The organism is uncultured Dokdonia sp., assembly GCF_937910895.1.
In the GTDB taxonomy this organism is placed as follows: Bacteria; Bacteroidota; Bacteroidia; order Flavobacteriales; family Flavobacteriaceae; genus Dokdonia.
Genome location: NZ_CALEMI010000126.1, coordinates 1 through 115,343, shown reverse-complemented (window position 1 = coordinate 115,343; position 115,343 = coordinate 1). Strand labels below are relative to the sequence as shown.

The 115,343-nt window shown below is 36.5% G+C and carries 102 protein-coding genes and 1 pseudogene (1 of these 103 running past the window's edge); 56 read left to right on the top strand and 47 right to left on the bottom strand.

From position 1 onward, the window contains the following. A protein-coding gene (locus Q0505_RS15270) for a class I tRNA ligase family protein (protein ID WP_299214603.1) crosses the window boundary here: on the bottom strand, nucleotides 1–1,030 show its 5' portion. It extends 2,048 nt beyond the left edge of the window; only the first 1,030 of its 3,078 coding nucleotides appear in the window; the start codon lies at nucleotides 1,028–1,030; its stop codon lies beyond the left edge, outside the window. Nucleotides 1,031–1,468: 438 nt separating this feature from the next. Next, a complete protein-coding gene (locus Q0505_RS15265) occupies nucleotides 1,469–2,395 on the bottom strand; it encodes a 2-dehydropantoate 2-reductase (RefSeq protein WP_299214601.1) in 927 nt (308 codons plus the stop codon). A 311-nt stretch (nucleotides 2,396–2,706) separates the two neighbouring features. Here Q0505_RS15265 and Q0505_RS15260 point away from each other — a divergent pair, with 311 nt between their 5' ends. After that, complete coding sequence (locus tag Q0505_RS15260) at nucleotides 2,707–3,585, top strand: permease-like cell division protein FtsX (protein ID WP_299214598.1); 879 nt, start codon at nucleotides 2,707–2,709, stop codon at nucleotides 3,583–3,585. A gap of 197 nt (nucleotides 3,586–3,782) precedes the next feature. Here Q0505_RS15260 and Q0505_RS15255 read toward each other — a convergent pair whose 3' ends face one another. Next, nucleotides 3,783–4,496, bottom strand: coding sequence for a hypothetical protein (locus Q0505_RS15255; RefSeq protein WP_299214596.1), 714 nt, complete (start codon nucleotides 4,494–4,496; stop codon nucleotides 3,783–3,785). 105 nt (nucleotides 4,497–4,601) lie between these two features. On the opposite strand from Q0505_RS15255, the gene Q0505_RS15250 reads away from it, so the two are divergent. The 5 genes from Q0505_RS15250 to Q0505_RS15230 all read left to right on the top strand — a co-directional run bounded on the left by Q0505_RS15250 (nucleotide 4,602) and on the right by Q0505_RS15230 (nucleotide 7,834). Beyond that, nucleotides 4,602–4,937, top strand: coding sequence for a hypothetical protein (locus tag Q0505_RS15250; protein WP_299214593.1), 336 nt, complete (start codon nucleotides 4,602–4,604; stop codon nucleotides 4,935–4,937). A gap of 28 nt (nucleotides 4,938–4,965) precedes the next feature. Next, complete coding sequence (locus Q0505_RS15245) at nucleotides 4,966–5,244, top strand: DUF3098 domain-containing protein (RefSeq protein ID WP_299214631.1); 279 nt, start codon at nucleotides 4,966–4,968, stop codon at nucleotides 5,242–5,244. Nucleotides 5,245–5,515: 271 nt separating this feature from the next. After that, complete coding sequence (locus Q0505_RS15240) at nucleotides 5,516–6,313, top strand: undecaprenyl-diphosphate phosphatase (RefSeq protein WP_299214590.1); 798 nt, start codon at nucleotides 5,516–5,518, stop codon at nucleotides 6,311–6,313. Nucleotides 6,314–6,336: 23 nt separating this feature from the next. Further along, entirely contained in the window at nucleotides 6,337–7,065 is a 729-nt protein-coding gene (gene truB / locus Q0505_RS15235; protein WP_299214588.1) for a tRNA pseudouridine(55) synthase TruB, read from the top strand. After that, nucleotides 7,022–7,834, top strand: a complete 813-nt coding sequence (locus tag Q0505_RS15230) for a hypothetical protein (protein WP_299214585.1) — start codon at nucleotides 7,022–7,024, stop codon at nucleotides 7,832–7,834. Before truB ends, Q0505_RS15230 begins: the two co-directional genes overlap by 44 nt. Here the strand turns inward: Q0505_RS15230 and Q0505_RS15225 are convergent, their stop codons facing one another. Beyond that, nucleotides 7,835–8,443 carry a thioredoxin family protein gene (locus Q0505_RS15225; protein ID WP_299214583.1) on the bottom strand — a complete coding sequence of 203 codons (609 nt, stop codon included), beginning with the start codon at nucleotides 8,441–8,443 and terminating at the stop codon, nucleotides 7,835–7,837. A gap of 261 nt (nucleotides 8,444–8,704) precedes the next feature. Here Q0505_RS15225 and Q0505_RS15220 point away from each other — a divergent pair, with 261 nt between their 5' ends. Further along, nucleotides 8,705–9,271: a DNA-3-methyladenine glycosylase I gene (locus Q0505_RS15220; protein ID WP_299214580.1), complete on the top strand. Its 567-nt coding sequence runs from the start codon at nucleotides 8,705–8,707 to the stop codon at nucleotides 9,269–9,271. Between the two features lie 46 nt (nucleotides 9,272–9,317). On the opposite strand, the gene aat is transcribed toward Q0505_RS15220, so the two are convergent. The 4 genes from aat to Q0505_RS15200 all read right to left on the bottom strand — a co-directional run bounded on the left by aat (nucleotide 9,318) and on the right by Q0505_RS15200 (nucleotide 12,941). Further along, nucleotides 9,318–9,977, bottom strand: coding sequence for a leucyl/phenylalanyl-tRNA--protein transferase (gene aat, locus Q0505_RS15215; protein WP_299214578.1), 660 nt, complete (start codon nucleotides 9,975–9,977; stop codon nucleotides 9,318–9,320). 1 nt (nucleotide 9,978) lies between these two features. Then, nucleotides 9,979–11,337 carry a TIGR00366 family protein gene (locus Q0505_RS15210; protein WP_299214576.1) on the bottom strand — a complete coding sequence of 453 codons (1,359 nt, stop codon included), beginning with the start codon at nucleotides 11,335–11,337 and terminating at the stop codon, nucleotides 9,979–9,981. A gap of 304 nt (nucleotides 11,338–11,641) precedes the next feature. Beyond that, entirely contained in the window at nucleotides 11,642–12,025 is a 384-nt protein-coding gene (locus Q0505_RS15205; protein ID WP_299214574.1) for a DUF3127 domain-containing protein, read from the bottom strand. A gap of 40 nt (nucleotides 12,026–12,065) precedes the next feature. Beyond that, the gene (locus tag Q0505_RS15200; protein ID WP_299214572.1) at nucleotides 12,066–12,941 is read right to left on the bottom strand and encodes a flavin reductase family protein; all 876 of its coding nucleotides are present in this window, start codon (nucleotides 12,939–12,941) and stop codon (nucleotides 12,066–12,068) included. A 195-nt stretch (nucleotides 12,942–13,136) separates the two neighbouring features. Here Q0505_RS15200 and Q0505_RS15195 point away from each other — a divergent pair, with 195 nt between their 5' ends. Together Q0505_RS15195 and Q0505_RS15190 are read left to right on the top strand one after the other, a co-directional pair. After that, a complete protein-coding gene (locus Q0505_RS15195) occupies nucleotides 13,137–14,330 on the top strand; it encodes a HAMP domain-containing sensor histidine kinase (protein ID WP_299214569.1) in 1,194 nt (397 codons plus the stop codon). Beyond that, a complete protein-coding gene (locus Q0505_RS15190) occupies nucleotides 14,323–14,904 on the top strand; it encodes an NUDIX domain-containing protein (RefSeq protein ID WP_299214567.1) in 582 nt (193 codons plus the stop codon). Before Q0505_RS15195 ends, Q0505_RS15190 begins: the two co-directional genes overlap by 8 nt. Here Q0505_RS15190 and Q0505_RS15185 read toward each other — a convergent pair. Together Q0505_RS15185 and greA are read right to left on the bottom strand one after the other, a co-directional pair. Then, the gene (locus Q0505_RS15185; RefSeq protein WP_299214565.1) at nucleotides 14,896–15,288 is read right to left on the bottom strand and encodes an HIT family protein; all 393 of its coding nucleotides are present in this window, start codon (nucleotides 15,286–15,288) and stop codon (nucleotides 14,896–14,898) included. The genes Q0505_RS15190 and Q0505_RS15185 overlap by 9 nt on opposite strands. Nucleotides 15,289–15,292: 4 nt before the next feature. Further along, nucleotides 15,293–15,769, bottom strand: coding sequence for a transcription elongation factor GreA (gene greA / locus Q0505_RS15180; RefSeq protein WP_299214563.1), 477 nt, complete (start codon nucleotides 15,767–15,769; stop codon nucleotides 15,293–15,295). A gap of 217 nt (nucleotides 15,770–15,986) precedes the next feature. Between greA and Q0505_RS15175 the strand changes: the two genes are divergently transcribed. Then, nucleotides 15,987–16,409, top strand: coding sequence for a hypothetical protein (locus tag Q0505_RS15175; protein ID WP_299214560.1), 423 nt, complete (start codon nucleotides 15,987–15,989; stop codon nucleotides 16,407–16,409). A 79-nt stretch (nucleotides 16,410–16,488) separates the two neighbouring features. Here the strand turns inward: Q0505_RS15175 and Q0505_RS15170 are convergent, their stop codons facing one another. From Q0505_RS15170 to Q0505_RS15130, 9 genes are all read right to left on the bottom strand, one after another. Beyond that, a complete protein-coding gene (locus tag Q0505_RS15170) occupies nucleotides 16,489–18,864 on the bottom strand; it encodes a TonB-dependent receptor (RefSeq protein WP_299214558.1) in 2,376 nt (791 codons plus the stop codon). A 664-nt stretch (nucleotides 18,865–19,528) separates the two neighbouring features. Continuing rightward, nucleotides 19,529–19,930 carry an alternative ribosome rescue aminoacyl-tRNA hydrolase ArfB gene (gene arfB, locus Q0505_RS15165; protein WP_299214556.1) on the bottom strand — a complete coding sequence of 134 codons (402 nt, stop codon included), beginning with the start codon at nucleotides 19,928–19,930 and terminating at the stop codon, nucleotides 19,529–19,531. A gap of 49 nt (nucleotides 19,931–19,979) precedes the next feature. Next, nucleotides 19,980–21,533: a DUF4301 family protein gene (locus Q0505_RS15160; protein ID WP_299214553.1), complete on the bottom strand. Its 1,554-nt coding sequence runs from the start codon at nucleotides 21,531–21,533 to the stop codon at nucleotides 19,980–19,982. Continuing rightward, entirely contained in the window at nucleotides 21,530–22,090 is a 561-nt protein-coding gene (locus Q0505_RS15155; RefSeq protein ID WP_299214550.1) for an ATP-binding protein, read from the bottom strand. Before Q0505_RS15155 ends, Q0505_RS15160 begins: the two co-directional genes overlap by 4 nt. After that, entirely contained in the window at nucleotides 22,051–22,683 is a 633-nt protein-coding gene (gene pnuC, locus Q0505_RS15150) for a nicotinamide riboside transporter PnuC (protein WP_299214547.1), read from the bottom strand. The genes Q0505_RS15155 and pnuC overlap by 40 nt, the downstream gene beginning before the upstream one ends. Continuing rightward, nucleotides 22,667–22,927: a hypothetical protein gene (locus Q0505_RS15145; RefSeq protein WP_299214544.1), complete on the bottom strand. Its 261-nt coding sequence runs from the start codon at nucleotides 22,925–22,927 to the stop codon at nucleotides 22,667–22,669. Before Q0505_RS15145 ends, pnuC begins: the two co-directional genes overlap by 17 nt. A gap of 56 nt (nucleotides 22,928–22,983) precedes the next feature. After that, nucleotides 22,984–23,955: a carboxypeptidase-like regulatory domain-containing protein gene (locus Q0505_RS15140; RefSeq protein WP_299214542.1), complete on the bottom strand. Its 972-nt coding sequence runs from the start codon at nucleotides 23,953–23,955 to the stop codon at nucleotides 22,984–22,986. Nucleotides 23,956–23,988: 33 nt separating this feature from the next. Beyond that, a complete protein-coding gene (locus Q0505_RS15135; RefSeq protein ID WP_299214539.1) occupies nucleotides 23,989–24,696 on the bottom strand; it encodes a geranylgeranylglyceryl/heptaprenylglyceryl phosphate synthase in 708 nt (235 codons plus the stop codon). 109 nt (nucleotides 24,697–24,805) lie between these two features. Continuing rightward, nucleotides 24,806–25,453 (bottom strand): 4'-phosphopantetheinyl transferase superfamily protein, encoded by a 648-nt coding sequence (locus tag Q0505_RS15130; protein ID WP_299214536.1) that lies wholly within the window; start codon nucleotides 25,451–25,453, stop codon nucleotides 24,806–24,808. A gap of 60 nt (nucleotides 25,454–25,513) precedes the next feature. Between Q0505_RS15130 and ahcY the strand changes: the two genes are divergently transcribed. Together ahcY and Q0505_RS15120 are read left to right on the top strand one after the other, a co-directional pair. After that, nucleotides 25,514–26,830, top strand: a complete 1,317-nt coding sequence (ahcY, locus tag Q0505_RS15125) for an adenosylhomocysteinase (protein ID WP_299214532.1) — start codon at nucleotides 25,514–25,516, stop codon at nucleotides 26,828–26,830. A 142-nt stretch (nucleotides 26,831–26,972) separates the two neighbouring features. Continuing rightward, on the top strand, nucleotides 26,973–27,470 hold the full coding sequence (locus tag Q0505_RS15120) for a DUF6252 family protein (protein WP_299214529.1): 498 nt from the start codon (nucleotides 26,973–26,975) through the stop codon (nucleotides 27,468–27,470). 170 nt (nucleotides 27,471–27,640) lie between these two features. Here Q0505_RS15120 and Q0505_RS15115 read toward each other — a convergent pair whose 3' ends face one another. Further along, nucleotides 27,641–28,522, bottom strand: coding sequence for a hypothetical protein (locus tag Q0505_RS15115; protein ID WP_299214526.1), 882 nt, complete (start codon nucleotides 28,520–28,522; stop codon nucleotides 27,641–27,643). 46 nt (nucleotides 28,523–28,568) lie between these two features. On the opposite strand from Q0505_RS15115, the gene Q0505_RS15110 reads away from it, so the two are divergent. After that, on the top strand, nucleotides 28,569–28,913 hold the full coding sequence (locus Q0505_RS15110) for a TM2 domain-containing protein (RefSeq protein WP_299214523.1): 345 nt from the start codon (nucleotides 28,569–28,571) through the stop codon (nucleotides 28,911–28,913). A 75-nt stretch (nucleotides 28,914–28,988) separates the two neighbouring features. On the opposite strand, the gene Q0505_RS15105 is transcribed toward Q0505_RS15110, so the two are convergent. The 8 genes from Q0505_RS15105 to Q0505_RS15070 form a co-directional block, all read right to left on the bottom strand. Further along, complete coding sequence (locus Q0505_RS15105) at nucleotides 28,989–29,459, bottom strand: Lrp/AsnC ligand binding domain-containing protein (RefSeq protein WP_299214520.1); 471 nt, start codon at nucleotides 29,457–29,459, stop codon at nucleotides 28,989–28,991. A gap of 29 nt (nucleotides 29,460–29,488) precedes the next feature. Further along, a complete protein-coding gene (locus Q0505_RS15100; protein ID WP_299214517.1) occupies nucleotides 29,489–31,030 on the bottom strand; it encodes an acyl-CoA carboxylase subunit beta in 1,542 nt (513 codons plus the stop codon). Between the two features lie 2 nt (nucleotides 31,031–31,032). Next, a complete protein-coding gene (gene accC / locus Q0505_RS15095) occupies nucleotides 31,033–32,475 on the bottom strand; it encodes an acetyl-CoA carboxylase biotin carboxylase subunit (protein ID WP_299214627.1) in 1,443 nt (480 codons plus the stop codon). A gap of 60 nt (nucleotides 32,476–32,535) precedes the next feature. After that, a complete protein-coding gene (locus Q0505_RS15090) occupies nucleotides 32,536–33,033 on the bottom strand; it encodes a biotin/lipoyl-containing protein (protein WP_299214514.1) in 498 nt (165 codons plus the stop codon). A 259-nt stretch (nucleotides 33,034–33,292) separates the two neighbouring features. After that, nucleotides 33,293–33,502: a hypothetical protein gene (locus Q0505_RS15085; protein WP_299214511.1), complete on the bottom strand. Its 210-nt coding sequence runs from the start codon at nucleotides 33,500–33,502 to the stop codon at nucleotides 33,293–33,295. 93 nt (nucleotides 33,503–33,595) lie between these two features. After that, nucleotides 33,596–33,937 carry a cupin gene (locus Q0505_RS15080; RefSeq protein ID WP_299214508.1) on the bottom strand — a complete coding sequence of 114 codons (342 nt, stop codon included), beginning with the start codon at nucleotides 33,935–33,937 and terminating at the stop codon, nucleotides 33,596–33,598. Nucleotides 33,938–33,947: 10 nt separating this feature from the next. Then, entirely contained in the window at nucleotides 33,948–34,313 is a 366-nt protein-coding gene (locus tag Q0505_RS15075) for a group III truncated hemoglobin (RefSeq protein ID WP_299214506.1), read from the bottom strand. A 73-nt stretch (nucleotides 34,314–34,386) separates the two neighbouring features. Continuing rightward, nucleotides 34,387–34,821: an Rrf2 family transcriptional regulator gene (locus Q0505_RS15070; protein WP_299214503.1), complete on the bottom strand. Its 435-nt coding sequence runs from the start codon at nucleotides 34,819–34,821 to the stop codon at nucleotides 34,387–34,389. Between the two features lie 228 nt (nucleotides 34,822–35,049). On the opposite strand from Q0505_RS15070, the gene Q0505_RS15065 reads away from it, so the two are divergent. After that, the gene (locus Q0505_RS15065; RefSeq protein WP_299214500.1) at nucleotides 35,050–35,772 is read left to right on the top strand and encodes a carboxypeptidase-like regulatory domain-containing protein; all 723 of its coding nucleotides are present in this window, start codon (nucleotides 35,050–35,052) and stop codon (nucleotides 35,770–35,772) included. Between the two features lie 171 nt (nucleotides 35,773–35,943). Here Q0505_RS15065 and Q0505_RS15060 read toward each other — a convergent pair whose 3' ends face one another. The 4 genes from Q0505_RS15060 to Q0505_RS15045 are packed head-to-tail and all read right to left on the bottom strand — an operon-like array spanning nucleotide 35,944 to nucleotide 38,707. Continuing rightward, on the bottom strand, nucleotides 35,944–36,585 hold the full coding sequence (locus Q0505_RS15060) for a response regulator transcription factor (protein ID WP_299214498.1): 642 nt from the start codon (nucleotides 36,583–36,585) through the stop codon (nucleotides 35,944–35,946). After that, nucleotides 36,586–37,362, bottom strand: a complete 777-nt coding sequence (locus tag Q0505_RS15055; protein ID WP_299214496.1) for an ATP-binding protein — start codon at nucleotides 37,360–37,362, stop codon at nucleotides 36,586–36,588. After that, complete coding sequence (locus Q0505_RS15050) at nucleotides 37,341–37,991, bottom strand: hypothetical protein (RefSeq protein WP_299214493.1); 651 nt, start codon at nucleotides 37,989–37,991, stop codon at nucleotides 37,341–37,343. The genes Q0505_RS15055 and Q0505_RS15050 overlap by 22 nt, the downstream gene beginning before the upstream one ends. A 2-nt stretch (nucleotides 37,992–37,993) precedes the next feature. Beyond that, entirely contained in the window at nucleotides 37,994–38,707 is a 714-nt protein-coding gene (locus Q0505_RS15045; RefSeq protein WP_299214491.1) for a hypothetical protein, read from the bottom strand. A 482-nt stretch (nucleotides 38,708–39,189) separates the two neighbouring features. Here Q0505_RS15045 and Q0505_RS15040 point away from each other — a divergent pair, with 482 nt between their 5' ends. Continuing rightward, entirely contained in the window at nucleotides 39,190–40,377 is a 1,188-nt protein-coding gene (locus Q0505_RS15040; protein ID WP_299214489.1) for a hypothetical protein, read from the top strand. 97 nt (nucleotides 40,378–40,474) lie between these two features. Here Q0505_RS15040 and ssb read toward each other — a convergent pair whose 3' ends face one another. Continuing rightward, nucleotides 40,475–40,807 (bottom strand): single-stranded DNA-binding protein, encoded by a 333-nt coding sequence (gene ssb, locus Q0505_RS15035; protein ID WP_299214487.1) that lies wholly within the window; start codon nucleotides 40,805–40,807, stop codon nucleotides 40,475–40,477. A gap of 437 nt (nucleotides 40,808–41,244) precedes the next feature. Next, nucleotides 41,245–41,379, bottom strand: a complete 135-nt coding sequence (locus Q0505_RS15030) for a hypothetical protein (protein ID WP_299214485.1) — start codon at nucleotides 41,377–41,379, stop codon at nucleotides 41,245–41,247. Nucleotides 41,380–41,536: 157 nt separating this feature from the next. Here Q0505_RS15030 and Q0505_RS15025 point away from each other — a divergent pair, with 157 nt between their 5' ends. The 9 genes from Q0505_RS15025 to Q0505_RS14985 all read left to right on the top strand — a co-directional run bounded on the left by Q0505_RS15025 (nucleotide 41,537) and on the right by Q0505_RS14985 (nucleotide 50,058). After that, entirely contained in the window at nucleotides 41,537–42,016 is a 480-nt protein-coding gene (locus Q0505_RS15025) for a sigma-70 family RNA polymerase sigma factor (RefSeq protein ID WP_299214483.1), read from the top strand. Next, on the top strand, nucleotides 42,013–42,339 hold the full coding sequence (locus Q0505_RS15020; protein ID WP_299214481.1) for a hypothetical protein: 327 nt from the start codon (nucleotides 42,013–42,015) through the stop codon (nucleotides 42,337–42,339). Before Q0505_RS15025 ends, Q0505_RS15020 begins: the two co-directional genes overlap by 4 nt. Nucleotides 42,340–42,350: 11 nt before the next feature. Continuing rightward, nucleotides 42,351–43,025, top strand: coding sequence for a hypothetical protein (locus Q0505_RS15015; protein ID WP_299214479.1), 675 nt, complete (start codon nucleotides 42,351–42,353; stop codon nucleotides 43,023–43,025). A gap of 61 nt (nucleotides 43,026–43,086) precedes the next feature. Continuing rightward, nucleotides 43,087–44,028 (top strand): carboxypeptidase-like regulatory domain-containing protein, encoded by a 942-nt coding sequence (locus tag Q0505_RS15010; RefSeq protein WP_299214477.1) that lies wholly within the window; start codon nucleotides 43,087–43,089, stop codon nucleotides 44,026–44,028. Nucleotides 44,029–44,135: 107 nt separating this feature from the next. Continuing rightward, entirely contained in the window at nucleotides 44,136–44,777 is a 642-nt protein-coding gene (locus Q0505_RS15005) for a peroxiredoxin (protein ID WP_299214475.1), read from the top strand. 127 nt (nucleotides 44,778–44,904) lie between these two features. Then, the gene (locus tag Q0505_RS15000) at nucleotides 44,905–46,008 is read left to right on the top strand and encodes a hypothetical protein (RefSeq protein ID WP_299214473.1); all 1,104 of its coding nucleotides are present in this window, start codon (nucleotides 44,905–44,907) and stop codon (nucleotides 46,006–46,008) included. Between the two features lie 102 nt (nucleotides 46,009–46,110). Further along, on the top strand, nucleotides 46,111–47,832 hold the full coding sequence (locus tag Q0505_RS14995) for an amidohydrolase family protein (RefSeq protein WP_299214471.1): 1,722 nt from the start codon (nucleotides 46,111–46,113) through the stop codon (nucleotides 47,830–47,832). A gap of 111 nt (nucleotides 47,833–47,943) precedes the next feature. Beyond that, nucleotides 47,944–48,204 carry a DUF4212 domain-containing protein gene (locus Q0505_RS14990; RefSeq protein WP_299214469.1) on the top strand — a complete coding sequence of 87 codons (261 nt, stop codon included), beginning with the start codon at nucleotides 47,944–47,946 and terminating at the stop codon, nucleotides 48,202–48,204. Between the two features lie 129 nt (nucleotides 48,205–48,333). Beyond that, nucleotides 48,334–50,058 carry a sodium:solute symporter family protein gene (locus Q0505_RS14985; protein WP_299214467.1) on the top strand — a complete coding sequence of 575 codons (1,725 nt, stop codon included), beginning with the start codon at nucleotides 48,334–48,336 and terminating at the stop codon, nucleotides 50,056–50,058. Nucleotides 50,059–50,116: 58 nt separating this feature from the next. Here Q0505_RS14985 and Q0505_RS14980 read toward each other — a convergent pair whose 3' ends face one another. After that, on the bottom strand, nucleotides 50,117–52,270 hold the full coding sequence (locus tag Q0505_RS14980) for a response regulator (protein WP_299214465.1): 2,154 nt from the start codon (nucleotides 52,268–52,270) through the stop codon (nucleotides 50,117–50,119). Nucleotides 52,271–52,617: 347 nt separating this feature from the next. Between Q0505_RS14980 and acs the strand changes: the two genes are divergently transcribed. Further along, complete coding sequence (gene acs, locus Q0505_RS14975; RefSeq protein WP_299214463.1) at nucleotides 52,618–54,549, top strand: acetate--CoA ligase; 1,932 nt, start codon at nucleotides 52,618–52,620, stop codon at nucleotides 54,547–54,549. Nucleotides 54,550–55,077: 528 nt separating this feature from the next. Here acs and Q0505_RS14970 read toward each other — a convergent pair. Further along, on the bottom strand, nucleotides 55,078–56,571 hold the full coding sequence (locus tag Q0505_RS14970; RefSeq protein WP_299214461.1) for a hypothetical protein: 1,494 nt from the start codon (nucleotides 56,569–56,571) through the stop codon (nucleotides 55,078–55,080). A 294-nt stretch (nucleotides 56,572–56,865) separates the two neighbouring features. On the opposite strand from Q0505_RS14970, the gene Q0505_RS14965 reads away from it, so the two are divergent. The 7 genes from Q0505_RS14965 to Q0505_RS14935 all read left to right on the top strand — a co-directional run bounded on the left by Q0505_RS14965 (nucleotide 56,866) and on the right by Q0505_RS14935 (nucleotide 67,454). Then, nucleotides 56,866–59,583, top strand: a complete 2,718-nt coding sequence (locus Q0505_RS14965) for a DNA methyltransferase (protein WP_299214459.1) — start codon at nucleotides 56,866–56,868, stop codon at nucleotides 59,581–59,583. A 112-nt stretch (nucleotides 59,584–59,695) separates the two neighbouring features. Continuing rightward, a complete protein-coding gene (locus Q0505_RS14960) occupies nucleotides 59,696–59,998 on the top strand; it encodes a GIY-YIG nuclease family protein (protein ID WP_299214457.1) in 303 nt (100 codons plus the stop codon). Nucleotides 59,999–60,442: 444 nt separating this feature from the next. Further along, on the top strand, nucleotides 60,443–62,386 hold the full coding sequence (locus tag Q0505_RS14955) for a DEAD/DEAH box helicase (RefSeq protein ID WP_299214455.1): 1,944 nt from the start codon (nucleotides 60,443–60,445) through the stop codon (nucleotides 62,384–62,386). Beyond that, entirely contained in the window at nucleotides 62,379–63,590 is a 1,212-nt protein-coding gene (locus Q0505_RS14950) for a GIY-YIG nuclease family protein (protein WP_299214453.1), read from the top strand. Before Q0505_RS14955 ends, Q0505_RS14950 begins: the two co-directional genes overlap by 8 nt. Nucleotides 63,591–63,640: 50 nt before the next feature. Next, the gene (locus Q0505_RS14945) at nucleotides 63,641–65,869 is read left to right on the top strand and encodes an AAA family ATPase (protein ID WP_299214451.1); all 2,229 of its coding nucleotides are present in this window, start codon (nucleotides 63,641–63,643) and stop codon (nucleotides 65,867–65,869) included. Further along, on the top strand, nucleotides 65,866–66,834 hold the full coding sequence (locus Q0505_RS14940; RefSeq protein ID WP_299214449.1) for a hypothetical protein: 969 nt from the start codon (nucleotides 65,866–65,868) through the stop codon (nucleotides 66,832–66,834). Before Q0505_RS14945 ends, Q0505_RS14940 begins: the two co-directional genes overlap by 4 nt. Beyond that, complete coding sequence (locus Q0505_RS14935) at nucleotides 66,831–67,454, top strand: hypothetical protein (RefSeq protein ID WP_299214447.1); 624 nt, start codon at nucleotides 66,831–66,833, stop codon at nucleotides 67,452–67,454. The genes Q0505_RS14940 and Q0505_RS14935 overlap by 4 nt, the downstream gene beginning before the upstream one ends. 59 nt (nucleotides 67,455–67,513) lie before the next feature. On the opposite strand, the gene Q0505_RS14930 is transcribed toward Q0505_RS14935, so the two are convergent. Next, a complete protein-coding gene (locus Q0505_RS14930) occupies nucleotides 67,514–67,801 on the bottom strand; it encodes a DUF2188 domain-containing protein (RefSeq protein WP_299214444.1) in 288 nt (95 codons plus the stop codon). Between the two features lie 289 nt (nucleotides 67,802–68,090). On the opposite strand from Q0505_RS14930, the gene Q0505_RS14925 reads away from it, so the two are divergent. The 5 genes from Q0505_RS14925 (at nucleotide 68,091) to Q0505_RS14905 (ending at nucleotide 72,082) form a co-directional block, all read left to right on the top strand. Further along, nucleotides 68,091–68,366, top strand: coding sequence for a GIY-YIG nuclease family protein (locus Q0505_RS14925; protein WP_366519428.1), 276 nt, complete (start codon nucleotides 68,091–68,093; stop codon nucleotides 68,364–68,366). Between the two features lie 453 nt (nucleotides 68,367–68,819). Continuing rightward, nucleotides 68,820–69,119 carry a thioredoxin gene (trxA, locus tag Q0505_RS14920; protein ID WP_299214439.1) on the top strand — a complete coding sequence of 100 codons (300 nt, stop codon included), beginning with the start codon at nucleotides 68,820–68,822 and terminating at the stop codon, nucleotides 69,117–69,119. A 293-nt stretch (nucleotides 69,120–69,412) separates the two neighbouring features. Then, nucleotides 69,413–70,039, top strand: a complete 627-nt coding sequence (locus Q0505_RS14915) for a thiamine phosphate synthase (protein ID WP_299214436.1) — start codon at nucleotides 69,413–69,415, stop codon at nucleotides 70,037–70,039. Between the two features lie 172 nt (nucleotides 70,040–70,211). Next, entirely contained in the window at nucleotides 70,212–70,370 is a 159-nt protein-coding gene (locus tag Q0505_RS14910) for a hypothetical protein (protein WP_299214433.1), read from the top strand. A 218-nt stretch (nucleotides 70,371–70,588) separates the two neighbouring features. Further along, on the top strand, nucleotides 70,589–72,082 hold the full coding sequence (locus Q0505_RS14905) for a carboxypeptidase-like regulatory domain-containing protein (RefSeq protein WP_299214430.1): 1,494 nt from the start codon (nucleotides 70,589–70,591) through the stop codon (nucleotides 72,080–72,082). 231 nt (nucleotides 72,083–72,313) lie between these two features. Here Q0505_RS14905 and Q0505_RS14900 read toward each other — a convergent pair whose 3' ends face one another. Beyond that, a complete protein-coding gene (locus Q0505_RS14900; RefSeq protein ID WP_299214428.1) occupies nucleotides 72,314–73,663 on the bottom strand; it encodes an alkaline phosphatase D family protein in 1,350 nt (449 codons plus the stop codon). Nucleotides 73,664–73,839: 176 nt separating this feature from the next. On the opposite strand from Q0505_RS14900, the gene Q0505_RS14895 reads away from it, so the two are divergent. The 6 genes from Q0505_RS14895 (at nucleotide 73,840) to Q0505_RS14870 (ending at nucleotide 84,549) form a co-directional block, all read left to right on the top strand. Further along, nucleotides 73,840–74,583, top strand: a complete 744-nt coding sequence (locus Q0505_RS14895; protein WP_299214426.1) for a T9SS type A sorting domain-containing protein — start codon at nucleotides 73,840–73,842, stop codon at nucleotides 74,581–74,583. 65 nt (nucleotides 74,584–74,648) lie between these two features. After that, nucleotides 74,649–74,993: an antibiotic biosynthesis monooxygenase gene (locus Q0505_RS14890; protein WP_299214424.1), complete on the top strand. Its 345-nt coding sequence runs from the start codon at nucleotides 74,649–74,651 to the stop codon at nucleotides 74,991–74,993. Between the two features lie 301 nt (nucleotides 74,994–75,294). Continuing rightward, on the top strand, nucleotides 75,295–80,892 hold the full coding sequence (locus Q0505_RS14885) for an MG2 domain-containing protein (protein ID WP_299214422.1): 5,598 nt from the start codon (nucleotides 75,295–75,297) through the stop codon (nucleotides 80,890–80,892). Nucleotides 80,893–81,175: 283 nt separating this feature from the next. Further along, nucleotides 81,176–83,518, top strand: a complete 2,343-nt coding sequence (gene pbpC / locus Q0505_RS14880; RefSeq protein WP_299214419.1) for a penicillin-binding protein 1C — start codon at nucleotides 81,176–81,178, stop codon at nucleotides 83,516–83,518. Between the two features lie 63 nt (nucleotides 83,519–83,581). After that, on the top strand, nucleotides 83,582–84,082 hold the full coding sequence (locus tag Q0505_RS14875) for an antitoxin Xre/MbcA/ParS toxin-binding domain-containing protein (protein ID WP_299214416.1): 501 nt from the start codon (nucleotides 83,582–83,584) through the stop codon (nucleotides 84,080–84,082). Nucleotides 84,083–84,084: 2 nt separating this feature from the next. After that, nucleotides 84,085–84,549 carry an RES family NAD+ phosphorylase gene (locus Q0505_RS14870; protein WP_299214413.1) on the top strand — a complete coding sequence of 155 codons (465 nt, stop codon included), beginning with the start codon at nucleotides 84,085–84,087 and terminating at the stop codon, nucleotides 84,547–84,549. 3 nt (nucleotides 84,550–84,552) lie between these two features. Here the strand turns inward: Q0505_RS14870 and Q0505_RS14865 are convergent, their stop codons facing one another. The 5 genes and pseudogenes from Q0505_RS14865 to Q0505_RS14850 form a co-directional block, all read right to left on the bottom strand. Then, entirely contained in the window at nucleotides 84,553–85,050 is a 498-nt protein-coding gene (locus Q0505_RS14865; RefSeq protein ID WP_299214410.1) for a YciI family protein, read from the bottom strand. 12 nt (nucleotides 85,051–85,062) lie between these two features. Next, nucleotides 85,063–85,539: a CYTH domain-containing protein gene (locus tag Q0505_RS14860; protein ID WP_299214624.1), complete on the bottom strand. Its 477-nt coding sequence runs from the start codon at nucleotides 85,537–85,539 to the stop codon at nucleotides 85,063–85,065. Nucleotides 85,540–85,728: 189 nt separating this feature from the next. Next, nucleotides 85,729–86,007: pseudogene (locus Q0505_RS21450) on the bottom strand (VOC family protein); the annotation flags it as partial. Then, nucleotides 85,997–86,386 (bottom strand): VOC family protein, encoded by a 390-nt coding sequence (locus Q0505_RS14855; RefSeq protein ID WP_299214408.1) that lies wholly within the window; start codon nucleotides 86,384–86,386, stop codon nucleotides 85,997–85,999. The gene Q0505_RS14855 and the pseudogene Q0505_RS21450, both read right to left, overlap by 11 nt. After that, nucleotides 86,370–87,038 carry an NAD(P)H-binding protein gene (locus Q0505_RS14850; RefSeq protein ID WP_299214405.1) on the bottom strand — a complete coding sequence of 223 codons (669 nt, stop codon included), beginning with the start codon at nucleotides 87,036–87,038 and terminating at the stop codon, nucleotides 86,370–86,372. The genes Q0505_RS14855 and Q0505_RS14850 overlap by 17 nt, the downstream gene beginning before the upstream one ends. A gap of 57 nt (nucleotides 87,039–87,095) precedes the next feature. Here Q0505_RS14850 and dinB point away from each other — a divergent pair, with 57 nt between their 5' ends. The 11 genes from dinB to Q0505_RS14795 all read left to right on the top strand — a co-directional run bounded on the left by dinB (nucleotide 87,096) and on the right by Q0505_RS14795 (nucleotide 101,732). Beyond that, complete coding sequence (gene dinB, locus Q0505_RS14845; protein WP_299214402.1) at nucleotides 87,096–88,205, top strand: DNA polymerase IV; 1,110 nt, start codon at nucleotides 87,096–87,098, stop codon at nucleotides 88,203–88,205. A gap of 292 nt (nucleotides 88,206–88,497) precedes the next feature. Further along, nucleotides 88,498–89,658: a homogentisate 1,2-dioxygenase gene (locus tag Q0505_RS14840; RefSeq protein WP_299214399.1), complete on the top strand. Its 1,161-nt coding sequence runs from the start codon at nucleotides 88,498–88,500 to the stop codon at nucleotides 89,656–89,658. 87 nt (nucleotides 89,659–89,745) lie between these two features. Continuing rightward, nucleotides 89,746–90,237, top strand: coding sequence for a CCC motif membrane protein (locus Q0505_RS14835; RefSeq protein WP_299214396.1), 492 nt, complete (start codon nucleotides 89,746–89,748; stop codon nucleotides 90,235–90,237). A 5-nt stretch (nucleotides 90,238–90,242) separates the two neighbouring features. Next, complete coding sequence (gene hppD, locus Q0505_RS14830; protein WP_299214393.1) at nucleotides 90,243–91,403, top strand: 4-hydroxyphenylpyruvate dioxygenase; 1,161 nt, start codon at nucleotides 90,243–90,245, stop codon at nucleotides 91,401–91,403. Nucleotides 91,404–91,530: 127 nt separating this feature from the next. Further along, on the top strand, nucleotides 91,531–92,334 hold the full coding sequence (locus tag Q0505_RS14825; RefSeq protein ID WP_299214390.1) for a DUF3108 domain-containing protein: 804 nt from the start codon (nucleotides 91,531–91,533) through the stop codon (nucleotides 92,332–92,334). Nucleotides 92,335–92,343: 9 nt separating this feature from the next. Beyond that, a complete protein-coding gene (locus Q0505_RS14820) occupies nucleotides 92,344–93,282 on the top strand; it encodes a tryptophan 2,3-dioxygenase family protein (protein WP_299214387.1) in 939 nt (312 codons plus the stop codon). 19 nt (nucleotides 93,283–93,301) lie between these two features. Continuing rightward, nucleotides 93,302–94,588 (top strand): peptidoglycan DD-metalloendopeptidase family protein, encoded by a 1,287-nt coding sequence (locus Q0505_RS14815; protein ID WP_299214382.1) that lies wholly within the window; start codon nucleotides 93,302–93,304, stop codon nucleotides 94,586–94,588. A gap of 20 nt (nucleotides 94,589–94,608) precedes the next feature. Continuing rightward, entirely contained in the window at nucleotides 94,609–96,222 is a 1,614-nt protein-coding gene (gene pgi, locus Q0505_RS14810; RefSeq protein ID WP_299214379.1) for a glucose-6-phosphate isomerase, read from the top strand. Nucleotides 96,223–96,397: 175 nt separating this feature from the next. Continuing rightward, on the top strand, nucleotides 96,398–99,640 hold the full coding sequence (locus tag Q0505_RS14805; protein ID WP_299214376.1) for a TonB-dependent receptor: 3,243 nt from the start codon (nucleotides 96,398–96,400) through the stop codon (nucleotides 99,638–99,640). A 262-nt stretch (nucleotides 99,641–99,902) separates the two neighbouring features. After that, nucleotides 99,903–101,147 carry a M12 family metallopeptidase gene (locus tag Q0505_RS14800; RefSeq protein ID WP_299214373.1) on the top strand — a complete coding sequence of 415 codons (1,245 nt, stop codon included), beginning with the start codon at nucleotides 99,903–99,905 and terminating at the stop codon, nucleotides 101,145–101,147. Between the two features lie 150 nt (nucleotides 101,148–101,297). Beyond that, nucleotides 101,298–101,732, top strand: coding sequence for a hypothetical protein (locus tag Q0505_RS14795; RefSeq protein ID WP_299214370.1), 435 nt, complete (start codon nucleotides 101,298–101,300; stop codon nucleotides 101,730–101,732). Nucleotides 101,733–101,857: 125 nt separating this feature from the next. Here Q0505_RS14795 and Q0505_RS14790 read toward each other — a convergent pair whose 3' ends face one another. Further along, nucleotides 101,858–102,913, bottom strand: coding sequence for an endonuclease/exonuclease/phosphatase family protein (locus tag Q0505_RS14790; RefSeq protein ID WP_299214367.1), 1,056 nt, complete (start codon nucleotides 102,911–102,913; stop codon nucleotides 101,858–101,860). A gap of 141 nt (nucleotides 102,914–103,054) precedes the next feature. Between Q0505_RS14790 and Q0505_RS14785 the strand changes: the two genes are divergently transcribed. Together Q0505_RS14785 and Q0505_RS14780 are read left to right on the top strand one after the other, a co-directional pair. Further along, entirely contained in the window at nucleotides 103,055–105,916 is a 2,862-nt protein-coding gene (locus Q0505_RS14785) for a TonB-dependent receptor (protein WP_299214364.1), read from the top strand. 36 nt (nucleotides 105,917–105,952) lie between these two features. Then, the gene (locus tag Q0505_RS14780; protein ID WP_299214361.1) at nucleotides 105,953–107,929 is read left to right on the top strand and encodes a DUF5689 domain-containing protein; all 1,977 of its coding nucleotides are present in this window, start codon (nucleotides 105,953–105,955) and stop codon (nucleotides 107,927–107,929) included. A 383-nt stretch (nucleotides 107,930–108,312) separates the two neighbouring features. Here Q0505_RS14780 and Q0505_RS14775 read toward each other — a convergent pair whose 3' ends face one another. The 3 genes from Q0505_RS14775 to Q0505_RS14765 form a co-directional block, all read right to left on the bottom strand. Continuing rightward, on the bottom strand, nucleotides 108,313–110,193 hold the full coding sequence (locus Q0505_RS14775; protein WP_299214359.1) for an OmpA family protein: 1,881 nt from the start codon (nucleotides 110,191–110,193) through the stop codon (nucleotides 108,313–108,315). 18 nt (nucleotides 110,194–110,211) lie between these two features. Beyond that, a complete protein-coding gene (locus tag Q0505_RS14770; protein WP_299214356.1) occupies nucleotides 110,212–111,126 on the bottom strand; it encodes a type IX secretion system membrane protein PorP/SprF in 915 nt (304 codons plus the stop codon). A gap of 82 nt (nucleotides 111,127–111,208) precedes the next feature. Then, on the bottom strand, nucleotides 111,209–115,343 hold a 4,135-nt coding region (locus Q0505_RS14765; RefSeq protein ID WP_299214353.1), incomplete at its 5' end, for a gliding motility-associated C-terminal domain-containing protein.

Genomic DNA, 115,343 nt, shown 5'->3' with positions numbered 1-115,343 from the left:
GTACCAAATCTAACTCTGGTGCAAGTGTCATAAAACTCACACCAAAAATAGTATCTGGGCGTGTCGTAAAAACATCTATAACAGGCGAGGTCTCGACTGCGCTCGACGTGACATCAGGTTTTACTTTGAAACTGACGGAGGCGCCGACACTCTTTCCGATCCAGTTACGTTGGGTTTCTTTGATGGATTCGCTCCAGTCAATGCCTTCTAATCCTTGGATTAAGCGTTCTGCATACGCAGAAATTCGCATCGACCATTGGGTCATTTTTTTACGCACTACCGTATGTCCGCCACGTTCGGAAACACCGTTTACAATCTCGTCATTTGCTAATACGGTTCCCAAAGCTGGACACCAGTTGACTTCGGTTTCAGCTAAGTACGTCAGTCTATATTTTAATAAAATTTCTTGTTGTTCTTTGTCGCTATACCCATTCCATTCATCTGCGGTAAAAGTAGGCGTATCATCGTCGCATACAGCGTTTGTGGAGGTATTCCCCGCTTTCGCGAAAGCGGACACCAACGTATCAATGCTTTCAGCTTTATCTGTGTCTTTATTATACCAAGAGTTAAAAAGCTCCGTAAAGATCCACTGCGTCCACTTGTAATAGTTAGGATCTGAGGTACGTACTTCACGACTCCAATCAAATGAAAAACCGATTTTATCGAGTTGATTGCGGTAGCCAGCAATCACATTGCCTTGATTGTCAACACCGCCTTCGATGTTTACTTTGGTGGTGGTGGCAGGGTGTTGTCCGGTCTGTATGGCATACTGCTCAGCAGGCAATCCAAAAGAATCATATCCCTGAGGATGCAATACATTGAACCCTTTCAAACGTTTGTAACGCGCATAAACATCACTGGCAATATAGCCTAGCGGGTGTCCAACGTGTAGCCCAGCTCCCGATGGATAGGGAAACATATCGAGCACATAATATTTGGGTTTGTCACTGTCATTACTTGCGTGAAAGGTGCCTTTTTCTGCCCAATATTTTTGCCACTTGGCTTCTATGTCGTTAAAATGGTATTTCATAATACGTTATTTTTTCGCTGTTGCGAAAATGACTCATGACTAAAAAGAATCAAGAGTCAAGACTTTTATATATAATTACAGCATGATGCTGTTTTAAGCCGACAAATTTACGATTATTTCCCTGTAATGAAAGGATCAAGAATAGAGAGTCTTTATAAATATAGAACGCTTAGAAATAGAGTAACACTCTATTTTTGGAAAGCTTCCGAACTCTTGAAGGGAGAATAATTTGTTACGTAATTGTAAAAGTAGGTGACTGAGTGATTCCGAGAAACGAGGAATTGTATCGAAGTTACTGGTTTGGAAGTACAACAGTGGCAGCTCCCTTCCGTCTGTATTTCGTGCCTCAATACAGCCACCTTCCCTCGCTGAGGGAAGGAGCAGGTTATTAGTTGTAGATTACGAATAAGATAAACTAGAACAATCCCCCTTCGGGGGTTAGGGGGTTTTTGCCATATTTTCCTGTGGGAGCAATAACTCATAGATGAGTTTATTAACAGGGGTTGGGACGCCTAGTTTTTTACCTTCTTTGACGATATAGCCATTAAAGTTTTCGAGTTCGCTAGGTTTGCCTTCCATGAGGTCGCGTTGTGTGGAGGCAGTGGTGTCTGGAGCTTGACGGGCAATGGCGGCAAAGGCTTTATCGATGGTGTCATCGGGGAGTGGGATTTTTTTAGCCTTTGCAATGGCAGCTACTTCTTGAGCGGTTTTAAGCATCAAATCTTTGATGTATGGATTATCACGCATCACACCAATAGTCGCTCTTGTGAGTCCGCCGATGGCACTTACGGTGGTAATAAAGAGAAATTTTTGCCAGACGGCGACTTGAATGTTTTCTGGGATATTGGCGTTGAGACCTGCTTCTTTAAAAATATCCAAAAGTGTTTCTACACGTGACGTTCGGGAGTTGTCTTGTTCTCCAAAAAGAAAGGTGGGCGGAATGTCAGGATTTGAAATCACACCTGGGCTTTTGATAAAACTAATCATCCGACACAATCCTGAGAGTACTTGACTCTTTGGAAGTACGGTATTGAGCTTTTCTGTGTTATCTGCTCCGTTTTGTAATGGCAAGAATAATGTATCATGATCTGTATATTGCAATATATCTTTTGCTGCTTCTTGTAATTGCCATGACTTCACAGCAAAAATCACAAGATCGGGAACGTCAATAGTGCTTAGATCGTCTGTTGCAAGATGTGGATGTGCTGTAAAATCGCCTGTAATACTTTGGACAGTGAGTCCGTTTTCTTGAATAGCTTTCAGATGCTCGCCACGAGCGATGAGGGTGACTTGATGTTGCGTCAGCGCTAATTTTCCGCCTATAAAACCACCGACACCTCCGGTACCGTAGATTAGAATTTTCATCTATTTTTTATTTATACTTTAAAGGTAGGGGTTTTTCGCTTTCGCGAAAGTGAAAAAAGAATATAGATAAGAGAATATAGAGTAAATACTCTTGATGAGTATATATAAAATCGACTAAAGAATAGATCATTAACTTAATAACCATCTTTCTCTTTTCTTTTATGCCCTGGCTCTTGGTTCTTTTTCGCGAAAGCGAAAAATACTATATAAATTTAGAATATAGGTTTATAACAATGTGGAAACTTTAGGCGTTGTGTATAGTGGTATGTGAAAATCATTGTATTTTTACAGGATCAATCTTATTTATATTTATGGCATCCTCATTTGAACGGTATCAAAAACGCCGATTGGTCTTCTCTTATGTCTCTGTGATCATTAGCATTACGTTGGTATTGTTTCTGTTGGGTGGTTTAGGGATTATTGTCATCAATACCAAAAAGGTAGCCGATCATGTAAAGGAAAAAGTGGTGCTGTCTGTATATCTAAAGGATAGTGCAAAAGATGTTGAGATCAAACAACTTCAAAAATCATTGGCTCTTGCAGAGTATACCAAGTCTTCTGTATTTGTATCCAAAGATGCTGCTGCCGAAGCGCATAGTGAAGAGATCGGTGAGAATTTTATGGACTTTTTAGGCTATAATCCGTTACAGAATAGTATTGATGTGTATTTAAAAGCAGATTTTGTGTCGCCTATAAAAACGAAAGAGATTTCTGATGCGATTGCTTCGAAGGATTTTGTAGATGAGGTAACGTATGATCAACCACTTATCGCATTGCTGACAGATAATATCAAGCGGATTAGTTTGTGGGTACTTATTGTAAGCGGTGTTTTTACTTTTATAGCGGTCTTGTTAATTAATAGTTCGATCCGTTTATCGGTATATGCCAAACGATTTATCATTAAAACCATGCAAATGGTTGGGGCAACCAAGCGTTTTATACGCCGTCCTTTTATATGGAAAAGTGTGCGATTAGGGATGTTAGGAGCAATCCTAGCGCTTATAGGGATGGCGGTTTTATTGTATTATTTGAATGATACATTTCCTGATTTAGCCTTACTAGATGATAAGTTGATGATAGGAGCTCTTTTCTTAGGCATTTTCTTATTAGGTATTTTTATCACATGGATCAGCACCTTTTTTGCTACACAACGTTTCCTAAATTTACGTACAGATGAGTTGTACTATTAGTGAGACTCACTGTTGTAAAGCCTGAAAGGCGCATACAAAAGTGTAAGCCGAACTAATCCCGCTGCAAGCGGGATCTTTTCATTGTTTTTGAGACTCAACGTTGCAAAGCCTAAAAGGCATGTGCAAGGTTGTAAGCTGAGGGAATTTCGTTGAAAGCGTGACTTAAATTAATATCTTCTATTAGACGTTTATAACTTTTATTTTGTTGATTTTATCAATCCTATTTGCTCTAACAATAAATTACCAAGTTCTGTAATTGTTGTATATGAGATTTCAAAATTTCCGGTAGTTCGATCAACTTCTGGTTGCAAAGTTTTTTTGTTGATTTTAGTATGGTTTCTTACTAAGCCTAACCTTTCAAGGTGAAGACTATAACTTTTTTGGAGAAAGGCTTTTTGACGAGTTTCATTTTCAGAATTCATATATACTTGTACTCTTGTTAAAACATTTTTGTGCTTTTCTTTAAATTCAATATCTCCGGTTAGTGAAGTTGTATAATATTTCAACCAAATTATTTCTATATCATTTAATTCCTGTAAAATTTTTAATAAATATTTTGAATCTTGTAATTCAATTGAGTTGTCGGTTATGCCATTTGCTACTATTGTGGCTATATATTCTCGTCTTTCAATTGTGAAAGCTCTTGATGCTTGGACAAAACTTTCTTCAATTAAATCAACAAAAAAATCACTTTTAATTAATTTATCAATTTTTTCAGATGGTATTTTTGAAATCTTCTTATCTAGTTCTTCTATATAATTAGATAATCGTTCAAGCCTTTGATTTGGAATAATATTTTCAACTAATTCAGAAAGTAAAGTTCCTGCAAATGGTACTGCTCCAACAACAGATTTGGCGAGTGAAATTAACTTGTCAGTCTTATTATTATTTAAGTCTGTTTTGTTATTCATATTTTAAGTTTCATTGAAAATATAATTTTTTTAGAATAAAAAGATGCTTTCATATCACAAAATATTTTAACCGCTCACTCGTTCCTTTATCAAAGCAATTTTTGTATGAAACGTATTTTTATCCTTTTGCTTTTTATTTCTTTAGTATCCACATCTTGCCTTATGAAGGCGCCTACAAAAGCGAATAGTGAAGTCAAAGCAATTACAGTAACAAAGGTATATGAAGGTGGTGTAAAAGATATTGTTTTTGCAGAAGCAGATGGAAGTATATACTATATCAACAGAGGGTTGGAGCGAGGGTATACATTAGAAGGATTTCGTGAGAAAGTTTTAAATAAAAATGGTATTTTGCATCTTGGAAGTACAATCACAGGATCTTTGACCAATCATAGTACTCAGGTAGCGATTGGAGACGAGATTTTATTTACAGAATTTAATTAAAGATACCCGCCTAATGCGGACAGGAACCATGGGAGAGAAAAAACGTAAAATAACATCATCAACGTCGACGAATCATCAAACCGAATTTATTTTTGGTAATAAAAACTTCCAATGGATGCTTATTGGACTTGGAGTGATTGCGCTTGGTTTTATATTGATGTCTGGTGGTGGTAGTGATGATCCTAATGTCTTTAATCCAGAGATCTACTCTTGGAGACGTATCCGTTTGGCACCTGCTATTGTCTTAATAGGTTTTGGGATTGAGGTGTATGCGATTCTTTTAAATTCAAATAAAGAGGAAAAGTAAGCTATTTCTACATTAATTTAAGAGTGTTTATTCTTTAGAAATTTGTTGGAATTTATCATAGTAGAAGTTTTAGGTGTTTGGGTTCGTTATTGTTTTTTTAAAGTTTTAGGAAAACCGAAGACACTTATAGAGCTTCGAGGTGGTGATTCTATATTTGAACTTTGGAGGGACTATAGTTTCTGGAATGTGCTAGTAGGAGCTACATTATTTCTAGTAATACTCTTCTCTTTATTATTTGTCATTTTGACTTAGTAAACGCATCTTTGCACCCATGAATAATCTAGATGCCCTTTTGCTTGGTATTATCCAAGGTCTAACCGAATTTTTACCTGTTTCTTCTAGTGGTCACTTGGAGATTGGAAAAGCCATTCTTGGTGATACGTCTGTCCCAGAAGAAAGTTTGATGTTTACCGTTGTCGTTCATTTTGCAACAGCATTGAGTACCATTGTTGTTTTTAGAAAAGATATTTGGGGGATTCTAAGCGGTTTGCTCAAATTCAAATGGAATGAAGAGACGCAGTTTTCTACAAAGATTATCGTGTCTATGCTCCCTGCGGTAATTGTTGGGTTGTTTTTTGAAGAAGAACTCGAAGCCTTGTTTGGCGGTAATATCCTTTTGGTAGGGTGTATGCTTATTATCACTGCCGTTTTATTATGGATGGCAGATAGGGCAAAAGACACACAGAAAAAAGTTTCTTTCTCAAATGCGTTTGTGATTGGTGTTTCGCAAGCAATTGCTATGATTCCTGGAATTTCGCGAAGCGGTGCTACGATATCAACATCTGTATTGTTAGGAAATGATAAAAGTAAGGCGGCTCGTTTTTCGTTTTTAATGGTGATTCCATTAATCTTAGGTAAGATTGCCAAAGATATTTTAGGAGGTGAGCTGACTACAGAAGCAAGTAATATGCCTGTACTTATTATAGGATTCCTTGCGGCATTTTTGGCAGGGCTTGTTGCCTGTACATGGATGATCAAACTGGTCAAGAAAAGTAAACTGTCTTGGTTTGCAATTTACTGTTTAATTGTAGGATTGATCGCCATTGGGTTCAGTTTGTATAATCGATAATTTGTTCTGAAAAATCTCAGTGTATGTCTGATATATCAAACCTCACCGACCAAGATTACAAAGACGGACAAATTTTACTGTTTGATAAACCGTTGGGATGGAGTTCGTTTCAGTTGGTGAATAAGGTACGTTGGCTGATTCGTAAGAATCTGAATATCAAAAAGATTAAAGTAGGGCACGCAGGCACTTTAGATCCGCTCGCTACAGGTTTGATGATTATTTGTACGGGGAAGTTTACCAAGCGAATCCATGAGTTTATGGGGCAAGAGAAGGAATATACAGGCACGGTTATGCTAGGCGGAACAACACCATCGTACGATCTAGAAACGGAGGTAGATCAAACCTTTGCTACAGATCATATTACGGAGGAGGCTGTATACGCTTTCGCGAAAGCGTACCAAGGAGCCATCCAACAAAGACCCCCTATATTTTCTGCTTTAAAAAAAGACGGAAAACGCTTGTATGAATTTGCAAGAGCTGGGGAAGAAGTCGCTATTCCAACCCGAGAAATCATGATTTACGATTTTGAAATCACCCGAATTGCCATGCCAGAAGTCGACTTTAAAGTGCGTTGTAGTAAAGGAACGTATATCCGATCACTGGCGTATGATATGGGAAAAGGATTGCAAAGTGGGGCACATCTTACTGTATTAAAAAGAACCAAAATAGGTGATTATTCCGTAGATCAAGCACAAGATCTTGTGACGTTTGAACATAGTTTTGAGTCACGGGATCATAGCAAAGACTGTTAATCTCCTGTGTAGTATAGGAGATTTTGATTATTTTAGACACCTTATGAAGTTGAGTCATCAAGATAAATCTATGCTTATTACGTTTTCGGGCGCAGGCTTTTTGGTGCTTGTCTTTTTCTTTTTAGGCGTAAAACCGTATCAGAATCCGAATCCAGAAGAAACATTCATAGAGATTCCTGTAATCCAAGAACCGCTTGTAGAGGAAGCGCAGGAAGAAGAGGAAATTAAAAAACAGCTATCTACAGTTAAAAGTCACCAAGCGTATAACTCAAGTGAATTACGCAATGAAAGCAAGGAATTGTTTTCTGAAGATGATCTCATACGTAAAGCAATTGAAGAACAACAGTTATCTAGTGTAGAAGATCTTGTTGCCGAAAATGAAAAAGCACTAGAAGAAAATAAAAAGTCTCGCGAACTAGCCATGGCTGAACGCAATGAGCGTGTCCAGGCTCAAATTGAAGCAAGAGAGAAAGAACGCAATACTAAAAAGGGAAATAGGCAAAGCACAGTCTCATATAATTTGAAAGATAGGAATGCTGTTAAGATTCCTAATCCAGTATATACTTGTGATGCGTTAGGAAAAATTGTACTGAACATAGAAGTGAACAGTACGGGGACAATTACTAAAAAAGAATACAATAAAAAAGCATCCACTTCTTCCAATGGATGCCTAATAGATCAAGCACTCTTATATGCTTCTGACGCTTTATTTAATAGTACGTCTACAATTTCTCAGAAAGGAACGATTACGTTTAACTTTCAGGGGTAGTTATTCTAGGAAAGCGACTAAATTTTCTATCGTATTTTGACCTTTATCTTTAGTATACCAAACTTGTAAATCTTGTTTAAATTCAGGTGTGAGTTTTCCGTGTGCTTCTTTGTAATCATTGACGAGTTGGGTTGCTTCAGAGGGACGAGGCCCCCAATCTCCTAGAATCTCTCCAGAGGTATTATCTATAGCGATAAGTTTAGGAATAGAACGACTTCCATTGTATAAAAAGGCATCCATTAATTCTAGGTTTTCATCACGTAAGATCACTTTCAAGTCAATACCCTCAGAAAGTTCGGCTATTTTTTGCATCACAGGCATGGTTTGCGCTGCATCTCCACACCAACTTTCTGTAATGACAAGCCAAGTCACATCTCCTTTAAAACTGTTAATTTTTGCGATGTCTATTTCCTGTAATTTAATCGTTTTATCTAAGCGTTTCATCCGACGCTGATTCAACATGGTATAATTAGAAAGTGCTTCTGTCTGTTGAGGACCTGTACTTGTTCCTTGTCTCGCATGATGATCCATTAACAGTCTGAAATCTTCATAAGAAATCGCATTTGGAAGCGCTTCTTGAACGATTTGTTTTTTTGATTTTTCTATCATTTTTTTTATAATCTGTAAGACGACAAAGAAAAGACAAACTTACATACCTATTATTGTCTAAATGACACTTTTTATAATCAAAAATGGAATAATATGTAGAGTTCTATTTCTTGTTTTGTTTGACTGTAAGGATGCCCATACAGGCTTTTAAAGAAATAAGATTTCCATATTCCTTATGTCTATTTATCCTCTACAGGAGATAGAGGACTCCATACTAAAGCTTTTAAATTATCTTTATAAATACTATTAATTATATCTACTATGACAAAACACAAATGTGGCTGGTGCCTAGGCGACGATCTATATGAGGCCTATCACGATAACGAGTGGGGCACACCCCTCAGAGATGAAGGTTTACTCTTTGAATTTTTAGTGCTAGAAACGTTTCAGGCGGGATTGAGTTGGATCACTATTTTGCGTAAGCGAGAGAATTTTAGAGTCGCCTTTGATCATTTTAACTACAAACGTATTGCGCAGTATGATGAGAATAAGATTCATAGCCTGTTGCAAGATGCAGGGATCATCCGTAATAAACTCAAAGTGCGTGGTACTGTGACCAACGCAAAGTTATATATGGAAATTCAAAAAGAATTTGGTAGCTTTTCTAAGTACTTGTGGTCGTATGTGGATAACACGCCCATTCAAAATAGTTGGAATCATTATAAAGATTGTCCAGCAAATACTCCTCTGAGTGATCAGATCAGTAAGGACTTAAAAAAGCGAGGCTTTAAATTTGTGGGTTCTACCGTGATTTATGCGTTTATGCAAGCTATAGGAATGGTGAATGATCATGAAATTGGTTGTCATCGGTATAAGCCCCTCTCCTAAGTCCTCTCCCAAAAGGGAGAGAGGATTTTATGAAGTTTCTTTTTTCTTATGGAAAGCTTTTAGGAATGGGAGCTAGATATTTTAAGAATCTCTCTCTAGGAATTTCGGTAGCACCTAGACTCGCGAGATGATCGGTATACATTTGGCAATCTATAAGATGGTAATTTTCTTTTGTTAGCTTTCGCGAAAGCGTAATAAACCCTACTTTACTAGCGTTGCTGACTGTTGAAAACATACTTTCACCGCAGAAAACACCTTTCTCTTTGAGGTCAATACCATAGAGTCCACCCACCAATAGATCTTCTTGCCAAACCTCGACAGAGATCGCATGTCCCATCTCATGTAGTTTAAGATAGGCGGCAACCATTGCGTTGGTAATCCAGGTATCGTTTTGACCTTCTCTTTTGATACGTTTACAATCGAGAATCACTTCCAAAAATCGTTGATTATAGGTGACTTTAAATGAGTTGTCGCGTAACACTTTACGCATTGATTTTGATACATATACTTCTTGTGGTTTGACTACCATACGGGGGTCAGGACTCCACCATAAAGCCATCTGCCCTTCATTAAACCAAGGAAAAATACCAGATCGATACGCAAGTAGTAAGCGTTCAGGTTGTAGATCTGCTCCAACGGCAAGTAGTCCATCTTCTTCTGCTAGAGAGGGGTGTGGAAAGGCTAGACTGTCTGTGAGTATGTGCATATTATAACAATAATAATCCTAAAATATAAACAGTGCTTCCTACCATCATCAAAACGAGAGTATAAGGTAAAATCTCTTTCGCTTTTAATTTTGTAATACCTAGTAGCGGCAATGCCCAGAAGGGTTGTAGCATATTGGTAACTTGATCTCCGTAGGCAAGCGCCATAATAGCTTTGGGTAAAGGAACGCCTAATGATAGTGCACTTTCTATCACAATAGGGCCTTGTATTGCCCACTGGCCACCACCACTTGGAACAAAAACATTGACGAGTCCGGCACTGAAAAAGGTAAAAATAGGTAAGGTGGTTTCTGTCGCCACCGTAATAAAAGCATCACTGATCATCGTGACCATACCCGTACTTTTCATGATGCCCATAATACCAAAGTATAACGGAAATTGAATTAAAATCCCGCTAGCGCCACCAATGGATTCTTCAACGGCTTTGAGAAAATTTTTAAAATTACCGTGTAAAATAATCCCGAGTCCTAGCATTAGGAAATTAAGCATATTAGGAGATAATGATTCTCCATAATACCTAGCAAAAAAAGCAGTGATGCCTATAAAACCAAATCCTATAGCAAGGATTTTTGAATGATCTAGTTTGTCATTTTTTTCTTGGTCTTCAATAGTTTCTTTCGTGATGCTAAAATTAGGCAATTCGGTTGTTTTTCCATTTCGCGCAAGCAAATAAAAAGTAAAGGGAATGACAATGAGTAGGATACCAAATATGAGGAGATTCCACCAACTAAAAATAGTTTGCTGACTGGTAATAATTTCTGGGATTGAAGCGAGTTTTTCTGGTGAGATAATCCCATCCATCATATTGGTGAGATGTCCTTTTTCGGCTACTTTTAAAGGTGCAGATCCGCTCATGCCTCCGTGCCAGATCATCAGCCCAATATATCCCGAAGCACCTACCAGAGGATAGTTGATTTTAAAGCCTTTTTGTAAAGCAGCTTCTCCTACTTTACGAGCCATGATAGCGCCAAAGATGAGTCCTAACCCCCAATTAAAAAAGGCAACAAGCATCGTGGTTACACTTATTAACAATACAGCACTTATGGTATCTTTTGCATAAACAGTAATTTTAGAAATCAACCAGTTCATGGGTTTGCTTAATACTAATACGTGTCCTAGTACAAGAATAAGCATCATTTGGTAGGCAAACACCAAGAGATCGTTATTCCAGATGCCTTCTTCCCAAAATTTTAAAATGGTAATGGCATGTGAAGTTTCAGAAGGATTTTCTGTAAACAGTAGCGCTAATCCCATAGTGAGTAGCGTTAATAAAATAGCAATCACAAAAGGAGAAGGGATGTACTTTTGAAAAAGTGTTTCTATGGTTTTTGTGATGGGCATATTGGATTGCTTAATGAGATGAGAAAGATACTAAAAATGGGTTTAGCTATTTGCAATGAGATTGCTTGGTAAGAGCTTTATCTATAACAGGTATACCATTTTATCGTAAATGGTATTACGCAATAATTATGGAATAAAAGGTATTAAACCATAGATTCCGCTGGAAAAGCGAAATTAGTTCAACCACCTATTTTTTAGGGGTCTTTGAGACTTTACAAAACAGTGTTTCGCTAATAAAAAAACCCGTAGCTAAGGGGATAACTACGGGCGAAGTTGGAACTTTTAGGGGTTCCAAGATGATTACCTAAAACGGTAAATCATCATGATCTTCAGTGTTCAGATTGTTTGCAGGCTCAAAGGCATCTGCTGGAGGCATAGCTGGCATATCTGGAGCTCCTTGTGAAGCTACATCTTGCAAGTTCTCTATACGCCATCCTTGTATGCTATTAAAATATTTTGTCTCACCTTGTGGATTTACCCACTCACGACCTCGTAAGTTGATGCTTATTTTTACATTTTGTCCTACTTGGTAATTGTTGAGTAAATCTGTTTTATCTTGAACAAATTCCACCATAATGTGCTGAGGATATTGCTCTTCTGTTGTAACAACGATTTCACGTTTTCTGAATCCATTACTGCCGAAGGTTTGTGTCTCTCCGATCATTTTTACTTTTCCTTGTACTTCCATCTCTCAAATAAGAATTTAAAGGTGTAAATGTAGCTAAAAATTAGGGCTTTGCAAGGAGAACTTTCCACGCGTTATTCACATTCTTTTCAACGAGATACTCTTGTGCTTTTTTATGCAACTTATTTTGATTTCCAGTTTGTATTATTTTTTGTATTTCTGGATGTTCAGCAATGAATTTTGAGATCTCTTTTGCTGTAGGAAGTTCTTCTATATTACCCAACATTCCAAGGTCATTTCCTGTAAGTATAGTACTTAATCTAATGGCTTCAGGAACCTGATCTACTCCTATGCCTAATTGTACAATAGGTTTAGGAACTTCAAATAATCCTTGGTTGGCGCGGCTATACCAATTACCACCCATTCGGGCTACTTGATCCATTTTTAACGGGTCAATGTCTCCATTAGTATCTAAAACTTCCTCTTTTATATGAATTTTAACAATTTCACAGATTACAAGATTCCCTGCGCCACCTTCTGTACCCAGAGGCTTTACTTCTATCACCTTACATTCAAACTGCACGGGAGATTCTGCAACACGAGGTGGTTGCACACTTTCTGAAGCAAGCTCCGTAAGTCCAGCTTTTGTAAACTCATTGACTCCTTTTGGGTATGCCGTACTAGCCAGACTCATTTGTTGTACCATAGCATAGTCTACCATGTTTATGGTTGTTTCTGGTACTTCAAGTACATTGTCTAAGGTGTTTTTTGTAGAGTTATCTCGACCACTTCTAGAAGGAGAAAACACCAAAATAGGAGGGTTTGCGCCAAAAATATTAAAAAAACTAAAAGGCGCAAGATTTACATTGCCTTGAGTATCTATAGTACTAGCAAAAGCAATAGGACGTGGCCCCACAGCTCCCGTTAAATGCCCAAATAGTTTTGGAACAGAAATTTCTTTCGGGTCTATTGTCTGCATATAAAAGGTTTTTTCAAAGGTAGGAAAAGAGGAAATGCTATGAGAAAACTTTATCCAATCATTTTGTCAAATCCCCCTTATAGCAATATATACGATGTACTTATTTATTCCGTTTGTTGTTGAGAAGCAAAGTTTTTCCTTTTTCAAAGCGTATTTTTACGACTTTAATTCTATATTTATTAAAAGTGTTCTTTCATGAATTTTAGCCCAAAACCTCAATATGCGAGGTGGTTTATTATTATTTCTTCTTTGGTGATTACCACACTTATTCTGTGGAATGTCCTTTTATTTTTTGATCAACTTAAAGAGTCAGAACGCAGTAAGATGCAGATGTTTGCAGCGGCTAAAAAAGCCCTTGCTGAAACATCAGATATTTTGCCTACAGAAAAAGAAGCTCGCCAACTAGACGAGTCGTTAAGTAATTTATATCTATTAATCCTTTCTGAAAATAATACCATTCCCACACTTACCTATAATCTGGAAGAAGAAACCTATGATTATGTAAACATACCCAATGGTGATGAATTAACACAAGAAGAGTTAGCACAACTTGCGCAAGAATATGCACTCACTAATCAGCCCATAGATATTGTATGGGACGGTGTAAAATCAAACACGTTGTATTATGGGAATTCTCCCATTATTGCTCAGCTTAAATATTTTCCTATTGCCCTTTTGATTATTGTGATTCTATTTATAGCGCTGATTTATTTTTATTATTTAACCTCTAAGTCTTCTGCGCAAAATTTGCTTTGGGCAGGAATGGCAAAAGAAACAGCACACCAAATAGGAACACCACTCTCTTCCTTGGTGGGATGGACAGAAATTTTAAAGACAGAAGATGTCAATCCAGACTATATCAAAGAAATGGTCAAGGATATTGATCGACTGGAAACTATTACTGATCGTTTTAGTAAAATAGGATCGGTGCCGGATTTAAAAGTGGTTGACATTATTAAGGAAACCAAAGAGACGTTTGAATACCTAGAAAACCGAAGCTCCAAACTCATTAAGTTTACTATAGACTTGCCAGAAGGCGAACTACCCGTGATGCTCAATAAACAGTTGTACGGCTGGACTATCGAAAATATGTTCAAGAACGCCATAGACGCTATGAAAGGCAAGGGAGACTTAACTCTTGTCATTACCCGTGATGCCAATTATGCCAAAGTATTAATCTCTGATACAGGAAAAGGAATCCCCAAGAGTAAATTTAATAGCATCTTTGAACCTGGATTTACAACAAAAAGACGTGGTTGGGGATTAGGATTATCATTGGCGCGAAGAATTATCGAAGAGTATCACGATGGTAAAATAGGTGTTCTTAAAAGCGAAATAGACAAAGGAACCACCATGCAAATTCAACTTAAACTCGTTCACGATGCCTGAGTATCTAAAAAACATCAAAAAAATACTGCTTTCAGATAATTGGGCAACCTTACATAAGGTAACGTTTGATTACCGAGATTCTAAAGGAAACTGGGAACCTCAAGTACGCGAAGTCTACGATAGAGGGAATGGGGCTGCGGTGTTATTGTATAACGAAACATCAAGGAGTGTAATCCTGACGGAGCAATTACGTATGCCTACCTATTTTAACGGAAATCCAAGTGGGATGCTTATCGAAGTGTGTGCAGGCTTACTAGATGATCATGATCCAGAAACGGCTATTAAAAAAGAAATAGAAGAAGAGACCGGATACCATCTTTCTAAAGTAGAAAAAGTGATGGATTTATATATGTCTCCAGGGTCTGTGACAGAAACCGTTCATTTATTTATTGCCAGCTATACGGCAAAAGATAAAGTGAGTGAAGGAGGTGGTGTGACGACAGAGCATGAAGATATTTTGGTGCATGAGTACGCTTTCGCGAAAGCGTATAAAATGATCCAAACTGGTGAGATCAAAGATGCAAAAACCGTGATATTGTTGCAGTATTTAAAATTGCAGGGAATCTTAGCTTAAATGTGCTTGAATCTCTTTGATAAGCTGTTTGAACTCTTCTGAAGTCATGGAGGTTTTCTTCATAAAACGAGCATCTTCCATCGTTTGAAGCGGAATTAAATGCACGTGTACGTGAGGCACTTCAAGCCCAATCACACTCACACCAATACGCTGACAAGGCACTGCTTTTTCTAACGCAATCGCTACTTTTCTGGAAAACGCCATCAAATCCAGATACGTCTCTTCAGAAAGATCAAAAATACGATCTACCTCTTCTTTAGGAATACATAACGTATGCCCTTTGGTATTAGGATTTATATCTAATATTGCAATATGACGATTATCTTCGTGAATGATGTGTCCTGGAATCTCTCGATTGATAATTTTTGTAAAGATACTTGCCATACTCTTATCCTCTTTTGATTTCTATAATATCAAATTTCATCACACCACTAGGTACTTGGATTTCGGCAACATCGCCTACTTTTTTCCCTAAAAGCCCTCTTCCTATAGGAGAATCTACAGAGATTTTACCCGTTTTGACATCAGCTTCATTTTGAGCAACAAGCTTATACGACATTTCCATGCCGTTAATCTGATTTTTAATTTTAACGGTAGAGTGTACCAGCACTTTACTAGTATCTAGTTGAGATTCATCTATAATACGCGCATTAGAAGCAAGTTCTTCTAGTTGTGAGATGCGCATTTCTAACATTCCTTGTGCTTCTTTTGCTGCATCATATTCTGCATTTTCACTCAAATCGCCTTTATCTCTAGCTTCAGCAATATCTTGAGATGCTCTAGGACGTTCTACATCTCGTAAATGATTGAGTTCATCTTTAAGTTTTTTTAAACCTTCGGCAGTGTAATAATTTACTTTACCCATATTCTGTATTTTTAAATGCCTTTTAGATAGGCTTCATTGTATTATATAAGAATTCCCGACGAGCCGGGAATAAAAAAATCCCACTTTCGGGATTTGCCTTACGAATATACAAAATATTTTACTTGCTTCGTCGTTTTGTAGTAAATTGCGACTTTAAAGAGGTGCGCTTTCGCGAAAGCAAACCCAGTCACATAAATAATTATAGATACCTAGATTAATGCGTACTACCCTACTTTTTTGTTTTGTTATATTGCTATTATTTGGATGTTCATCAGATGATGATAGACGTTCCAACAATCCTTTTGTTGTTGATATTGGTTTTAGTATTCAGTTGGGAAATATTGATGCATTAGATTTACAAATTCCTAGTAATCCAGTATATGTTCCCAATGGTGGTGTGAGAGGTGTGTTTGTCATCAATACAGGAAGTGGGTTAATGGCTTGGGAAGCAACAGATCCTAATCATAGCCCTAATGAATGCTCAACAATGGTGATAAATGGTATTGAAGTGGTCTGCCAGTGTGATGATGCACATACTTATAACCTTTTTACAGGACAAGCCGCAGGTGAAGTATTGGACTATACCATGGTTAATTATCGAGTAGAACAAAGTGGCGATGTGATTATCGTCTCTAACTAATCATTCGAAATAGTAATAAGAAAATAAAGCCCACTCAAACGAGTGGGCTTTTATATGTTTTAAAAGTAAGGTTTCTGACTTAGAATTTTAAAGTAGTCCCAACTAAGAAGTTAGTACCTGCTTGTGGATAAAAACCTGCGCCTTCAACGGTTGTAATTTCTCCAGGAACACTAAAATCATCATCGAACGTAAAGAAGTACCCATTTGAGATAAATCGCTCGTCAAATATATTATTCACCAATAGATTTAATGTAATTCCTTTAAAAAAGGCGACTTCTCCTAATTCGTAGGTTACATTAAAGTCATTTACAAAGTAACTATCTAATAGCGAGGTAGGGCTGTCTATATTTCCTAGGTATTGCTCTCCTACAAATTTGGATAGGAATTGAAGGGTAAGTCCTTTTACAGGGGTGTACTGAAGTGTATTCCCTACTACGATATCAGGAGAGAATGAGATATTGGTGTCTCCAAGATTTTGTAATACCCCATCTCTTTGAAATAAGAAATCTCTATTCTTATTTGCACTCAGCGCAAGATTAGGATAGACACTTAATTTTGGAGTTAGTTGTACCGCAGCTTCTATCTCTACACCTGCTCTATAACTCTGACCACTATTTGTACGTATGGGGGCGCCTACATTGTCAATACCAGAAACAACTAACTGATCACGGAAACCCATATAATATCCGTTTATATTTAGTTTTACTTTAGCTGTATTGTATCTCCATCCTAATTCAAAGTCATTAAGACGTTCGGGTCTTGGGTCTCCATTTTCAAAATCAGTACGGTTAGGCTCACGATTGGCACGTGCATAGGAAGCATAAAATTGATTTTCATCATTTAGTTTATACGTAACCCCTGCTTTAGGATTGAAAAAACTATAGGATTCATCTACGATAAATTCTGCTACATCAGAGTTGATGCCGTCTGTCTCATAGTTGATAAATCTTCCTTGAAGATCTCCATACACGCTCCACTGATTGTTTACTTTGTAGGTTGCTTTCGCGAAAGCGGAAAACTCCCCCTTTTCACCTGTACCAAAATAATAGTTGTCACCTATTTCAGAATCGCTTGCAAAACGCGCCCAAATCACTTCACCAAAATGATCTCCATCATATTGGCTCCAAAATAAACCAGAGGTGAAATCCCATTGAGTGTCTTTGTAATTAACGTTCGCATTTACCACGTAAAAATCGTTGTCCAACCAACGACGGCGTATCAAATCTGTGGTTTCAATGGTCTCGCCACCAATTGTAATAGGAGTCAGTCCATAAAAACTAAAGTCGTCATCTTCTTCGTATTCTTCAAAGAATCCACGTCCATAGGTGTAATTGAAACTAAGATTGGTACTCCAATTGTTATTATATCTTTGATTCCAGTGTACTTGGTAGTGATCTTGTTTGTAATCATCTACTTGATTTTCATGAAATCTAATATTCCCATCTTCATCTGTAAATTGTCCCGCAGGGTTAAATGTTGGGTTATTTTCAGCTGTTTCTCTATCGACACCAAACCAAGATTGATACGTTACTTCAGATCCTGCAAAATTAATCACTTTAATTAGGGTATTATCGTCTTTATAAGCAGCTTGAAGAAAGTATGACTTTAGATCTGAGGAGGCACGATCTATAAATCCATCTGATTTGATTTGTGATAAACGTCCAGAGATTTCAATGTGATCATTTAAAAGACCTGTACTAAACTTTACATTATGGCGTCTGGTACCAAACGATCCAAAAGAGTGTGCTGTACTTGCAGAGGCTTCGTCAGACACTGCATCTGTTAGAATGTTTAAGCTTGCTCCAAAAGCACCTGGTCCGTTTGTGGAGGTTCCTACACCACGTTGTAACTGTAGATTTTCTATAGAAGAGGTAAAGTCCTGAAGGTTGACAAAAAAGCTGGTAGCACTCTCCGCATCATTATACGGAATTCCGTTGATGGTGACGTTGATTCCCTGATTCCCTGTCCCTCGCACTCTAAACCCTGTATATCCAATACCTGCTCCTGCATCTGAGGTGGTCACGACATTGGGGAGGAATTTGATTTGAGTGGCAATATCTTGTCCTAAATTACGCTCTGCTAGTTGTTCTTTACTGAGGTTGGAGTGGGTAATAGGAGAGTCGGCATTGACACGTACGGCGCGAACTAAGACCTCATCTAATGATTCTATTTTATCATCAAGTTGAATATCCAATACAGAATCTTTTGTAACTCTAATACTATATTCAATTTCTTGACCTATCGTACTAAAAACAAGTATATGAGAACCCCTTGTTAATTCAATAGTATACTTACCACTAAAATCTGTGGTTACTTCATTTGTTGCTCCTTTTTTGGTCACACTTACTCCCGAAAGAGGACCATTTAAGTCACTTACAGTTCCAGAAACCGTGTAGGTTTGACCGAACGTAATTGTTGCACATAGTACAAAAATAATAGTGAGGATTTTTTTCATCCGTAGTGTTGGTTTGTTAAGAATAAAAAGGGTAATTATCCTGATTTTTAAATAGAAAATACCCATACAAACGCACGGAATTGAAGAGTGGTTTCTCTTGCGAAAAACATCTCGCCGGCACAAAGAATTCAAAAAGCCAGCACGTCTGCTCGCTCCTCTTTAAAATGTCTATTGGACATGTTAACTCGGCCGTCCCTAAACAGCATTATCTGTTCTAGGTTCAATGGGTATAATCTCAGCCAATCAAAGTTTAAATTTAGAAAAAAGAGCGACGAAGTTTTTCGTCATTCGGTGTTCTACATTTAGTATTTGAAATAGCACCCCTTTGAGATGATACAAAAGTACTATGTAAAAAAGAATAAAATGTAACTTATTGGAAAAAAATAACGAAGAATAAAAATCATTGACTATAAAGTATGAGGTATGCCTCCGAAAATAGTCTTAAATTTTGGGGCAAGCTTTGGGAATTAAACCCTTGGCTATCGCTCTGCGATTAAACTCGCATTATGCATTAGAAAATCTATTACAACTTGAATAAGCTTCAAAATATGCCATTACACTACCTTTTTGAGTTAACCATAGCGATGCTATGCTAAAACTCAGAAAACACCATATTTTATTGCTTCTTCAAGCTTCATCACGAAGTTCTAATGCATAATGCGGATTAAAAATTTGGTTTTTTTCGGTTGGATTTCTTTTCAGAATGCTGTTTTTTAGAGGCTAATCGTTTGACTTTTGAGGAATAGGAAGGTCTTGATTTCTTACGTCTTTTAGGTGGTGTAACGGCTTCTTCTAGAAGTTCAAAAAAGCGTTTGGTGACGTGTTCTTTGTTTTTAAGTTGACTTCTTGTTTGTCCAGAAGCAAGAATGAGTATTTGCTCTTTGGTAAGGCGATTGTGTAGTTTTTCGCGTAAGCGTACTTTTTGATTTTCAGAAAAAACCTGAGAATCTTCTAGTGACCAATAAAGCTCTACACGTGTACTTGTTTTATTGACGTGTTGTCCTCCTGGACCGCTACTTCTAGTGGCTTTAAAAGTAAGTTCAGTAAGAAGGAGTTCTTTGTTCACAGGTGTTTTTTATCATTTAGAGCGTATTCAGAACACACTTATAGGACAATTATTTTACCTGATGTGCAGGCTTCAATAAATCATTTACCGTCTTTACGGGGTTAAATGTAATAAGTGGAACCTCTACAAAAATAGTGTTCCAGAATGCCATAGCGCCGTTCCAAAGCCCTGGATGTTCTAATGCCTTTATGGGTTTTCCTGCGACTGTTTTGTGCGTAATAAAACCTGCTTTTGGATCTATAAAGTTGGTAAGATCATATTTCTCTCCTTTGTAATTTTTAATGCCACACACAATATCTACAGGGTTAAAATGGGTGGCTTTAGCAACAATGCTTTGTTGATGTTTGTTGTTAGGGTCTATCTGTACGCTCTCTACGATTTGTAGGCTGATACGACCACTTTCATGTTTTACCCAAAAAGGGCCCCCTCCAGGTTCACCTTCATTTTTCACCATCCCGCATACCCGTATGGGTTTATCAAGTTGCTCTCTTAGGTATTCGATTTGATATTTTTGGGAGAATTTCTCAAAATCTGTAGCGAGCTTTAAGCTAAATTCATTTTGTAAGAAATGGACAATATCTAAAATTTCAGATTCAGAGATCTCATGATCATCCATTTGTTGTAAGAAGTCGTATGCTTGTTGTTGCAGTTTTAAAAGTTTACCTGCTAGTACTTTTTTGTAGTAAGCAACTTCTTTCTCATACGTGTGAACGACGACATTATCTATATTTTTTATAAAAATAATATCGGCTTCTTGCTCATTCAGGTTTTGAATTAAAGATCCGTGACCGCCAGGTCTAAATAACAAACATCCGTTTTCTTCTCTAAAAGGGACATTTTTTTTTGTGACTGCAATCGTGTCTGTCGCAGGAGATTGAAAGGAATACGTAATATCAAATGTAGTATTTGTTTTCTGCTCAATACATTTTTGAGATTTGGAAAACTGAGCTTTAAATTTTTGATAATGTTCTTTTGAAATGGTAAAATGTAATCGAGCAGTGGCTTTTGTTTTTGTATACAATGCAGCTTCAAAAAGGTGTTCTTCAAAAGCAGAAGCATTATGAGACTTGTATTTGTGGAACGGGAAAAGACCTTTGGGTTTGTTTCCAAAATTAAGCCCCTCTTCTTCCAACATGGTTTTTACAAACCGAATACGATTGAGGTTAACATCCGCTTGGTCATTTTCATCATACGTTTTTTTGAGTTGTTCACGTACTTTTTTATAAAATGGAAAGCTATCTAAACCAACAAAAAATAAGCGTAATTCCTGAGCATTGTTTCTATTAATGTAGGCGTTTACTGTTTCTTGAGCAGGGTCATAATTTTCTATAAACTCAAATAAAAACTTAAACATACGAGTGGCTGCTCCAGATGCAGGAATAAATTTGAGCAGGTCTAAGGACTCTTTTTGTTTTTCAAAATGTGAGATAAATGCTTGCTCTTCTTCTTGGGTATAACTGTAGATACCGTGACCAATAATAGCAGGATCTCTTAAATCTATATAGGGTAAACCTTGCTTAAACAGCATGATTTGTTCGAATACTTGTTCTTGAGAGATTCCCTTTTTTAAGAGCGTGTCGGTATCTTTCTGCGTAAAATTCAAAATACGAATTGGTTTATAGTTTTAGTAGCGAGTTGCATGCGCTCTTCTACAGAACCTTTTAACAAAATATACGGTCTGTTATTGTGTTCTAATGCAATTTTAAAATGATCAAACATTTCTTGTCGTCGTTCAGGACGATCTCTTAAATCATCAGATTCCCATGGGGTGTCAATATAGGTTAAAAGATACAAATCATAGGTATTTTTTAAGGCATACTTGGTCAATAATTCTGGACACCAACTTTCATAATAGGCTTCGCTATATACCTTGGTGGTCAATAAATCGGTGTCGCATATTAGTAGGGGTGCTTGTGTGGTTGAGGCTTTATTTTCAAGTTGCATTTGTCCTGCAGCAATGGGAAGCAGATCTTTAGGTCTGCATATTTTTTGCTCTTCATCCCAAAGTTTTTGAAGATATTCTCGGGCATATTCAGGAACTAATGGTGCGTTGTAATGCTGAGATAGCTTTCGCGAAAGCGTACTCTTCCCACTACTCTCTGGACCAAAAATGCAGATTTTTATGCAGCTACTGGGTTGTTGTCTAAGTGTTTCTTCCATGCGAGATATCCTTGAATAGCAAGGATGGTAAAGATTAAATATTGTAGTGATAACATTCCTAAACCTCTATAGGCATAGAGTGGGACTGTGATGAGGTCTGCAAAAATCCAAAGGGTCCAGTTTTCTAGTTTCTTGTTTGCCATATACCACATAGCGGTAAAGAAAATACCTGAGGTAAAGGTGTCTATATAACTTGGAATATCCATGTCTCTTCCATCCCATAGATATACCATATAAGTGATACACATCGTGGCAACGAAAAGTCCAAAGCCTATCCATTTTTCTTTAGCATTTGTTCTAGAAATAGGAACGGCGAGTTTATTATTCTTTTTTCGAGACCAGTTCCACCAACCGTAAATACTCATGACAGAGTAGTAAAAATTCATCATCATATCACCAAGGTATCCTGCTTTCCATAGTAAATATACGGTAATGACTGTAGCAACTAGTCCTGTAGGATAGACGAGAATATTTGCTTTTTTGGCATATATTACACTGAGGATTCCAAATATAAAAGCGATCCCTTCTAAGATAATCATCCACGTAGGAGTTGCTTTATAGGCGTCTATAAAAAAATCAAAAATCTGCGACATAATCACTGCGATCTGTTTTGACAATCTTGATTTGGAATAAGCCAATCTCGATACTGGAAAAGCTATTCTTTATCTCTTTGGTAAGCATCTCCATGACAGCGTCGTACTCTCCATACACTTGAGTGGATAACGGATTTTCTAAAACCGTGAACCCCGAAGCTCTTAGTTGCTTAATAAACGCAGTAATAGCTGGTTCATAATTATCTTGGAGGGGAGTGAAGGTAAGTTCTACAGATATATTCATTTTTATTCCCGCGAAAGCGGGAATCTCATCCCGATCGCATTTAAGTTTTTAGTTAACTATTTTTTTTCTTCAAACACGTGAAAAGTAACTCCCATTCCATAATGACGAAATCCCGACTTGATAAGATTTGAGTTCTCATTGTACGTCTCATCAAATACTTGCCATTTCTTATTGTTTAAGAAAATGCGACGCACATACGTTTTTTGCAAAGGAAATTCATTAGTAAAAGGAAGTAATGGTCTAAAAGCAGTTGATATTTTTTGAATCCCTCGCTTTGTTTTTATTTCGCGGTATTTTTTGGATTGCATCAATTTTCCATTATCATCTGCATATCCTAGTACTTGTAACGAAGCAAAAATCCCTTCTTCTGGAATAAAAATTTGCTTGGACTGAATATCAAGTTCAAATATTTTTTGAGTGTCTTGATCAATAGCAAAGACTATTTTTTCATGAACTATAGCTTTACCGGGTAGACCATTATCATTTTTGTAAAACTGAATTCTAAAAATCGTAGCAAATTTCCCTTTTCCTTTGGATTTATATTGTGTTTCTGCATTAATAGGAAGTAAAATTTTGGCAATTCGAGTAGACTCGCCCTCGTATCTTTTAAACAAGACAGCGACTTCACTCTCTACGGTAGGTAACCAAGAGGTGTGTATATCTTCGTGAGTAACGGGCTTTTGCTTTTTGGTTTTATATTTCCCTCGTTTGGGAGCGGTGACAATCACTTCAGAAAGCTCACTTGCCTCTGGTTGTAACGCAATTGTCGTAGGAATTTCTTTGGTGCTAAATCCTTTTTCTGTATACCCAATAGCCGAAATATGTAAGGAGTCGATATCGGGATATTTTTCTTTAGGGAAATCAAAGACACCATCTTCTCCTGCAAAAGTCCCTCGCCCATCGCCAAAAGAAATTGTAGCAAAAGAGATTGGAACCTTAAGTACCTCATCAATCACCTGAAATTTTTGAGCCATTATTGGCAGTGAGATGAATAAGAATAAGAGGGTGATTTGTAGTTTCCTTTTCATGGTATAAAAATAAGGCTTTCTATGTGATTGGAGCTATGTCCAACGATCCTCTTCAAAAGCAGTGCCAACAACCACTAGGGTGGCTCCCGCTTGATAGGCATCTTCCATTGCTTGTTGTGATCGGATACCGCCTCCTACTATCAAAGGGATATCTATCGCTTCTCGTACCGATTTTATAATTTGAGAAGCCACTGGGTGCTGTGCGCCACTTCCTGCCTCTAGATAGATACATTTTTTACCCAAATATTGTCCCGCTAGTGCTGTGTGTACAATATGATCTAGATTCTTTTGGTCTATGGGTATCGTGTTGCTTACGCGTTGTACAGCGGTTTCTTTGCCTCCGTCTATCAGAATATACCCTGTTGGAATCACTTCAAGATGGCTTTTTTTAATATGAGGTGCTCCTTTTACTTGTTGTCCGATCAGGTATTCAGGATTACGTCCAGAGAGTAAGGATAAAAACAGAATTCCATCGGCTTTAGGAGTGATCTGAGTATAATCACCAGGGAAAAGGATGATGGGTAAAACTGTATGTTGTTTTAATAAGGCAACAACCGTTTCTATGGTTTTGGATGCATTGGTACTTCCACCTACAAATATATGTGTAGTTTGGGTTGGGATTTTTTCTATATACGCTTTCGCGAAAGCGGACTCCACCACAAACTTATCAGGATCGATAAGAATGGCAAGTAATCGCTTTCCTTGTGTCTGTGCTAAATGAATGTGTTGGTATAATCTCATGAAACACGAAAATACGGAATAAGCATCATACACGTTTGAGTTATTATCAAGGAACAAGAAGTTAGAAGAAAGCGATATTTAGTGCATTTTCATTCTTAAATCGTTAAATTCAATAGCCATATACACACGTAAATCCTTCGAACTCTAGGAAGAAAATATCATACTGAGAAGTTGTTGCATTGTAAGTGACGGTTGCAGTTGTTTTTTCGTCATCAAAATAAAAATCCTGTACATCAATATGATTCAAAAAACTCAATCCTTCTTGTGCATAGAGTTTATAAAGTGACTCTTTAGCACCCCATACGATGGTGAGTTTTCGGATCACGGCATCTGCATTGGCAAGCGTGCTATATTCTTCTAATGGTGTAAATTTATGTGCGATTCGTAATATTTTATCGCGTTGCATTTCGATATCAATACCTACTTTCTCATCGCTTACAATAATCCCAGAAAATGTATAGGAGTGTGTAATAGAAATATATTTATGATCGGTAAGATGCGGTTTGCCTTGGCTATCATAATACAAATCATGGTCTGTATACCCTGCTTCTGCGAGTAAGTGACGTACACTCATAAAGCCGCGTCTATGTAATTCAGACCTCATGTGATCAAGCCTGTTTAGACTATTTTGCGTGAGTTTTGAAGTCTGCTCCTTTACATCATTCAGTGTTGCTAGTAGGGTATTAAAGTCCTCTTCGATCTTCCAAATATAGACGGTTGTGTGCGGGTTTATTGTTATAGTTTTGTAAAGAGGCATGAGAACTGTAAGATATTACGTAATTTTGCACGCAATTTGCTATAATCAAAGATACTAATAATGAGTACAAAAACAGCACCGTACGTACCGTACAAAGTAAAAGATATTTCATTGGCAGCTTGGGGTCGTAAAGAAATCGAACTCGCAGAAGCAGAAATGCCAGGATTAATGTCTCTTCGTGAAGAATACAAAGATGAGCAACCTCTTAAAGGAGCCCGTATTGCAGGATGTCTCCACATGACCATTCAGACAGCCGTATTAATTGAGACCCTAAAAGCACTTGGAGCTGAAGTAACTTGGAGTTCTTGTAATATTTTCTCTACACAAGATCAAGCAGCAGCAGCGATTGCAGATGCTGGAATTCCAGTGTATGCTTGGAAAGGAATGAATGAAGAAGAATTTGATTGGTGTATTGAGCAAACCCTTTTCTTTGGAGAAGATCGCAAGCCATTAAATATGATTCTTGATGACGGAGGAGATTTAACAAATATGGTTTTAGATCGTTACCCAGAACTTGCTGGAGACATCAAAGGACTTTCTGAAGAAACAACAACAGGTGTTCACAGACTTTACGAGCGTGTTAAGAAAGGAACATTACCTATGCCTGCTATAAACGTAAACGATTCTGTTACAAAATCAAAGTTTGATAATAAATACGGATGTCGCGAGAGTGCAGTAGATGCGATCCGTCGTGCTACAGATACCATGCTTGCTGGAAAGCGCGTTGTGGTTTGTGGATATGGAGATGTAGGTAAAGGAACAGCCGCTTCTTTTAAAGGAGCAGGTTCTATCATAACCGTTACAGAAATCGATCCTATTTGTGCGTTACAAGCTGCGATGGACGGTTTTGAAGTTAAGAAATTAAATACTGTGATTGGTAATGCAGATATTGTAATTACTACCACAGGAAACAAAGACATCATACGTCCTGAGCATTTTGAGGCGATGAAAGATAAAGTGATTGTTTGTAACATTGGTCATTTCGATAATGAAATCGATATGGGTTGGTTAAATAAAACACACGGAGCAACAAAAGACGAAATCAAACCACAGGTTGATAAGTATACGATTGATGGGAAGGACATTATCGTTCTTGCAGAAGGTCGTTTAGTCAACTTAGGATGTGCAACAGGACATCCTAGTTTTGTAATGAGTAACTCATTCACAAACCAAACACTGGCTCAAATCGAACTTTGGAAAAACAGTGATAATTACAAGAACGAAGTATATATGCTTCCTAAACATCTAGATGAGAAGGTAGCAGCATTACACCTTTCACGTCTTGGTGTAGAGCTTGAAACACTTTCTACTGAGCAAGCAGAATATATTGGTGTGACTGTAGAAGGACCATTTAAGCCTGAGTACTACAGATATTAATCACTTAAGAAGGCGACTGAGTGTTTTTTTTGAAGCGTAGTGAAAAAAAATCTATCGAAGTCCCGCTTTCGCGAAATTCTATAAAAACACCCATACTTTAATACGTGTGGGTTTTTTAACTAAACATTTTAACTAGATTCAAATGAAAAAGACATTTTTAAAAATTAGTATTTTATTTTTTGCATTGGTATTTGTTACCTCGTGTAGTAGTGATGATGATGGACCTACAGAAGCGGCGACAGTTAAATTTAGAGCCACTGTAGGCGGACAAAATTTACGCACAGACAATGTAAGTGGTGTGCTTTCTAACAATGGAGGTAGACTCACTGTGGCGGCTGTAACAGATTTCGGATCTATTACCATTAGTGTAGGTTCAGGAGATGTAGACGCTCCAGCGGTTACAAATCAAACGTATGTAATTAATAATACAGGAACAGCTGGAATAACCCTTAACTCTGGTGGTGCTATCTATACGTCAAACGCAGATCTTGGTGGCGAAATCATTATTACGAATATTGATCTTACTGAAAATACCGTTTTTGGTTCTTTCAATACGACTTTGGTAAATACATTAGATAGTGAGGATACACTTACGGTGACAAACTCATCATTATTTAACGTAGGTTTCACAGTAGATTAAAAAGCTATCATACTATTTTACAGTAAAAGCCCTCTTTTTGGAGGGCTTTTTTTATGATGCATGAGTTCGCTTTCGCAAACCTACCTCCGATAAGCAGGAGTGTATTAAACCCATTACAATATGGATTTTAATTTTATAATAATTCAAACGACTTTTTTTCTCAATAGATACTATTGGTTAACAAGCGTAAGCACAGCACTTTCATTTGTATCCAGACTTGTACGTGTGGTAATGAGGTTAGTGCCGTCTAGAATCTCTACTTTCACAGTATTAGGCGCAGAATCTCCAACATTTAAAGCGGTGACTTTTATAGTCGTAAATTCTTTTGTGATGGTAATAGGGATTTCCTTTTTCTCTCTTAAAATCGAATAATTTTCTAAGATGAGTTTTCCATCTACATAGAGGTTGATACGATCATCGTCTACTTTTCCTGCATCATAAATAGAAATAATGACATTCTTTGTCTTCGTAAAAACGTTAAGATTTTCATTTTTCTTTATAACACTCATCGTAAGTGTGTCTAAGGTTCGACGCATACTCACTTTGTCTTTTACCTCTTGAGAAATCTTTTTAGATTTCTGTACTTTAGTATCAAACTTTGCAATCCGTTCCTCTACTTTACGGGCATTAGATACGATAATAAGTCCATCACGACAAGGTTTTCCATCTGGATACAATCCTTTGAAATTTCCGCTAAATGCTTTATTTTTTTTGAGATTTCGTAATTTACCCTCAAAATTAATCAGGCACATATCAAACTCAGTAATAGGCGACTTGGTATATACAATATTATACTCCTGAAAAATTAGTACATTTTCATCTTTATTATACGTCCCTTTTATATTAGATTTAGTTTCATGTTTACCTCCTATATCACTCAAAGAGTAGCCATCTATCTTACCGTCAACCTCTTCAAATGCTAACCTGTAAGAAATAAAAGAAGTGTCGTTAAGCTTTATGACACCTAGATATTCGTAGGCAGGAGATTGTGAAAATACACTTGTAGAAAAGCAAAGGAGTACTAAAAATTTAAATAAGAGTAGGTTGCGCATAAATTTTTAACTAAATTTAAAATGTCTAATTTAATCAATTTAAAATATGAAACTTAAAATTATTCTTTCTTTTATGTTATTGCTTTTTGCTGTAACAAACACGTATGCAGGTTTTCCTGTAACTAGAGTAGCAACTCCTGTTACTGCTGAAGTCACTGATGAAAATACTGCCACTGCTGATGAGTTGGTTTCACCAGCTGCAGTTGCAGCAGATCGTCAACTTATAGCTATTTTATTATGGTTATTCTTAGGAGGATTTGCAGCACACCGTTGGTATTTAGGAAGTCCTATTGGATGGAATATTCTATTCATCTTAACAGCAGGATTCTTTGTTGTAGGATGGGTGATTGATGGTATTGATATTCTCACAGGAAATTATCCTGGACTATAAGTCAATATTTCAGTACAAAAAAGTCCTTTGAGTATTCTCAAAGGACTTTTTCTTTGGATTATTTTTAACAATCAATTATATCTTAATCTGTCTGTCTATCTGTTGATCTAGTGAAATAAACGTTTCTGTTCTAGAAACCCCGTCAATCGCTTGAATTTTTTTATTGAGTAAGTTCATAAGGTCTTCATTGTTCTTACATAAGATTTTAATTAAGATAGACCAGTTTCCTGTTGTATAATGACATTCTATGACTTCAGGAATATCTTCTAGTTGGCGTACAGTGCGTGCATTATTTGCTGCTCTATCTAAAAAAACACCTATAAAAGCCATCGTACGATAGCCTAATACTTTAGGATCAATAACAAATTTTGATCCAGCAAGAAGCCCCGATTTTTCAAGCTTACGTAATCGCTGATGGATTGCAGCTCCAGAAATCCCTACTTTACGGGCAATCTCAAGAATAGGTTTACGTGCATCTGTCATAAGTTGACGTAAAATAATCTTATCTATCCCGTCGATGATGAGTTCGTCGTTTTTTATTTTCACAAGGTTGTTTTTAAATGATCTCTATATACTTACAAAGGAATATTTCCGTGTTTCTTTTTAGGGCGTTTTACCTTTTTATTTTCTAACATACTAAAGGCTTTTATTAATTTACGTCGTGTATGCTCTGGAAGGATCACTTCATCTATAAATCCGCGTTGTGCGGCACGGTATGGATTTGCAAATTTTTCGGCATATTCATGTTCTTTTTCGAGTAGTTTCTGAGTAGGGTCACTAGCTTCTTTAATTTCTTTTCTAAAGATAATTTCACTGGCGCCTTTAGCTCCCATGACGGCAATTTCTGCACTTGGCCACGCATAATTCAAATCGGCACCGATGTGTTTGGAGTTCATCACGTCATACGCACCTCCATACGCTTTTCTTGTAATCACAGTCACTCTAGGTACGGTTGCTTCACTTAATGCATACAGTAGCTTTGCTCCGTGGACAATGATTCCATTCCATTCTTGATCTGTACCTGGAAGAAAACCTGGTACGTCTACCAGCACTAATAATGGAATATTGAAACAATCACAAAAACGGGTAAAACGTGCTGCTTTTTTTGAGCTATTTACATCCAATACCCCAGCCAGATACATCGGCTGATTTGCAATGATTCCAATACTACGACCTCCTAATCGAGCAAAGCCTACAATAATATTTTCTGCATAGTCTTTATGAATTTCATAGAATGATTCTTCATCTATAATCCCTGTGATTACCTCATGCATATCATACGGCTTATTCGCACTGTCTGGTATGACCGAGGCTAATTGTTCACGGACTTCATCTTGTAATTGGAAAGGAAATTTTTTTGGTGTTTCTTTATTGTTTTGAGGTAAATAACTTAATAGGGATTTAAGATCTTCCAAACACTGTGCATCATTAGCAGACGTAATATGTGCCACTCCTGATTTTACCGAATGTGTGCTTGCACCTCCTAACTCTTCGGATGTGACTTCTTCATTGGTCACTGTTTTTACCACATTAGGTCCAGTAACAAACATATAACTCGTATCCTGAACCATCATGGTGAAATCGGTCATGGCAGGTGAGTATACAGCACCTCCAGCACAAGGCCCCATAATCGCAGATATTTGCGGAATCACACCTGAGGCTTGTACATTTCTATAAAAGATATCGGCATAACCTCCTAGTGAGCGAACACCTTCTTGTATACGCGCTCCTCCAGAGTCGTTAAGTCCAATTAATGGCGCACCGACTTTCATCGCAAGATCCATAATTTTGCATATTTTTTCGGCATGAGTTTCCGAAAGAGCTCCTCCAAAAACGGTAAAATCCTGTGCAAAAAGATAGATCAATCGACCGTTTACGGTACCGTATCCTGTAACTACGCCATCTCCGTAATAGATTTCGTCTTGCATTCCAAAATCAGTCGTACGATGCGTAACTAGAATACCTATTTCTTCAAAAGAACCATCATCTAATAAGTAATGAATCCGCTCTCTTGCAGTTAGTTTTTTCTTTTCGTGTTGTCGCTCAATACGTTTTTCGCCACCGCCTAAATGGGCAAGGGTAATTTTTTCATTGAGTGCTTTTATTTTTGAATCCATAGTTATGAGGTTGGTAGGCGTAAAATATGTTGCTCTTGAATGTGTTGCTTTACGGCAATGAGTGCTGCAATTTTAGCTTCTTCTTCATATTGCTTTTTTAGTGCTTCTGGCGAGTAATATTTTTTTACAAAATGAGTGTCAAAGTTTCCAGATCGAAATGCCTCGTGTTCACACACAAATTTTCCGAAAGCTAAGGTCGTCTGAGCGCCCACTACTTTATAATCATCTAACGCACTTGAGAGTAATTCTATCGCTTCTTCTCTAGTGTCTCCATACACAATCAGTTTTGATAGCATTGGGTCATAGTAAATAGGAATATCCATACCTTGTTCAAAACCGTTATCTACACGAATGCCTTTTCCTTCTGGCAGCACGTACGTAGATAGATTACCTACACTGGGTAAGAAATCATTTAAAGGGTCTTCTGCATAGACACGCAGTTCTAATGCGTGTCCTTTTATCGTTAAGTCTTCTTGCTTTATAGGTAATACTTCGCCTCGTGCCACACGTATTTGTAGTTCTACAAGATCTACACCCGTGATCAATTCTGTTACAGGATGCTCTACTTGTAATCGCGTATTCATTTCTAGAAAGTAGAAATTATGTTGGTCATCAAGTAAAAACTCAACAGTTCCTGCTCCTCGATAGTCACATGCTTTGGCTACTTGCACAGCTGCAGTTCCCATCGCTTCTCTTAAGGCTGGGGTAAGTACAGAAGAAGGCGCTTCTTCTACTACCTTCTGGTGACGGCGCTGGATACTACATTCTCTTTCAAAAAGGTGTACTGTATTGCCATAATTATCTGCCATTACTTGGATCTCGATATGTCTGGGTGAAGACACGTATTTTTCTATAAAAACGGATCCATCACCAAACGCAGCAGTGGCTTCGCTGATGGCTAGTTTCATTTGTGATGCTAGCTCAGCATCTTTATTGACAATCCGCATTCCTTTTCCTCCGCCACCAGCAGCGGCTTTGATGAGGATAGGAAATCCTATGTCATTAGCAATGATTTTTGCTTTTTCTACATCGGTGATGGCTTCGTCTATACCAGGAACCATCGGAATATCGTATGCTTTGACGGCATCTTTGGCAGCCAGCTTATTTCCCATAATTTCTATGGCGGTAGGCTCTGGTCCTATAAAAATGATGTTGCTGTCTGTGACCGCTTTCGCGAAAGCGGCATTTTCACTTAAAAATCCATAACCTGGATGGATGGCGTCTACGTGGAGCTCCTTGGCAACAGCGATGATTTTATCTCCTAATAAATAGGATTTATTGGATGGGGCTTCACCTACGCAAACCGCCTCGTCTGCAAAACGGACATGAGGTGCATTACGATCTATGGTAGAATAAATCGCAACGGTTTTAATACCCATTTTTTTTGCTGTAGTCATCACTCTAATGGCGATCTCTCCACGGTTGGCGACTAATATTTTTTTAATTTTCATATTCTTTCCTGCCTATGATGTCTCTTTCTAGGGGAGATATCAGAAGGCTATTTTTTAATTATTTTCTTCTTCAAATTCGACGAGGAGTTGTCCTTTATCTACGGCATCATCTTTGGTCACGTGTACCGCTTTTATGATACCATCTATGTGAGAAACAAAGCTGTTTTCCATTTTCATAGCGCTCAAAACAACAAGGGTATCTCCTTCTTTTACTTTTTGTCCTGCGGTCACTTGTACATCAAGAATAAGCCCTGGCATAGGCGCTATAAGCGAATTTGATAATTTTGAAGCTCCTACAGAAAAGCCCATATCTTTAATAAGAATATCAATAGCATCTGCAATGACCACCTCATAAGGTCTGTTATTGACGAGGACTTGGTACGTTTTCTTAGAAAAATCTGATGTGACAACGTCCGCTTTAAAAGAAGTGTTGTTGTATAGGATGTGATATCCTGTAGCTGTTGTTTTAACCGCATCTAGTTTTGAGAGGTGTTCTTGCGAAATATCAAACTCAAATTCTTGATTTACGGTGGTTTTATAGTTCTTGCTCATTCGTATATGTATAACGATATAAATATAAGTATCCCTATGGCAAAAGGCTATTTTTTTTGTCTTTTTAAGAGGATTCTATAGAGCAGAAAAGAGAATCTTTGTATTTCTATGAAAATTACACATACGATTTTTGATTGTGTATATAGGAGGTATTAAAGAGCAATCGTAAATACGTACCGCTCTAAACCAAGTTGGCGATGATAAACAGAATACTTGTAAAGACACTTATGGCAAGGATATTGAATTGAATCTTCCCTTTTTACTTTGCTAAGACAGCTCCACTGAATCCTATACAAAGAATCGTCACTAGAAAAAGTTTAATCATTTGGAGACTTCTTGGGAGGTCATTATTTATTAAAATAAACATAGTGGTTGCAGACCCAACATAACTTTGTCCAATAATACCTATGGTTGCATATCCTATAATTGCTGAGTTATATTCTTTTAGTAGATTCCTATAAAGTTTCATACTTGATATGTTTTAAGGCAATACATTTATGTATTTATTGTATACTTCAATAAGCTTTTGTATTATAAACCTCTTGAGAGCGACTCTAATTCTTTATGAGTTTGCTGCTTGTTGTACTCTTGAAACACTGTCTTTTAAGGAGAGAGATAAGCGTATAATGCTATCTTCTAAAGCTGTGAGATCATGAGCAACACCTCCATCCAGCGCGATCATACTTCCAGCGACTAGATGTTGCTTTGTATTGTTTACACCAAAATCGATAGCACCTTTAAAAACCTGAACGATAATTGGAAACGGCGTTTTATGCTCCTTCATGTGTTGTCCTTTTTTAAATATAATACGTATTTCCTTAGATGTCTGTGTTTCTAATAAAACCTGTATAGACGGTTTTTTATCATTGTAAACAAGGTCTTGGGTAAGTGATGCAATTTTCATACTTGATTTTTTATAGGTTGTTATTGCTTAGTTTGTGCATGAATATTTGAGTCATTTTTGAAGCTCTCCATTTTGCTTCTTTTGCTATTTTTCCTGAGAAATTTTTATCCATAGAAGTATTAAAATGGTACAACCATCTGTCAAAATGATGTTCTTCTATCGGGAGTTTACGATGAGGTGCAAAAGGACTGCCTTTGTACGTAAACTCATGCAAAAGCACTGTTTGCCAAAACCGATACATCGTATCTAGATGTGTTGTCCAGTTATCCTGAATAATCCCATTAAAAATGGGACCTAAAATAGTGTCCTGTCGTACAGAGGTGTAGAAGGTATTTACCATGAGTTCAATATCTTTTCTATCGGTGATGTCTTTCATTATAGATTCATTTTTATCTAAATAATTTGTAAAAGATATTAATACCTTTTTATCCTTTATTATTTTAATTTTTTTATCGTTTTAATACTGTAAGTCCTAAATTGAGATTAATAGCCACCTCTAGTAAGTTTGAAGATGCCAATGTTTCACTTAGTTGCTCTCTGATACTTACAAAATTATCATGCATAGGGCAAGGTGCTTTCTCATTACATTCATAGAGTCCTAGAGCACAACCATTAAAAAGAGAATCTCCATCAATGGCTTTTACTACTTGTTTTATTGTAATTTTTGGTAACAAGACTTTATCTATTTCAAAACCCCCTTTGGGTCCTTTTCTAGAACTTATGATATTTTCTTTTGCAAGTAATTGTAAAATTTTAGCTGTAAAAGCAACTGGAGAATCTATTGCCGAGGCAATCTCTTTTAAACTCACACGCTCATCAAATTGTGATTTCTGAGCAATAAAAAGGGTTGCTTTAATACCGTATTTACACGTTTTAGAAAACATAGTTTGTTATAAATAAGATACAAATATAAAAAACTTATTATATTTCGGATAATTTTATCCGATATTAAAATTTGTAAAATGATTATCTTATAAATAAGAGAGCTTCTATTTATGAAAACCTTATCAGGTTTTAACCTTTTCTTTCAATTTTAGTATGAAGATATCTTCTATATTTAATCTTCTAACTAACTCAGCGTATCATTGTATAAACTACTCGTTTGTTTTTTTGTGTTTTTTACATCACTAGGTGCTGTTGCGCAAACCATGACAGGAACGATATATGATGATAAGGAAGCTATAGAAGGTGTTTTGGTCAAAAACCAAACCACCAAAATGTCAACCCTTACCAATACTAAGGGTCGTTTTGAGATAGCTGCTAGTGTCCAAGATTCTATTTCTTTTTACGTCTTTACCCATGAAGAGAAAACTATGATTTTAAAAGAAGGAGTACTATATACAGATGTTGTTATTGAGCTTACGCGAAAAGTGAATCAGCTAGACGAAGTGATTGTACAAAAAGAAGTAATGCCTGTTTTTAAAAAAGCAGTATTTGCCGATACCTTTGAAAGCCAACTTCAAAAACACATTGAATTATATCCAGAACAATATGAATTTAACTCTAATCCTAATAACAATCTCAATTTTGTAAATATTGGGAAACGTCTCTGGAAATTGATCAAAAAAGACAAACCTAAACCTACTCCTTTTGTTCCCATTACATTAGAACAGTACATTGGTCTTTTTAAAGAAGATCCTATTATTAGCAACAGATTTCTGACAGAAACGGTTAAGATCCCTATGGAGTTTAAACCGCTATTTATAGATTTTTGTATTTCAAAAAATATAGATTCAGAATTACTAAAAGAAAAAAATAAATTTTTGCTTATCGAGGAGTTTATTAATCTAGGAAAGGAGTTTTTGGAGCTATTAGAATCGGATGTGGAGGATTAATATCCTTTCTCTGACAATTCCAACGTTATGTCTACCGACTATGTATTTTGATGCTTTTTTTGAGGTTAATTCTGGTTTCGCGAATCTGCCTGACGGCGTACAAGAGTGGTCATAGAAAGAATCGAATATATAGTTTATAGTTTAAATTCAAATATAAAAGTGGAAATCCATTTATGCTGCATACCCATTTTTCAGGGCATATACTGCCAATCCAACTCTTGTTTTGAGTTCTAACTTTTCAAATAAACTATCTCTATAATTCTCAATAGTTCTAGGACTACAAAACATTTTTTCTGAAATTTCTCTGTAGTTCATTTCGGTTACGGTATACTTTAAAAATTCTTTTTCACGATCAGATAAATTTAGTTTGGAACTTACGTCAATCGTATCTTCTCGGATGCTGGTAAATACTTTACTCGCTGCCCATTCTGGGAAAAACTGACCATTTTTTACAAGACTATCCAAGGCATTTTCTAATTCTAGCGGATGGACGTTTTTAAGCATATATCCTTTAGATCCGTTCTTAATCATTTTAATGAGACTTTGTTCATCTTCCTGCATACTCAATGTCATAATTAGAATATCTGGGTGGGTATCTCTGATCCATTTGGCGGTTTCAAATCCATCCATAATGGGCATACTAATATCTAATAATACAACATCTGGAACTTTTTTTGTTTTGAGCTTTTCTTGAAAATCTAACCCATTTTCACAGGTATATAATACTTCAAATTGCAAGAAATTCGAAATAATACTCTGTAATGCTTGCGCAATTAAGATATGATCATCGATGATAACAATAGTATGTTTCATTTACATTGGAATTTCAATGGTTACGGTGGTGCCTACTTGGAGCGGACTTTCTAAGGTAAACTTCCCGCCGATGAGCTCAGTTCTTTTTTGCATATTCTTTAGGCCAATTCCTTTAGAAGTTACTTTATCGAACTCAAAACCTTTACCATCATCTTTTAATATCAGCACAATTATTTCTTGATTTTGATTTAATGAAACATGTATGTTCTTACACTGAGCATGTTTAATACTGTTTTGTAGAAACTCTTGTGTAATCCTAAATAAGATGCTTTTCAGCTTATAAGAGATGAGATCTTTTTTTAAATCATGATTAAAATGAACGTTACATTTTTTTAGCGCATGTATGCGTTTGCATTCGGTTTCTATTAATTGAGCGATAGAAAAATGTTCTATGGTATCGTCCGTTAGTGATTTTGATAATTGGCGTAGTTCGGTTAAAGATTGATTAATGATCTCACCTATAGTTTCAATATTCTTATGAATCTGAGGCGCCTTATTTTCAAAAGCTAATTGCTGGGTGTACAAACTAGCGAGCGTTAGCTTCTGTCCAATATTGTCATGAATCTCTCTGCCAATATACTTCATGGTTTGCGTTTGAATTTCCATTTCGGTTTCTAAAAGTTCTTTTTTATGCACCTCATCAATATCATGGATTTCTAACAAGTGTGCCTTTTTCTTGATCCGATATTGTCTCACAAAAATGACGATCGCACTTATAAAGGCAATGAAAATGATACTAAATAGAATTAACGATACTATGATTGTGTTTTCCCCCATATAAATGATGCTGCAAATAATAAGTACATGATACAATTAGACATCAGAAAATATAGGTGATAAATCTCCCATAATTTTAAATGATTGGTATGTAACGCTTCACCAAACACATGATATGGATAGTTACCTATATAAAAAATCACTAATCCTAAATTTAAATAAAACATTTTGTTTTCTTTAAATTTAAGAATATCATCAGTTTTAATTTGTTTAATAAATTCTAAAGTCAATAGACACAAAAGCATAATAGTACCAATATTCATACTTAAAGAATACACTTCACTTATCTTTTTATAAATAAGCGAGAGTCCTATAGTTGCTATATAAACTAAAATAGATAAAAAGAATAATTTCTTATTTCTAAGAGATTTAAGAGCATATAGCCAATATAAAAATATAAACTCAAGTGGCACTCCAAAAAACATATAGTAAGCGATTTTATATTTTCTATCTATTGAAGTATTGTTAATTCCAAAATATTCTTGAATGAAGATAATTATTAAATAAATCGAGAACCATTTCCAATAACTATTCTTTAGTTTGAAAAAGTAGATTGCACCAATTAGTACTGCTAGAAATTGAGTTCCTAGCAGTAAGTAATTTTTTAAAATATAATGAATTTCTTCCATTATTAATTAAAACTCAATTCATTATCAGAATATGGCGGATATAAACCTCCATGATTTCTAGCCACTACATCATTAGTAGAAGAAGGTGTTATTGCCATTATTTTTGTGTTGCCCTGAGCAGTGGTATCTACAGCAGTGATAACTCCTCCATTTTCATCTTCAAGAGGTTTAACATAATGAGGCAAACCAAGACTGTAAGTACTATAATCAAAAGGATTAAAATCTACGACTTCTTTTGAAGAATTTATTCTAGTAGGAACCATTACCAGCGTATGTCTTTTTTCATATTGTCTGGTAGTACTATTTTCCAATAAATCTCCTAATTCTTCATAACCTGCTTTTCCCCAAGTGTCAATGGAGGGATAAGCTGCATAATATATTCGCAATCCCAATTTTTCATCTGAAGGGAATTCGGTGTTTTGTTCTACCCCTCTTTTTATATCATAAATAAATTTTTGGATAGTGTCTAAATCAAAGGTGATAGCTCGTGCATCAGGTGCGCTTCTCCCTGAATCAATTATGGATAGTTGATTAATCTTATAAGTAGAAACCATATCTCCTACTAAGTTCGTTTTTAATGTACTATAGCTTTGATCTTCATAGCTAATACATATAGCTTCGTCGTTTTCAAAACCTAAATAATTTAAAGATACCGATACACCCAGCAAAACAAGTAATGCTAAAATAATACTCTTTAATGTCCTTGTTGAATTCATAATTTTAAATTTAGTTAATTAAACATGTTTTATTGATAACAAATTAACAACGAACTATTTATATCTCTTAAAGTTACGAAACCTAAAGTTATAGGGTGAAACCACCTAATTATATCTCACTATCATACGTGTGATTTCAGATTAGCACTTAATTAATTGATAAAGAATACTTTATATCGTGACGATGATTTATATGCTTTCGCGAAAGCGTATAAAAAGGAATGACCAAGCAACTCTATTTTTTCCTTCTACGTATAGAATTTATTGTGAAAATCCCTGTTCTAACGGGAGTTTTGCGTTTTATCCTACTTCACAATCATGGCAGAAGGTTAAACCACCTAAGTAAATTCCGCTAATCCTACCTCTACTTTTACGTGAATACGCCATTTGTTGATAATGAGTGTATTATGATATTTGTGTACATAAAACAGGGGAGCTGAAAACTGTAAGATAGAGTAGGTATTATTAAAACGTTAGAACGTATGAAAACCAATGAAAAACTTAAAAAGGCATCAACGCGATGCAAAGAACCCATTCCATTTTATTCAACGATTTGGTGTGATGACTTTACAGATGTCTGGATAGGAAACTGTAAAAAACTAAACACGGAAAAACCTATTAAAAAACAAAATCATCCTGAATCTGAGTCATTTGAAGCGGTAGGGAAATGTTGTGATTACATCTATTTTGTGTGTTGGAGTAATGATGGAGGATTTAATGGCTTTATTGGTGACATTACTTATGGAACTACTAAGGTACTCACTGGGGATAATTCAAACTGGGAGGTCTTTGCAACTGGAATTGATTTTGATAATTCATCTAGCAGACCTGATAAAGTGCTGGTTGAAAGTCAGATGAAAATAGCCAATTGTGATGGTTGGACTAGACCATTTGTTGGAAATACAAATGGCAGAGAAAAAGGCCTACCTCGGGTACCACCAATAGGGAGTCGTGCTCGATATATGTGGTTTGATTCAGGATTAGATACCTCTACTTCCACTACGGCAAGAGTTCCGTTTAAGGGGTTTAATCATAATGAATTTTTAATATTCAGACTTCCGCTGAGGGATGTATTTGGAGATATATGTCATGATTGTCCTTGCTCCAAATGTGACTGTGATTGTAATGATTGTGACGGCTGTAATAAGCAGGCAGACGAACAAAACCTAGCCCTTAGATACAAAGCGTTAGATAAACAATTTACAGAACCTTCGGTCGATAATAAGAACTGCGGAGAAAAACCAAATGATCACAACTGCGATCTTCAAATAGCAAATCCAAATATAAAAGATCTAAGTCCTTGTTTCTACTTTGAATGGGGAGATGGCGCTTCAGATTCTATTGAAGAACACGATACAGAGGTGGTGTATATAACGGTTTGTAATCCATTTAATGATATTAGATATAAAGGGTTAAAGATTACTAAACTGAGTATTACACCTAATCAAGGCGATCAGGTTAAAATAGTACCAGATAGCTTTATTTGTATAGACTGTCTTGAGCCGTGTAGTTGTGTGTCTAGAGAGTTTGCGCTTATTACTAGAAACTGTAAAGACCTTTCTGGAGAATTCACCTTGGAAGTCGACTATTGCTTTGAAAGCATCGAGCTCACAACTACTGTCGAAAAACATGGTAAAGCACATTTTAAGTTTACTATTACAGATGATTAATCTAAAAGCTTAAATGATGATAGTAGATTATTGAGTATCATAGAAGATACTTGAAAATAGAACAAGGCTGCCCAAAAAGGCAGCCTTGCTTGTTAGATTACTTATTCCCTAACAGTAATAACTCATTTACTACTACCTCGGTGACATATCGTTTAACACCTTCCTTGTCCTCATAACTTCTTGACGTTAATTTTCCTTCAATAGCAATTTCTTTTCCTTTGGTAACGTATTGCTCTATGATGTCTGCAGTCTTGTTCCAGGCGATGAGGTTGTGCCACTGTGTATCGGTTACTTTTTCGCCTTGAGCGTTTTTATACGTTTCATTAGTAGCGATGGAGAATTTGGCTAATTTTTTTCCAGAATCTAATGTGATGATTTCTGGATCATTCCCTAAATTTCCGATTAACTGTACTTTGTTTCTTAAGTTCATAATGTGTGTGTTTTCTTCTTGAGATATGCCCAAGAAATTAGTTATTGGTCTACATCTCCAGACTCGTTCTGAAGAGCTCATTGTTCGTATCAAATACTATTATTGATTTTGAACAGGGCAAACATACAATGGGTTGCAAATGATAATCGGTTACTAAATAATTACTTTCGTTTACAAACGTTTGTAGTCGTTTGAAAACTAATAAATAAATGAATGTCAAATATTTATAATTAGTATTCAAATAATTTTATTTTTCATTTTTCCCGTATACTGGGGGAACTATATATAAGTTTACACCAGAAAGTAAAGTTTAATTTCGCGCTTAAGAAATAAAGAAACATTTAAAATGAACATCTAAAATAGATAGAACGAACTCATTTTAATTTTAATCAATCTTTAAAATTGAAAATAAAAAAGCGAACCGAAGTTCGCTAAATTTAACAACAGTTTCCTGTGGGTGTGTAAGGAGGTGTACCTTGACAGTCTGGTGGGCAAAGACTCCCTAGTATTGCTTTTTGTTGTTCCTCATTTAAAGGGGTAACCCCTTCTAATTTTAAAAATTTGTCTAACATAATAATGTGGTTTAAAATTAAAAATTACATTAAGTTAATTATAATAATTTGAAAAACAGGCGTTTATATGTTAAAATAAATGAAGACCTAATAAGTTCTAAAAAAAATCACATATCCAGTCATATAAAAAAGCCGTTTCTTAGACTAATAAACAACGATGGATAAAAGGCAGCTAACAGACTTATTACAAAAGCACCATACCGATGCATTTTTGTGGGCAAGTCATTGTTGTCATTATAATCAGGAAGAAGGAAAAGAAGTATTACAACGAGCCTATTTAAAAATTCTGGAAAAGAAAGCGGTGTATAAAGAAAAAGCAACCTTTAAAACCTGGCTGTTTTCTGTTATTCGGTTTACAGCGATAGATTATTTAAAAAAGAAAAAGTCCTATGAGCCATTAGAACTTGTAAAAATAGGGATAGAAGATCCTCCTTATGAGATTACTACAATTGACTATAAAGAACTTTTAAAAAAATTACCAGAACGACAACACCAAGTGTTATTATTAGCATTTTATCACGAAATGACTTTAGCAGAAATAGCCACCATTACAGGTTTGCATATTGGAACTATTCGCACCCATTATGAACGAGGAAAACAAACAATGCGAACCTTATTATTAAAAGAAAACGTATGAACACAGAAGACCATGATATCAAATCCTTTTTCGCAGAAATGCGTAAAAAAGATAGGCAACAACCTATCCCTGAATTTGAAGAAATACTCCCTAAAAAGAAGTCATCAATAATACGATACATCATATCCTTTAGTATCGCGGCTTCTCTGATTGTAGGATTTGGAATTTGGGCTAACATCTCAAAAAATATCCCACAAGAAGAAACCATAGTGATTACAATAGAAAGCGAAGAAACCCATACAGAAAGCTTGCTCACAGATAATATGTCCATTTTCTCTTGGGAATCTCAGACAGACGCATTAATAAACGATTTTAACGATTAAATATACATACCATGAAAAAAATAATATTCCTTTTGCTATGTATCGCAGGATACGGAAATAGCATTGCGCAAGACACCTTCCAAAGTGAATTGTTTGCAGCCGAAACGGTATTAAAATTTCGTGCTGATTTAGAACTCTCAGACGATCAAGTACGTATCATTAAAAAGATTTATAACGATAACATTACCGCGTTCAATACCACAAAATGGGATTTAGATGCGCTACAAGTGGGGCTTAATAAACTGATTGCAGAAAGTAAAGTAGATGAAAAAGCAGCACTCGCAAAAATGGAGGAAATCTCAATGCTTGAACAAAAGCTAAAAAGTCAGCGCCTTAAGATGCTTGTGAAAATTAAAAACGAACTGACCGAGTCACAACAATCCATGCTCAAAGAACTCCGAAAAGATGAAGACCTCTCTGTCTTTAAATTAACAACACCTATCAGTGAAGATCCTCGTATTGTTATACGTGGGAGTGCCACAAAAGACGGAAAAAGCCCTATGTATATTATCATTGATAAAAATAAAGAAACAAAATACACAGATGGTAATATGTTTAAAAAATCAATGAAGAGTATTTCGCCTGATAGAATAGAAAACGTTAATGTGATAAAAGGAAAAGCTGCCATTACCCAATATGGAAAAGAAGGAGAAAACGGTGTGATTATCATAAAGCTTAAAGACTAGTCGTATTTTAGTAGAGATGAAGCTATTTTTTCACATAATTTGTTTTCTTTTTTGTGGCAGTTTGTACGCACAAACTGTAAGCGGTACCGTATACGATAGTGTCACCAAAGAACCTTTGCTTGGTGCTTCAGTATATTTTGAAGGCACCACCATAGGAGGCATCACCAATGAGCAAGGGAAGTTTAGCCTGTACTCAGAAATAAACAGTACTTCCCAACTCGTCGTGACCTATCTTGGATATACAGATGCCGTTTTTACCCTTTCGGGAAATAAGCCCCTGACCATTTACCTAACCCCAAAAGAAGAATCGCTCGATGAGGTCGTCGTGACTGCCACGTCATTGTTTACCAGAGAGGAATTGTTAGCCGCATTCCGAACGCAATTTTTAGGAACGACCAAAGCGGGTCAGTCCTGTGAAATTCTGAATGAAGATGCACTCAGATTATATTACAACGCCTCCAAAAAACAATTAACAGTAAAAGCCAATGAGGTATTGCGTATAAAGAATCCCTACTTAGGTTATGAGATTCGTTTCCGATTGTACGATTGTAAAATTTCTTATTTCTCAACATCTATTAAGTCGTATGATGTACAACAATCCTATTATGCAGGCACCAGTTTCTTTGTCGATGAGAAAAAAGACGTCAGAAAATATAAGAAGAGAAGAGAGGAAGTATATGAAGGCTCTTCTTTACATTTTATGCGTACCGTTGCAACAGAACAATGGGATGAAGAAGATTTTGTGATTTATAAAAAGGGATTGCCCGTATATCCCAAAACACACTTTGTAGTAAGCGATACACTGGGGATTAAGAAAGTGCAATTAACAAACCCTGTCACTGTTTTGTATGATAAGAAAAAGCGATCTGAAGTACGTCCTAAATACACCCACTACACTATTGATGGATTTGGAAATTTCTATCCACCAGATGCGCTTATTTTTAGCGGATTGATGGGACAACAACGCCTCGGTGATGCTCTTCCATTAGATTATGGATTGTAAAATTCTTATCCCGCTTTCGCGAAAATAAATACAGGGGGTCTCCGATAACTTTTGTAGCTTTATACGACAAAAGAAAAAGCTATAAAAGAAACCAAAAATTTAAAAAAATGAGCACAATCAAATTAGGAGACATCGCACCAGACTTTACCGCACCCACTACCGAAGGAGAGATCAATTTTCATGAATGGCTTGGAGACAGTTGGGGAATCTTATTCTCACATCCCGCAGACTATACGCCCGTATGTACCACCGAGTTAGGCACCGTAGCAAAATATACAGACGAATTTAATAAACGCAATGTCAAAGTAGCCGCTTTAAGTGTTGATGGAGTAGCCTCACATCACGGATGGATTAAAGATATCAATGAGACACAAAATACTACAGTGAATTTCCCCATCATAGGAGATGAAGACAGAAAAGTGGCTAATCTGTACGATATGATTCATCCAAATGCAGACAGCACGCTCACCGTACGTTCTGTGTTTTTAATCGGTCCAGATAAAAAAGTAAAACTCACTCTTACATACCCAGCAGCCACAGGAAGAAATTTTGATGAGTTACTTCGTGTGATAGACTCTTTACAATTAACCGCTTATCATAAAGTAGCTACTCCAGCCAATTGGAAACAAGGCGATGACTGTGTGATTGTCCCTTCGGTAACCAATGAAGAAATTCCAGCACTATTTCCAAAAGGCCACACAGAAGTAAAACCGTATCTAAGACTTACCCCACAACCTAATATTGAGTAGGGAATCAAGACTTTTCATTCCCGCGAACCTGCTTGTCGGCAGACAGGGGCGGGAATCTTACTCTTTTTTTGATAATTAAAATGCACAACGGGTTTAGATAATAGGTATTAGATAAGATCTAAATATTATGAGCACATACCAACCAAACCCATCCTACGCACAACTGCGTTTACCCTCAGAAGACCTGACAGCCGATATGGATTTTTTCATCCAACTCGGCTTTCGATTGGATAAGATCTTTCCAGCAGATCATCCTGCGGTGGCTATGCTTTCGGGATTTGGAATGCATATTGTATTAGACAAACGGGAGGAAAGTCCGCCAGCAGTTATCAATATTATTACAGACACTCCAGAAACAATTGCACAAGGGAAAAAAGAACTAACTGCTCCCAACGGTACGGTGATTCATATCCTTCCGAGAACCCAAACGCTGGTCACACCAAGTACACAACATCACTTTGAAGTTTGTAAACTAAGTGAAGCATCCTCATGGGTGATTGGTCGTGCAGGGATGTTATATCGTGACCTGATTCCTGACAGATTAGGAGGAAGTATCATTGCTTCACATATCAGCATTCCCAAAGGAGGTCCCGTTCCTGATATGGTACATTATCATACTATTGGTTTTCAATTGATTTTTTGCAAACGTGGTTGGGTAAAACTCGTATACGAAGATCAAGGGCCACCTTTTATTTTACGCGCTGGCGATTGTGTGACGCAGCCGCCTGAGATCCGCCATCGTGTGCTTGAATCATCAGACCATTTGGAAGTGATTGAAATTGGCGTTCCTGCCGAGCACATGACCACTATAGATCATGAGCTAGAACTTCCTACAAAAACATATAGCCCCGACCGACTTTTTCAAGGACAGCGTTTCTGTCACCATCAGTTAGAAGATGCAGTTTGGAAAGATTGGCGTATAGAAGGTTTCCGCTTTCGCGAAAGCGGAATTCACAGCGCAACCCAAGGCGATGCTTCTGTTCATGTAGCCAAGCCTATCCAAGCAATGCAAAAAACGCCTATCCTAAGCCACACAACAGATATTCTGTTCAACTTTATCTTGGCAGGAATTATGCAACTAGACGCCGAAGGTCAGGAAACACAATACCTTACTGAAGGGGATGCGTTTGTTATTCCTCCCAATATGAAGTATCAGTTTACCCACATATCGAAAGACGTAGAACTACTCGAAGTAGCTTTGCCAGGAAGTTTTGAGACGATTATGCATTAATCATACAGTCATTATATATTTTAAGGTATTTGTCCTTAGGAGCTTTTTAGTTTCTTTATCTTTAAATTCGAGTTCAACTAAGCCATCGTATAAAATTATATTATGAAATCAAGCCTACTTCTCTTTTTAATGCTAGTCTCTTATGCGCTATGTTCACAAAACCTTGTCATTACAAATGCTACGATTGTAGACGTATATACAGGTGCATTGTTAGGAAAACAAAATCTATTGGTAGAAGAAGGACTTATTGTTAAAATAAGTGCGAAAGCCATCAGAAATAAAAAAGGCTATCAAGTCATAGATGCTACAGGAAATTATTTAATGCCAGGCATGATTGATACACATATTCACTTTTTTCAAACAGGAAGTCTGTATACACGACCCGATGCAATGAATCTGACGGACGTAGTTCCTTATGAAGAAGAATTAGCATTTGCAGAAGAACTCGCCAAAGATAGCTTTAATCGCTATCTGCGTTTAGGGATTACAACCGTTATGGATGTAGGAGGACCACTCTCTAATTTTAAAGTTCGTGATACGATTGCAAAAGCACAAATCTCTCCTAATGTGTATGTGACAGGACCTTTGTTTTCTCCTTATCAACCAGAAGCCCTTTCTAAATTAGACGATGTACCTATTGAAAAAATTACATCTATCGAAGAAGCCACTGAGTTCTTTAATAAAATGTTGCTATATAAGCCTGATTTTATTAAGATATGGTACATCGCAAGCCCATCGATACCCGCAGAAGAAACATATCCTATCGTTAAGCACATTGCCAAACTAACCCATGATCAAAATCTTAAACTAGCTGTCCATGCCACTCAATTTAAAACGGCAAAACTTGCAGTTGAAGCGGGTGCAGATATTTTAGTGCATAGTGTAGATGACCAAGAACTTACAGAGGAGTTTGCGCAATTACTGAAACAAAATCAGGTGACTTATATCCCTACGTTGATTGTTTCAAAAAATTATTATACCGCATTTGCAGGAACTCCAGAAGATCACCTACAAGACCTGAAGTTTGCAAACCCAAGAGTATATAGTACGCTAAAGGATGTAAAGCAGTATACAAAAACAACCATGCCTGCTCCTTTAAAGCGTTTTCAAAATAATCCAGCTGGATTTTTAGGGTATTACGCAAAAAATAGTGAGTTAATGGAGAAGAATCTCAAATTCCTTCAAGAACGGGGAGTTAATATTGCCACAGGAACTGATGCAGGTAATATAGGAACCATGCATGCGTCCTCCTATCTTCAAGAGGTCGAAGCCATGAAAAAAGGTGGACTTACAAATGCCCAGTTATTAAAAGCAGCGACTGTAAATGCTGCCAAAGGGTTTGGCTTAGAGAGTCAGTTAGGAAGTATCACAGAAGGGAAAATAGCAGATATGATTTTACTAAAAAAAAATCCGCTAGAAGATATTCAGCATCTTACCACTATAACATCCGTGATTAAAGATGGGGTCTTTTTAAAAGCTTCAGAGATCATCAAAGAAACACCTGAACAACTAGTACAGCGTCAGGTAAATGCATATAATGCGAGAAATATAGAAGCATTTTTAGATACGTATGCAGAAACCATTGAAATATTTAATTTTCCTAATGAATCTATGCTAAAAGGGAAAGAACAGCTAAAAGACAGCTTTTCAAAAATGTTTGAAAATACTCCTAATCTTTATTGTGAGATTAAAAATCGTATGATTCTCGGTAATAAAGTCATTGATAAAGAATACGTTCGTTTTGGCAATAGTTATTCTAATGTGATTGCCATTTATGAAATAAAAGAGGGAAAAATTGCAAAAGTGACTTTTGTGAGGGAATAGTATGCACTTATTTTCTCTTTTAAATGTCAAATATATAAGAGTGAAACAGCCATTGTTTTGATTCCAATTAAATTTACTAATTTACGGAGTCTAATTACCCTAAGTATTCTTATGAAACCATCACACCATACCGCACAATCGTACTGGAAGAAGAATTTACGATACCTATTAATACTCTTAGTGATCTGGTTTGCGGTTTCCTATGGAGCGGGAATTCTTTTTAAAGATACGCTAGATACCATTCAACTAGGAGGTTTTCCACTTGGATTTTGGTTTGCCCAACAGGGATCTATTTATGTATTTGTCATCCTCATTTTTGTATATGTACACTTAATGAATCGGCTGGACAAAAAGTATGGCTATGACACCTAAACCCAATTACTATCGTATAGAGAACTTTCTCTCCCTCAGGGAGAGATGCCCGTAGGGCAGAGAGGGCTTTTCGCGAAAGCATAACTACAACACACGAATTCTAAATTCTTAAAATCAAACCCCTTTTTTATGACCGTACAAACCTGGACATATATACTCGTCGGAGTCACATTTGCGCTCTATATTGGGATTGCGATTTGGTCACGCGCTGGCTCAACCAAAGAATTTTATGTCGCAGGCGGAGGAGTTTCTCCTTGGGCAAATGGTATGGCAACCGCTGCCGATTGGATGAGTGCCGCCTCCTTTATCTCTATGGCAGGAATTATTTCCTTTAGTGGATATGACGGCTCTGTGTATTTGATGGGATGGACAGGTGGTTATGTACTTCTGGCATTATTGCTGGCACCTTATCTCCGGAAATTTGGTAAATTCACCGTACCCGATTTTATAGGTGATCGCTATTACTCAAAAACAGCAAGAATCGTTGCCGTACTTTGTGCGTTGCTGGTTTCTTTTACCTATGTGGCAGGACAGATGCGAGGTGTCGGGCTTGTATTCTCACGCTTTTTGGAAGTAGATATCAATACAGGCGTGATCATCGGGATGATCATTGTGCTGTTTTATGCCGTATTAGGTGGTATGAAGGGTATTACTTATACGCAAGTCGCACAATATTGTGTGTTGATTTTTGCCTTTATGGTACCCGCTATTTTTATATCTATTCAAATGACGGGAAACCCGATTCCGCAGTTAGGTATGGGAAGTACTGTAGAAGATGGTACCTATCTTTTAGACAAACTCAACGGACTCTCGAAAGACCTTGGTTTTGCAGATTATACCAATGGGTCAAAATCAAAGATAGACGTGTTTATGATTACACTAGCATTAATGGTAGGCACCGCAGGATTACCCCATGTCATCGTTCGGTTTTTTACAGTAAAACGTGTAAAAGATGCTCGTAAATCGGCAGGAATCGCGTTGTTGCTCATTGCTGTTTTGTACACCACTGCACCCGCAGTAGCTGTGTTTGCACGCACTAATATGATTACAACCGTGAATGATCAGCCGTATTCAGAAATGCCGGAATGGTTTACCAAATGGGAAACAACAGGCTTAATTGCTTTTGAAGACAAAAATGGGGACGGGAAGATTCAATATACCGCTTTCGCGAAAGCAGAAAATGGACATCTCGCAAACGAACTTACAGTAGATAATGATATCATGGTGTTGGCAAATCCAGAAATTGCCAATCTTCCCGCTTGGGTTATTGCGCTTGTTGCCGCTGGCGGACTTGCCGCAGCATTATCGACAGCAGCAGGATTATTACTCGTGATTTCATCATCAGTATCTCACGATCTTGTCAAAAAGACATTTAGACCTAACATTACCGATACGCAAGAGTTATGGATTGCGCGGGGTGCAGCTACTGTAGCAGTAGTCATTGCAGGCTATTTTGGCATTGATCCGCCAGGATTTGTAGCAGCTGTCGTGGCACTCGCTTTTGGACTGGCTGCGGCTTCTTTCTTTCCTGCGATCGTCTTAGGGATTTTCTATAAAAAAATGAACAAAGAAGGCGCTATCTCTGGAATGATTGTCGGGATCACACTTATGATCTTTTATATATTGAAGTTTAAGTTTGGTGTTTTTGACGGAGGTAAAGAAGCGATTGCAGGACTGCAAAGTGATTGGTGGTTTGGAATTTCTCCAGAAGGTTTCGGCAGTGTCGCAATGACGGTTAATTTTATAGTAGCACTTATTGTAAATCGTTTTACACCGGAGCCGCCAGCTACCGTTCAAGAGATTGTAGAGACTATTAGAATTCCAAGTGGTGTTGGAGACGCAAGTGGACATTAGGATGCTTTCGCGCTCCTATCTGCCAGCAGGCAGGAGCGTCTAAAAAAGATAATTTTTTCTAGTAGATATGCTTTACAAGCAGTTCTAATAACTGTTCTGTCCTGTAGGGTTTTACAATAGCATCATCAATCCCATAGGTACCAAAATCTTTTTCTGGATTAATCGTATTTATTGCAGTTAAGGCAATGATAGGGGTGTTTAATCCGATATTGCGAATCTCTCTACTGGAATCAAGACCATTCATGACAGGCATATTAACGTCCATCAAAATAGCATCAAAAGATTGCTCTTTTACTTTTTCTAAAGCATCCAATCCATTCTTTGCGACACCGTGCAACATCCCGTGTTGTTCCAATACTTTTTGAGTCACTAATTGATTGATTTTGTTATCGTCAACAATCAAGATTTTTTTATCCTGTAATTTTTTGATACATACATCTTCCTTTTCGGAATTATCTACCAGAGTCCCTATAGAAAAAGATAGGACACAGGAGAATGTTGTCCCTTTTCCATAAGTGCTTTCAAACATGAGTTTGCTTCCTAATATTGTTAAGATTCTATTGACAATAGGTAGTCCAAGTCCAGAGCCTTCATATTCGCTATAGGTTGTTCCTTGAATAAATTCTTCAAATATCCTTTCTTGCTGCTCTTCTGGAATCCCAATACCTGTATCCATGATAGAAAAAGATATGGATACTTTTTTATTGGTAGCATGTTGTTTTTTTACAATAATATCAATACGTCCATCTTGGGTAAACTTACTGGCATTACTTACTAAATTCATTAAGACCTGAGAGACTTTTGTTTGATCTCCAACAAGTATTTTGGGAATAGTAGGATCTAGATCAATGTAAACGGAATTATTGTTTTGTTGGTTAATAAATTCAAATGATTGCGTGATGTTATGAATCAGCGACTCTAATTTGAAATTACTATTTTGGATATGTTGTCCTGCTTGAGAATCTAGTTTGTTTATGTTTAAGACATCGTTGACCAATGCTAGTAAATAATCTGCCGAAAATTTAAGAGAGGTAAGGTCATCTATGTTGTTTTTGAGTTTAGGATCTTTGAGTAAGATAGAAGATAGTCCTATGATACCATATAGTGGGGTGCGGAGCTCGTGACTAATCGTTGAGAATAACTGTGTCTTAGCTTGCGTAAGTTTTTCAGATTTTTCTTTAGCTTCTAGGTATTGTGAGTTTTTTGCTTTTAGATCTTTGAGTAGTATAAAACGCTTACGACGTACATAGAGTAAGAGTGCAAGAATTAATAGTAAGATTCCTCCTAATGTTAAGGAGAAAATAGAGAGTAATTTACTCTCAGATGCTTTTTGTTGTGCCAGAAGTTTTTCAAGCTCAGAAGCTTTTAATTCTTGTTCGTATTGATCAAGGTTAAATTTAGAACGTGCAAGTTGTTGTTTTGAAATCTTATCAGATTCATAACGGATGTCTCTTAGAGAGTCATATCGCTTTCTGATGACATTTAATTTTTCATATTGTGCTGTCTGATCGTAAGCGTCTAATAAATACTTAAAGTTACCAAGTAAGGTTTCTTCTTGGTATTTGTCTTTTCCAAGCTCCATTGACTTTAAGAGATACGTTATAGCTTGATCAAACTTTTTTTCCAATAAATAAATCCCTCCTTGCACATGGTATACGGTAGCAACATATTCGTCTCTTAGGGTTTCATCTATTGCATCACTGTACAATGCCAAAGGGAGCGCCTTATCTACATAATACTGTGCCTTTTTTGGGTCTTTAATACCTACATACAGTTCTGAGAGGTTATTAAGGGCAATAAAAACGAATACATCATTTTTTAGTTGATTTCCTATTTCAAGTGTTTTTTCAAAATAGGTAATCGCTTGTTTAGGATCTTCTATTATAAATGTATTCCCTAGATTGATATATAGAGATACTAATGAAAGTGTGTCTTTAGCTTTTTTTGCTCTTACGAGTGCTTTATTAAAATATTCACTTGCCCCATCAGTATCATCTACTTGTATAAAAGCATTTCCTAAAACAGACATAATACGCCTTTCACCTTTCTTGTAATTGATGTCCTGTGCATTATTAACAATACTAGGTGCTATCTCTATCACTTTATCGTAGTCGGCTTTGTAAAAATAATCCTTTAAAACACCAAACATAGAGTCTATTTGTACGCTTGTGTATATGTACGGAATATCATCTAGATTTTCAGTCTGTTCCAAGTCTTGTGCTACTAAAGGATAGTAGAATATACAGAAGAAAATAAGCAAGATATTGACGGTCTTAGGCATCAGGCTAATTTGGGAGTAGAAATATAACTATTTTATCCCTAATTAGATACACTGGTTTTGTATTATTATATATAATATGTGGGGATACCGTAAATTTAACAGGAAAAAGACTATTTTTTAAGAAAAACATATCGTATTTCACACTATAAAAGCTGTTTTTTATGTTATTATAAAGCAACTATTTTATACCAAACCTAACAGTATTTCTACAAGAAAAGAAGATTGTTTTGATACGTATAAAGTGATAATTTTATAAATTACACACTCACTATTGATCTATGAACTTATATCACATTCAAAATCTCGAGCAGTATTTTCAAGTGTATCGTCATTCTGTAGACCATCCTGAACAGTTTTGGGAGCAGATAGCTAGAGAGAATTTTATCTGGCAAAAACCCTGGAATAGCATTTTACAGTGGAATCCAGATACAGCAGAAGTCAGTTGGTATGAAGGTGCAAAATTAAACATTACAGAAAATTGTATCGATAGGCATTTGGAAACGAGAGGACATAAAACGGCGATTCTTTTTGAACCCAATGATCCTAGCGATCCCACAGAATATATTACGTATAAAGAACTTCACAAACGTGTATGTCAATGTGCAAATGTGCTTAAAGCGAAAGGTGTAAAAAAAGGAGACCGCGTGTGTATTTATTTACCAATGATTCCAGAGTTGGCTATTTCTGTGCTTGCCTGTGCGCGTATTGGTGCGATTCATTCGGTGGTATTTGCAGGGTTTTCGGCGACGGCACTCTCGACGCGTATCAATGATGCCGCCTGCAAGATGGTGATTACAAGTGATGGCTCTTTTCGCGGAAGCAAAACCATAGACCTCAAAGGTATTGTAGATGAAGCCCTGGAACTTACCCCTACAATAGAAAACGTATTGGTCGTCAAAAGGATTAATTCTGACATCCAAATGAAAGTAGGACGTGATCATTGGTTGCAACCGTTACTTGATGAGGCATCTACAGAGTGCCCCGTTGAGGTCATGGACGCCGAGGATCCGTTATTTATTCTATACACCTCAGGATCAACAGGAAAACCGAAAGGCATGGTTCATACCACCGCGGGGTATATGGTGTACAGTGCGTACACGTTTAAGAATGTATTTCAGTATCAAGAAGACGATGTGTATTGGTGTACTGCCGATATTGGGTGGATTACAGGACACAGTTATATTGTGTACGGACCGCTGGCAAATGGTGCTACGACAGTGATGTATGAAGGCGTACCTAACTATCCTGATTGGGGACGTTTCTGGCAAATTGTAGAGAAACATAAAATCACACAATTTTATACCGCACCTACTGCTATCCGCGCACTTGCCAAAGAAAAATTAGACTTTGTAGAGCAGTATGACCTCACTTCTTTAAAAGTATTGGGAACCGTGGGTGAACCCATTAACGAAGAAGCGTGGCATTGGTACAATGACAATATTGGAAAGAAGCGTAGTCCGATTGTAGATACGTGGTGGCAGACAGAAACAGGAGGGATTATGATCAGCCCAATCCCATTTGCAACACCTACCATTCCTACATTTGCAACCTTGCCTTTACCCGGCATTCAACCCACATTGATGGATGAGTATGGAAAGGAGATAGAAGGCAATCAGGTCGACGGTCGTCTCTTTATCAAATTTCCATGGCCATCTATGGCGCGCACTATTTGGGGAAATCATGAGCGATATATGAACACCTATTTTTCTGGTGGAGTTGATGCTAAGCTTGGTCGAAATACTAAAAAGTACTTCACTGGCGATGGCGCTTATCGAGATGCCACAGGCTACTACCGAATCACAGGCCGCGTAGACGATGTAATTATTGTCTCTGGACACAATCTAGGAACCGCCCCCATCGAAGATGCCATTAACGAACATCCTGCTGTCGCCGAAAGTGCGATTGTAGGCTTCCCACACGACATTAAAGGAAATGCACTCTACGGTTATGTGATTTTAAAAGAAACGGGTGAAACCCGAAACCACGATAACCTCCGTAAAGAAATCAACCAAGTCATCACCGAAAAAATAGGCCCGATCGCCAAACTAGATAAAATCCAATTCACATCCGGACTTCCAAAAACCCGATCAGGTAAAATCATGCGTCGGATTCTTCGTAAAATCGCGTGTGGCGAGAGCGATCAACTGGGAGATATCAGTACGCTTTTGAATCCAGAAGTGGTGGAGGAAGTGATTAAAAACGTGTTGTAAATCCCTCATCCCAGCCTTCTCCCAGAGGGAGAAGGGGCTTTTTGTTTTGGGTGATTTCGCTTTCGCGAAAATGGGAATGAAGTTATCTGATGTTTATCTCTAAGTACTATTGTCACACTGAGCTTGTCGAAGTAGGGGATTAAGGGGTGTGTTCTCTATGGGCTTACCGAAATGACCGACTCGTTAGTTCCATCAAAATAGAGTAGTACTCTAAAATAGAGTGTTACTCTATTTTTTGTTTTCTTTAATTGGAGCTCTTTTCTACGAATCGGTCATTTCGGTACTATTTCCCATTTGCTTAATCGCAAATAGGAAATCACTCAATGCCCTTTGTTTCGTTTTAATAGTGGCCTCGGTACAATTTTGGCTTTCGCGAAAACCACTCAGCCGTCTTGCATGTAGGTTTAATTAAAAGATGATCATAGGACATTGAGTGATTTATAGAATGCTAGAAGCATTCTATAAATTGTACCGAAATGCCGGCTAGTTAGTTTCATCAAAAATAGAATACTACTCTAATTTAGAGTATTACTCTATATTGTTGATTTCTTTTTTACTCAAAAGATTAAAAGGAATTCCTACTCTAATTCGCGCTATAAAATTATCATTGATTTTTGTATTATAAATAGCATTATCCCAGCCAGCATCGATGCCAAAAGTGGTGCCTGCTGATGTTTTAATAAGAGGGCCTATTAAAGCTGTAAAATTAGAACTATACGCAGTATTTTCAGGACGTTTAGATAAAAACTCATGTTCTAAAGAAATATTAAAACCTATATTCTTGTTTTTGCCAAATAAGTGTGCCGTGTACAAGTGAAAATCACCTGTTTGAAAATCATCTTTAACAGAACTGAAGTTTCCTAGGAGGACATTGTTTTCATCACGTATATTAAAGATACCATCTACAGACTCGGTAATTTTTGGTGTTCCATTAATTAAGCTGTTGTCTAGAAAAGATCCTGTTTTAAAACGAAATCCTATCTGAAAATATCCTAAGTATTTCTTTCTTTCTGTACTTGCATTAAAGTTTAGAGCAAGTACAGAGTTGAGTTTGTTTTGACTTCTGTTATCAGGTAATCCTACTGTATTGATAGCCGTTACATTTTCATCAGTAAAAGTGTAGGTGTTGTTTCTTAGATTTGTATCTATACCTAGCCAGATCATATAATTATGCCCATAGGTTTCATTATTTGCTTCATCAAAAGCATATAATTGTTTTTTAACATAAGCGGTTATCTTTTTTGGATCAGATTTTAGGTTTCTAAATGCATCAATTGTTTTTTTCTCTTTTTCTAAAACAGTATAAGCCGTAACATAATCCTTGCTTTCTATCAGTTTTTTTATCTCTGGAAAAACAGCAATTACAGTCATGTAATTTTCAGTCTTTTTAATTTGAGAAATCTCTGTATTGTTTTCAATAGAAGCTTTTAAGCCTTTAAGGCGTTTTATAAATGTATCGTTAAATTTTTCAGGATGTAATAAAATATTAAAGGCATTTATTCTACTTAGTTTTTTATGACGATTTAACTTGCTTTTACTAGTGTCTATATATTTTGTAGCTCTAAAAATTTTTATTTTATACCCAACATTTAAACCAACAGCACTATTCCAGGCATCTTCAGAGTACAAACCAAAAACACTTCCCATACCATTAGCATTAACTCCTACACTTAAGTAAGATTGTTTTACACTTCTACTATCTTTAATTTTAAAATTATTACTCAAAGAAATAGTCGTATTATCGCCATTACGCGTAAATCCAAAAGCAGATGCATTTGAGATAAGATCGGTATTTGTAAAAATTAAAGAATTGAAAACCTCGTTTAAGTCTTTTGTTAATAGACTATCTTGGACGACTTGAGTATCTTTCTTATCTACAGTAATTTTATAAAGTTCTAACTGTAAGTTAAGCTCTGCTTTATAAGCTTGTATAGTCGCTTGAACAGAGGTGTTCTCTTGACTATATGATAGGCTAATTGAGCATATACAAGTAATTAGTAAAGTGAGTACTAGTTTTTTCATGATACATTGGTTTTTGATAAAAGTAATTTCAAACGGATACTGATTCCATACCCTCTACTAGGTATTTTACTCAATAAGTATTTCACAATAAATCTCTTGTCAATTTTCCAAACCTCCTTACGGAAACCCGTAACACCTTTCTTTAAAGAAAGATGTATCTTCACGCTTCAAGTTTTCACCCCTAAATAAAAATGAGATTGTACTGCAATACATAGCTGTGTTGTGGTATTTTTATATTTACGAATGTGAAGCCTGATAAGACGAAGCACTAAATAATTAGACGAATTTACCTAGATGAACACATCCCAAATAGAAAAAAACGTAACCGCTTTAGTTAAAAATTTCAATAAAGAGGAATTTGTATTCGACTTATTGAAAGCCTACGGTATCTCTAAAACATCTATAACACGTTTAAAGAAAGGGGATTTTAACCTATCTAAAGTGGATGGGGAAGTACTTTATAAAAGTAAAATGCTTTTTAAAGAAGTAGCATCTGGCACCTTACTAAATACGATTGATGAGTTAACAAAAGAGCCAGATGCTATAAAACACAATCCACGATTTGTCATTGTCACAGATTATAAAACTTTATTAGCAAAAGATATAAGAACAGGTTTAACATTAGATACGCCTATTCTCGAGATTCATAAACACTTTGGTTTCTTTTTACCTTGGGCAGGGCAAGAAAAATATGCTCAAAAAAACGAGAATTATGCCGATAGAAAAGCATCCTACGAAATGGCGAAGCTTTACGATATTTTGGTTACTGAAAACCCAAATATCTATGAGGATGGTGGTCATAATTTAAACATCTTTCTCTCTCGGTTACTCTTTTGCTTTTTTGCAGAAGACACCGACATCTTTCCCATTGAAGGAATGTTTACAGATACCTTAGCGCAATATACCGAAGAAGATGGTTCTGACGTTCATGTCTTTTTAGATCAACTTTTTGAAGTTCTAAATATAGAAGACACTAGTAAAGAAGCCTCCCATTTTAAGGAATTTCCGTATGTAAATGGCGGTTTATTTAGAGATCCCATTGTATCCCCCAAGTTTACCGCAGCAGCACGTAAAATAATTATTGCCTGTGGCGATTTAGATTGGAGCGAGATCAATCCAGATATTTTTGGTTCTATGATACAGGCGGTTGTAAACCCTAAGTATCGTAGTGGTTTGGGGATGCATTATACCTCTGTGCCTAATATTATGAAGGTCATTGAGCCTTTGTTTTTAAATGAACTACACGAAGAATTTGAAAAGCATTTTAATGATGTAAAAAAACTAACCAAACTCATCAATAGAATTGCAAAAATTAAAGTGTTTGACCCAGCTTGTGGGAGTGGTAATTTTTTAATTATTGCCTACAAACAATTGCGACGTTTGGAGATTAAGATTCTGTCAAGAATCTATGAAATTACTCATCAATTAAATTTAGGATTTCCAGATGTATATACTAAAATTAAACTCTCTCAATTTTATGGGATTGAGCTAGATGATTTTGCACATGAAATGGCCATATTATCTTTATGGCTGGCAGAACACCAAATGAACAAAGAGTTTGTGAGCGAGTTACAAGATTATGGTAAAGCAGAAGACATTTTACCTTTAAAAGAAGCAGGTAATATTACACAAGGCAATGCGACACGCCTAAATTGGGAAGATACTTGTCCTAAAAATGAAGATGATGAAATTTATATTTTAGGAAATCCGCCTTATTTGGGATATTCTTTACAAGAAAAATTACAAAAAGAAGATATCGCTTTAGTTTTCTGTGGAATAAAAAACTTCAAAAGCCTTGATTACATTTCATGTTGGTTTTATAAAGGCGCCAAATATATCTCTAATACGAAAAGTCAGATGGCGTTCGTTTCAACCAACTCGATTTGTCAAGGAGAACATGTTTCCCTTTTATGGCCACATTTATTCAATTGTGGAGTTGACATTAACTTTGCATATAATTCATTTAAGTGGAACAACAATGCAAAAGGGAACGCTGGTGTAATAATAGTAATTGTAGGTCTTAAACGTGCTGGATTAAAAAAAGGAAAGTATTTATTTGAGGAAAATCATAAAGTTGAGGTTAGTAATATCACACCTTATTTAGCACATGGCAATAATGTAATTGTCTATAAGCGACAAACTCCTTTGTCTGTATTACCAGAGATGACAAAAGGAAGTGGGCCTACTGATGGAGGAAATCTATTATTAAATAAAAGGGAAAAAGAAGATTTGCTAGGACAATTCCCTAAAGCAGAATTGTTATTAAAAAAATATTACGGAGCAAAAGAATACATTAGAGATGAAGAGAGGTTCTGTTTATGGATAAGTGAGGAAAATTTGTCTTTAGCCTTAGAGTCTAAATATATCTCATTAAGGGTTGAAAAAGTAAAACAAATGCGAATAGCTAGTTCAAAAATGGCTACTCGATCTCTTGCTGATAAACCATTCAAATTTGCTGAAATTAGGCATAGAGCAGGTAATTCTATCATATTACCAAGAGTTTCCTCAGAGAGAAGGGAATATATTCCAATTGGATTTTTGGACGATAGTTCGGTTATTTCCGATTCTGCACAAGCTATATATAATGGACAACCTTGGATTTTTGGTTTAGTTTCTTCAAGAATTCATATGGTTTGGGTTCGGGCGGTTGGTGGAAGATTAAAATCAGATTATAGATATTCTTCTCAATTGTGCTACAACACCTTCCCATTCCCTGAAATTTCGCGAAAGCAAAAAGAACAAATCAACTTACACGTTTTTGAAATATTAGAAGAAAGAGAAAAGCATTCTGGAAAAACGTTGGCACAATTATATGATCCAGATAAAATGCCTAAAGGATTGAAAGAAGCGCATCATCAATTAGACCTGGCAATAGAGCGTTGTTACAGGTTAAAACCTTTTGAGAGTGATACAGAGCGTTTAGAATATTTATTTAAGGAATATGAAAAGATGATTACAAAAAACACCTTGCTAGAAAAGCCAAAGAAGACACGTAAAACCAAAAAAGGATAACGTCACTGCGAGGCACGAAGCAGTCTCATGAAAAGAGTAACAAACCATAAACAGATTGCTTCGTACCTCGCAATGACAGTAAAAGGATGACGCCTCGCAATGACACACAACTATGAAACCAGGTTTTATATACATACTCACCAATAAAAACAATACCACATTATACATTGGTGTAACGGCATATTTAAAAGAGCGTATTATTCAGCATAAAGAAAAAGTAAACAAAAGATCATTTACAGCGCGTTACAATTTAAACAAACTAGTATATTATGAAGCCTACCAAATGATTGGTGATGCCATTGCCAGAGAAAAGCAATTAAAAGGGGGTAGCAGAGCTCAAAAAATAGCACTAATAGAAAGTATAAATCCACAATGGAATGATTTGTTTGAAAAATGCGTCAGGGAATTTGAATAATACCAATTTAGTTATAAAATATCCCACAGAAAACGAAGTTGCTTTTTTGTTTTATGCCGCTGTGATTCATTTGCATAGCTCCGCTACGGAAATTATGAACAAGAAAATAGAACGAGTTTGAATGCGTCATTTTATGGCTATATTGGTATAAGAGATGACAACATAAAAATATTTAAATGGGTTAAATCTAAATACAAAACGAAGAAAACAACGTTGTTACCTTTAATGCAGGAGATGGCATTATGCACATTGATGCACATTGATGTATATTTTAAAGACAAGACCTTTTGGGGTACTCAAAAAAGATTCGAGTTGTTCCAAAAAGATGCTCTACGATTACAGCGCATTTAAAAAACCTTTTGAGCGTAAAGAATTAGAGGAAGATTCAGTAGGTCGGAAATCCCGACATGAAAACGTAACAAGTTACATTAACAATTAAATAGAATGCCAGATATCGTACACGTCACCTACCAACAAACAGGAAAAAGCAAAAGTACCAATGCGTATGGTATGCGCGAAATGCAACAAAAAGCATTTGAGGCGCGTACGGCTCAATATCTGTTAATTAAAGCACCACCAGCGTCTGGTAAATCACGCGCCTTAATGTTTATTGGTTTAGATAAGTTAATAAACCAAGACATAAAAAAAGTAATTGTGGCTGTTCCAGAACGCTCTATTGGGAGTTCGTTTTCTAAAACAGAGCTCAAGAAGTTTGGTTTTTTTGCAGATTGGGAACCCAATCCAAGATATAATTTGTGTACCCCAGGTGTTGAAAAAAGCAAAGTAACTGCATTTTTAAACTTTTTAGAAAGTGATGAAAAAATACTCATCTGTACACACGCTACCTTACGTTTTGCTTTTGATGCTATAGATGAAAAACAACTCAATGAGTGTCTGTTAGCCATAGATGAGTTTCATCACGTATCTGTAGATGGTGATAATAAGTTAGGAATGGTTTTAAGTAGCGTCATGGAAAAATCTACGGCGCACGTAGTGGCGATGACAGGTTCTTTTTTTAGAGGAGATTCTGTGCCTATTTTATTGCCAGAAGACGAGGCTAAGTTCATCAAAGTGAAGTATGATTATTACCAACAATTAAATGGGTATGATTATTTAAAATCTTTAGGGATAGGCTATCATTTTTATCAAGGTAAATATACAGCGGCTATTCACGAGGTATTGGATGAGAATAAAAAAACGATCATTCATATCCCCAGCGTAAATTCAGGCGAATCTGAAAAAGATAAATATGAAGAAGTAGGTAGAATTATAGATGGTATAGGGAAGGAAAGTTATCAAGATCCTGATACTGGGGTGATATATGTAACGAGTACGCTTTCGCGAAAGCAAATAAAAATAGCAGACCTCGTGTATGATGATCCTAAATCACGTGATAAGATTCAGAATTATTTGCGGAACATTACCAGTGTAGATGATATAGATATTATCATCGCTTTAGGTATGGCAAAAGAAGGATTTGATTGGCCTTATTGTGAGCACGCTTTAACGGTTGGTTATAGAGGATCTTTAACAGAAATTATTCAAATTATAGGTAGAGCCACAAGAGATAGTGATAATAAATCGCATTCACAGTTTACCAATTTAATTGCACAACCCGATGCCGAAGATGATTTAGTAAAACTATCTGTAAACAATATGCTCAAGGCTATTACTGCCTCCTTATTAATGGAGCAAGTGTTGGCACCTAACTTTAAGTTTAAGCCTAAATACCCAGAAGAAGATGAGGTAGATGGTGTTGAAGAAGATGGAGCGGATTATATAACTGTAAGAGGTTTTAAATTGCCAAGCTCTCAAAGAGCAAAAGATATTATAGAAAGTGACATCAATGATTTGAAGGCAAAAATTATGCAAGATGACACGATGTTGAAGGCCATGCCAGGGAATGTAGACCCAGAAGTCATTAATAAAGTATTGATTCCTAAAATCATAAAAGAAACCTATCCAGACTTAACCGATGAAGAAGTAGAAGCGGTACGACAGCATATTGTGGTAGATTCAGTCGTGAAAAATGGTACTATTGAAGAGGTTGGAGATAAACGTTTTATACGGTATGCTGCTGGTTTTGTTAATATTGACGAATTGAACATCGATTTAATAGACACGATCAATCCATTTCAAAAAGCATTTGAGATCTTATCTAAATCAGTAACAGCATCAGTATTTAAAGCCATTCAGGAAACCATTGATGCTACAAGAATCACCATGACAGAAGAAGAAGCAATTATATTGTGGCCTAAAATAAAAAACTGGATCACAAAAACAGGAGAGCAGCCAAGTATTCAAGCTTTTGATCCGCAAGAAAGACGTTTAGCAGAAGCGATCATATTTTTAAAAGAACAAAAGCGCAAAGCAGCAACTAATGAGTAAAAAGAAAACATTAGAAGATATATTTAATGATGATGAGTTTGGTATTTTAGATGCTAAACCCAAGAGCTCTACTATAAAAACAGAAGATGAACGCTTAATTGAATCGTTCCAAGAGATTAATGCCTTTTTTGAGAAAAATAATAGAGAACCAGAAGCAACTTCTGTTACTGAGTTTAAACTCCTGTCAAGACTAAAAGCACTCAGAAAAGATGCTAAAAAGATGGAGATACTAAAGCCCCACGACACTCATAATCTTTTACATACAAAAGAAGAAATAACCTCTGTCGCTGATATCTTAAATGACGATGATTTAAACATCTTAGATACTGAAGAAACCTTATCTATTTTTAAATTAAAGAACGTGCCAAGTTCATCAGAAAGGGCTGATACTGATTTTGTGGCGCAACGTAAAGCGATCAAGGATACGGAGTTTTTACCTTATGAAAAGATGTTTAAGAAAGTTCATAAAGAATTGAGAGAAGGGAAAAGGAATTTGTTCACCTATGAGAATGCAGATAAGAATTTAAAATCAGGGTCGTATTATATTTTAAATGGGGTTTTGTTGTTTTTAGAAGAAGCTAATCTTGAAACTGATAATGTGACACTTTCTTCTGGCAAAAGACTCCGTAAAGATGGGCGTACACGTATTATTTTTGAAAATGGAACGATGAGTAATATGTTGTATCGTTCATTAGACAAAGCGCTTCTAAATAAAGAGAATGATGGTAAAATTGTGTCACATACCGCAGCAGAAATTGAACAGGAATTATTTGATAACGTATATTCTCTTAATGAAGAAGATCAAGAAACAGGTTGGATTTATATACTAAAATCAAAATCTCTAAACCCTAAAATCTCGTCTATAGAAAACTTGTATAAAATTGGCTTTTCAACGGTTCCTGTTCAAGAACGGATAAAAAATGCTTCTAAGGAATCTACCTATTTAATGGCAGATGTTAAAATTGTAAATGGGTATAAATGCTACAATATGAATACCCAAAAATTTGAACACCTAATACATCGCTTTTTTGCAGAAGTCTGCTTAAATATTGATATAAATGATGAGAAGGGTAGAAGAATAACGCCCAGAGAATGGTTTGTGGTGCCTTTGCCTATCATTGAGAGCGTCATTTCTTTAATTCAGTCGGGTGAGATTGTAGAGTATAGCTATGATAGTGGTAATGTGTGTTTGATTAAGAAATAAAATGATTTTTAAGGAGATAGGGATGAATTTTGCTAATGTAAGTTTTTAATATGGGTAGGTTTAAGTTGTTGGGGATACGTCCTTTAAAGGGATGTGCGGATAGGTTTAGGAAGAATTTACAGGAGGGGGAGGTCTATAAATTTTATGGAGATTATATTTTTTTAGATGAGGAAGACAATGAGATATCACATTCAAATCAAAATATTAATGATCGCATTTTTAAGATAAAAAAACCTGAAAATGAAATTGATATTTTTTCTAGTAATGACGACCTGAAAATTCATATCTCGGCTATTGTAGGAAAGAACGGAAGCGGAAAAAGTACACTGATAGAATTATTTTTTCTAGCTATTTATTTATGGGATTATAAGAATATTATTCAACATAAAAAAAATGTAGAAGAACCTGGTATTGATATAGAGCCTAGTTACACTTTTAATACAATCTTAGAGAGAAATAAAGTGCACGCTGATGGTCGTATACAACGATTTTTTAGAGGTGTAAAACTATTTAATAAGGAAAGAGTACATTTAGAGATATTCTATAAAATAGATAAAAACATTTATAAATTTTTTATAGATACAAATCTCAAGGATGCTATAAACTGGTATCGGATAGAAAGGTTAAATGATGGTAAGTTCGAACCTTATGAATATCTAGGACGTACTCCTTTTTATACTATTGCTTTAAATTACTCCATACACTCATTAAATACTGTAGATATGGGAGTATGGCTTGAAAGTATTTTTCATAAAAATGATGGGTATCAAACTCCATTAGTAATCAATCCGAAAAGAGAAGAAGGATCTATTGATATTGATAATGAAAGAGGGCTGCAAAAGGCAAGGCTGTTAGTAAATACTATGGATATTATGAGTAACAGTACTGATGAAAACGATCCTTTATTTAATTATAAAAAAATAAAAAAAATTGTTTTTAAGTATAAATATGATAATTATAAGACCAGATTTAAAGGGTTACAGGATTTGCTTTTAGATATTACTTTAATAGATGCTGCGTACGATAATGTTAATGAAAGGCTTAAGTATGAAATCACTCAGCATCAAGAAATATTTAAATTAAAAGAATATGAATTGTGCTCTTGGATAGAGAAGGAAGTATATGGTTATCTATTATATAAGACTAGTCGTATAGTTAAAAATTATCCTAAAATTTTTAATGAAGATGATTATGAATTAAATCTAAAAAAAATAGAAAGCTATGATAGTCATGTTACTTATAAATTGAAACAAGTTATTCATTTTATTAATCATGATAATTTCATAAAAACTAAATGTGAAGAACATAAGCCAGAGCTAATTAAAGATGCATATGGAGAGGGAATGGATGGATATTCATTTAGAGAAGACCCTGACATTGTGATAAATATAATAAATGAGAAAGATAGCTTGAGAGATGGTGTATATTCTAATCAAGTAGAAGAGCCACTTGAGCAAATTAATTTTTTACCTCCTCCAGTTTTTGATTATGATTTTCATTTTTCTGAGAAACCAAACGATACATTTGAGAATTTAAGTTCGGGAGAAAAACAGCAGATATATTCTATACATACTATAATGTATCATCTTCGTAATGTTTCCTCAATTAAAAAGTCTACAATCTTAGGTAAGTATAATAATATTAATATTATGTTAGATGAGATTGAGTTATACTTTCATCCAGAAATGCAACGGCATTTTGTTAATAGATTACTTAAAGGTATTGATCAATTAAGGAAATATTTTAAAGGAAATATTAAGTCCATTAATGTGTTAATAGCGACCCATTCTCCTTTTATTCTATCAGATATCCCTTCTTCAAATATTTTAAGACTAAATAATGGAGCAGTTCAAACAATTACACAACAAACATTTGGAGCTAACATACATGACTTATTGGCAAATGATTTCTTTTTAGAAAATGGATTTATGGGTGAGTTTGCTAAAATTGAGATAAAGAGAGTAGTTGATTCATTACAATATGCAATCTTAACTAATGAAAAACTTGAAAAAGAAAAACTTTTAAAGAGCTCCACTAAAGATTCAGATAAAATAAAGTTAAAAGACCAGCTGAATGATATTACTTCAAAATTAAGAGATTTACATCCTCTTTACGAAAAGAATTATGACCAAGATTATTGTAAAAGTATTATTGAAACTATTGGAGAACCTTTATTATCAATGAGTTTAATGGAATTGTATGTTGAGGCATATAAGTCAAAAAAAGAAGAATTTATAAAAGAGCAAATAGGAAGACTTAAAAACTTAATAGAGAAATGATAGCTATTGATCAAAATAAAGTAAAAGCTATTCAAGTCATTTTCTCAGATGATATAAAAAAGCAAAGGGAGAAAGCTATTAAGAAATTGAAGACTTTAAATAATGAGATAGATGATGGAGATGATAAAGTATATTTAGAGAGTATTATATCTTTATTTAACGATAATACAGATATATTACTTTGGGACTCTACTAAATTGAATAATGAGAAAGATAAGATAGGAGAAGTTCCACTCATTGAAAAACTATATAAAGGCAGGCCAAAAAAAGTTAAAAGCTCAATAAAAAATGCAGTTTTAGATAAATTAGGTTATAAAGCTTTAAGAGATTCTTTTTATCCTGAATATTTTAAAGATATTGGTATAAAAGCCTGTGTGTATTGTAACTCTCAACTTACAATAACAGCTATAAAGTCTAAAGGAGAATATTCAGCTAAGTTTGATGTAGATCACTATCACTCTAAAGATGAATATCCTTTTTTAAGTATTTGTTTGTTTAATCTGTATCCTTCTTGTACTTCTTGTAACAGGGCAAAGAGTAATGAGGTTATCGAATTTAATCTATATACGGATGTAGTCTCTGAAACTCTTAAATCTGATTATGAGTTTAAACTAACACCATATTCAAAGGCAAATTACTTACTCACAAAAAAAGAGAGAGATATCAAGATAGCTTTTATAGAACCAGAATATAAGAATAAAGATGCAAAAACATTTAAAGATGTTTTTCACATTGAAGGATTGTATGAAACTCAAAAAGATGTAATTGAAGAGTTATTTGTTAAGGCTCAAATGTATAATAGATCTTATTTAAAAATATTGAAATCTAATTTTCAAGAACTATCATTAAATCCTGAATTATTTAAGAGAGCTTTAATAGGAAATTATATCGAAGAAAAAGATTTACATAAAAGACCTATGAGTAAATTAATGATGGATGTCGCTAAAGATTTGGATTTAATTTGAAAGAAATAATTCAAAAATATATAGACAATAATAATCAAGAATTTCAGCGTTATAACTCTTGGAATCATTGTTATGTAGCTTTTGGAAATACTAAGTTAAGTAAGGACATTTTGGCATTACACCTTGGGTTTTATCTTGCTAGTTGGGGTATGTATCGTGGCTCTAGTGGATTACTTCAGAAAGATTACAAAATCCATATTGAGACTGTTGAAATTATAGGCAAATATCCTGAGTTAAGGTGTTCGAAAAACAATGAAGTAGATGTTTCTTGTATTACAGAAATAGTGGAAATTATTAAACACCTTAAGGAATATTATGAGTCATTTCAATACATAACTTCAAAAAATAAATCAAGAAATATTACATCTACAGATACACTAATAAGCAAAATACTTTTAGGAACGTTAGGGTGTCTCCCAGCCTTTGACAGGCTTTTTATAAAAGGTGTAAAAAAAAGTGATCAAGAATTTAAAAACTTAAAAGAAAAAAGTATAAATTCACTATTTGATTATGTAGGTATTCATAATGAGGAACTTAAAGAGATACAAACACTATATCCTCAATATCCAATTATGAAATTAATAGATATGTATTTTTGGCAAGTGGGTTTTGATTTATAAAATGATTGTCGACACTTTATGATTCTTCTTCCAAACTAAACTATTATCCAAGTTCTACTCTAATCCCTATAATTAATACGCTCTCGAATACCGCCACTCGCACGATGGATAATCACATCAGCATTCCGTTTTTTGGCGATGCTTTTGGCTTTGGTAATGGCCGTACTTTGTTTGCGATGTTTAGACGTGATTCGTTTATTCCCTTCACGACGTACCGCCCAACCCTCTTCATAAGGCACGACATGTTGATGCCAAGTTCTTGATCTTGATGTTTTACCACGAGCACTTTCAAAGATCGCCTTTGCGAGATCTAAAATGAGTTGTTTCCAGGATTTATCTTTAGGCATGGTGTGTTAGTTATAGATGGTCAATATACTAATATATTAGAATTTTATTTTTTAGTAATCCGGCATTTCGGTACTATTTTAAAATCCTTTTTCAGGATTTTAAAATCACTCAATGTCCTATGTTTAGAATATAGTAAGGCGGCTGAGTGGTTTTTGCTTTCGCTGAAGCTCATAAATAAACGAGTCAAAGGCGGCTGAGTGATTTTATAATTGCCGAAAAGGCAATTATAAAATTGTATCGAAGCCCCGACTCAATAATCGTTATATTTAAATCATGATAAAAGGCTATATGTATATTCTTAAATGTAATGACAATACGTATTATACAGGTAGCACAAAATATATAGAGCGCAGATTTGAAGAACATCAACAAGGAAATGGAGCAATACATACCAAAAAGCGACTTCCCGTATCACTATTATATTATGAGGAATATGACCGTATTGACCATGCTTTTTATCGAGAAAAACAAGTACAAGGATGGAGTCGAAAGAAAAAAGAGGCATTGATGAATGGAGAAGTAGCACTTTTATCACATCTTGCTAAAAAAGTATTTAAGAAATAGTAATCCGGCATTTCGATACTATTTTAAAATCCTTTTTCAGGATTTTAAAATCACTCAATGTCCTATCCTTGTAACAATGTAAGGCGGCTGAGTGATCTCGATGAAATCGAGATTGTACCGAAGCCCCGATTTTGAAAGAAAACGCAAGGTGACTGAGTGATTTTGAGCTACGAGAAATTGTATCGAAGTTACCGTATCGAAGCATGAGAAATTGTGTCGAGTTCGGTCATTTCGATACAATCCTGCCTATGGCGCGATCACTCAATGACCTTTCTGTGTCACAATGTAAGGCGGCTGAGTGATCTCGATGAAATCGAGATTGTATCGAAGCCCCGCATTTAAAAACGAATCACAGGTGGCTGAGTAATTTTCGCGAAAGCGGAAATTGTACCGAAGCCACTTTTTATTCAGTCAATAACCTCGTTTTTCGTAAATTTATAGTAAACAAAAAAAATGAAATCCTCCTTCTCACAAATCATCAACTCAGAAACTCCCGTTTTAGTCGACTTTTTTGCTACTTGGTGTGGGCCGTGTAAAACCTTAGGACCTATCTTAGACCAAGTAAAAGAAGAACTAGGCGATGCTATCAAAATCGTCAAGATAGACGTAGATAAAAACCAACCATTAGCTGCCAAATACCAAGTAAAAGGGGTTCCTACCATGATCTTATATAAAGAAGGCAAGCAAGTCTGGCGACAGTCAGGGGTGGTGCAAAAAGAACAGTTGAAACAGATTATAACAACGAATACTTAACACCAAAACAGAAGTTGCCGGCCTCGAAAAGTTGTCGTAGAATGTGAAGTGACATTCCGTAGAATTTCATACTGTCTGAGCGTAGCGAGTTTAGGAAATTCAGGAATGGAGCAATACATTTAGACAAGGTTTCGCAAGCCTAGCCTTTTTTGTTTCTTTTTTTGGCAATGAAAAAAAGAAAAGAGAGAATCTTAGTAAGGATATAAAACCAATCCAATTTCTCATACGTAGATTAAAGTGTATTTTTACGTTACGATGAGATTCCCTTCTTCAAGGGAATGAAAAGAAACACTATGATCCTCCTCATATCACCAGAACAAACTAGCACTACCGAAATTCAAACCTTGCATAAACTCTTTGAAGCAGGCTTGGAGCATTTTCATTTTAGAAAACCAGAGGCAACGCTAGAGGCGCATTGTGCGTATTTAGATCAAGTAGATCCGCAGTATTATCAATACATCATGACGCATAATTTTCATCACGAACTCACCTCCGAGTTTCCCATCAAAGGAATTCATTTGGAAGAACGAAAATGGAGAGCACAAGGAGATGCGCTGGCAACTTATGTTCAATTCTTTACAGATAAAGAATTTGCTGTCAGCAGTTCCTATCACGAACCCGAAGATCTCGCCGCACAATCTGTAGATTTTGCTTATCATCTATTAAGTCCGGTGTTTGCGGCCATTTCTAAAAGTGATATGAAAGGCAGAGGTTTTGATGTGCGTCACATTCCAAAATTCATTGCAGGAATGGGCGGTATCAATGCACAGACGACTCCAGAAGCGATCAAATTAGGCTTTCAAGGAGTTGGTGCTCTAGGCGGTGTTTGGAGTGCTCCCGATCCAGTAAAGGCATTTACTGAAATGCAAACCGCTTTCGCGAAATCGAGTTTGCGAGATTCACGACCAGAGGGAGAGTGAAACGGTAAAGCGAATTCCTCATCCTAACCTTCTCACTAGGGGAGAAGGAATTTTAATAGTTTATGTACTTCATTTAATGCTTTCACGAAATTGAAGTCATAAGAATAATTTGTTTTCTCTCCCTTTGGGAGAGGATTAAGGTGAGGGAACTAATCTTTACTATCTTTGCTTCATGGCAAAAGCAGGAAGTCCTAAAAACACAAAAAATAAAGCCAAGCATTCTAAGCTGATGGCTCAAAAGAAAAAGAAGGAGCGCGAGAAAAAAGACGCTCACGAAGCTCGTATAAAAATCCTCAAGGAAAAAATCAAAGCGCAAAAAGAGCAGGAGTAAATCCCTCATCCTAGCCTTCTCCCTCTAGGAGAAGGAATCCAAATTCCTTTCTTGTAACAGCCACAGGTGGCTGAGTGATTTTCACGTAAGCGGAAATTGTACCGAAGCCCCGAATTTCAAAATTCTCAAGTAACATTCCTTATATAAAATCGTCATTAAAAAAGATGCAAGGCAACTATTTGTAAAAATCAAACGTCTAGTCTAATAAACAACCACACATGACCACACTTATAAAATACATCATTACCGTCCTTACAGGATTACTTGTATCAGGATTGACCGCTCAAACCGTATCGGCGAGACTTATTGATAGCAAAACACAAGAACCTATTCCGTTTGCGACGATTGAACTTTCAGAAAATCAAGGTGTCATTTCTAATGAAGACGGAATTTTCACCATTAACTTAGACCAACTTAAAAAAATTAAAGATTCTGTCTATATTTCATCAATGGGCTATGAACGTAAGGGGATCTGGATGTCATCCCTTACAGATAGCGTGGTAAGGCTTTCGCCAAAATCATTCGAATTAAAAGGTGTTTTCCTTTCTAGTAATCCGCTTTCGGCCGAGGAAGTAATTGAGAAGGTGAAAGAAAATATGGATAAAAATTACTACGTTCAGGAGTTATCTAAAAAGAAAATTTTCTTCAGACAATCGGATTTTAATACCATGAAAAAAGTAGATTTCGGATTTAAAAAATCCACGATAGAAGAGCTCAATAAAGAACTCATTGATAGTATTGCAACCCTCGTTCCTCGAGAGTCTTCCTATTATCGCGAAGTGGTAGGTGATTTTTATGGGAATTACAACAAGCATAAATTTCATGTAGATAAAGCCGCCGAGCTATATGACAAATCCAAGGATGTGTCTGTCGACGGACTCAGCGAACGTCTGGAAACGATTTTTAAAGAAAATGTAAAACCAGATTCGTATCTTAAAATCAAGTCCGGGCTTTTTGGGACCAAAGTACAATTAGATTCTATTACCGCTGCCAATGAAGATGCTAATAAAGTAAAGGTGGAGGTAGAAAATACAGATGATCAAAACTTCCAAGAACAGATTAAAAATCGAATTTCAGAACTGTACACACAACTCTTTTTTAATGAAGATTCTAAGATTGATATTCTCACAAAGTCCAATCGGTATGAGTTTGAAATCAGAGACTATACGTTTATCGATGAAGAGCCAGTATATATTATTGACTTTTCGCCGAAAGGCAAAAAAGACTTTAAAGGAACCGCTTTTGTCAACATCAGTGATTTTGCCATTGTACGATTAGAATTTGCAAATGTACGACCGTTATTTAAGTTTGGATTATTAGGTATCAAGTATGGGGAAGATGTCTACAGAGGAAAGATGTTATTTACAAAAAATACCAGCGGAAGTTATAGTCCGCGGTATTTGGAGTTAGAAAACGGAAACTATTTTGGTGTAGATCGCCCGTTAAAAGTGATCGAAAAAAATAAGCATGTCAAAGGGCGTCGTAAGCAAAATGAGCTTTCGCTTGCATTAGACGTGCAAGGAACATCACTTTCTAAATACGAGATGGTGGTCTTTAACTCAGAAGATATTTCAAGTACTGCCTATGAAGCTGCGCCAGAAAACAAAAATGTGAAAGCAACGTATTTATCCAAATATGACCCTGCTTTCTGGTCAGGTTATACTATTATGGAGCCTAATGCTGCGATTCAAGCGTTTGAGGTAGTGGAGTAATTTCCTGATCCCTCATCCTAGCCTTCTTCCAGAAGGAGAAGGGGTTTAGTTTTTTTTCGCTTTCGCGAAAGCGTACCCAGAAAAATATAGTAGAATATAAGCAATGAAGGTGGCTGAGTGATTTTTATAGTTGCTGTAAGGTATGATGGGAATTGTATCGAAGTTACCGTTTTCTTAAAAGTCTGTAAATCATATTTCCTCTCCCTCTAGGAGAGTATAAAGGTGAGGGATTTATCTTTTATACTTCAATTCCTCTTGTGAGATTCCATAATCCCATACTTTTTTGCCTTGTTGGTCATAAATAGTAAGAAGCAAGTTACGTGCTCCATATTTACCAGAAACAGCGACGACTCCAAAGTTACGCTCGTAGTAGATTTTGTCTTTTACTTGCAAAGTGTTTCCTTCATCACGTGCTTTGTGAATTCCCGCTGTGAGAGGTGAACATGTAATATCAATCAGCGGATACGCATTGGGGCGTTCTAAACGGGAGATTTCTGTATGATGACGATCACCACTCATAAAAACAACGCCTTCTATTTTTTCGGCAGCGATACGATCTAGTAAACGTTTACGTGCTTCTGGATAGGTTGCCATATTTTCATATACGGCTGCATTACTGATGGTTTGCCCTCCAATACACACTATTTTAAAAGACGCTTGACTTGCCGTTAAAGCATCTACAAGCCAGTTGAGTTGTGCTTCTCCAAGGTAGTCTTTGTTCATGTCAAGACTACGATTAGGAGCACGATGATAGCGATCATCCATCAGGAAAAACTCGACATCATTCCATACAAACTGCCCTGTAATCCCGCCTTCTCCAGTCGCATTCGTACTCGGATTCCCCCAATACTCGTTAAAAGCTTTTTCAGTTACTTTCTTGTGCACATAACTCCGATCTGAGTCATTTGGCCCAAAGTCATGATCATCCCAAATCGCATAGTGATGCACACTTCCTAATAAGGGCTGTAGTTCTGTAGTGGCTCGTGATTCCCGATGACGATAACGAACTCCACGTTCGGTTTGGAAATCGGGGGTACGCAAATAAATATTATCTCCTAGCCAGACCATGAAGTCAGGGTCTTTTTGAGCAATACTTTTAAAAATATCATATTCTCCTCCGTAGGGTGTTCCGGGACGGTCATCTCTAGGATCATTACGGTAAAAACAAGACCCAATAGCAAAACTAAATGGTGGCGGATCGGTACGATACTGCCATAAGGTTTGCGTCTGAAATTCTAAGGGATACGGACGTGCTACGTATTGATTATTGATATACAATTTATAGGTATAGATGGTTCCGTAATCGACCTCACTAGGAAATAATTTTGCGATATGATCTCTTGCGGTTGTGGTGGAAACGGTAGGTGTAAATCGTTCTTTTTCGCCTTGAGCGAAGTACCCAATTTTTACATCGGCAGGAGCGTTGGTTTGTACCCAGATCAGTACTTCTCTAAAATCAGAATATCCCACCATAGGTCCTGATTGCAATAAATTTGCTTGCGCGCCTGCCTGCTCGGGAGACAGGAAAACGGATACAGAAATAATAACACTAACTAAAAAGGAGAGGATCGTACGGTTCATAAGAATACTATTTTGTGCAAAGTTCCTAAAAAGAAAGGATACCCATGTTATGTGGGTATTAAAGGTAGCTAGGTTAAAAGTAAGAAATTAATATCGCTATAATAAGAAAAATTTAGAGTACGATAACGTGATGTTTTATGTAAAATGCAGTACTTTAGAGCTATAAACAATGGATTATGAAAAATTTTAGATGGTTTTTGGGTATACTGCCGTTTTTGATCTCTCAAAGCATCCTTGCACAAGACCCTCTTCTTTTTGAGGGAGAATGGGTATTATATTCTTTAGAAATAAATGGAGAACAATTTGTACCTGAATCAAATAATGAAGTAGAATTTATTAAGCTTCTTTTTGAAGAATCTACCAATGATAATCCAGATACACCTTATTCAATTTTAGGAACTGTGTGTGACTCTTTTTTTTCGAGTGTAATTTTTGAAGAATCAGATTTTAGTACATTTATGCTTGGAGATGATTATGTGACCACCCTTGCAAACTGTGACACATCAGAGAATCAAAATTTTCAAAATAGATATTTTTCGTTTTATGAGACTTCAATTTCAGATCCATTTGAGTATAGTATCGTATTTCTTGGTAATAATGCAACATTACATGTAATTGCTTCAAATGGGGATATTGCTGATTATGGTAATACGGTATTATCTACGAGTGATTTTGTAAAACCTTCTTTTTCTGTCTATCCAAATCCTGCTCAGGACCAACTTTTTATAGAAACCCATCAAATCTCAGAAGCATACACGATTACTGTATTTGATGTGAATGGCAAACAAAAAGTACAAACCTCAAAAAAGACGTTGGAAGCAAATCCTTTACAGATCCAACATTGGGCATCCGGAATCTATTTTGTGCAATTAAAGAGTCAGGATAGAATCGTGTCTACAAAACGATTTATTAAAAAGTAGATTTTTGTTAGTTTCCTGAACTTCCATTTTTAAAAAAGAGTATTTTTAGATCATAATTATCAGGTATGGCATCACAAAATACTCCGCTCACAATTCTTGATCAGGAAATCCCGTATTATGCTGTTATTTTCACAAGTACTCAAACCAGTGTCACCCGTGGCTATGCCATGGCAGCACAACACCTAGAAGAACTAGCGACAGAAATGCCAGGTTTTTTAGGCATAGATCATGCTCGGAGCGACATCGGTATTACTATTTCTTACTGGAAAACACTAGAAGATATTGCCCGTTGGAAAGCAGAAACCGATCATCAAGCTGCTCAAACCACAGGAAAAACTACTTGGTATGAATCCTACAGTGTACGCATCTGTAAAGTAGAACGCGAGTATTATTTTTCTAAACTTCACTAGAAAGAATAAAATCCATCTCCCTCTGGGAGAGGTTAGGGAGAGGCGGGAAAATGTTAAATCCATCCCAAATGTTAAAATGGATATACTACCTATTTTAACAAATGCGTTACCATTATAACCACTCGATTTTCTATACTTTTTTATAGGTTGATTTGACCCATCTTAACTTGTAAAAGCATCAAATTAATTTCATATTCATCTATTTAAAATCTGTTATCTTTAGTAGCATATTTTGAATTCCTTTTTATCTGTTTCGGCTCTTTTAGGGCAAGAGATAGAGAGGCTACCTAACACCATCATTATGCGTAAAATCCATCTTCTTCTCGCCGTCGTCTTACCTCTTTTCTTCATCACTTGTGATAAAAAAGGCAATGAACAACCGACTGATAATTTGTTTAAATACAAGGAGTATATCTCTTATGCGACAAGTGGCAGGCAGTCTATTGCAAATCCTATTACCGTGCAGGTGGCAAAGGCGTTAACGCAGTTTGAAGTAGATCAAGAAATCCCTTCTGATATCTTAAAAATTACTCCAAAAACTTCAGGAACGTTGACGGTCTCTGGACAACGTACCTTAAAATTTGTACCTGATGCGCTTCTTGAGGCAGACACCGAATATTCGGTGAAGGTGAGCTTAGATAAACTTTACGATGACTTGCCTAAAGAGATGCGCACTTTTGCCTTTAGTTTCAAAACCATTACCCCAGATTTTAAAGTGGACCTCCGCGCATTACAATCGTATGACAGGGAGTATCAATACCTAGAAGGTCAAATTGAGGGTGCCGATGTGATCGCTTTCGCGAAAGCAAAACAACTCTTGCACGCAACTCAAAATGGAAAACCACTTTCCATTACATGGCTTAGTGAAGAGACAACGGCTCGCTATCACGTGTTTAAAATAGATAGTATTCGTAGAGACATAGAGGATGCGAAGATTCAAGTTAGCTGGGATGGAGACGCCATTGGTGCCGAGGAAACGAAAGGCGAAAATGAGGTGCTTATTCCTGGACGAAATAATTTTAAAATTGTAAAAATCAATCAGACATTAGGTGCAAATGCTTCGCTAGCGATCAACTTCTCAGATCCCTTAGAAGAAAAACAAAATTTTAAGGGGTTAGTTACCATTCAGCGAGCAGGGAGTTTGCGTTTTGAAGTCGATGGAAATGTCCTGAACGTGTATCCAGAAAATAAGATTGTGGGGAAATCATTGGTGGAAGTTTTTCAAGGAATTAAAAGTACCGATGGCTATAAACTAAAAATGCCATTTGCTGAGACCGTTTCTTTTGAGCAGTTAAAACCAGGCATTCGTGCAATTACCAATGGTGTTATTCTCCCCAATTCTGGAACACAACCGTTCTATTTTGAAGCCGTTAATTTAAGTCATGTCGATGTACGAATTATCAAAATATATGAAAATAATGTTTTAGAATACTTACAAGAAAACAATCTAAATAGTAACAATAGCTACGGATTAAAACAAGTAGGAAGACGCATCACAAAGAAAACGATCAATCTACAAGATGGTAATTTCTCATCAGGAGATGTGGCCGATAGTCAGTGGCGTGTACATGGGATTGATCTTTCAAACATATTTCAAGCAGACCCAGGAGCTTTATATCGCGTAGAAATTAGTTACAAACAAAGCTATGTTGCTTATGAATGTGTAGACGATGGTACTGAAGTAGAAGAAGATACCTATGATGACTACTATGAAGAAGATTATTACGATGAAGATTTTACTGAGGTAGAAAGTACCAATGAAGACGAACGTGAAGAACAATATTGGGACAACAGAATATACCGCTGGCGAAATCAAGTGTATAATTGGCGACAAGAAGACAACCCTTGTCATCCCGCCTATTACCAAGAAGATCGGTTTATCCAGAGCAATATTCTAGGCTCGGATCTTGCCCTGATTGTCAAAAGAGGAAAAGATAATGGCTATCATTTTGCCGCCACCGATATCGTGACCACCACTCCAGAAGCCAATACAAAAATTACGCTGTACAATTATCAAAAACAATCCATTGGTACGGTGACTACAGATGCCACAGGACTTGCTACCATATCTCCTAAAGGATATGCAGTGTTCGCAGTTGCTCAAAAAGGCCCCAACTACGCCTATCTAAAAATAGAAGATGGGAATGCACTTTCTATGAGCAAGTTTGATATCTCTGGGAAACAGTTACAAAAAGGATTAAAAGGATATCTCTACACAGAGCGAGGCGTTCACCGTCCCGGCGATAGTATTCATCTTTCCTTTGTTCTGAATGATGCCAACAATCCGTTGCCCAAAGACCATCCTGTAAAGTTAGAAGTAAGTGACGCCAGAGGAAAACTTACCTATCGTAAGGTGCTCACGGCAAACACCGTATCAAAAACAGAAAAAGCACTTAATAACGTATATTATTTCCCCATTACCACGGCATCCACAGATCCTACTGGAAATTGGAATGCTACCATTAGTGTGGGGGGAGCTAGTTTTTCTAAAACACTCAAAGTAGAAACCATAAAACCCAATCGTTTAAAAGTCAACCTAGACTTTGAAGATGATATCATAGAGGCGAGTGGTACGTTGGAAGGCACCGCAAAAGTGACTTGGTTACACGGAGCACCCGCACGTAATCTCAAGATTAAATCGGATGTTACGATCCGAAGCTCTACTAGTGGTTTTAAAACCTTTCCAAACTATAACTTCTTTGATCCTATTCGCAGTTTTGATGATGTAGAATTGACCGTACTTGACGGACAATTAAATGAAGAAGGCAGTACAAAAATCAATCAAAAATTAGCGCTCAGTGAGCGGGCACCAGGCATGCTTAAAGGAACCTTTGTGACCAAAGCCTATGAAGGCGGTGGCGATTTCTCGCTAGATGTCGTAACCAAAGACATTGCCCCTTTTGATCATTTTGTAGGATTACAATCTCCCAAAGGACGTGCTTATGGTAGTTACTTTACCGATGACAATACGGAGTTTGACCTCGTGACCACTGATGCCAAAGGGAAAGCGACAGGCAATAGAACCTTGGAAGTCAAAGTATTTAAAATGAGCTGGCGCTGGTGGTGGAGTCGCGGTCGCGATAATTACTCTAATTATGAAGTAGGAACGGTACATACACCCGTAAAAGATTTTAAACTCACCACAGGCAGTAATGGAAGAACCAGTTTTACGGTCAATATTCCAGAAGATGAAAGTGGGCGTTATTTGATCAGGGTGATAGACCCAGAAAGCGGACATGCCACAGGACGTATTGCGTATTTTTATCGTAATTGGAGCGGACTTCAAAGCGATTCAGAAAGCGCTAAAATGTTGGTGTTCTCTTCTGATAAAGAAAAATATCAAGTAGGAGAAGTTGCTACGATTACCTTTCCGTCTGGCGATAGTTCGCGTGCGTTGGTCAGCCTAGAAAATGGCACTCAAGTTTTGGATAGTTGGTGGGTTGATGCACAAAATGGAGAGACACAATTTAAAATTCCGGTGACCTCAGAAATGGCACCCAATGTCTATGTTAATATCTCCTTATTACAAGCTCATGAGCAAGTTAAAAACGATCTACCTATTCGGTTGTATGGGGTGATTCCATTATTGGTAGAAGATCAAAATACCATACTCACGCCTAAAATCACCATGCCTGACGTACTCAAACCAGAGGAGTCTTATACCATCAAAGTAAGCGAAGCTAATAAAAAAGCTATGACGTATACCATTGCGGTGGTTGACGATGGTTTGCTAGACTTGACACGCTATAAAACCCCTGCGATTCACGATCATTTTTACAGTAGAGAAGCGCTTGGAGTGATGACTTTTGATATGTTTGATGATGTGATTGGCGCCTATTCAGGAAGTGTAGGAAATATCTACGCGATAGGTGGGGGTGATGCTGCGGCGGCTGCAAAAAACAGAAAAGCAGAGCGTTTTAAGCCTGTAGTGACGTATATAGGTCCTTTCGCTTTAAGCGAAAATGAAACTAAAACCCACACCTTACAGATGCCTAATTATGTCGGTTCTGTACGAGCGATGGTAGTGGCAGGTGATCACACGGCATCTGCTTATGGTGCTGCCGAAAAAACGGTGCCTGTACGTAAACCTTTAATGGTGCTGGGTTCGCTTCCGCGAAAGCTATCACCGGGGGAACACGTGACCTTACCCGTCACCGTCTTTGCGATGGAGTCTAAGATCAAACAAGCAAAAATTACCGTTAAAACATCGAAGGCATTTAAAGCAACGCAAGGCACTACGAAGACGATTAACTTTGCCTCTGTCGGCGAACAAATTGTTCCTTTTGAATTTGATGTGACCGCTGTTAATGATATTCAAACCATAGAAATCATCGCCGAAGGAAACGGAGAACGTGCGACCTACCAAGTAGAAATAGATGTTGAAAATCCAAACCCTATCACACAAAAAGTAACCGATTATGAGTTGCCAGCATCGGGCAGTTTAACTATCGATTATTCAACGTTTGGGGTGGCAAGTTCAAACGGATCAGCTATAGAGTTTTCTACCCTTCCTCCGATGGATTTCACAAAGCGAATGCAGTATTTGATACGCTATCCGCATGGCTGTGTAGAGCAAACCACATCGGGTGCTTTCCCACAATTATTTATGGATGATGTGTTTGATTTGACGTTTGAGCAAAAACGAAAAGCACAAGAAAACATCAAACGAGGCATAGAACGTTTAGGAGATTTTCAAAATGCAGATGGCGGACTAGGCTATTGGCAAGGAGAAACTGTTGCCGATGCTTGGGGCACTAACTACGCAGGACATTTTATGATCGAAGCTCAGAAAAAAGGGTATGCATTACCGCTTACGTTTATGAGTAATTGGTTACGTTTTCAAAAGAAAGCGGCACGTGAGTGGCGATCAGGACAACGTGCGTACAATACCACACTGACACAAGCTTATCGTTTATACACCTTGGCACTAGCAGGACAACCTGATCTTGCCGCTATGAACCGCTTGCGCGAAAGCAGAAACTTAAGCAACGACAGTAAATGGCGATTGGCTGCTGCCTATGCACTGGCAGGGCAAACTAAAGCCGCCCAAGAATTAATAGCTACCGCAAACATTGATTTTCAACCAGACAAAAGCAATTATCATACGTATGGATCTGTATTCCGTAATCGTGCGATGGCGTTAGAAACGATGGTTGCTATGGGAGATGCTAAACAAAAAGACCTAGCCATTTCTATCGCTAAAACCCTATCATCAGAGCGATGGTTGAGTACACAGGAAACGAGTTATGCATTATTAGCAATGGCTAAAATGGTCATTAAAAATGGAGGTAAATCGATTCAATTGGACTATACCAAAGATGGAAAAGCAATGACTATTGATACCCAACAAGCGATTGCATTGAGAGATTTGGAGACCAAAGAAGGAGCTAATACCATCATGCTTCAAAATAAGAAGGATAATGTTGTGTTTGTTCGTGTCGTACAAAGTGGAAAATTACCATTAGGCGAAGAGTTGTCAGGGAATAGTAAGCTCAAGGTGACCACTAGGTTTGTGGGTACAGACGGGAATCAAATTGACATTGCCAATCTGAGACAAGGCGAAGAATTTTTGGCTAAAATTAGTGTTAGTAATGACAGTCGTGATTTTGTAGACAATGTGGCACTTACGCAAATATTCCCAAGCGGATGGGAAATTGTAAATACCCGTTTTACAGAAGATGCTGGTGGTACAGAAGGAGCCGCCAGATATACAGATATACGCGATGATCGTGTCAATTTTTACTTTGATATGAGTAAGGGATCTACAAAAACCTTTACGGCACGTCTGAATGCATCATATCTAGGAAGGTATTATTTACCAGGTACACAAGTGGAAGCGATGTATGATAATACGTATTATGCGCGTACTAAAGGTGCTTGGGTTGAGATTGAGAAGTAGGTGTTAGTTGAGTTACTGGTTGGCCCACCTCGTCATTCGCTTGGGCGAATGCCACTCCTCCCTTTCAAGGAGGAGAGCTTCAAAAATAGAAGGATAGTTAGAAGTAAATAGCTTCTGAGTTTAGAATAAAATAATAAACCTAGGCGCTCCTTCCTCTGCGAGGGGAAGGTGGCTATTCTGAAACAAAGTGAAAGAATAGACGGAAGAGTTGCATACGAAAGAGATTAAAATATAACAGAAAACATAGCTTATAGTAAAAGTGAATATTAAAATACAACATATAATGACCAAGCTCAGAAAGCATAAAATCAAGCTTTCGGTTTTTGTGTTGGTGTTTTTGTACTGGTTATTTTGTTTGCCTTCTACTTTATTTAAAGACCCCACATCTACGGTGGTAGAGAGTAGTACTGGAGAGTTGTTAGGTGCTCGTATTGCTGATGATGGGCAATGGCGATTTCCAGCATTAGATAGTGTGCCGTATCGGTTTGAGCAGAGCCTTTTGTTATTTGAAGATGAGTATTTCTATACACATCCTGGATTTAATCCTGTGGCGATGGGGAAAGCAATCTACGGCAATATGACTACTGATAAACGACGAGGAGGAAGTACCCTAACACAGCAAGTAATCAGACTTTCAAGAAAAAATAGTAAACGAACTTACATTGAAAAACTTTTAGAACTTGTAAAGGCAACACGTCTGGAAACGCAATATTCAAAAGATGAAATTCTTGCTATGTACGCTACCTATGCCCCTTTTGGAGGAAATGTTGTAGGTCTAGAAACAGCCGCTTGGCGGTATTTCAGGCTTCCTGCGCATCAGCTGAGTTGGGGTCAAAGTGCGGCGCTTGCAGTACTTCCTAATAATCCGTCGATGGTGCGACCGGGGAAGAATGAGCGTACGCTTTCGCGAAAGCGGAATCAACTTTTAGAAAAGCTTTGGAAAAAAGGAATTATTGATGAAAGTACTTATCGGCTTGCTTTGTTAGAAGAACTCCCTGGAAAACCGTATCCATTACCACAAACAGCACCGCATCTCACTGAACGCATCCGAAAAGAACATAAAGGAAAACGAGTAAAAACCACTATTCAAAGTAATGTACAAAGAGAATTGAATAGATTAGCCCAAGAGCATCATTTACAATTGCAACAAAATGAGATTTATAATCTTGCTATCGTTGTGATGGATGTTACTACAAAAACGGTAATAGGATATGTGGGAAATGCACCAACAATAGCTATGCATCAAAAAGATGTAGATATTGTGATGCGTCCTAGAAGTACGGGAAGTATTTTGAAACCCTTGCTATATGCAGGAATGCTGGATGCGGGAGATATTTTACCAGAAAATTTGGTGATTGATATTCCTACATATATAAATGGCTATCAACCTCAAAATTTTAATAAAGAATTTCAAGGGGTCGTGCCAGTAAGTACTGCTTTGGCACGATCTCTTAATGTACCCGCTGTGCGTATGCTGCGTAGGTACGGATTAGATAAATTTTACAATAATTTACAAGAGATGGAAGTCGCACATATTGATAAGTCGGCGAGTTATTATGGGCTTTCTCTTATTTTAGGCGGGGCTGAGAGTAGTTTATGGGAGGTGACAAAAACGTATGCAGGACTTGCACATACCTTAAATACCTATACAACAACTTCTAGTGAATATACCAAAACCGCTTTTCAGGGATATTCCTATACGCCTCAAACCCCTAATGCTGACCCAGACCTTTTTGCTAATTCTCCTATTTTTGATGCAGGTGCTATTTACAATACGTTAGAAACTTTGCGGGAAGTAAATAGACCTTCGGGAGAAGAGAACTGGCAGTTTTATGAAGACGCACAACCCATTGCATGGAAAACTGGGACAAGTTATGGTTTTAAAGATGCTTGGGCTGTGGGAGTTACACCGCAATATGCCATCGGGGTTTGGGTAGGGAATGCAGATGGAGAAGGGAGACCAGGTGTGACAGGAATACAAGCAGCGGCTCCTTTGTTTTTTGATGTATTGCGCACGCTCCCTAATGAAGGAACTTGGTTTTCCAAACCGTATGATGCTCTTATAGAAGTTATTGTGTGTTCAAAAAGTGGTGCCTTAGCAAGTGTGTATTGTCCTCAAACGAAAACAATATTAACTCCAGATGCAGGGATTCACAATGCATCTTGTTCCTATCACAAACAGATATATGTAACTAATTCTGGGAGCTATCGTGTAAATTCAGACTGTTATGAGTTGGATCAAATGAAATCTGAAGTGCGGTTTGTACTACCTCCTGCTATTGCATATTACTATGCGAGCAAGCATCCTGATTATAGAGAATTACCACCAATGCATCCTGATTGTGATATTTTAGGAGAGCAACCGATGTCTTTTATATACCCAAAAAAGAACGAGGATATTATTTTGCCTAAAGATTTTGATGGAAAACGAAATGATCTTATTCTCAAACTAGCACATCGTAATCCTGACACCAAGGTATTTTGGTACCTGAATGATACCTTTATAGGAGATACGGAAACCTTTCATGAACTAGCTGTTTTGCCAGAAGAAGGAGACTATATAATTACTGTAGTAGACGCAGAAGGAAACCAATTGAAACAGCAAATTAAAATCTCAAAATCATAAATTTGTAAAAGTGTCGTTATATTTACGACAAAATATGTATATTTGTGTAAAATTATAAATGTCATGAACGATGATATGATATACAATACTCCTGGAAGCCTTGTTCAAAACTTAGTTTCGGGTAGTGATATTGATGTTTCAGGGGTTTCAGAACCCGCAATAGTAAGGCATGATGATCAATTGGATGATCGGTCTACCTTGCGATTAGTTCACGTATCAAGAGAAGGATTATCCTATCCAAAATTTTTACTTGCAGTAGAAGCTTTTGACTTTTCAAAACAAGAACTAGCGCAATTACTTCACATTTCCGAACGCACACTAGAGCGTATTCATAAAGATAAAAAACGATTATCTACACCTCAAACAGAACGCATTCTTGAGGTGTCTATCTTATTTGAAAAAGGGTGGGATTTTTTTGAAAGTAAAGAAAGTTTTAGAAAATGGTTGAGTATCCCAAATTATGCTTTTGAAAACCAAACGCCTTTGTCTATGCTAGATACAAAATATGGTATAGAGTCTGTAGAGATGTTATTAGACAGGATGGCTCATGGTATTGTCGTGTAGGTATGCGTGTTTATAGAATTACAAAAGGGAAATACGCACAAGATTTATCTGGAGAAGGAGCGCGTCTTTATGGAGGGAGATGGAATCGTAGAGGGACTTCAGTACTTTACACAGCGGGTAATAGCTCTCTGGCTATCCTCGAAAAACTAGTTCATATTCCACCCTATATATTCCCTAAAGATTTAAAAATTACAGTATTGGAATTTCCTGATACTATGACTATAGGGAGTGTTGCTTTAGATGATTTGCCAGAAGACTGGATGTATAGATCAGAACATCCCAAAGTATTGGATATAGGAGATCAGTTTGTCGCTCAGTCTGAATTTTTATGTCTAAAAGTACCCTCGGCTATTAACCCTATAGATGAGAATATTCTTGTAAACCCAAAACATCCTGATTTTTATATGGTTAAGATTATAGATGAGCTTCCTATTGAATTTGATAAACGGTTACTCAAAGAAGTATAAGGTTTATCGTAGGGGATATCCTTTCCCAGCCCACCAAGGTTTGATTTCCACAATAAGTCTTCCCGATTTCATCATAGGATCTAGATTGGCTAGACTATCTGCCATTTTGAGTGTAGGGACATTATACACCGTAATACCACGTAATTCTCCATCATCACCAAAAGGGCCTGAGATATCTGCATATCCTAATTCATACATACGACCTAGATGTGCTTGATGTGCTTCTTGAAGTTTTGTAGCTTCTTCTTCTGATTGATTTCGATTAGGACCACTTTTTAAGAAAGCCATAAAGTATTGTTGCATAATTACCGTATCTCCTGTTTTTTCATCTACGTAATCAAAAATCTGATAACCATCTGCTTTTAATTTTGCTATTTGAGAAGCCACTGAATTTTTTTTGTCTGCCGAAGATTTTTCAGTTTGTATTTCTTTTTGATTTTCAGTTTGTGCACAGGAAATGCATAACAGGATAAGTGAGACGTATGTGATGATTGCTTTCATGTGTTTATTATTTTATTTCCATGAAGTATATGGATGGTTACTAATATAAGAATTATAATATTTTTTATCTCCTGTAACTTCGTCTCCGATCCAAGAGGGTTTAGAAAAAGACTCATGTTCGTTACTAAGTTCTATTTCTGCAAGTAAAAGTCCAGCATTAGCTCCATAAAATTCATCAATTTCCCAGATGTGTTTTTTAATAGTGACTTCATATCGGGTTTTATCTATGATGCCAGGAAGGCAGAGTTTAAGGAGGATTTGCGCTTTCGCGAAAGCGATCTCTTCTTCCACTTCAACACGTGTTGTACCACTCTCATTTGATTTTCCTTTTATCGTGAGAAAACCTTTGTCTCCTTTTATGCGAACACGTACTGTGCGTTCGGGATCTGTACTGAGGTATCCTTGCGTGATTCGTGTGGAAGTCTGAGCTTCTTTTTTAAAAGCACCTGAAGTAATTAAAAATTTACGTTCTATTTCTAGAGGATTAATGTCATTCCCGTGAAGATGGGAATCTTCTGTAGTTTTAGCTGCTATTTCTGAGAAGGCAAAAGTCTTCTGCTCTTCAACTCCTATTCGCCACGGCGGATTCTTTCTATTATCTCCTGCGTAATATAAAATAAGCCGATTCCCATCGGGGTCTTTGAGTCGCGCTTCTCTCCATAACCAAGATTGATCTGTCGGTAATAGGTCAAAGATAGTTGTATCTCCATGAAGGTTGAGTTCTTGTAATGCTACTACTTTCTCATCTAGACTCTCTACTTCAAAATAGACGATGACACCCTCACCAGAAGGCAACTCTTCTACTTGATGAATAGAAAAGGTGCTGTCGCCATCTGGACATTCAAAACGAGCATATTTTTCATGGGTATGAACGATGAGGTGTAATCCTAACCGTTTGTAAAAACGGATGGATTGCGTAAGGTTTATAGAGGGAATGGTAATTTGATTAAGATTCATGGGTTTCGATTTGCCAAGGCGGGATATTTTTTGCCTGATTCCTTTGATATAAAATTACATAATTTCCGTCAGGATCTTTCAGGTGAAGCTCGTGACCTCCCCATGAAGAAGGAATTGTTGTTTTAATAAAATATACGCTTTCGCGAAAGCGGGCTTCCAACAACTCAAAATCAGTTACTTCAAAATAAATAACCACGTCATCCTCAGGTATTTTTGTATTATAATATACTGTAAATATGGTGTTGTGTGCTTTATTTTCAAAATGCGCATGGTGCTTGGGTTCTACTTCAATAAGCGTCATCCCTATGTTTGTGTAGAATACGATAGAGGCATCCAGATTTCTTGAAGGAGCTGTGATATGATCAAACGCTATAGGCATTACTTAGTTCTTTAATTTGAGCATTACCAATAGTAGAATCCTGATACCCGTGTATTCCTAGATACGCCATGGCTTTGGCTATTTGCATAGCTTGTGTAGAGTGATATTTTTTAAGAGGACCTACCATAAAGAAGTCCATAACTCGCATAAGGAGTTTAAGTGTTTTCTCCCCTTTTCTATCTTCATCTGGACGTCCATTTATAAAAGCAGGTTTCATGATGTAGGTGTGAGGAATTTCTATTTTTAAAAGATCACGTTCCATTTCTCCTTTGGTACGGACATAGAAAAACGGACTTTTAGCAGAAGTGCCAATAGAAGATATGACCATAAAAGTAGCTATGTTGTTTTCTTTTGCGAGTTGTGCGGCTGCTATCGGAATGCCATAATCAATCTTATGATAAAGATCTCGATCTGGAGTTTTAGCTTTTGTAGTGCCGATACAACAAAAAATAATATCTGCTGTAAAGTCTTCTTTGACGGCTTCCAGATGCAGTAAGTCACATAGTATTTCTTCAATCTTAGGACTGGAAAACTCTGTAGGTCTTCTAGTAAAAATCTTAATTTTTGAATACGTAGGATCTTTGATAAGAAGTTCGGTTAAGAGTCCTCCTGTAAGTCCTGTTGCTCCTAATATGATGGCTGTTTTTGACATATCTCAAATGTACAATATCTATTGAAAACTTCTAGGCGAATCCGTACCTTGCACGTAATGGAAACGTCCCTCCCTATCCGTAAGATTATTCATGTAGATATGGATGCATTTTATGCCTCTGTAGCGCAATTGGATGATCCTAGTTTGCAAGGGAAAGCCATTGCTGTAGGTGGTGGAGGCGATCGAGGCGTGGTGAGTGCCGCAAGTTATGAAGCACGTAAATTTGGTGTTCGTAGCGCCATGAGTGGGGTGCTGGCTCGGAAATTATGTCCAGAACTTATTTTTGTGCGCTCTGATTTTGCCAGATACCACGAGGTGTCCAAACAAATACGGGAGGTTTTTCATGAATTTACAGATCTTGTAGAACCGTTATCACTCGACGAAGCCTATCTGGATGTAACCGAAAATAAAGTAGGCATGCCCAGTGCTACGGTAATTGCTACGTGGATACGTCAAAAAATCAAAGAAAAGACAGGGCTCAATGCTTCGGCGGGGATAAGCATTAATAAGTTTGTTGCCAAAGTCGCTAGCGATATCAATAAACCCAACGGACAGAAAACGATTCCGCCAGAAGAAGTGGTTGCTTTTTTAGAAACATTAGACATTCGTAAGTTTTATGGTATTGGGAAAGTGACGGCTGAAAAAATGTATCAGAAGGGGATTTTTACAGGGCTGGACATGAAGAAGAAATCTAAAGAATATCTGGAGCAACATTTTGGTAAAAGTGGCGCCTACTATTATGATATTGTGAGAGGGATTCAATACAGTCAAGTAAAACCGAACCGGATTCGTAAATCACTTGCTGCGGAGCGTACCTTTTCTGAAAATATTACCTCAGAAATATTTATGATGGAACGTTTGGATCATATTGCAGAAGAGGTGGAGAAACGACTTTCAAAAAGTAAAGTAGCAGGAAAAACGGTAACGCTTAAGATTAAATATTCTGACTTTACACTTCAAACACGCAGTAAAACCTTGGATTATTATGTACGTACCAAAGATGTTATTCTAGAAACAGCCAAAGAACTTTTGTACCAAGAAAAGATGAAAGATAGTGTTCGGTTATTGGGAATCTCATTGTCTAATTTGAATACGGAGGACAAGAAGAAAGCTAAGACAGCACTTGAAGAAAAAGAAATTGACGTACAATTGCGATTTGAGTTTTAAGGTATGCTGGGAGTTAAGAGCGGGAAGTTTGAGGTATTTTTTGTTGTAGCTATTTTAAAAGAAAGTTTTCTCTCCCTCTGGGAGAGATGCCTGAAAGGCAGAGAGGGATTTCGCGAAAGCGTATACAACCACTTTTCAAGATGTATAAAAACCCGTATCTTTACCTCGATGTCAAATAAAAGTTGGACATATCTTCCTTTATTACTGAAATTTCTTATAAAGAGAAATCCAGAATAGTAGTTGATTGCCTGAATTTAAGTAACTTTAAAGCAATCTAAATCTTTACAACATCATGCCTTTTTATCATAAGTTAGGAGAGATTCCTCACAAACGTCATACGCAATTCCGTAAACCTGACGGATCGCTCTATTCAGAACAGTTATTTGGAACCATTGGTTTTGATGGGATGAGTACCAATAGTTATCACGTATACAGACCTACACAGGTCAAAGAGATTCGCAAACAATATTCTGTAGCACCCAAAATTGCTTTGGAAAACAGTATAAAATCGTATCGTTTTAGAGGTTTTCAGATCAAGCAAGAACAAGATTATCTGGAGAGTCGCAAACCTATTTTGACCAATAGTGATTGTACGATCATTCTGGCAGCACCTAAGCAAAGAACGCAAGACTATTTTTATAAAAACACTGATGCAGATGAGCTGATCTTTGTACATAAAGGTTCAGGAAAGCTACGCACGCATTTAGGAAACTTGGATTTTAAGTATGGCGATTATCTGTTAATTCCGCGAGGAGTGATTTATAAAATAGATTTTGATACCGAAGACAATCGTCTTTTTATTGTAGAGTCGCGCCGTCCTATTTACACACCTAAACGATACCGTAACTGGTTCGGACAATTATTAGAACATTCACCGTATTGTGAGCGTGATTTACGCCAGCCGTATGAGCTTGAAACTAATGATGAGAAAGGAGATTTCTTGATCAAAGTAAAAAAGCAAGACGATATTTTTGAAATGGTATATGCCTCACATCCGTTTGATGTGGTAGGCTATGATGGGTATAACTATCCGTATGCCTTTAGCATACATGACTTTGAGCCTATTACTGGTCGGATACATCAGCCGCCACCTGTGCATCAAACCTTTGAAACCGATGCTTTTGTGGTCTGTAGTTTTGTACCTCGTAAGTATGATTACCACCCACAAAGTATTCCTGCACCGTATAATCATAGTAATATAGATAGTGATGAGGTGTTGTATTATGTAGACGGTGATTTTATGAGTAGAGCAGATGTAGATGCGGGACATATTTCGTTGCATCCAGCTGGAATTCCTCATGGTCCGCACCCAGGGACGGTAGAAAAAAGTATAGGAAAAGAAGGCACTGAAGAGTTAGCGGTTATGGTAGACACTTTTAAACCTTTAAAAGTATGTGAAGCTGCGATGGAAATAGCTGATGAGAGTTATCACACATCTTGGTTGGATCATTAAATAATTTTAATCATTAATAGTACGCTTTCGCGAAAGCGAAGTTCATACGGAGCCAATCGAAGTAAGAAAGCATATAAAAAAGGATAGATGTCAGAAAATAAATTACCTGCAGATCCATTAGCATTAGTCTTGGGGATCATCGCCCTTGTATTAGGAATCGCAGGCTGTTGTTGTTATGGTATTACAGCATTAATACCATTGGTAATGTCTATTATAGGACTTGTCGTAGCCAATAAAAGTTTAAAAGCCTACCGAGAAAATCCAGAGGGATTTTCTGAGTTGAGTAGAAGTAATGTCTCCATGGCAAGAGTCATTAATATAATAGCGATTGTCTTTAATGGAATCATTGTTTTAGGATTTGTAATACTATTTATAGTATATGGGACTTTCCTCTCTTCCGAAATTATGGATTCTTATAGAAGTGGAGATTTTGATACCACCGATCCTTATGAGTGGGATACGGACACCCTATATGATGATGAAGAAGACTATGAATATGACAGAATAGAAGTAGATACCATAGTGACAGACTCCACCATCATATACGAGATAAAAGAAATAGAAACGATAGAAAACTAAATGTTATGAGTAAGGACATACAACCCGTAAACTACGGACTAGAAAAAATATTTGAAGGAGCACAAGATTTCTTACCCTTATTAGGAACCGATTACGTTGAATTTTATGTGGGGAATGCAAAGCAAGCAGCCCATTTTTATAAAACTGCTTTTGGATTTCAATCGTATGCCTACAAAGGATTAGAAACAGGATCTAGAGATGAGGTGAGTTATGTGTTAAAACAAGACAAAATCAGAATTGTTTTAACAACACCACTTAACAGTAAATCACCAATCAATGACCATATTGTCAAGCATGGCGATGGTGTAAAAGTGGTTGCGCTTTGGGTAGAAGATGCACGTAAATCCTATGAAGAAACCACCAAAAGAGGTGCAAAATCCTATATGGAACCTAAAGTCGAGACCGATGAGCATGGAGAAACTGTACGCGCAGGAATCTATACCTATGGAGAGACGGTACACATGTTTGTAGAGCGTAAAAACTATAAAGGTGCTTTTTTACCAGGTTTTAGGGAATGGAAGTCAGACTATAACCCTACACCAACGGGTCTTAAATATATAGACCACATGGTAGGTAATGTAGGTTGGGGACAAATGAATACGTGGGTAAAATGGTATGAAGACGTGATGGGCTTTGTTAATTTTCTATCATTTGATGATAAGCAAATTCATACAGAGTACTCTGCATTAATGAGTAAGGTAATGAGTAATGGCAATGGACGGATTAAATTCCCAATCAATGAGCCAGCAAAAGCACCCAAGAAATCTCAGATAGAAGAATATCTTGATTTTTATGAAGGCTCAGGAGTACAGCACCTAGCGATGGCTACAGACGATATTATCAAAACCGTAGCCCAATTAAAAGCACGTGGTATTGAATTTTTACCACCACCACCACAGACGTATTATGATGATATCCCACAACGACTAGGTGAGCACATGAAAGTGATGAAGGAAGATATTGAAAAGCTTCAAGAACTCTCTATCCTAGTAGATGCCGATGAAGATGGATATTTACTTCAAATTTTTACAAAACCTCTAGAAGATAGACCTACCTTATTTTTTGAAATCATACAACGTATGGGAGCTAAAGGATTTGGAGCTGGAAACTTTAAAGCACTTTTTGAATCTATTGAGAGAGAACAAGAACAAAGAGGTACTTTGTAATTTTATAACGTACTTAACACAATATTTATATAAAAACTTCGTCCTTTATAGGGCGAAGTTTTTTATTGTAGTATTTTTGGAATAACTATTGCAAATACTCTTCGTAAATAACCAATTGGTGCCAAACATGAGAACATCAGTACATCATATTACACAATTACTATTCATAGGAGTTTTTACACTAGTGACGACTTTAGGAAAGGCGCAAGAGATCAAACCCGCCTACCAAGAAGGAGAGTGGTTTAAATTTAGAGTTCATTACGGGCTCATCACTGCAGGATATGCCACACTTACGGTAGAAGATTCAAAGTATAAAGGAACTCCAGTATATCACGTAAAAGGATATGGAGAAACTGTAGGGCTTTCAAAATTCTTTTTTAAAGTAGAAGATCATTATGAAAGCTACATAGATAAAAAAACAGATTTACCTTATCAATTTGTTCGTAAAATTAATGAAGGGGGACACACCAAAGACAAAGTCATAGACTTTGATCAGAAAAATCACAAAGCACATATCTTTAATAGAAAGCATAATACCCGTGAAACAGTAGATGCCGCAGTAAATGTACAGGACATGGTATCGGCATTTTACTATTTGCGTAATCACTTAGACACGACAAATCTAAAAGAAGGAGACGAAACGAGTTTAACTATGTTTTTTGATAGTGAGAACTATCCCTTTAAACTTCGTTTTTTAGGACGCGAAGTAATGAATACTGAATTTGGTAAAATAAGATGTCTTAAATTTAGACCTTTAGTACAATCGGGACGTGTCTTTAAAGAACAAGAAAGCCTTACCGTTTGGGTGAGTGATGACGAAAATAAAGTGCCTATTCGCATTAAAGCCAGTCTTGCTGTAGGATCTCTCAAGGCAGATCTCGCAGCGTTTAAAGGACTTAAGCATTCATTTAAGATTGTAGTAGATAATTAATCAGATACTATGAAGAAAAAAATCGAACCAGATCTTGAACGTATCATAGATGCTCTTGATGATAAATATGAAAAAATAGATCAAGATCTTGACGATCATCTGGAAGGATTATTACAAAGTAAGCCCATTACCTATTGGGATTATATTCATACAGATGCCTTATTAAGCCTTCAGTCACCACGCACAAATTTTCCAGATGAAAATGTATTTATTATGTACCATCAAGTGACGGAACTTCTGTTCAAAATGGTCCTCTGGGAAATAGAACAAGTCGCACACCATAAAAATCTTACAGTTACTTTTTTTGCCTCACGTCTAGGTCGTATCAGTCGTTACTTTGATATGTTAACGTCCTCCTTTACGATTATGAAAGACGGGATGGATTTAGAACAATATATGAAGTTTAGAAAGACGCTAACTCCAGCTAGTGGATTCCAAAGTGCACAATATAGAAAGATAGAATTTGCAAGTACAGATTTAATTAATTTGATAGATGCTCGCTTTCGCGAAACTATAGATAGAAACACTCCCTATGAACATGCCTTAGAACATTTGTATTGGCAAGCCGCTGGAAAAAATTATCAAACTGGAAAAAAGAGCTATTTGCTCTATGCGTTTGAGGAAAAATATAAAAATGAGTTTATAGCATTTACAAAAGAATATAATACTATAAATTTGTACGCGAAGTTCAAATCCCTACCTGAGGCAGATCAAAACGATCCAGCGTTGCGACAAGCTATGAGACATTACGACTATACAGTAAATATAACATGGGTGATGTCACACTATCATACAGCAAACCATTATTTAAATAATGGAGAGCACGTGGTAGAAGCAACGGGAGGAAGTGAGTGGACAAAATATATGCACCCTAAATATCAGCGCAGAATATTTTTTCCAGATGTTTGGACTGCCGAAGAATTAGCAAACTGGGGACAAGATGTATAAAGGATAGATGATAAGACCTGTGAGATTAACAACCATATTTACCGCACTACTACTCGCTATTAGCCTTGTTGCTTGTGGCGAAAAAGAAGAAAAACCAACACCCGTTCAAGAAGTAAAACTCCCAGTAGAACCGCCTGCACAAGCGTATGGATATGTGCTTGACGACTATGTTGTAGAGCGTGACACCGTAAAATCGGGTGATAGCTTCGGAAAAATACTTTTTGAATCTCACGTTGGTTATGGAACGATACAACAAATTTCAGATACAATACAAGAAGTTTTTGACACCCGAAAAATACAAGTAGGTAAACCCTATGTATTATTAAAATCTAAAGACACTACAGAGACCGCACAAGTTTTTATTTATGAAAAAAATAAAGAAGACTACGTAGTGGTAGATTTTCAAGATGGTGTCGTAGCCGAAGAAAAATCACACCCAGTAACGATTGTAGAAAAAGAAATATCTGGAATAATTAGTAGCAATTTGTCTTCTACCTTTGATGAATTAGATACCAATGTGCTAGTTGCCTACAGGATGGCAGATATTTATGCTTGGACCATAGATTTCTTTAAACTTCAGGAAGGAGATCGATTTAAAGTAATTTATGAAGAACGCTTTGTGAACGATACAGTTCCTGCAGGAATAGGAAGAATCAAGGCAAGTGTTTTTGAGCATAAAGGAAAGTCTGTATACGCCTATTATTTTCAGAATGATTCCCTTCCAGGAGGCTCTGACTATTATGATGAAAATGGAGATAATTTACGACGTGCTTTCTTAAAAGGACCTCTAAAATTTAATAGAGTTTCCTCTAGATATAATTTAAAAAGACGTATAAAATATTACGGCTATAAAGTCCGTCCTCATAAAGGAACCGACTTTGCAGGTGCCATAGGCACCCCAATTCTTGCCACGGCAGATGGAACAGTTATTAAATCAGAACGTAGAGGAGGTAATGGTAACTATGTTAAAATACGCCACAATGGGACCTATGAGACGCAGTACTTGCACATGCAAAAGCGTATTGCAAGAGTAGGTGATTATGTAAGACAAGGAGAGGTAATAGGAACTATAGGAATGACAGGCAATACAGGTGGACCTCACGTATGTTATCGCTTTTGGAAAAATGGACGACAAGTAGATCCATTTAGAGAAGATCTCCCAGCTTCAGAGCCACTCGCCGACTATCTAAAGCCTATATATGATAGTGTTATGCAACCTCTACAAAGACAGTTAGACGCTATTCCTTTTGCAACAGAGTATAAAGAGATAGATGATTCTAGCACACTCCAAGAACAAGATTTATAATCTACAGTAAAGACTACTCAATGAAGAATATCAACCCAACAGAAACAAATGCTTGGAAGAAATTACAATTGCACTTTGAAACCATAAAAGACGTACATCTTAAGGAATTGTTCAAAGATCAAGGTAGAGTAGCAGCACTGACTATACAATGGCAAGATTTCCTTGTAGATTATAGTAAAAATAGAATTACAGAAGAAACCAAATCATTACTAGTTGACCTTGCAGAAGAAGTAGGCCTTTCAGAAGCGATTGCTAGTTATTACGGCGGAGAAGTTATAAATAAAACAGAAGATCGTGCGGTAATGCATACGGCATTAAGAGATTTTTCAGCAACAGCTTATCATAAACAAGAAGTCGCAGGCGTACGTGATGCTATAAAAACCTTTACAAAAAGTATTATAGAAGGCGCACATAAAGGTGTTACTGGAAAAGTCATTACAGATGTTGTTAATATTGGTATTGGCGGATCAGATTTAGGTCCCGTTATGGTGGTAGAGGCTTTGCAGTATTATAAAAATCATCTGACCACACATTTTATCTCAAATGTAGATGGAGATCACGTGATGGAAACGATTAAAGACCTTAATCCTGAGACAACACTCTTTGTGATTGTTTCTAAAACATTTACAACCCAAGAGACATTAAGCAATGCGACAACGGTACGCGCTTGGTTTGTAGATCAGTTAGGAGAAGAAGCTGTAGGGAATCATTTTGTGGCGGTATCTACCAATCTGGAAGCCGTCCAAAACTTTGGCATTACATCCCACAATATTTTTCCTATGTGGAAATGGGTGGGAGGTCGTTTTTCACTTTGGAGTTCTGTGGGGCTTTCTATTGCATTGGCAGTAGGATATGATCATTTTGAAGATTTATTAAAAGGAGCTCACGAGATGGACGTTCATTTTAAAGAACAGCCTTTCGGCGAAAATATACCTGTCATCACAGCCTTATTAAGTGTTTGGTACAATAACTTTTTTGGCGCCGAAAGTGAAGCAGTCATTCCATACACACAATACTTGCATAGGCTACCTGCCTATTTGCAACAAGCTATTATGGAGAGTAATGGGAAAAGTGTAGACCGTGATGGAAATCCTGTCACTTATGAAACAGGAAATATTATCTGGGGAGAGCCTGGAACCAACTCACAACATGCGTTTTTTCAGTTAATACATCAGGGAACAAAATTGATTCCTGCCGATTTTATTGGATTTAAGAAAAGCCTTTACGGTAATACAGATCATCATGATAAATTAATGGCTAATTTTTTTGCACAAACAGAAGCATTAATGAATGGTAAGACCAAAGATCAGGTGACAGAAGAATTTAAGGAGCGTACGCTTTCGCGAAAGCGTATAGAACAACTCACCCCTTTTAAAGTTTTTGAAGGAAATAAACCAACGACTACCTACCTCATAGACACACTTTCTCCAAGTACTTTGGGGGCATTAATCGCTATGTATGAGCATAAGATTTTTGTACAAGGAGTGATCTGGAATATTTATAGTTATGACCAATGGGGTGTAGAACTTGGGAAACAACTTGCAAAACAAGTGCTTAGCGACTTTAATGATGTTGAATCTTCAAATCACGATGCGTCTACAAAGCAATTATTGATTTCTTACAAAAATGCCTAAAAAAATATCAGATTATTAAGGAATAATTGTTTTTATCAATAAAAATTATAATTTATTAATAATTAAAGTGATATGTTTATAAAAAGAGTTATAATGTTAATTAATTAACGTTGTGATAATCTTAACAGATACATGAATTGGTTAATTTTGCTTTGCTTAATTCAATCAATTCATTATGAAGAAAATTACATTTTTATCCGTAATTGCTCTTTTCTTTATGACAGCTATGTCATTTGCACAAGGGGTAACTACGAGTTCGATTAACGGTCGAGTATTAGACAATAATGATGGTCCATTACCAGGGGCTAATATTATTGCTACTCACGTTCCAACAGGTTCTGTTTATGGAGCCGTTACAGATTTTGACGGTTTTTACCGTATTTCAAATATGAGGTCAGGAGGTCCTTATAATTTAACAATATCGTATGTAGGTTTTGAAGATTTCAATGAAGAAGGTTTTATGCTTTCTTTAGGGGAAACAAAGAACATCAGCACATCAATGGCTGAATCTTCAAACGCCCTTGACGAGATTGTGATTACTGCTGTAGCAAATGGCGGCGTTTTTGATGCAAATAAGACGGGATCAGAAACAACAATTAATCAACAGAAAATTGAGGCGTTACCTAATATTTCAAGATCTATTGCAGATTTTGCACGTCTTACGCCAGAGGCGCAACTACGAGGAGATAATCAATTATCTATAGGAGGACAGAACAATCGTTACAATGCTCTTTATGTTGATGGGGCTGTAAATAATGATGCTTTTGGTCTTTCTGGTTCAGGAACCAATGGAGGGCAAACAGGAGTAAATCCGATTTCAATTGATGCAATCGAATCATTCCAAGTAAACGTTGCTCCTTATGATGTCACTATTGGAGGTTTTGCAGGAGGTTCAATTAGTGCTGTAACAAAATCAGGAACTAATAAATTTCAAGGATCAGCTTATTATCTTTTGAGAAATGAATCCCTTGCAGGAAAAACTCCTGGAGATTTAGAGGATGACGAAAGAGAAAAATTAGCAGAGTTTTCTGCAAAAACTTTTGGAGTAACAGCTGGAGGTCCACTTATCAAGGACAAATTATTCTTTTTTATAAATTATGAAGGTCAGGATGATGAGACTCCACAACCATTTATGGGTAGTGACTATATTGGGGAATCAGGGATAGAAGGTGTTAATCAATTCAGACAATTCTTAATAGATGAGTATGGTTATAATCCTGGTACTTTTGATAACAACACAAGAACTTTAGAAAGTAATAAATTCCTATTAAAATTAGATTGGAACATTAATGAAAACCATAAGTTATCATTTCGTAACAATTTAGTACAGGCAGATTTCTTCGGAATTGGTCGTTCAAGTGCTAGAACAATTAACTTTACAGGTTCTGCTCAAAACTTTGAGTCTAATACAAACACTGCTTCTCTTGAACTTAATTCTACATTTGGAAACAAGTATTCAAATAGATTTATTTTTGGTTACACAAGAGTACGAGATGACAGAGGTATTAATGGAGATCCATTTCCTTTTATTGAAATAAATGATGGTGATGCAAGAATATTTGCAGGTTCTGAGCCTTTTTCTACAGCCAATTTATTAGAGCAAGATATTTTTACACTTACAAATAATTTCCAAATTTATTCTGGACGTCATACAGTAACGCTTGGTACTCACAACGAGTATAGTTCTGTAAAGAATGTATTCTTTGGACGTAATTTTGGAGAGTATACGTATAATACATTAGAAGATTTCTTTAATGATCAAGCTAATGAATTTCGTAGTAGTTATTCACTATTAGGAGGTACAGGTGATGAGTCTATAGGTGCTGCAGAATTTGATTTATTCCAATTAGGATTTTATGCTCAAGACGAAGTGCAAATTTCTAATAACTTCAGACTTACTGCAGGTTTAAGAGTTGATTTACCAGTATGGGATGATGGAAGAGGAAACGAAGATTTTAATACTAGAGCTATCGCTTTATTAGAAGATGCTGGAAAAGATCTTCAAGGAGCTAGAGTTGGACAAGGACCAAGAACTAAAGCTCATATCTCACCTAGAATAGGTTTTAACTGGGATGTAAAGGGAAATAAATCTACTCAAATTCGTGGAGGAGTTGGCTTCTTTACGTCTAGAATACCTTTAGTATGGCCAGGAGGTGCTTATAACAATACAGGTACGGTTGTGGCTAATACAAGAGTTTTTAGACCAAATCCAGATTCTGGACAAGAAAACTTAGTGCCAAGTTTTAATCCTGATGTAACTTCTCAATTTAGACAAGAAGGAGAATTTCAAGGAAATATTGATTTACTTGCAGATGATTTAATGTTACCACAAGTATTTAAAAAGAGTTTTGCAATAGATCAAAAACTTGGGAAAGGATTTATCTTTTCTGGAGAGATCTCTCACAGTAGTGTCATCACGGGTCTTAAATTAGAAAATCTTAATATTCAAGAACGTTTCACAACTACTGGAGCTGGACCAAGAGCCAATTTCGGAAATATTGGTTCTAGCAGACCTACGTTGATAGATGATACGTATGAAGGAATCTTCTTAATATCAAATACAAATGATGGAGAAGCTTACAATGTATCTGGTACCATTACAAAAAACTTTTATTCATCTAAAGTAGATATAAGATCAAGCGCTACGTATTCTTACGGAAGAGCTACGACTGTTTTTGAAGGAACGTCTTCTCAAAACATTTCTAACTGGGCTTTTAATGAAAGTGTAAATGGATCTAATAATCTTGGAACATCTATCTCTGATTTTAGTCAAGGACATAGAACATTAGCAAATGTTGTTATAGATGTTAAATGGACAGACAATGTAAAAACTACCATAGGATTATTTTACGAAGGAGCAGAAGGAACACCTTTCAGTTACGTTGTAGGTGGAGGTAGAAGTAATCGTTTAATCAATGATTCTGGAGAAGGATTTACTGCTTTACCATTTATCCCATCTAACTTCCAAGAGGCGCAGTTAATTGATGATGGTGATGTAAGTGCAGAAGAGCAATGGATTGCTCTTAACGCTTTTATTGAAGGAGATGACTACTTGAGAACTCGTAGAGGTCAGTTTGCAGAACGCAATAGAAGTAGAGCAAATTGGAGTCATGTCGTAGATTTAAAATTTGCACAAGACTTTTCATTAAAGTTTGGTGAGCAAAGACATGCTTTTCAAGTATCTGCAGATATATTCAACTTTACGAATTTTATCAATAAAGATTGGGGAAGAAGATTCTTTACAAGTGGATTTGATACAGCAACTCTTGTGAATTTTGAAGGCTTTGCAGCGGATGGAACAACTCCACAATATACTTTTAATAATAGAGTAGAAGGTGGTCTTAATCAAATTGATGATGCTGGCTTTAATTCATCTAGATGGCAAATGCAAGTAGGATTACGCTATATCTTTAACTAATTCATAGTATATCATATTTTCGCTTTCGCGAAAACTTTCAAAACCGACACTGCTTTTAGTGTCGGTTTTTTGATTTAATAACTTTAAATTAACAATAATTAATTAATAATCAGTTAGTTTAAGGAAACTTAAAAATTAAGTTATAATAATCAACTATTTTATTGCCTTTTTATTTTATGAAAAAATGTTATAAAAAGTGGGTAAGAAACTTTTAATAATAGAACATCTTCATGAATAACAATAAAATACAAAAACAACAACTATGAGATTAAACATTACAACGTTCAAAATTTTACAATTAATTTTCCTTATGGCATTCTTCTTTTCCTGCTCAACCGAAGAATCATTTGAGATTGATGAACAGCAGGATATTACAGAAGATTTTGTTCTTACCACTGATGCAAACGGAGATATTACTGTTACGAGAGGGACGTATTCCCAAAAATATCCTGTGGTTAATAGACTTACCACTCAAAGACAGTATCAAATTGATGATATGATACTTACTGCTGAGCAGTTTAAATCTTTTTTTAGAAATACTCGTGAAAACGAGAGAGGTGTAGCTACAAGTGATGAAGGTCGTAGATGGGATAGCTTAGATATATTCTATTACATTGAGCCAGGAGTTCCTAATAGTGGAATTATAGAAAATGCAATAGTGACAGCTCAAGCCCAATTACCTTGTTTTTCATTTATCGAAGTAGACTGTGCTACTAGTAATTGTAATCTTTTAGGAGGTTATATGAGATTTCGATCAGTTGCGGGTAACGTTAGTAGTTCACCAGTGGGGAAAAACTCTACAGTGAATATCATAAGCATAGGTACTGTAGTTTCAGAACGTGTAGTCATCCATGAAATCGGCCATTCTTTAGGTTTGTTTCATGAGCATACAAGAGCAGATAGAAATAATTTTGTTATTTACAATCAGAACTGTGTTCAGTCTGGTCGTGAAAATAACTTTAACATCAGTAGCAACCAAATTGCAGTTGGTCCCTTTGATTTCAATTCTCGTATGCTTTATAGTTCTACAACATTTAGTGATGGTTGTTCCCCTTTGACAGACTTAAATGGTAATGATTTTTTTAACTTTAGTAACGATTTTTCAATTGGCGATATTGAAACCATACAATTTATACACGATTTGATGGCAAATTGTACAGGACCTCTAGCTACGCTATCTAGTGTGCTAGTAGATGCAGAAGCTACACCAGAAGATCAAGTATTTACCTATGATTATTTTGTGAATCTTTCTGAGAATGGTGTGGCAGTAGCTGCTACTCAAAACTTAACGATTAACTATAAAGTAGTAGAGGAAGTAACGTATGAAGATGGTAATTTTACAGTAAATGAAACTACTAAAACAGCATCTATAAGTACAGGTCAACAGTCCACTTTTCTTGAGACTTTAGTTGCCCAAGAAGCACATTATGATTACGGTGATCAAGATGGTCCTGCGTATGAAAGGTATATTGTTATTTTACCAGGTAATGGTTATGAAGTTAATTAAGAGGTTTTCTATCTTATAATATTCTTAATAGAATTAGCATAATATATTTTCACTTTCGTGAAAACTTTAAAACCGACACTATTTTTAGTGTCGGTTTTTTGCTTTAAAATGCCCTATCTTTGAATAGTTATTTATTTAAACACAACCATTATGTATTCTACGATTCAATTTGTACACTCTATATGGGCATACCTAGTGCTTGCCGTATTAGTGATTACAACTATTAATTCTCTAGTGAATTTTTTTGGAGGAAAGGAGTATGGAGCTAAAGATATGCGTCTGGCGCTTTTTACATTAATTACCATGCATATTCAATTATTAATAGGATTGGTATTGTTTTTTGTGTCTCCTAACGGACTCAATGCTATTACCTCAAACGGTATGGGAGGGTTGTCTAGCTCAGCACGTAGACTTGCTGTAGAGCATCCAACATTAATGATTATCGCTGTTATACTCGTCACGATAGGATATTCTAAACATAAAAAGCAACGATTATCTACACCTAAATTTAAGAAACTAGCGATATTTTATACATTGGCATTGATTGCCGTATTAGCTATGATTCCTTGGAATCAATGGTTTTAATAGCTATCTAAACACCATATAAAAAGAGGGAAGATATGTACTATCTTCCCTCTTTTGTTTTTTGTAAGTACGCTACTTTAACAGGCTCAATATACCATTTCGCGAAAGCGTATAAAAAAGATTGACTATTCTGAAACTTCTTTAATAAGGATAATATATACGGGATAATGATCACTGTATCCTCCTGTGTATCCTCCATTGGCAAAACTACGATACGGATACCCTTTATAACGTCCTTTAGGATTACTTAAATAATTCTTATTGTAGATTCCTGCTTTGAAATATCGATACGAGCTGTAATCATCACGAAGCAATGGCTCGGTAATTAAGATTTGATCAAAAAGATTCCATCCATCTCTATAAGCGAGTGTGCCAATTCCTTTTTTAAACATAGGCTCCATAGGATTATAGATCATCTTATCTTTTACCTTGTCTTTATCTCCTTTTGCTTTTAATACCTTTTTAACACTTGGGCTGGTAGGGTCGTCATTAAGATCTCCCATAGTAATAATCTTTGCATACGGGTCATTACTTTGCAGGCTGTCTATAATCTTTTTATTAAGTGCTGCGGCTGCCATACGTTTTTTACGACTTCGGGATTCTCCACCAGAACGCGAAGGCCAATGGTTTACAATTACATGAATCATATCACCATCTAATAGTCCAGAAACTAAGAGTTGATCACGAGTATATCTACGCTTTTGAGAGTCTTCATTATCGTAAATAATAAGTTCATGTTTACTTATATTTATAGGTGTGAATAATGCTTTTTGATACATAAGAGCGACATCAATTCCTCTTCGGTCTGGAGAGTCAAAATGTGCAATCCCATACTCTTTGTCTAGTAATTGAGGATCATTGGCAAGTGCCTCTACCGTTTTTCTATTTTCTATTTCAGCAAGTCCGATAATGGCGGGAGCATTATTAGTGATATCTTGCCCTATTTCTGATATCACACGAGCCATTTTCTGTACTTTATCTGCATAAATAGCTTCCGTCCAATGATCTTTTCCATTTGGAGTACGGTCGTCATCAAATGTAATAGGATCGTTTTCTGTATCAAAAAGATTTTCTACGTTATAGAAAGCGATAGTATGTGGTTTGTAGGTTTTTTGATCTTGCGCTTTCGCGAAAGCGGTTACAAGTAAAACAACCGCTAGCAGGTAATTTTTAAAATTCATTTAGGCGAATATATTAAGTTTGTGTAAAGAGGTCTACATATCTCGTGCCAAAGGTAATGAATATGTCTAAAATCAGTATTTTTGCACCGCAAAATGTAACAGTTTCTTAATAAGGAAACTTGATGTTAACTAAACTAATTTATGAAGTACATTATTTTTAAACTTTTACTGGTTTTTGCAATGCTACCAGTCATTGCTCAAACTTCTGTAAAAGGAACAGTAATTGACAGAATTACCACAGAAAAACTTCCCAGTGTGACAGTTCTTCTTGAAGGTACAAATCTGACAATCGAAACAGATGGCAATGGAGCATTTGTTTTAACAGGAGTACCTCTTGGAGATCAAATTCTTTCGATCTCAAAAATTGGATTCACAACCAGACGCTTCCCTATCATTATTAATGAAGGACAAACACTAGATTTAGGAGAAGTTACTCTTGATGTAGATGTTAAAAACCAAGAAGAGTTAAACGGTCTTATCTCACTATCTGACAATGATCTTAACGGAGAAGACGATGATGTAGGAGGATTGAATGTTTCAGGATTACTTTCTGCGGGTCGTGATACGTATTTAAGCGCCGCCGCTTTTGACTGGAGTGCTACTTTTTTCAGACCTAGAGGTCTTGACAATGCCAATGGTAAATTATTAATCAATGGTATTGAAATGAATAAGCAATTTAACGGTCGTCCACAATGGGGAAATTGGGGAGGCTTGAACGATGCACAACGTAATCGTGAATTTACACAAGGACTAGCTGCCAATGAGTATACTTTTGGAGGACTCGCAGGAACGACCAATATAGATATGAGAGCTTCTCAATATCGTAAAGGAGGTCGTGTTTCGTATGCATCGGCAAATCGTTCATACCAAGGAAGAATGATGGCAAGTTATAGTTCTGGTCTGCAAGCAGACGGATGGGCATATACTATTTTAGCTTCAAGACGTTTTGGAAACGAAGGATATATAGATGGGACATTGTATGACGCAAATTCGTTTTTTGCATCTGTAGAGAAGAAAATTAATGACCAACATAGTCTTAACTTTACCTCTATCTATACACCTAATAGAAGAGGTCGAAGTACAGGACTTACACAAGAGATCTTTGATCTTAAAGGAAGACAGTACAATCCTTTTTGGGGATTTCAGAATGGCGAAATACGCAACACACGTATCAGAGAGATAGAAGAACCTATTCTGATGCTAAATCATACCTGGGATCTTTCTGAAAAAACAACCATCAATACAAATATTGGATACCAGACAGGAACCATAAAAAATAGCCGAATAGATAATAACGGAACCACCCTTGTGGAGTCCAACGGACAGCAATTTTTTGCAGGAGGAGCTCGTAATCCATCTCCTGATTATTATCAATTATTACCAAGTTTCTTTTTACAAGGTGAAAACCCAACAGCAAATGACTTTCAAAATGCGTTCTTAGCACAAGAGAAGTTTGTCAATGACGGACAGTTTGATTGGAATCTCTTATACCAAGGAAATGCTACTTTAAGAGAGCAGGGTAAAAATGCACTGTACGTTGTTCAAAATGATGTGATAGAAGACAATCAATTGAGTGCTAATATTATTGTGAATAGTGCGATTACAGATAATATTACAATCAATGGAAACGTGAGCTATCGCGCGTTGGATAGTGAAAATTATGCAGAAGTTTCAGATTTACTAGGTGCTACTGGATATTTGGACGTAGATAACTTTACCGAGGCTGAGTCTGGAGATTCATCAGGTATCATCTCAACAGATAGTGCACAGAGTGATGTGCGTAATCCAAATCGAATTGTTGGTGTAGGAGATCGTTATAAGTACAATTATGAAGTAGATGCTGATGTTGTATCCGCTTTCGCACAAGCGCAATTCAAATACAACAAAGTCGATTTTTATATAGGTGGTACAGTCACTCAAACGACATACCAACGTAATGGACTTTATGAAAACGGAAACTTCCGAAATGTAGAAGGGTCTGTTGGTTCTTTTGGAAATAGCGAGAAGTTAGATTTTTCTACTGGAGGTGTAAAAGGAGGATTTACCTATAAAATTACAGGGCGTCATATTATAGATGTTAACGGAGGATATTATACCAATGCGCCTACGATACGTAACTCTTTTGTAAATGCACGTCAAAATAATGAAGTGGTAGAAGGATTAGAGAGTGAGCAAATACAGTCTGTAGATGTAAGCTATATTTTTAGATCGCCACTTGTAAAAGCAAGATTAACGGGATACTATACAGGATTTGAGAATGGGACTGATATAGGATTTTATTTTACAGAAGACCTTGGAGGTTTAGGAGTCGATGGGGATGCTTTTGTACAGGAAGTCGTTACGAATATAGGGAGACGTAATATGGGTGTAGAATTAGGTATCGAAGCACAGGTGTTACCTACACTTAAATTAAAAGCAGCTGCTAGTGTTGGACAGTATACGTTTACAAACAATCCTAACTTATACTTACGAAGCGATGATTTTGATGGCGCATTACGTTTTGGGGATGGAACTACCAACCTAAAAGATCTGCACGTAGCTGGAGGTCCCGAAAGAGCTTTTCAGTTAGGATTTGAATACAGAGATCCTGATTTTTGGAATATTGGGCTAACGACCAATTATTTTTCTAATGCGTATATTGATGTAAGTAATCTAGCACGTTCTGCAAATTTTGTGACTGACGGTGATGGATTGCCAATTAATGATTTTGACGCGGGTGTTGCAAGAGGTTTATTACAGCAACAACAGTTTGATGATTATTTTTTAGTCAATATTACAGGAGGAAAATCATGGAGAGTAGATGATTACTTTCTAGGATTTTTTGCCACCATAAACAATGTATTAGATCAACAATATGTTACAGGAGGTTTTGAGCAATCTCGTAATGCGACTTTTAGAAATGTACGCGATGATCAAGCAAGAGAAAACGGACCTGTATTTGGACCAAGGTTTTTCTTCGGAAACGGAACTACATACTACATTAACTTTTACGTTCGCTTTTAATTAAAATATCAAGAAATTATAGAATTATATACGATTATGAAAACAATAAAATTAACACAATTATTCACAATGCTAGTTGCTTTAGTAGCCCTAGTATCTTGTGTTCAAGATGATGATTTCTCTGTGCCAGAATTAGATGCTGGAGTTGTAGAAATAGAAGGACAAAGCGTAAGTATTAGCAGTGTTGCAGGACAAGTAGCACAAGCTGCTGACAATGGAGATGAGATATTTACATTTGATGGCGTTGATACTTTTATAGAAGGATATGTAATCTCTAGTGATGAGGGCGGTAACTTTTTTGAAGAATTTATTATTCAAGATAGCCCAGAAAACCCAGTAGCTGGTGTCAGAATTTTAATAGATGTAAATCCTTTATTTACAACCTATGAAGTAGGAAGAAAAGTCTTTGTAAGATTAGATGGTCTTACGGCAGGTATTTCTAATGGAGTGCTTTCTATAGGAATTGCAGATGGAGGATCTTTAGGTAAAATCCCAGCGCCTATACAAAACGATGTCATTGTAAGAAGTAATGAAGTAGCACAAATTATTCCTTTACCACTTGCTTTTTCTGATTTTACAAATGATAAAACAAACTTATTTATTGCACTTCAAGATGTTCAATTTAGTGCAGATGAGGTTATTAACAATCAAAGAACATACGCTTCAGAACCACAAGATGAGTTTGATGGTGAGCGCGTATTAGAAGATTGTGCTACAGGAGGAAGAACGATATTGAGTACAAGTACCTTTTCAGACTTTAAAGCATTATCACTTCCAGCTGGAAGAGGAACGATAAATGGTATATTAACAAAAGATTTCTTTGGAGAAGTATTTAATATTGCTATTAATAGTCCTACAGATGTTGTATTTGCAGAGGGGAATCGTTGTGACTTATGTGGACTTGCAGATGAGAGAGGAAGCGGTGTTGTTTTTGCAGATAATCTATCAAGTGGATCATTAAGTCCTCTTTGGACTAATTTTGCACAAGAAGGTTCTGAGGTTTGGGGAACATTTAATGCAGGTGGTGGTTTTGGTACTGCTGCAAATATAGGATCTTTTATGTCTGGTGATGCTAGAACAGTTACTTGGTTAATCACACCAGAGATTGATTTTGATGCTCAAGAAATGGAGACGCTTAATTTTGAGACATCCAATAGTTTTTCTGATGGGAGTGAATTAACATTACTTTTTGCAGATGATTGGGATGGAGATACTGCCAATATTGACGATGCTAACTGGAGACCTATATTAGAAGGAACTATTGTTTCTGATGACACTTTTTTCCAAGATTGGGTAGCTTCTGGAAACATTGATTTATCCTGTATAGAAGGAACAGCTCATATCGCATTCAAATATGTAGGAAGTGGAGAAGAAGATTTTGACGGAACATTTGAGTTAGACAATTTTGCTATTAATAGTGCGGATGATGGAGGAAATAATGGAGGAGGTTCTGTAGATTGCGGTACGGCAAGTAGTGCAGGAGCGACTGTGTTATTTGAAGACTTTTTTGAAACACAAAGTAATAACCAGCCTATTTCTGGAAATGGATGGACCAACTTCCAAGAAGCAGGAACGCAAGAATGGTCAGCTTTTTCAAGCACAGGACAAAATCCTTCGTTAGGGATTTCTGCTAGAGTAGGTTCTTTTATGTCTGGAGATGCATCTACCATCTCATGGCTAGTAACCCCAGAGATTGATCTAGACGCTCAGGATGGAGAAACGCTTCAATTTATGACATCCAATAGCTTTGCTGATGGAAGTACGTTAGAATTGCTTTTTTCAAGTGATTGGGATGGGGTGCCAGCAAATATTCCTACAGCTACTTGGGAGGCAATTCCTGCAGGAATTATTGTAAGTGATTCAGATGATTTTGCAGCTTGGTTTGATTCTGGAATTGTAGATCTTTCTTGTATTGACGGAAGTGGTTATATCGCTTTTAAATATGTAGGAAGTGGTGATGCAAATTCTGATGGAACCTACGAGCTTGACGAAATTCAGATCAATGCACAATAAGTAAATAGAGATAGTATCTTTTAAAAATCCCGATGCTGTTTAGTATCGGGATTTTTTATTTCATGCTTTATCTTATATAGGGAGTGTTGCTTTTTACGCTTTCGCGAAAGCGGAATAAAGATATTTAAAACAGGAATTGTGTACTGATGTTACTATAAATGCTCACATATAAAATAGCTTACGGAAGCCATTGATTTGAGATATGATTTGTGTAATATATTATTCATTTTATAAAAGCAGTCATCTTATGATATAGAGGATACGATTCTCATGATTAATGACTAGATATTCTATGGGTAAATTACAGTTATATTGACAAAAATAAAAAGACTTCCTACAGGTAGAAAGCCTTTTTAATGAGTGAGTGTTTAATCTATGATTTGTTATTTTATGATCTTAAAGACACAGCGTCTATTTAATTGGTGCTCTTCTTTTGTGCAAGCAGACTCTTCACAAGTAATTGCAGGTTCTGTTTCTCCTTTTCCATCAGCGGTAATACGATTTGCATCAATTCCTTTACTGATTACATACGTACGCATAGACTCGGCTCTTTTTTGAGAAAGTATCTGGTTGTATGATTCTGGCCCACGAATGTCTGTATGACTTTCTGCAGAGATTTTCATCTCAGGATATTTTTTCATAACAGCGACAAGACGATCTAATTCTGCTGCTGCATCTGGGCGTATATTCCACTTATCAAAATCAAAATAAATAGGGTTTAATACGACTTCGTCTGGTGTAATGACAGGCTCTTTTTGAAGTGTAATTGTAATATTTATAGATTTTTTTGCGACAGATACAGTGCTTTCTCCAGGTAAATATCCATCTGCAGAAGCCATTACTTTATAATCTCTTTTACATGTAGAACTGAATAAGTATTTACCAGTAGTTGTTGCGGTATCAGAATCTGTTGTATTTTCTGTGATGTTCATAATCTCTACAAAAGCTTTAGAGATTCCGTTACCATCTACATCTTCTACTGTGATGGTTACATCTACATCACAAGGAGGTAATTTGCCTAATATGTAAATATCATCACCGCCTTTACCGCCTTTTCTATTTGAAGACATATAGCCTGTTCCTTTTTGAGCATCAATGTTTACTCCAAAATCATCATTACCACTATTTACGCCAGGACCTAGGTTTTCAGGGAAAGCATAAGTGCTCCCTTTTTTTTCTGCAAGGAAAACATCAAGACCTCCTAGTCCTAAGTGTCCGTTACTAGAAAAGTACAGAGATCCGTTGGTGTCAATAAATGGGAACGCCTCAGTAGCTATTGTATTGATTTGATTTCCTAAATTTTTTGGTTCTCCATAAGTGCCATCTGCTTTAAGTTCTACCATATAAATATCAGAGCCTCCTTGACCTCCAGGTTTGTCACTAGAGAAGTATAAAGTTTTTCCGTCTGGACTAATCGCAGGATGCCCTGTTGAATAGTTATCATCATTAAAAGACACAGGTTCGATATTTGTCCATTCGCCAGCTACTTTTTCTGCGGTATAAAGGTTGATTTGATTCACACCTTCTTCATCTTTTTCTAGATCTCCTTCAAAATAATTATTACGATCAAAGAACATACGCTTTCCATCTGGAGTGATGGCTACTGTACCTTCATGATATTTTGAATTTACATCTCCTTCTAGTAGCTCAACATTACTCATCGTAGATCCATCTGTAGTAGCAGTATAGATATCTAAGAAGGGCTCTCCATTAAGATTATGGTTTTTACGGTCTGTATTCCTAGAAGAAGAAAAATAGATTTTATTATCTTTTATAAAAGATCCGAAATCAGAATATTTGGTGTTGATTTTATCGGCATTAGTAATCGTATATAAAGGATCACGATCTTCTAGTTCTTCTAAGTAATCTTGATTTTTAAGATAGATAGCTGCTCTTGGATCATTTTCATTTGCACTTACAAATCGCTTCATCCATTTTTTATACTCACTAGACTTTCCGTTTGCTTTTAAGATTTCTGCATACGCAAATAATGTTTCAGGATTTGCTTTTTTATTTTTAACCACACGCTTATAAAAAGATTCTGCTTTTTTGGTGTCATTAAGGATGGTATATGTGCGAGCTAATTGCGTATAAACATACTCGTCAGCTTTTCCTTTTTCAATAAGGCTGGTATATTCTTCAATAGCTTCTGTATATGCGAACCTATTAAATAATTGATCTGCCTTTTTGGTGTCTTTGCTTTGTGCATTTGCAAAATTAATACTCGTAGCAACAAGTAGTATGTATATGTAAAACTTCTTCATCTTGTACAGTATTTTATTTTAGAAGTATCTTGGTGAGCGTAATGCACGCTTATTAAAGATGATATTATAGGTTAGTATTATTTCGTGTGACGATGGGGCAACATTATTAATTTCAGAGACCACCGCATCATACGCATATCCTATTCTTAATTCAGGAGTGGCTTGAAAACCTACAATCCCACTAAAAGAATCGTCGAGTCTGTAAGAAACTCCTAGTTCAAATTTTTCTAAGAATAATGCATTAAGATTGACATCAAAAGAAGTGGGAGCGTCAAAAGCTGATTTTACAAGCACAGATGGTTTTAATTTTATGTTCTCTGTTGTTTGGAAAACATAACCAGAGGTAACAAAATAGTGATTTGTCTCTGAACCAAATTGCAACCCATTCTCATCTAAGTGAAGAGAGTTTAAGATATTAGGTACAGAAGCTCCGACATAGAAGTTATCACTATATAAAAACACTCCAGCTCCTATATTTGGAGTTGTTTGATTTATATTTTGAGAAAAGAAAGGATCTCCTGGATCTTGCAATTCTAGGTTGGCGAGTCCAATATCATGAAAAGTAGCTCCAGCTTTTAATCCAAATGCTAATTGATAATTGTTGCTCACAGGAATTGTATAAGAGAAATCTATATAAGCATTAGTCTCTTTTACAGGACCTAGCTCATCTTTAATAATTGAGATTCCTAATCCTGTTCGTTCCCCAACGGGTGCATGTGCATTGAAAGTAAACGTTTCAGGAGCTCCATCAAGAGCAGACCATTGGTTTCTATACAATAAACCTAGAGAAAGCCCCTCTTGTAAACCAGCATATGCAGGGTTGACTACATTCTGATTATACATATACTGTGTATATTGAGGATCTTGCTGTGCTGTTGCAAAATCAACACACAAAATGCTTGTAATAAGGGTTAATAAAAATAGTTTTTTCATTTTTAAAAATTTATTTATTGCATAAATGATGCGTTATGCGCGATAATAAATATGATCTATTAGTCTCTTTGCTATCCTTTGTTTATTCTCCTCGGTTAATATAAACCCATCCAGTAGCCTGTCTTCCATATACGGGATCTTCTTCTTCAAGGTTGATCACATAGAAGTATGTCCCTGTTGGTAGATCATTTCCATTGTCTGCTTGACCTCTCCATTGGTTTACATAATCACTTTGCTCATACACTAGTGTACCGAGTCTATTATAGATTTGAAGAACATCAATTCCAGTTCTAGAAGCTAAAAACTCTAAGTCTAATGTGTCGTTAAATCCAGGAGTATCATCTGGAGAAATTCCTTGAGAAATTACGCAGTTTCCTATATCAAATAATGATACATCTACAGAATCCTCACCTGTACATCCAGCAGCTGTAGTTACAATAACAGTATATATCTGAGTTCCTACAGCAGTTTCTGGCACAGAGAATTCTAATGTACTAGATGTCTCTCCGGTAATGATATCTCCGTTAAGTAACCATTGATACGTAACATTAGCATCATCACTTACAGATGATAGCGTATTAGGAAATTCTCTACACGTGGTAAAGTCGTCTCCAAGAGATACATTGACAGGATCAGCAATAGTAATGGTAATACTATCTGTAATAGAACAAGGTCCTACAGTGACAGTAAGGTCATAAGTTCCAGATTGATCTACTATAATAGTACCTGTGGTTTCTCCTGTACTCCATAATAATGTTGCATCTGTCAGATTTCCACTTAGGTTTGGAATAATCTCAAAAGATTCATCATCGCATAATAAAACATCTATACCAAGGTCTACAACAGGCGCTTCAATAATGGTAAGGTCTATTGTGAATGTTTCTTGACTACAAGGCAATAACTCAACAACAACGGTATAGACACCAGCTACTGTAGGAGTAAACTGAGCATCTGTAGATACTGTTGTGTTAGATGCATCTGTCCAAATATACGTTACAGAAGTTAGATCTATTGTAGTATCTATAGGTGTCGCATCTAATACAGGTATTGCATCTATAGAACAGATATCAATAGTTGCAGGAAGATTATTTGCTAGAGAGAAAACCTCATTCAGTATTAAATCAAACTCAACAATACTGAAACAGCTTGCATCTGTAACTCGCTCAACACGGACATAGATGGTTTCTGGATCTGTAGTGTTTGGATATGCCCCAGGTGTTCCAATCGGACTTGCGTTTGCTTCTGCATCTAATTGTGTTGTATGGAATGAGATATTAAAATCTGCGGGATTCTCACCATCTAAAATAGTAGGTATTTGAGAAGTAAGATTAAAAATTTCTACCATATCTCCAAGATCATCACAAAGTTCTAAATCTGTAGGAGTTGCTAAAACTGGAGGAGTGCCACTAAATGAAAGTGAAATATCGTCAATAGCAAGATCATTTCCACAACCACCTATTGAGTTATTGACTAATACAATCTGAACCGAAGTATTCATAGCAGAATTAAAATCGATAGTAAATTGTTGCCAGTTTGGATCTGCTTCATTAGGTATATCACCTGTATCAATTTCAGCAAGGGTAGCTCCTGAAGCATCTTCAACTCTAAATGTTACGTTTGCAGGAATACCATTATTAGCACAGATATTGGTATCTGTATCATATACTGTTGTGATAAATGCATTGAATGTGTAGTTGGTGTCTGCTAAAAGATTGTCAACTGTTCTTCTATAAAATTCATCTGTATTGAAGTCAGCATTCACAAATAATGCACGTCCATTTACATCTCCAGGAGTATTATCCTCAAGATTGTCATGCCATCCGTTATTTAATTCAGCCGAAGTATTTATAATAGCATATTCACCGTCATTTACTTCTCCAGGTCCAGCATTAAATGTATACTGAGTGAAAGGAGTCGAGACACGTTCTGTACCTGTTCCAAAATCTTCTAAGAAATCTATAACAAGACAGTCAGAATCTATAGTACAAGGACTCTCTACAAAGGTGATGGTTACTTCATCCATCATCACACATCCATCTACGGTAACTTCAATAGTATAGGTTCCAGATGTTGTAACAGTAATGGTCTCTGTAGTTTCTGCAGTACTCCATAAAAATGTAGGGTTCGTTACATCGCCAGCAAGTTCAGGGATAATCTCATAAGAGGTTACATCACAGAAAACAAGATCGTCGCCTAAATCAACAGTATAGTCTATAACATTTGCAGTCACCGTGACATCATCAGAGATTGTAGATTCTGTTCCGTCAGGATTTGTAAATGTTATTGTTGCCGTATATGTAGTTGTTTCAGTTGGGCAAACATTAAACATAAGATCGTTACTCAATACTGTTCCATCTTCATCCGTCCACGTAAATAATACGTCATCATTTAATTCTCCGTTAGGAATGAATCTCCAGCTTTCATCAAAAGCCTCCCAGTCACCTGTGTTTCTTCCATCTGGAACAGCAAATTCAGTAATGTCATTACCCATAATTCCTAGGGTTGCTAGACCGTCATTCCAAGTTGCACATACAGGTTTGTTAATGATATTAACTTCTATCACATTTAAAGTTTCGTAAAGTACAATTTGTTGTGATGTCAATAAATCATTACAACTGAATTGCGGCACCATATCAAAGTTTAAAACAAACGTTCTAAAAGGTGCATCGCCGCTTACAAAGAAATTAATCGCATCAGGTTCAGAATTTACACCTGGGTCTATATCGTGGAAAGCTCCGTAAATTGTATTGAAAGGAAACGTAGCCTGATCATTATTAGGAATTGTTTGTCCAGGATCAATATTCCAGTCATTAAATCCATTTGCTAGTGAAGCATCAAATGAAATTTGACCATTTGCCCCTATAACAAGGTCTGTGTAATCATTTTGATAATACGTAAATGTAAATGGTAAATCTATAATGCCACTCCAGGTATCGTCCATTGTTAAATTAGTAGGATCTCCATCTGTTGCTGGATTAGGACATTCTATTTGTTCTATTCTGTAAGAAGATGTACCTGTGAATGGTAATGACACAATAGATGCATTTAAGTCTACACAAGGGTCTTCACAGTCAACCTCTACATCTGGTCCAGCATCAATATCAATAATCGTACAGTCTGACTCACAAGAACTCGTGTCTGATGTAACAATAACATCATCAGAAATAGTAGAAATAGACCCATCAGGATTTGTAAATGTTAACGTAGCCGTATAGGTGGTTGTCTCTGTTGGACACACATTAAATATTAAGTCATTACTTAATACATTTCCATCTTCATCCGTCCAAGCAAACTCGGCATCATCGCTTACAGCTCCATCAGGAACAAATCTCCAGCTTTCATCAAAAGCTTCCCAGTCGCCTGTATTTCTTCCATCAGGAACAGCAAATTCAGTAAGGTCATTACCCATAATTCCTAAAGTTGCAAGCCCATCATTCCAAGCGTCACAAACAGGTTTATTAATGATATTAACATCTATCACATTTAAAGATTCATAAAGAATGATTTGTTGCGTAGTTAATAAGTCAGTACAACTGAATTGTGGCACCATATTAAAGTTTAAAACAAACGTTCTGTAAGGTGCGTCGCCAGAAATAAAGAAGTTAATTCTGTCTGGTGAAGTAGGTGCAACTCCCGGGTTAATATCATGAAAAGCTCCATAAATGGTATTAAATGGAAACTCGGCACCTGCACCCTCAGCTGCTTCATCATTAAAAGGGAGAAGTTCTCCTGGTTCTGAGTTCCATCCGTTAGGTTGACCAGCAAGTGCAGTGTTGAATGATATTTGACCATTTGCGCCTACAACTAGACTTGTATAATCATTTTGAAAATATGTAAAAGTAAATGGTAAGTCTATAGCATCACTCCAAAGATCATCTGTCTCTAAATTAGTAGGATCTCCTTCTGTTGGAGGGTTAGGGCATTCTATTTGCTCTATTCTATAAGAAGATGTAGACGTAAGCGGTAATGTTAAGATAGAAGCATTTAAGTCTACACAAAGATTATCACAATCTACTTCTAAATCTGGGCCAGCACTTATTATTGTACAATCCGTTGGTTCAGGTTCTGTACATGCAGACCCGTCAGGATTTGCTTGTGTAACCGTAATGGTATCTGTATTAGAACAAATTCCAGATGATACGGTAACTTCATACGTTCCTGCCTCTGTTATGGTGAGCATCGAAGCCTCTTCTCCAGTGATCACATTGCCATTAAGA

Coding starts and splice junctions, on each gene's coding strand:
- Q0505_RS15265 (WP_299214601.1), bottom strand. CDS start 2,395: ATGAAAATTCTAATCTACGGTACCGGAGGTGTCGGTGGTTTTATAGGC.
- Q0505_RS15260 (WP_299214598.1), top strand. CDS start 2,707: ATGGCATCCTCATTTGAACGGTATCAAAAACGCCGATTGGTCTTCTCT.
- Q0505_RS15255 (WP_299214596.1), bottom strand. CDS start 4,496: ATGAATAACAAAACAGACTTAAATAATAATAAGACTGACAAGTTAATT.
- Q0505_RS15250 (WP_299214593.1), top strand. CDS start 4,602: ATGAAACGTATTTTTATCCTTTTGCTTTTTATTTCTTTAGTATCCACA.
- Q0505_RS15245 (WP_299214631.1), top strand. CDS start 4,966: ATGGGAGAGAAAAAACGTAAAATAACATCATCAACGTCGACGAATCAT.
- Q0505_RS15240 (WP_299214590.1), top strand. CDS start 5,516: ATGAATAATCTAGATGCCCTTTTGCTTGGTATTATCCAAGGTCTAACC.
- truB (WP_299214588.1), top strand. CDS start 6,337: ATGTCTGATATATCAAACCTCACCGACCAAGATTACAAAGACGGACAA.
- Q0505_RS15225 (WP_299214583.1), bottom strand. CDS start 8,443: ATGATAGAAAAATCAAAAAAACAAATCGTTCAAGAAGCGCTTCCAAAT.
- Q0505_RS15220 (WP_299214580.1), top strand. CDS start 8,705: ATGACAAAACACAAATGTGGCTGGTGCCTAGGCGACGATCTATATGAG.
- aat (WP_299214578.1), bottom strand. CDS start 9,977: ATGCACATACTCACAGACAGTCTAGCCTTTCCACACCCCTCTCTAGCA.
- Q0505_RS15210 (WP_299214576.1), bottom strand. CDS start 11,337: ATGCCCATCACAAAAACCATAGAAACACTTTTTCAAAAGTACATCCCT.
- Q0505_RS15205 (WP_299214574.1), bottom strand. CDS start 12,025: ATGGAAGTACAAGGAAAAGTAAAAATGATCGGAGAGACACAAACCTTC.
- Q0505_RS15200 (WP_299214572.1), bottom strand. CDS start 12,941: ATGCAGACAATAGACCCGAAAGAAATTTCTGTTCCAAAACTATTTGGG.
- Q0505_RS15195 (WP_299214569.1), top strand. CDS start 13,137: ATGAATTTTAGCCCAAAACCTCAATATGCGAGGTGGTTTATTATTATT.
- Q0505_RS15190 (WP_299214567.1), top strand. CDS start 14,323: ATGCCTGAGTATCTAAAAAACATCAAAAAAATACTGCTTTCAGATAAT.
- Q0505_RS15185 (WP_299214565.1), bottom strand. CDS start 15,288: ATGGCAAGTATCTTTACAAAAATTATCAATCGAGAGATTCCAGGACAC.
- greA (WP_299214563.1), bottom strand. CDS start 15,769: ATGGGTAAAGTAAATTATTACACTGCCGAAGGTTTAAAAAAACTTAAA.
- Q0505_RS15175 (WP_299214560.1), top strand. CDS start 15,987: ATGCGTACTACCCTACTTTTTTGTTTTGTTATATTGCTATTATTTGGA.
- Q0505_RS15170 (WP_299214558.1), bottom strand. CDS start 18,864: ATGAAAAAAATCCTCACTATTATTTTTGTACTATGTGCAACAATTACG.
- Q0505_RS15155 (WP_299214550.1), bottom strand. CDS start 22,090: ATGGAAGAAACACTTAGACAACAACCCAGTAGCTGCATAAAAATCTGC.
- pnuC (WP_299214547.1), bottom strand. CDS start 22,683: ATGTCGCAGATTTTTGATTTTTTTATAGACGCCTATAAAGCAACTCCT.
- Q0505_RS15145 (WP_299214544.1), bottom strand. CDS start 22,927: ATGAATATATCTGTAGAACTTACCTTCACTCCCCTCCAAGATAATTAT.
- Q0505_RS15140 (WP_299214542.1), bottom strand. CDS start 23,955: ATGAAAAGGAAACTACAAATCACCCTCTTATTCTTATTCATCTCACTG.
- Q0505_RS15135 (WP_299214539.1), bottom strand. CDS start 24,696: ATGAGATTATACCAACACATTCATTTAGCACAGACACAAGGAAAGCGA.
- Q0505_RS15130 (WP_299214536.1), bottom strand. CDS start 25,453: ATGCCTCTTTACAAAACTATAACAATAAACCCGCACACAACCGTCTAT.
- ahcY (WP_299214532.1), top strand. CDS start 25,514: ATGAGTACAAAAACAGCACCGTACGTACCGTACAAAGTAAAAGATATT.
- Q0505_RS15120 (WP_299214529.1), top strand. CDS start 26,973: ATGAAAAAGACATTTTTAAAAATTAGTATTTTATTTTTTGCATTGGTA.
- Q0505_RS15115 (WP_299214526.1), bottom strand. CDS start 28,522: ATGCGCAACCTACTCTTATTTAAATTTTTAGTACTCCTTTGCTTTTCT.
- Q0505_RS15110 (WP_299214523.1), top strand. CDS start 28,569: ATGAAACTTAAAATTATTCTTTCTTTTATGTTATTGCTTTTTGCTGTA.
- Q0505_RS15100 (WP_299214517.1), bottom strand. CDS start 31,030: ATGGATTCAAAAATAAAAGCACTCAATGAAAAAATTACCCTTGCCCAT.
- Q0505_RS15090 (WP_299214514.1), bottom strand. CDS start 33,033: ATGAGCAAGAACTATAAAACCACCGTAAATCAAGAATTTGAGTTTGAT.
- Q0505_RS15085 (WP_299214511.1), bottom strand. CDS start 33,502: ATGAAACTTTATAGGAATCTACTAAAAGAATATAACTCAGCAATTATA.
- Q0505_RS15080 (WP_299214508.1), bottom strand. CDS start 33,937: ATGAAAATTGCATCACTTACCCAAGACCTTGTTTACAATGATAAAAAA.
- Q0505_RS15075 (WP_299214506.1), bottom strand. CDS start 34,313: ATGAAAGACATCACCGATAGAAAAGATATTGAACTCATGGTAAATACC.
- Q0505_RS15070 (WP_299214503.1), bottom strand. CDS start 34,821: ATGTTTTCTAAAACGTGTAAATACGGTATTAAAGCAACCCTTTTTATT.
- Q0505_RS15060 (WP_299214498.1), bottom strand. CDS start 36,585: ATGAAACATACTATTGTTATCATCGATGATCATATCTTAATTGCGCAA.
- Q0505_RS15055 (WP_299214496.1), bottom strand. CDS start 37,362: ATGGGGGAAAACACAATCATAGTATCGTTAATTCTATTTAGTATCATT.
- Q0505_RS15050 (WP_299214493.1), bottom strand. CDS start 37,991: ATGGAAGAAATTCATTATATTTTAAAAAATTACTTACTGCTAGGAACT.
- Q0505_RS15045 (WP_299214491.1), bottom strand. CDS start 38,707: ATGAATTCAACAAGGACATTAAAGAGTATTATTTTAGCATTACTTGTT.
- Q0505_RS15040 (WP_299214489.1), top strand. CDS start 39,190: ATGAAAACCAATGAAAAACTTAAAAAGGCATCAACGCGATGCAAAGAA.
- ssb (WP_299214487.1), bottom strand. CDS start 40,807: ATGAACTTAAGAAACAAAGTACAGTTAATCGGAAATTTAGGGAATGAT.
- Q0505_RS15030 (WP_299214485.1), bottom strand. CDS start 41,379: ATGTTAGACAAATTTTTAAAATTAGAAGGGGTTACCCCTTTAAATGAG.
- Q0505_RS15025 (WP_299214483.1), top strand. CDS start 41,537: ATGGATAAAAGGCAGCTAACAGACTTATTACAAAAGCACCATACCGAT.
- Q0505_RS15020 (WP_299214481.1), top strand. CDS start 42,013: ATGAACACAGAAGACCATGATATCAAATCCTTTTTCGCAGAAATGCGT.
- Q0505_RS15015 (WP_299214479.1), top strand. CDS start 42,351: ATGAAAAAAATAATATTCCTTTTGCTATGTATCGCAGGATACGGAAAT.
- Q0505_RS15005 (WP_299214475.1), top strand. CDS start 44,136: ATGAGCACAATCAAATTAGGAGACATCGCACCAGACTTTACCGCACCC.
- Q0505_RS15000 (WP_299214473.1), top strand. CDS start 44,905: ATGAGCACATACCAACCAAACCCATCCTACGCACAACTGCGTTTACCC.
- Q0505_RS14995 (WP_299214471.1), top strand. CDS start 46,111: ATGAAATCAAGCCTACTTCTCTTTTTAATGCTAGTCTCTTATGCGCTA.
- Q0505_RS14990 (WP_299214469.1), top strand. CDS start 47,944: ATGAAACCATCACACCATACCGCACAATCGTACTGGAAGAAGAATTTA.
- Q0505_RS14985 (WP_299214467.1), top strand. CDS start 48,334: ATGACCGTACAAACCTGGACATATATACTCGTCGGAGTCACATTTGCG.
- acs (WP_299214463.1), top strand. CDS start 52,618: ATGAACTTATATCACATTCAAAATCTCGAGCAGTATTTTCAAGTGTAT.
- Q0505_RS14970 (WP_299214461.1), bottom strand. CDS start 56,571: ATGAAAAAACTAGTACTCACTTTACTAATTACTTGTATATGCTCAATT.
- Q0505_RS14965 (WP_299214459.1), top strand. CDS start 56,866: ATGAACACATCCCAAATAGAAAAAAACGTAACCGCTTTAGTTAAAAAT.
- Q0505_RS14960 (WP_299214457.1), top strand. CDS start 59,696: ATGAAACCAGGTTTTATATACATACTCACCAATAAAAACAATACCACA.
- Q0505_RS14955 (WP_299214455.1), top strand. CDS start 60,443: ATGCCAGATATCGTACACGTCACCTACCAACAAACAGGAAAAAGCAAA.
- Q0505_RS14950 (WP_299214453.1), top strand. CDS start 62,379: ATGAGTAAAAAGAAAACATTAGAAGATATATTTAATGATGATGAGTTT.
- Q0505_RS14945 (WP_299214451.1), top strand. CDS start 63,641: ATGGGTAGGTTTAAGTTGTTGGGGATACGTCCTTTAAAGGGATGTGCG.
- Q0505_RS14940 (WP_299214449.1), top strand. CDS start 65,866: ATGATAGCTATTGATCAAAATAAAGTAAAAGCTATTCAAGTCATTTTC.
- Q0505_RS14930 (WP_299214444.1), bottom strand. CDS start 67,801: ATGCCTAAAGATAAATCCTGGAAACAACTCATTTTAGATCTCGCAAAG.
- Q0505_RS14925 (WP_366519428.1), top strand. CDS start 68,091: ATGTATATTCTTAAATGTAATGACAATACGTATTATACAGGTAGCACA.
- trxA (WP_299214439.1), top strand. CDS start 68,820: ATGAAATCCTCCTTCTCACAAATCATCAACTCAGAAACTCCCGTTTTA.
- Q0505_RS14915 (WP_299214436.1), top strand. CDS start 69,413: ATGATCCTCCTCATATCACCAGAACAAACTAGCACTACCGAAATTCAA.
- Q0505_RS14910 (WP_299214433.1), top strand. CDS start 70,212: ATGGCAAAAGCAGGAAGTCCTAAAAACACAAAAAATAAAGCCAAGCAT.
- Q0505_RS14905 (WP_299214430.1), top strand. CDS start 70,589: ATGACCACACTTATAAAATACATCATTACCGTCCTTACAGGATTACTT.
- Q0505_RS14900 (WP_299214428.1), bottom strand. CDS start 73,663: ATGAACCGTACGATCCTCTCCTTTTTAGTTAGTGTTATTATTTCTGTA.
- Q0505_RS14895 (WP_299214426.1), top strand. CDS start 73,840: ATGAAAAATTTTAGATGGTTTTTGGGTATACTGCCGTTTTTGATCTCT.
- Q0505_RS14890 (WP_299214424.1), top strand. CDS start 74,649: ATGGCATCACAAAATACTCCGCTCACAATTCTTGATCAGGAAATCCCG.
- Q0505_RS14885 (WP_299214422.1), top strand. CDS start 75,295: ATGCGTAAAATCCATCTTCTTCTCGCCGTCGTCTTACCTCTTTTCTTC.
- pbpC (WP_299214419.1), top strand. CDS start 81,176: ATGACCAAGCTCAGAAAGCATAAAATCAAGCTTTCGGTTTTTGTGTTG.
- Q0505_RS14875 (WP_299214416.1), top strand. CDS start 83,582: ATGAACGATGATATGATATACAATACTCCTGGAAGCCTTGTTCAAAAC.
- Q0505_RS14870 (WP_299214413.1), top strand. CDS start 84,085: ATGCGTGTTTATAGAATTACAAAAGGGAAATACGCACAAGATTTATCT.
- Q0505_RS14865 (WP_299214410.1), bottom strand. CDS start 85,050: ATGAAAGCAATCATCACATACGTCTCACTTATCCTGTTATGCATTTCC.
- Q0505_RS14855 (WP_299214408.1), bottom strand. CDS start 86,386: ATGCCTATAGCGTTTGATCATATCACAGCTCCTTCAAGAAATCTGGAT.
- Q0505_RS14850 (WP_299214405.1), bottom strand. CDS start 87,038: ATGTCAAAAACAGCCATCATATTAGGAGCAACAGGACTTACAGGAGGA.
- dinB (WP_299214402.1), top strand. CDS start 87,096: ATGGAAACGTCCCTCCCTATCCGTAAGATTATTCATGTAGATATGGAT.
- Q0505_RS14840 (WP_299214399.1), top strand. CDS start 88,498: ATGCCTTTTTATCATAAGTTAGGAGAGATTCCTCACAAACGTCATACG.
- Q0505_RS14835 (WP_299214396.1), top strand. CDS start 89,746: ATGTCAGAAAATAAATTACCTGCAGATCCATTAGCATTAGTCTTGGGG.
- hppD (WP_299214393.1), top strand. CDS start 90,243: ATGAGTAAGGACATACAACCCGTAAACTACGGACTAGAAAAAATATTT.
- Q0505_RS14825 (WP_299214390.1), top strand. CDS start 91,531: ATGAGAACATCAGTACATCATATTACACAATTACTATTCATAGGAGTT.
- Q0505_RS14820 (WP_299214387.1), top strand. CDS start 92,344: ATGAAGAAAAAAATCGAACCAGATCTTGAACGTATCATAGATGCTCTT.
- pgi (WP_299214379.1), top strand. CDS start 94,609: ATGAAGAATATCAACCCAACAGAAACAAATGCTTGGAAGAAATTACAA.
- Q0505_RS14805 (WP_299214376.1), top strand. CDS start 96,398: ATGAAGAAAATTACATTTTTATCCGTAATTGCTCTTTTCTTTATGACA.
- Q0505_RS14800 (WP_299214373.1), top strand. CDS start 99,903: ATGAGATTAAACATTACAACGTTCAAAATTTTACAATTAATTTTCCTT.
- Q0505_RS14795 (WP_299214370.1), top strand. CDS start 101,298: ATGTATTCTACGATTCAATTTGTACACTCTATATGGGCATACCTAGTG.
- Q0505_RS14790 (WP_299214367.1), bottom strand. CDS start 102,913: ATGAATTTTAAAAATTACCTGCTAGCGGTTGTTTTACTTGTAACCGCT.
- Q0505_RS14785 (WP_299214364.1), top strand. CDS start 103,055: ATGAAGTACATTATTTTTAAACTTTTACTGGTTTTTGCAATGCTACCA.
- Q0505_RS14780 (WP_299214361.1), top strand. CDS start 105,953: ATGAAAACAATAAAATTAACACAATTATTCACAATGCTAGTTGCTTTA.
- Q0505_RS14775 (WP_299214359.1), bottom strand. CDS start 110,193: ATGAAGAAGTTTTACATATACATACTACTTGTTGCTACGAGTATTAAT.
- Q0505_RS14770 (WP_299214356.1), bottom strand. CDS start 111,126: ATGAAAAAACTATTTTTATTAACCCTTATTACAAGCATTTTGTGTGTT.